Here is a 115,343-nt window from a genome sequence, read left to right on the forward strand (position 1 = left end):
AATTCAACCGGAATAAATCGCGGTAAACAATTTCGCGTTGGGGTTCGTAACGTAGCGATTGGGCCAGCATCGTTTTTATGAGTAACGGTGGCTCGTGGGCTTCGGCCGTTCGAGGAATTAGTCGGGTCTGGATCATGAAATGTTAAGGGTGTTTAGTAGAAAAACTATTAACTCGAAGTTAGGGTTGATGATCGGAAAGAAAAAGTGCTGAAATAAAAAAGCCCGGCTTCAGTTGAACTGAAGCCGGGCGGCAAACTATGGATTTACTACGTTACAACAGTAAACCCGCCAATGTTGCCGACATATAACTTGCCAAGGTACCGCAGATGAGTGCTTTGAAGCCTAATCGGGCTAAATCACTCCGTCGATTGGGAGCTAGTTCACCAATACCGCCAACCTGAATGGCAATCGAACTAAAATTAGCAAATCCGCAGAGTGCAAAACTGACAATAGCAATGGTTTTTGGCTCAAGGGTTTGTTTCACTTTTACCAGATCGAGATAAGCAACGAACTCGTTCACCACCATTTTAGTACCCATCAGAGAACCAGCTTCCTGAATGTCCTTACCGGGAACTCCCATTGCCCACGCAAAAATGGAGAAGACTTTACCAAGTAGGAAGTTCATGCTTAGGTAATCAATTCCGATTAAGTAGAAACCAATCCGGAATAAAATACTATCAAGCAGGGCGATCAGTGCAATAAAGCCGATCAGCATAGCTACTACGTTAAGTCCCACTTTCAAACCCTCGCTGGCACCTGCGGCAATGGCATCGAGCAGATTCGCATGTGTTTTTTTGATCTCTACTTTTATAATGCCTTGGGTTTCAGAAGTCTCTGTTTCGGGCATCACTATTTTACTGATAACCAAAGCCCCCGGAGCAGCCATGATGCTGGCAGCCAGTAAATAAGGAGCTGGAACACCCAGAGAAATATAAACTGCCAAAACACCACCGGCAATACAGGCAAACGAACCGGTCATACTAGCCAACAATTCGGAATTAGTCATGCCGTTCAGATAAGGCTTGATCATGATTTGGGCTTCGACCTGACCAACAAACGTACTAGCTACGTTCGACAGCGCTTCGGCACCACTAACTCCCATGAGCCACTTCATTGCACGGGCCATAACCGCCACAATGCGCTGCATGATACCCAAATGGTAAAAAATATTGACTAGAACTGCTACGAAAATGATCGTTGGAACTACCTTGAAAAAGAAGATAAAATCATTGCCGGGGCCAAAGGCTTTAACCAGAACATCTGTTCTGACCAGAGATGAAAAGACGAATTCGGCACCCGTATTGGCTTTTTGAAGAAGACGGTCAACGTAGTGGCCCAACCCCTGAAAAAGTTGTTGACCAACGTCGGTTTTTAAAACAAATACCGCTAACCCAAATTGAAGAGATAATCCGACTCCAACGGTACGGTAATTAATTGCTTTTCGATTATTTGAAAGGGCATAGGCAATCCCCAGAATTAAAACAATGCCTGTCAGACCTGTAAAGCGTTCCATTCAGTAAAGCTACGTGACAATTTGATAGGCTAAGATACAAAAAGCGGCTAGAATAAATGCGAACAGGACGATCTGACAAACAATATTCGCCAAATCGTCCTGTCTATGTAAGGTAGTACTACGTTAATAAGCTTGCTACGTCTAATGTAAAACCGGGTAGTAGATTTTCGCCGGTCAAAATTCCTAGACCACTACGTTCTTCAACGGCTTGATCTGCACGATATATGTAGGTTCGCTGATTGTCTAAATCGATTAACCAGGCCAGCCGACAACCGTTTACCATCCAGTCATCCATTTTCTCGAAGCAGTCTTTCAAGCGATCCGATTTCGAACGCAGTTCCAGTACAAAATCTGGACACAGATGCAAAATCTTACGACGCTCTTCGGATGTAAGGGCATCCCAACGGCTTTGTGAGATTGCAGCGACATCGGGCGACATAATCGACGTATCGGGAAGCCGAAACGCCGTTGACGAATCGAAAAACTTCCCGTATTTGGCTTGTCGGTTCCAGATGCCAAATGTAACGCTAAGCTCGAAATTGTAATTTCCTGTTTCTCCGCCGGTGTTTGCCATAAAAACGATATCGCCATTCTTCCGGCGCTCGAATTTCAAGTCCGGGTTGTCCTGGCAAAAACGAATAAACTCATCGTCGTTCATTCGTAAATCTTTTGGCAAATGTACTCGTATTGACTCCATATTTGTATTAACTAAGAAATCAAATATAGAAAAATATTTACTAAATGTCAGCTATGGCCCGTTCAGCTCCTTCCTGATACTCTTCTTCAATCTTGGCAACTTCAGCCGGTTTGATTTCGGAATCGAATAAACGTACTGCCATCGCTTCTTTCTCGGTTACCTCGAAAAATTCCTTATGCATATTAAACGGTTTATCTCCGTCTGCAACTTCACATTTTTTGAAGTTACCGTCTTCCTCTAACTCATACGCATTGACGTTGTCGCGGAGATTATAGCTTAGAATCAGCATAGCCAATTGCTTCACGCGGGTGTCGGCGAAATAAAACAATGATTCAATACGTCGGTCGAAACTACGTACCATTACGTCGGCACTGCCGCCATATACTTTTGGATCGCCGTTGTTATGGAAATAATAAATGCGGGTATGCTCCAGAAAATCGCCGACAACAGACCGTACTGTTATGTTTTCACTTAAACCGGTACGGTGAGGACGTAAACAGCAAATGCTACGTACAATTAATCGAACCGGGACACCAGCCTGAGAAGCTTTGTATAATTCGTCAATTATCTGTCGGTCTTCCAGTGAGTTAACCTTAAAGCAGATTCCGCTTGGCATACCTCGCTGTGCATTGTCTGCTTCACAACGTATCAAACGGAGAAGCTGATCGCGCATGTCGCGAGGGGCGGTAATTAAGTACTGATATTCGTTCGGTACGGAATGACCGGTAATTACGTTGAAGAACTCCGAAATGTCGTGTGTATATGTTTCATTGGTAGTTAACAGGCCAACATCGGTATACAGTTTCGACGTATCTTCATTATAATTTCCGGTAGCCATGTGCGCATAACGTACCACGCGATTGCCTTCTGATCGGACAACCAGTAATAGTTTGGTATGTGTTTTATATCGGCTGATACCGTAGATGACAAAGCACCCTGCTTTCTGGAGCCGCTGGGCTTCCCGGATGTTGTTTTCTTCATCGAACCGGGCTTTTACTTCAAACAAAACCGATACGTGTTTACCATTCTCGGCTGCTTTTAACAGAGCTTCGGTGATACGTGACCGCTTTGCCAGTCGATAAAGGGTAATCTTGATAGCTAATACGTTCGGGTCTTCGGCCGCTTGTTCAAGCAATTGAAGCACCGGTTCGAAGTTATTATATGGGTGATGGAGCAATAAATCGCGCTGTTTTATCAGCTCGAAAATGTCATCGTTTTTATCTCTGCCCAATCCCAGCGGTGGCACTGGCGCGTGGGGGAGAGGCATATCATCTTTGAATTCGGGATTTCCGATAATTTGCCAGAATGCCGAAAAATCGAGTAATGTTTGCGATTCGAAAATGTTTAGCTCATCGATCTCCCACCGTTTTTTTAACAGATTGATCATCCAGGGAGAGGGCTCGTCTGTATTTTCTTCAGTTTCAATTTCCAGCCGTGTTACTCGTCCAAGGCGTCTATTTTTGATTTTCTGACGTACTTCATCAATAAAATCTACTTCATCATCTTCGTCCTCGTCGAGGGTAAAATCGCCGTTACGTGTGATACGGAATAAACTGACCGCCGTAATGCTGATATTCCGGTATAGTTTTTTGATATTATGCCGAATAATTTCTTCTATCGGCACAAAAACGACAAGATTATCGCGTTCGAAGGGTACGAATCGAGGAAGGTTAGCCGGAATCTGAACAAACGAAAGACGCTGTCTATCTTCTTCATCTTCCAGACGTGAACCGGGTGTAGGGGCAACTTCCGGATTTTGGGTGACTACGCCGAAAATAAGCACCTTAGCCAGCAATACCGGAAAGGTGTGCGTATAGTCATACACCATTGGCGTCAGCGTAGGATAGATTGTGCGATCAAAGTAGTTGTTCGCTTCAACCTGCTCTTCTTTGGCTAACTCGTCATAGCCAACAAGTTGGAGGCCGTTCTCTTCAAATAGAGGAAGTAACTGATCTAGAAAAACAGCCTGCTGATCTTGTGAAAATTGATGTGCTGCCGTGAAGAGCGCTTTCCGAAACGGTACTTCGCGTAAGCCTGAATAGTCGACACGCTGTTTGTGGTAATCCAGATAATTATAAAGACTACCCACCCGAATCATAAAGAACTCATCGAGGTTAGATGCCGAAATTGCCAGAAACTTTAGCCGTTCCATGAGCGTCCGGCTCGTGCTACGTGTCTGATCGAGTACGCGCTCGTTGAATTTTAACCAGCTTAAATCACGACTCAGATAATCACTCTGATCTATAACACTGCTAACTTTTTCACTGACTTTTGCCATTTTTTCAATTACCGGATTAGGAGAACTCGACCGGCTGGATGTGAACCGGGAAACGAATTTGCTGAGTAATGCGCGGTTAGGTTTAAAGGAATAACGCATATTCAATTCAAAACTTTGAAATAAAACAAAAAAGCGGGCTATTCGGCCCGCTCTATGTTATCATTCAGTTAAACATCCACTCGGGCGTATTTGGCGTTTCGTTCAATGAAGTCGCGTCGGGGGGCAACTTCATCTCCCATTAGCGTCGAGAAAACGTGATCGGCGTCGGCAGCAGATTCTACCGTTACTACCTTCAGACTACGTGTGTCTGGGTTCATGGTTGTGCTCCAAAGCTGTTCGGCGTTCATTTCGCCTAGTCCTTTGTAGCGTTGCACTCCTACGTTTTCTTCTTTTCCGCTACCGGCCAGCTCTTTTACCGCAGCTTCACGCTGCCCTTCTGTCCAGCAGTAGCGCTCTTCTTTTCCTTTTTTTACCAGATAAAGCGGAGGCTGAGCAATGTATATATAGCCATTGTCGATCAGCGCTTTCATGTTCCGGTAAAACAATGTTAAGATCAATGTTCTGATGTGGCTTCCATCGACGTCGGCATCGGTCATGATAATGATTTTGTGATACCGGAGTTTCTCCAGATTCATGACTGTTTCATCATCTTTCTTCTCAAGCCGGATGCCCAGGGCCGTCCATATATTTTTAATCTCTTCGTTTTCGTAGATTTTGTGCTCCATGGCCTTCTCTACGTTCAGGATTTTACCACGTAGTGGTAAAATGGCCTGATACGCCCGGTTACGACCTTGTTTGGCGGTACCACCAGCCGAGTCTCCCTCAACGAGATAAAGCTCACATTTTTCTGGATCAGTGTCTGAGCAGTCGGCCAGTTTGCCGGGTAAGCCCATGCCGCCCATAAAATCCTTCCGCTCCGTCATAATACGTTTGTAGGCCAGATCAGCAGCGATACGTGCCTGAGCAGATACCAGTACTTTCTTGACAATACCGGCGGCAGTTTTAGGATTTTCTTCCAGCCAGGTTTCGAGCAGATCGGCCATTGCCTGACTTACTGCACTTACCACCTCCTGATTTCCTAATTTCGTCTTGGTCTGCCCCTCAAACTGAGGTTCCTGAACTTTTACCGAGATAACGGCTGTCAGACCTTTCCGGAAATCTTCGCCACTAAACGTCACTTTACCCGCATTCTTGGGTAATACACCGGGGTTTTTATCTGCGTAGTTTTTGAGTACGCGCGTCAACGCCGAACGGAAACCCTGTACGTGCGTGCCGCCTTCGTGCGTATTGATGTTGTTCACATACGACAATACGTTCTCACCAGCCTCATAGTTATAAACCAGCGCTACCTGCACGGGCGTTGAGCCTTTGTCGCTTTCCATATAGACGGGTTTCATACCGTCTAAGGCAGGCCGGGTTTCGTCCAGAAACTGGACAAACTCAATCAAACCACCTTCCGAAAAGAATTCTTCCTGATTAACAGGCATGTTATTCTCATCCATTTCGCGAAGGTCAGTCAGGAAAATGCGGATGCCTTTGTTCAGATACGCTAGTTCACGCAGACGACCGGCAATGGTTTCATAGCGATAAATGGTTTCTGTGAAGATACTACCATCGGGTTTGAAATGAACCGTAGTGCCTGTATCAGCAGCATCGCCAATAACGCGAACATCGTACTGAGGTATGCCAATTTTATATTCCTGTTCAAAAACTTTGCCTTCCCGGTGAACTTCTACACGCAAATCGGTAGAGAGCGCATTCACGCAGGAAACACCAACGCCGTGCAGACCACCCGATACTTTATACGTGTCTTTATCGAATTTACCACCTGCGTGCAAAATCGTCAGTGCGATTTCGAGTGCAGATTTACCCATTTTGGTATTGATACCCGTCGGAATTCCGCGTCCGTTATCTTTTACGGTGATGGAATTATCTGGATTTATGGTAACACTGATACGGTCACAATAACCCGCCAGCGCTTCGTCAATCGAGTTGTCAACGACCTCCCAAATCAAATGGTGTAACCCCCGAATGCCGACATCGCCGATATACATGGCTGGGCGTTTACGAACGGCCTCCAGACCCTCCAGAACAGTGATGTTATCAGCCCCGTAGGTACCGTTTGACTTTGTTTCAGCAGGAGCGTCTTCTTCTATCAATTCGTTGGTCATGTCAGAATGAAAAATATCAGAAAATTTGTTGTTCAGGGTTCACGTATTATCCTCTACACAACGTGTTTTATAGATTGTAAAAATACAAAAAAACTCGATCTTTTCCTATCGTTTTTTGGTAAGATTGCCTTAATATACCGTTTTTTTTTGAATACTCAGTTGGTCTTATATAGGTGAGCTTCTAAACGGCTTATAGGGCGTTTGTAGCAATTTTATGACGATTTTGCAACGTAACCTAACTCAATGGGGAAAGCCATTCTTAGGGATTTTTTAGCAAAAGGGTTTCTCAAAAAAGTATTATTAGTGAGGAGAAAAAACAAACGCCGAATGCTGAGCAATCGGCGTAAGAGAAAATACCATAAAATCAACAATCCGAATAGGGTTTTTATGGTAGGGTATTACAATAATCGGTCTAATCTTCGGGGTAGGGAATATAAATAAAACCAGCAAAATCCCCTTGAACAACAAACAGACAGCAATACTCATCTGGTGCTTTATAATTTTCTTTCCACAGGTCGATGGACTCCTGACCAATCAGACCGCGCTGGATAAATTCATCCAGAAAAGAAGCCTTGTAATTCCACCTATTCTCAAGCTCACCAGCACCAATAAGTAACTGCCCGACAGGTACGTCCTGCTGAGAGGATACAAAAACTGGATTTTCCGAAAAACCACGTTTCCGGATCTGGTACGATGCCTCTTTTAATTGCTCTGCCACTTTTATGAAGTCGGAAGAAACAGCACCCATGAGTTTCTTATTAACATCATAGGAGTTGGCATCGTCAAGTATCGTATTTTCGTTGCTGTGATTAATCATTTTTTTAGGAGTGAGGAGTAAGTATTGAGTAGTGAGAATAGCTGACGCATCAACATTCTCACTACTCAATACTCGCTCCTGATACTAAAGTTAAAATCTTGCTGCCAGCAGAAGGTCTAAATCCTTGAACCGCATATTGAATTTCCGGGCAATGTACGCATTCGTCAAGGTGCCCTTATGCGTATAAACACCTTTCATAAACCAACGGTTCGCATACATCATCTGCTCAATACCGCCGTTAGTGCCAGTTGAGAGTAGAAAAGGTAAAAATATGTTACTCAGGGCCATACTAGCTGTATAAGCTACACGAGCAGCAATGTTTGGTACGCAATAGTGAATAACACCCAGATGTTTGTAGGTGGGCTCTTTGTGCGTGGTCATTCGGGAGCTTTCGAAATTGCCGCCCTGATCAATCGATACGTCGATAATAACCGAACCCGGCTTCATCCGCCCAACCATCTCTTCAGTTACGACTATCGGGCTTAAACCATCTTCGGCACGCATCGCACCGATAACCAGATCGGCCCGCTGAATCGCTTCTCCTAACGTATCAGAGTCAATGATCGATGTGTAAATGTGCTGCCCAACCGCATATTTAAGTCGCTGAAGTTTATAAAGGTGTTTGTCGAAAACCTTTACGTCGGCTCCCATTCCAAGAGCTGTTCGAATGGCATATTCAGTAACGGTTCCGGCCCCTAGCATCACAACTTTCGTTGGCGGAACTCCAGTTATACCTCCCAGAATAATGCCCCGACCATTATCTGCATTGCTTAAATGCTCACCAGCAATCAGCATCACCGTGCTACCGGCAATTTCGCTCATGGAACGAATAACTGGCAAGCCACCACTCTGATCCTCAATGTATTCGTAGCCAAAAGAGGTGAGTTGCTTATTATTGAGTTTCTCAAAATAATCGCGGTCATGAGCGGGTAAGTTCACGGCTGAGATAATGGTGCTACCCGACTGAACGTACTTAAATTCTGCTTCGACCAGTGGCTCGACTTTCAGAATTAAATTGGCCGCCTGATAAACTTCTTTAGGCGAATGGGCAATCTGGGCTCCGGCTTCGCTATATTCATTATCGGTGAATTTTGCTTTTTCGCCAGCACCCTGCTCCACAATTACGTTATGGCCATTACGTACCAGAATCGATACCGCTTCTGGTGTAAGTGCAATTCGGTTTTCCTGAAGCGATACTTCTTTCGGTAAACCAATCAACAAACTATGCTGGTTGGTTTTAACAGCCAGTGGGGCTTCTTTCGGATATAACGCCGTTTGTTTGGCTAACTCCTCAAATCCAGTCACTTCTAAAAAGTTTACGGTTCATAATCGATTGATCATGAACAGAATACCAAAACTATGCAACCATTTCAGTATCAATCTGTCGGCCCCCATCTGGAGCTTCCGAAAGCGAGATCTGATAATATGTAGTAGGCCAGATCGATTGAATTCGTGCTGGCCATTCAACAAAACAAAAATCGCCTGAATCGAAATATTCTTCGATACCTATATCCATTGCTTCCGCTTCGTTACGTAGTCGATAACAATCGAAGTGAAATACCGATTTCCCCTCGTGGGTGGTGTATTCGTTTACAATCGAAAAGGTTGGGCTTTGAACAATACTCACAACACCTAATACACGACATAATGCCTTTATCAATGTTGTTTTTCCGGTACCCATTTCGCCTTCAAACAACCAGACTGGCTGACTACGGCCTTCGGCCAACAACTGGCGGGCAGCAGTAGGAAGTTCGTCGGGATGTTCAATACGTAGTGTCATTCGAATGTAACGTAACGGCGCGCAAAGATACGCATTTTTATACCGTACAACTTCGACCTGTCAGACCATATAATCGCTTATTGACTACATGCTACGTTCATTCAGGATTCCAATCCCCCAAATCACCAACGTTAGTATTCTATTAACAAATGATTTTGCATGAAAAATGTCTGTTACCTTCTGATAAACAGCGTAGTAGATGATTGGTAGCCATCTATAAAAAATGAGCAGTCGGCATCTAGGCCAACTGCTCATTTTTATCATTTAGGCTTAGTATCCCGGATTCTGCTTCAACGTTGCTTGCCCGTTTACTTTACTATTCAGAATTTCCTGTAACGGAATTGGGTAATATTCGTGCTTACCTTTCACGAACGTAGCACCTTTAAAATACGTCCGCATGTTGGATTCTTTCTGCATGTACGCGTTCAGCGTTTCAGCGGCAATGCCCCAGCGAACTAAGTCGAAGAATCGGTGACCCTCCATACCAAATTCTAGGCGGTGCTCAAACTGTACTGCTTTACGAGCCACTGCTTTGTCGGACCATGCCTGCGTGTACTGACCCACTGCGTAGTTAGCGGCAGACGTACCGTTGTCCATTTTTACAAAGCCATCGGTGTTTGCGGCACGTTTCCGGATCAGATTGACGTATTCACGCGCTTTTTCTACAGAGCCAACTTCAATTTCAATTTCTGCCAGCCACAGATATACATGCGCTAAGCGCAGAATTCGGTAGTTGTTGGCATTGAGTCGGTTGTTACTTGCAAACGTGTTCGTTCCTACGTCGGTCCGATAAAATAAGTGCTTTTTCGGCTCATAAGGACCGCCATTGCCTTGATCACGAACCCAGGCTTTACCGGGCATGAGTCCCCAGTCGAGATAAGGAATACCACGACGACCTACAGTCCAGTCCAGACGAGGGTCTAACCGGCCAGCAAAAGGTGTAAATGGTTGTGTCGATTCAAGTCCCTGATCGTTTGAAACATCCGTATTATTGAACGTATCGAGCAGGGGCAAACCATTTGCGTCGGTCTGGAAGGCGTTCACGAGGTTCTGCGAAGGCTGGAAGAAACCGCAGCAAGTTGTTGGACCACCGTAAGGATAGTTCAAAACGGCACCGTTGTTTCCATTTTCGCCCGTACCATCGTTTACCGAAAACTGAATTTCAAAAATCGATTCAGCATTGTTGTTGGTAGTGGTTTTATAGTTATCGTGGTACCTATCCATCAATTTGTACTGATTACTGGCCACAATTGCTTCTAAGAGCGGCTTTGCCTCAGCCCATTTTTTCTGGAAAATATAAGCCTTGGCCAGCATACCGGCAGCCGCCCATTTGGTAGGCCGACCTACCTGCGATTGTTTTGCTGGCAGGTTATCGTAAGCAAATTTGAAGTCAGCTTCAATATTTGGCCAGATATCCTTGTCGTTAGGCACTTTTGTGCTGTTCAGATCGGTCGGGTTATACGTTTTTTCATCGATGTAAGGCACCATATTGAACACTTTCTTGGCCTCAAAATGATAGTGACCACGCAGGAACCGAACCTGTGCCCGAATCTGAAGCTTATCAGCATCGGTCATGTCGGTAACCTTCTCAAGCGTCTGTAATACGTCGTTCGAGCGGGCAACTCCATCGTAAGCAACCCGCCATTTCCCCCGGAAATAACCGTTATCTGGCTGAATACTCTTGAATTCGATATACGAAATATCAGGTTGGTCACCCGCTGTTGAGCCTTTGTAGGCATCGTCAGCACCTACGGCACCGAATACCCAGTTATCGGCCGCCGAGTGATACGACGTACCACCCGAACCCCAGCCATCGAGGAGCGAATAAGCGCCGATAAGGAGGTAGTTTACGCCTGTTGCATTATTGAAACTCTGAGGACCGAGCACAGCTTTAGGCTGTACGTCGAGGAAAGAATCTTTGCAGGCTGTTAATGAACCAATGGTCAGGAAAGCAGCCCATATTATACTTTTTTTCATGATGTCTTTTGCAAATTTTGGTTCATTAGAATGCCAGATTCAAGCCAACAAGCATCGTTTTCGACACTGGATAAGCACCTTCATCAACGCCAATGTGACGGTCGTTACCCGTACCGCCTGAATCACGCAGGTTGATTTCAGGATCTAGACCGCTGTAATTAGTAACCGTAAACAGGTTTTGTCCCTGAATGTAAATCATGGCATTGCTCAGTCCCAATTTGCCCATCAGCGTACGTGGCAGATTGTACGAAAGCTGGATGTTTTTCATCCGCAGGTACGAACCGGGTTCCAGATAATACGTCGATGGGTTTGAGCTGATGTTATCGTTCGAGCGGAGTTGTGGCAGTTTAGCATCTGTTTTGCCCGGACGCCATGAATCTTCCCACATCCGTTTACTACGTATGCCGCCAAAAGTTTGAAAGTCAGTCCAGTAACGGTTGTAGTTGAAGATTTCGTTACCATATACACCCTGACCAAATATGGTGAGGTTAAAGTTCTTATAGCCCAGATTCAGGTTCAGGCCATAAGCCATTTTTGGATGAGGGTTGCCAATAACCTGTCGGTCGCTGGCGTTGATGATGCCATCACCATTCAGATCGCGGAAACGGAATTGCCCGGCTTTATTGTTCAGGCCACCACCGAATTGAACGGCGGCTTTAGATGCTTCTTCGTCCGTCTGGAAAATACCGTCGATGACGTAACCAAAGAACGACGAAATTGGATAATCCTGCTGGGTTACGGTCATAGCCGGAATCCGGGGTGTAAAGCCAAAATACTGCGTAGATGGATTACCATCGGTTTTCGTTACCAGATTTCGGTAGGTCGAAATGTTGGCGCCAATGCTGTAGGTGAAGTCACCATTCATCAGCTTGCCGCTGTGGTTCAGCCCTAATTCAAATCCTCTGTTGCGGAACGAAGCAATGTTCTGGAATGGGTTCGTAGCTTGCCCCTGAGTAAACTGTACTTCAACCGGGAACAGCGCATCCGACGTAACACGGTTGAACCAGTCGAACGTAACGTCCAGCTTCCCTTTGAAGAGCGAAGCATCTACCCCAAAGTCAACCGACGTAGTGGTTTCCCATTTCGCATTTGGGTTGCCAAATTGTTGAAGCTCATAGCCTTGCAGTGACGATGTGCGTGATCCGTTCAGGTCGTAGAAAGCCGTTGTAGGTGCAGTTCCGTAAATAAGGAACGGGTTGTAGTTACCAATTTCCTGGTTACCCGTTTGACCGTAAGCCGCACGGATTTTCAAATCGTTGATCCACGTAACAGGCTTCAGGAAATTTTCCTGCGATACCCGCCAACCGGCCGATACTGCCGGAAAATAAGCAACCCGATTGGCAGCAGCAAAACGCGAAGAACGGTCACGACGGATTGTTCCATCGAGTAGGTATTTGTCGAAGAACGAGAAGCTGGCTTTCGCGAATTCAGACGCTAATTTCCAGTCAGAGCCACCGCCCGTATTGGTTTGCGTTCCAGCGTTACCGGCATCGAGATAGCGATTATATAGATCGTCGTTGGCAAAACGGGAACGGTCGGCGCGGAAGAACTCGAAATTGTTTTTGATCGATTCGGTTCCAAGTAATATGTTATACCGGATCGATGAGCCAATTTCAGCATTATATGTCAACGTATTATACCAGGTCCAGGTATAGCCAATCTCGTTACGTGTAAACATAGAGTTGGCCGTAGCGGCTTCTGACGATTCAATATCACGTGGCGTATAGGCCCGGATATTATACGTATTGTAGTCGATACCAAAGCTGGTTTTAGCTGTCAGGTTTTTCAGAATGTCTACTTCAGCGTAGGCATTACCAAAGAAACGTAGCTCTTTACCGACGTTGTCTTTGTTCCGATAAAGCAGCGCGACCGGGTTACGGGCATTGTCGAGGTCACCACCTTTTGTACCAGCGAAATTCCCTGCTACGTCGTAAACCGGAATGATTGGCTGAATCCGATACGCCATCGAAATGGCGTTACTTTCGTTGTTATTGGCTGTAGCACTTTGAGTTGAGTTAGAACCACCAACGCGCTCGCCGTAAGCAAACTGAATATTTTCGCCGACCCGAATCCGTTTCGTTACGTTAAACTCAGTGTTTGCCCGGATCGAATAACGCTTATACCACGTATATTTCAGAATACCTTCCTGATCGAAATAGTTGGCCGACATTGCGTAACGACCACCTTCGTTACCGCCCGTAACGCCAATCTGGTGATTCTGAATTGGTGCATCGGAGAAAATCTCGTTGAACCAGTTGGTGCCTTCTTTGTTAGCTTTGGTGATTAACCATTTCGATGTTCTAAAGGCAGAATTGTCAACATCTGTAGTGTAGTTGACAAAATTTCCGTTAGCATCTTTAGCCAGCCGAGGGTCACCTTCCGAAGCACCATCCGGAAAAATATAATCCGGGATAACGGGCGATGCGCCATTGCCGAACTGGGCGTGTTTAGGATTGCCATTAACCAGATTACCAGCGTTACGACGAGATTCCCAAATCAAGCTGGCAAAGTCCTGTGTGTTAACAAGTTCAGGAAATTTCCCCGGCCGTGCAACGCCGTAATAGGCATCATAGGTGAATTTTGGCTTACCCGCTTTCCCTTTTTTAGTTGTAATAATAACAACGCCGTTACCCGCGCGGGAACCATAGATCGAAGCTGCCGAAGCATCCTTTAATACCTGTAGACTTTCGATGTCGTTCGGGTTAAGGGTGTTCAGGTTGCCTTTTGTCGGTACGCCGTCGATAACGTAAAGAGGAGAGTTGTCGTTGATAGTACCGAAACCACGAATACGTACCATAACGCCACCACCCGGCGAGTTATCGTTACCAACGGTTACCCCAGCTACGCGCCCCTGTAAAGCCTGTGCTACGTTGGTAGACGGAACTTTGAGAGCCTCCTTCATGTCCACCGTTGCCACTGCGCCAGTGATATCACGTTTGGCTTGTGCGCCATAACCTGTTACAATAACCTCATTCAGGGTTTTAATGTCAGCAGCCAGCGTAATGTCGATGGTAGTGCGGTTGCCAATTGTAATTTCCTGTGCTACAAAGCCGATGGCCGATACGGTGAGGGTATTACGTCCCGATGGAACGTTTAGCGAAAACTGACCATTGGCGTCAGTAACCATACCCACCTGCGTGCCCGTTATCACTACGTTTGCGCCGGGAAGTGGGTTGTTGTCGGTTCCGTCCGTAACACGGCCGGAGATTTTGCGATCCTGGGCAAAAGCCCCTACGCACATCAGCCAACATACAATTAGTAGCATAGATGTGCGGTACGCTTGTCGTAAAGCGTTGATTACCATAGGAAATAATTAGAATAGGTGAAAAATAGAACAGAAAAACTGCACTAAATACATAAGTATTATTCCTCAAAGGCGATCATCGTAAAATTCTAATCAATCTTCTAATAATTTTAAATATGACGTAATGCGCATAAAAAAATCCCACTTCCTGAGAAGTGGGATTTAAGTAGAAATTGTTGAGAAATTGATAGCTACGTGTCTACGTTAACTGCAATTCGTCAATCACTTTTTGAACTTTTTCTTTGAGTTTGGCATACGTATCGTCGAAAGCTTCCTTGCTCTCAAGTGGCTCACGAACGCTTACATAAAATTTAATTTTTGGCTCAGTGCCTGATGGCCGTGCCGATACTTTGGTGCCATCTTCGGTAAAGAACTGTAATACGTTCGATGATTCGATTCCCATTTTACCCGCTTCAATGGCTGACGTAGTACCTGAACTTGCGTCCAGACGAGTCAATGCTTTGTAATCGTCGATACGTACTACCGGCGAACCTGCGATTGATTTAGGCGGATTGGCACGGAAATCTGCCATCATCTGCTGAATTTCTTCGGCCCCTGACTTCCCTTTTTTGGTAAGCGATACCAGCGATTCATAATAGAAGCCATTTTCCTGATACATCGCCATCAGCATATCGAACAGGCTCAGTCCCTGATCTTTGGCATAGGCAGTCAGTTCGGCGATGATAGCGCAGGAAGCAATGGCATCTTTATCACGTACAAAATCACCGATCAGGTAACCGTAGCTTTCTTCGCCACCGCCGATGAATTTCTCTTTGCCTTCCAGCTCGCGGATAACTTCGGCAATGTATTTAAACCCGGTTAGCGTATTGTAGCACGTAACACCGTAGTTTTTACACATCTGATCGATCAGATCGGTTGTAACGATGGTTTTCGCTACAAACTCTTTACCCGTCAGTTTGCCTGCTTTTTTCCAGGCGTTGAGCAGGTAATAAATAATCAGACTGGCCATCTGATTGCCGTTCAGCAACTCAAATTCGCCATGATGATTGCGAGCTCCAGCGCCTACGCGGTCGGCGTCGGGGTCGGTTGCCATCACGAGGTCGGCATCCAGCGAATTGGCCAGATCCAGCGCGAGCTGCATAGCGGCACGTTCTTCGGGGTTTGGCGATTTTACGGTCGGGAAATTACCATCGGGTGTAGCTTGTTGCTCAACAATATGTACGTTATTGAAGCCCAGTGCATCGAGCACTCGTGGCACCAACGTAATGCCTGTTCCGTGGATTGGCGTATATACAATATTCAGGTTTGCCTGCCGCTTGATTACATCGGGATTAACCGCATTCGACTTGAGACGCTCTACGTAAGGCGCATCGATTTCTTCGTCGATAAGGTGGATTTTTTCGGGAACGCCGTCAAACTTAACGGCATCGATAGAGGTAATTTTGCTAACCTCGCCGATAATTGCTTTATCGTGTGGAGAAACCACCTGTCCACCATCATTCCAGTATACTTTATAGCCGTTATACTCCGGTGGATTGTGTGACGCCGTGACAACAATACCGCTCTGGCAACCCAACTGGCGAATAGCAAACGAAAGCTCTGGTGTTGGCCGGAGGCTGCTGAACAAATATACTTTGATACCATTTGCCGAAAAGATATCGGCTGCCAGACGAGCAAATTCTGGACTCATTCGGCGGCTGTCGTGAGCAATTGCCACGCTGACATCCTGACCCGGAAAGGCTGCATTGATATAGTTCGAAAGGCCCTGTGTAGCAGCTCCAACTGTGTAACGGTTCATCCGATTTGAACCAACGCCTAGAACCCCACGGAGACCGCCTGTACCAAATTCAAGATCACGATAAAATGAATCAGTTAGTTCGGTTACGTTGCCAGAATCGATGAGGTGCTGGATAGATTCTTTTGTAGCAGCGTCGTAATTGCCACTAAGCCATTTGTCTACACGTTCCTGGGTAGACGCATCAAGGGCTGTTGCCATATCAATTGTAAGAATTAATAGTCAAAAATTATCCGCCAAAATTACAATTACCTGTTAGCCCACCAAATCTCTACAATAGATTCGTGACGGATTTTAAGAAAATGTATGAAAGGCACTACTATCTGGGTAAACATGGATTCAGAATTCATGTTTATAGATGGGCTAAAAATAACAAAAGCGTAGTACCTGTTTCGGTCATACGCTTTTGTTTACAGAAAATTGATGTACGCTTGCCGTAAGAACGTAGTATAACAGTAACCTTAACGTAGCTTCATGCTACGTAGTCGTAAACTATTACTCACTACCGAGACCGAACTCAAGGCCATGGCTGCTCCTGCCAGCATCGGATTGAGCAAAAAGCCAAACGCCGGATAGAGCACACCCGCAGCTATCGGTATACCAATCAGGTTATAAATAAATGCCCAGAACAGATTCTGCCGAATAACTCGGACAGTCTGCTTTGATAATTGTAGGGCTTTCGGTACGCTGGTCAAATCAGACGTTATGAGCGTCATACGTGCTACGTCCATGGCAATGTCGGAACCGTGACCCATGGCAATACTTACGTTGGCCTGCGCCAGCGCTTGTGAGTCGTTGATACCATCGCCAACCATTGCTACTACGTTGCCAGAATCCTGAAGCTGTTTGACAAAATTGGCTTTATCGGCAGGCATCACTTCCGCCTGATAGTGTTTTAGCCCTACTACGTTCGCTATAGCATTGGCGGTCTGATGATTATCGCCAGTTAGCATATACGTTTCAATACCAAGCTGTTGAAGCGTTTTAATGGCGTGTTTCGAGGACGGTTTAACCGGATCGGCAATTGCAATAATGGCAAGCAGTTGAGGTTGCCCTGTTGAACCGTTAGAGTCGAAAGGACGCCGGGCAAAAAAGACAACCGTTTTAGCCTGATTTTGTAAATCAGTTGCTTGTTGAGACAGACTCTCTGCAACCGGAATCAATACGCTATTAAGTAAGTTTCGGTTGCCAACAACGTATTGATTGTGCTGATAATTGGCCGTAACACCTTGTCCTGTCAGACTTTCAAAACGTTCGAGCGTTACGTGTTTTTCTGATTTCAGGTACGTAGCAACCGCATTGGCCAGCGGATGCTCTGACTGGGTTTCGAGTGAGTAGAGAATTGATTGCAGAAGCGGTTTTTCATCACCCGAAATTGTCCAGATCATGTCTGTTACAACGGGTTTCCCCTCGGTAATTGTGCCTGTTTTGTCGAGTACAATGGCGTTGACCCGATAGCTAATTTCCAGACTTTCAGCGTCTTTAATCAGAATATTATTTTCGGCACCTTTGCCTACCCCGACCATAATCGCTGTTGGTGTGGCTAATCCTAATGCACATGGACAGGCAATCACCAACACCGTAACCGATGTAAGCAGAGCGGTAGTAAGCGGATCAGTGTCAGCAGACAGGTAAGAACCAAAGAAAAACCAGACTACAAACGTGAGCACAGCGATGACCAGTACTACAGGAACAAAAATACCCGCAATCTTATCGACGATACGTTGTACAGGCGCTTTGCTACCCTGCGCTTCCTGAACCATACGAATAATCTGAGCGAGCATCGTATCGGCACCAACTTTTTCGGCCCGAAACCGGAAGCTTCCTTTCTGATTAATGGTACCGGCAAACACACGCGCTCCTGCCTGTTTTTCAATGGGTAATGCTTCGCCACTAATCATACTCTCGTCAATATACGATTGCCCGGATTCTACTAAGCCATCCACCGGGATTTTGTCGCCGGGACGTACCAATAACAGATTCCCGACTTGCACCGACGTAACAGGAACCTCCCGTTCTATACCATTTTCGACTAGCCAGACTGTTTTGGGTTGCAGTCCCATTAGTTTTTTTATGGCTGACGTAGTGTTTGATTTTGCGCGCTCCTCGAGCAACTTACCTAGTAATATAAAGGCAACAACAACCGAAGCCGCTTCGAAGTAGACGTGCGGATGCAAGCCTCGCTGATGCCAGAATTCGGGATAGAACGTATTAAATGTGCTAAACGCAAAAGCAATGCCGGTGCTGAGCGCCACCAGCGTATCCATATTAGCTTTGCCGTGGCGAGCCTGACGCCATGCATTCACAAAAAAGGATTGCCCAAGCCAAAACACTACCGGAGCCGATAACACCATCATAATCCAGTTCGCGTAAGGCATATCCATAAAGAACATGCCAATTACAACAACAGGTATCGACAAGGCGATTGCCCAAATGGTACGTTGGTGTATATCGTGAGCCCGTTGCTGCTGCGCTTCCTCCTGAATCGCCTGTGGATCGTCGGTATCAATAACCAGATCATAACCAATCGAACGAATCACATTTTGTAACTCGACCGGCGTTACGTTGCCTTGATCGAACTGAACCCACGCACTCTGATTAGCATAGTTGACCCCGGCATCAATAACTCCCGGTGTATTTTTTAACATCGACTCTACACTGACGGCGCATGCGGCACAGCTCATTTCGAGCACCGGATAAGTTTGGCGTACAGTCGATGATGTGCTATTCTGCCCGCCTTTATTATGACGTTCTGTTACGGGCGTATTCATTATGCTGGCGAATTTATTAGCTCAGCTTTGTAGCCAGCTTTTTCAACAGCCTGCCGAACAACGGTATCGTTGTCAGCTTCAACGGTCAGCACTTTATTTGGATTATGGGTGTCTACTTGCCAATGGCCTTCTCCAACGGCATCGTTCAGGAAAGGAGTAACGGTGGCAATGCAGCCTCCACATTTGATATTGGTTTTAAAAGCAATTGTTTTCATGAGTTGTATTATAAATTGGCCGACTATTTGCTACACGTTCGTATAACGTAGTGTGTCTACCTGAATAACAAAATTTACATATACAAAGGTCTCTTACCGAGAGCTAATACATTTATATAATTTTCTGTCGATCGTATATAATTGTACAATATGGGCAAGGCCAGACGTTATTGTTGTTGTTATATATTAAAAAACAGGCGGTACTATCGCAAAAAATAAAAAACAATAAGTTTATGTATGTTTATTTTTTGTTATATTTAACCTTCAGAAACACTCTAAAAGGGCAGATTTCACCTTCGATACTGTAATTTGCTACGTTTAATAATATTAGTAAAAAATTGTCGTTTTCTTGAAAAGATATTACAAACTTTGTGCTATCTTTTTGGTAAGGAAAAAAGTTTTGAGTTGATATATAAAGAAATTGCGTAGTTTCGCGCAAACAATCCTTTACAAAAGGGAAGGTTGAACATCAAGATACAGCGGCCGCCCGGTCGTTGGTCTTGAAATGGTGTGGATAGAAGCGGAAAGCCGCCCCGATTTTCGGAGCGGCTTTTTTGTTGGCTATCAATTAGTTAGATTCGAGATCGAAAAGCTTGGCTTAACTAGGGTATAGCTAGTATAGTAGAGTTCGGTCCAGCGTTCGCGAATCTATTTATAGAGCAACTACGTAAATACGTTTGTTGCTTTTGAGTATACTAATTCTCAATATTTCGTATTTTGTATGTAATTTAATCGATAATTAATTCACTTTGGGAAACTAGCCGGAATTGATTATCCTATAGAAACAGGCTATCAGATGTTAGTAAAAATGGAAATAAGTTAACTGTCTAGGAGATGCGTCTTGTCTACTACTAGTACCTTGGCAGTAGGCGGATGAATAAACTATGAATGACGCCTGATTTTGTTGATGTTTGGGATTAAAAAATAGGTTTAACACCCTTTTAATACTGTTTTCAATTTCTTTTAATACGCTTGCCTGAGATTGTCGACGCGAACAGATGTATACGCTATTGCCGGAAGCTTACTTAACGATGACTGGCAGTATAACTAATTTTCTATTCTTCCGTTCTTTTAGACAAGCGACTTATGTATTCTGTTGATATGAAGATTCTGGTAGTTGAAGACGAACCCAAACTGGCATCATTTGTCAGGAAAGGTCTGGAGGAGCAATCCTGTGAAGTAGACGTTGCTTTCGATGGTCAGGTTGGGCGAACAATGGCCTTAAATAATCCGTATGACGTGATTATTATGGATATTAACCTACCTAAACTTAATGGATTCGATGTAGTTCAGTCGATCCGTCAGCAAAAAAATAGTACACCTGTACTGATGCTAACGGCAATGGGGTCGGTAGATGACAAACTCACTGGCTTTGAAGCAGGTGCCGATGATTATCTGGTAAAACCATTCGAATTTCGGGAACTGATGGCTCGGCTGCGGGCACTGACCAAGCGTAGTAGTGATGCCGGTATGCAAGCCAACATCCTGAAAGTGGCTGATCTGGAATTAGATCTGAACGAAAAGGTTGCACGTCGGTCAAATAAACGTATTGATTTGACAGCCAAGGAGTTTGGTTTGCTCGAATACCTTATGCGAAACCGGGGGCGTGTTGTCTCGCGGGTAGATATTGCCGAAAAAGTTTGGGATATTCACTTCGATACGGGTACCAACGTAATCGATGTCTACGTAAATTTCCTACGCAAGAAGATTGATAAAGATTTTCCAACTAAACTCATTCATACAGTTATTGGAATGGGGTATATGTTGAAAGAAGAGTAGCGAACAGTTTTTAGTTGTCGGTCGATAGGCAAATACTACTAAAGCTAGGTTACTACTAACTATCGACCGACAATTAATGATTAGTTACTACGTATGAATATCCGCACTCGCCTGACGCTCCTGTTTATGCTGCTGGTGGCGTCTATTTTGTTGCTTTTTACCATCTCGGTTTATTACCTCTACAATCAATTCCGGCAGCAGGAATTTCAGCAACGCCTTGAAGAAAAGGCCTTTACGATGGTTCGGCTTCGCGAAGATGTGGGCGAAGTACCGCAAGCCGATTTACCCGCTATTGTGAACGAGCAGGTAACAATCTACAACTCAAAAGGTGTAATTATATTCAATCAGGGAGAGGAGAACCCCCGCTTTTTGGCTTCCACCGATTTTTTGAAAAAAGCTGCACTTGGTCAGACCCAGTATATACAACGGGATAGTATTGAAGCCGTTGGTGTTCAGCATATTAATCAACACGGTGAGCCATTACTTATTGTAGCATCGGGTAGCGATCGGTATGGATTCAGTAAGCTGGAACGGTTGCGCGAAATCCTGTTTTTTGGCTGGGTGCTTAGTTTAGGAATCGTTGGTATTGCCGGATATTTGTTTGCAACTGATGCGTTACGTCCTGTTTCAGAGCTGATTGCGCAGGTTAATTCGATTTCCGCAACCAATATACACGAGCGTGTGTATGTTGGTCGGCAGCGCGACGAACTGGCCGATATGGCTCGTACATTTAACGACCTGCTGTCGCGTTTGGAAGAAGCGTTTATTCTACAAAAAAGCTTTGTCTCACATGCATCGCATGAGTTGCGTACACCTCTGACTGTAATGATGGGGCACATTGAAGTAACCCGTTTGCAGTCTCGCTCTAAAGAAGAATATGAAACAACGCTGGATGGATTGCTCGATGAGGTAAAAAGTATGATCAGGCTTGTTAATGGCCTTCTTGAACTGGCTCGGGCCAGTGCCGACACTGCAACCAATAACTATAAACCGGTACGTATCGATGAATTATTATGGCAGGCGCAGAGTCTTATTCTAAACAAAAATCCTGATTATCAAATCAGTATCGACTTTGAAAATCTGCCCGATCAGGAAGAGGAGTTAGTAATTAATGGCGAAGGATCGTTGTTGCAGACTGCCTTCCAGAATCTGATGGAAAATGGCTGTAAATATTCGCCTGAAAAGCGTTTGTTAGTTGGTATTTCGTTTGAGCGCGGACAGATACAACTCACTTTCAGCGATCACGGATATGGTATTTCAAAAAGTGATTTGGGGCATATATTCGAGCCATTTTACCGCTCCGAAACAACAATGACTATCGAAGGACATGGTATTGGACTGGCACTTACTAAACGTATCATTGAGTTGCACCGAGGGCAAATTAAAGTCGACTCAGTAGTAGGGCAGGGTACTACGTTTCGAATCACCCTGCCCATCCCATACCGCTCTTCTTCGAATACTGATGAAACACCGTTGGCAGAGGATACGACAAAAAATGCTGTTCAACTGCCTAAGTGAGCCAACCGGATAAAGCTTTTATTCGCTGCGCATTGCCTTGAAGGTGTTCATCAATCCGTTTGTCGAACTGTCGTGGGTGCTAACAGTTGCATCATCCTGTAATTCAGGTAGAATACGGTTAGCCAGTTGTTTGCCAAGTTCAACACCCCACTGGTCGAAGCTGAAAATATCCCAGATAACGCCTTGGGTAAATATTTTGTGTTCGTAAAGCGCAATCAGGCTACCAAGTGTACGAGGTGTCAGCTTTTTAAATAAAATAGAATTGGTTGGTCGATTGCCCGAAAAAGCCTTGAACGGAGCCAGTGCTTTGATTTCATCTTCGCTCTTGCCTGCCTTCCGTAATTCGCTGGCCGCTTCTTCTTCCGTTTTGCCGTTCATCAATGCTTCGGTTTGAGCGAAGAAGTTAGCCATCAGAATTTTGTGATGTTCACCGATGGGTCGCTGGCTGATTGCTGGTGCCAGAAAATCGCAGGGAATCAGCTTTGTGCCCTGGTGAATCAACTGATAAAAAGCGTGTTGACCGTTAGTGCCCGGCTCTCCCCAGATAATTGGCCCGGTCTGGTAATCGATTGGATTGCCGTCGCGGTCTACCGATTTACCATTACTTTCCATATCGCCCTGCTGAAAATAAGCCGCAAAACGGTGCATATACTGGTCGTAGGGCAGAATCGCTTCGGTTTGAGCACCAAAGAAATTATTGTACCAAATACCAACCAGTGCCAGAATAACTGGTAAATTCTGGTCGAGCGTAGCACTCTGAAAATGTTGATCCATAGCATGAGCACCGTCGAGCAATTCCTCGAACGTATCGAAACCAACGTAGAGCGCAATCGAAAGCCCAATGGCCGACCAGAGTGAATACCGGCCGCCAACCCAATCCCAGAAACCAAACATATTGGCCGGGTCAATTCCGAATTTCTCTACGTCTTTCTGATTGGTCGATAGAGCCGCAAAATGTTTGGCAATGGCAGCTTCATCTTTAGCTGCATCCAGAAACCATTGTCGTGCCGTTTGGGCATTAGTCATGGTTTCCTGTGTGGTAAATGTTTTAGACGCAATCAGGAAGAGCGTTGTTTCGGGATCGACCGTTTGCAGGGTTTCATAGATATGTACACCATCGACGTTCGATACAAAATGAACACGCAATTTCTTGTCGTCACCATACGGTTTGAGCGCTTCGGTGACCATGACCGGGCCCAGATCAGAACCGCCGATACCAATGTTCACTACGTCGGTAATGGCTTTGCCAGTATACCCTTTCCACTCGCCCGACCGAATCTGTTCAGTAAACGATTTCATGTGTGCCAGTACGTCATTCACGTCCGGCATTACGTCTTTTCCATCGACCAGAATTGGCGTATTCGACCGATTTCGTAGTGCTACGTGCAAAACGGCCCGATCTTCTGTCTGGTTAATTTTATCGCCCGAAAACATTTTGCCGATAGCACTTTTCAGTTCGGCCTGATCGGCAAGCTCAATGAGCAGACGTAGTGTTTCGGCGTTAATGCGGTTTTTAGAGAAATCGAGCAGAATATCCTCAAACTGACGAGAGAACGTAGTGAAACGTTCGGGGTCTTCGGCGAACAAATCGCGCAGATGACGTTCTTTCAAACTAGCGTAGTGAGCCTGTAGCTGCGAATAAGCTGGTAACGTAGTAAAGCGATGATTGGCAAGCATGATTGGGTGCTGGTTTGCAGTTTAAAGTTTTCAGGGAGTGATCCGGCTGCAATTTTTCGGCCGTGCGAGGGGACAGAAAAATAGAGTCTGGGCAATCGCTGTAAACTGAAACGAAGTTGTCGGCGCGAATATCGGGAATCCCGGCAATCTTTTTTCCTCTATTTTTACGCTTCTTTCCCATTTGGGAAACCTGCTTACGACTATCAATACGCGCGTTAATGAATCAAAAACTTTTTTATTCGCTGGTTCTGATTGGATTAGGTACGTTGTTTTTTCTTCCGTTTCTGGGCAGCGTTCGCCTATTCGACTGGGACGAAATCAACTTTGCCGAGTGTGCCCGCGAAATGATTGTGCTGGGCGATTACCTGCACGTTCACATTGATTTTAAGCCATTTCACGAGAAACCGCCTTTATTTTTCTGGTTTCAGGCAATCGCTATGCAGCTTTTTGGGGTCAATGAATTTGCTGCCCGATTCCCCAACGCCGTTTGCGGTATCATTACGTTGGTATACGTTTACCATCTTGGCTACAAACTGCATGGGCATCGGTTCGGCCTGTTATGGGCGTTGGCCTATCTGGGTTCAATCACCCCACATCTTTACGCGCGTTCCGGCATTATTGACCCATTTTTTAATCTATTTATTTTCGTCGGATTAGTTAACCTGATTCTTGCCTCCTGGAAGCGCGAACGGCTTGGAGGAGCTATGACCGTTCCTAAAAGCGAGTGGCACTACATCGTGCTGGCCGGGTTAATGATTGGTTTTGCTGTTCTGACAAAGGGGCCTGTTGCTTATCTTATAGTTTGTCTGGTGCTGTTTGTTTACTGGCTGCTCAATCGGTTTCGCTGGTTCATTACACCTTTGCAATTTCTGGGTTTTACGGCGATGGCATCAGCAGGTTCGTTGTTGTGGTATGGTGTCGATGTATACCTGCACGGCCCTGCCTTGATGCGCGAATTTCTGGCTTATAATATTCGTTTGTTCAGCACACCCGACGCTGGACACAGCGGATTTCCGGGCTTTCACTTTATTATTCTGCTTGTAGGCTGTTTTCCGGCATCTATTTTCGCGATTCGGGCTTTCGGCTCGCTGTTTATCGAACGGAATTACCAGCGCGATTTTCGGCAGTGGATGTTTATTCTGTTCTGGGTTGTACTGATTCTATTCAGTATTGTTCAGTCGAAAATTGTCCATTATTCATCGCTTTGCTACCTCCCGCTAACTTACTTTGCAGCACTGACTTTGTTGCAGTTGGAAGAACGTAAGATTCAGTTTAACAACTGGCTATGGACTGGTTTGCTCATCATTGGCGGCATTTTCATTGTAGCAACCGTTGGTCTGCCGTTATTGGCGAAAAACCGTATGGATCTGGTCAAGTCAATTGCCGATCAGGATCCATTTACGCAGGGCAATCTGGCGGCTACTGTCAACTGGTCGGGCTGGGAAATTCTGCCTGGTATTTGGTTGCTGCTTGTGCTAATTCTGGTCTTAATCTGGTACAATAGCCATAATGTAGCACGGGCTTCGGTCATGTTATTTATAGGATCGGCGGTATTTGTTACGCTCACACTCTGGTCGTTTATCGGACGTATTGAAGGAATTGCACAGGATGCGCCCATGCGTTTTTTCGAGCAGGCAGAAGGGCAGTCCGTTTACGTAAAAACGTTTGGTTACCACAGCTACGGCCCGTTTTTCTATACGAAAAAACTGCCTGTCAAGAACCCTAAGTATTATGACACCGATTGGCTGCTACGTGGTAAAATCGATCAGGACGTATTATTTGTCCGTAAGGCTTCAGTACAACCTACGTTGCTGGATTCATTGCCCGATGTTCGGAAAACGGGTGAAGAAAATGGCTTTGTTTTCTATCGACGTAATGCTCTTAAAAAATAAGGTGATAAACGCTACGTCGGAATAGTGGTTTGGCAAACAAAAAGATAGCTGTAAAGTTGAGTGTGTAATTGGGGAACTCTGATGTATTACCCTGATTTTCACTTAAAAATAGTTCATGTCTGCCAAAACACTACCTCCACCACATTACCACCAGTTTTCTCACTCGCTGCTTGCGCTGGCCATTATAACAGCCGGTATTTATTTGGGTCAGGATATTCTGGTGCCGCTTGCCATGTCGGGGCTGATCGCGGTACTGTTGCGACCTATTGAAAACCGATTCACGCGGTGGGGGATGCACAAAGTAGTTGCCATCAGCATTGCCTTATTGATAGCGATTCTTATCGTATCGGGGGTAACTATTTTACTATCCATGCAGGTGTCGAATTTTGCAGACGATCTGCCAAAAATTCGCCAGAACCTAAACGATTCCTTTCATAAAATTCAGCGCTGGGTTCGTCAGGAATACAATGTAAGCTACCGACAGCAAAATCAATATCTACAAAAAGCGCAGGCCCAAACCCTTGATACGCTGCAAAGTTCGGATACGCTGGGCGTTATTACGGGGCCATTAGGAACGTTAACACTGGTTCCGATTTATGTCTTTCTGCTGTTGTATTATCGGACCATGCTTCTTCATTTCATCATTGTTCTATTTACCGAAAAGCATACAGAACGAGTTCGTGAAGTGCTGGGCGAAGTGAAGGCGGTTATCCAGAGTTACATGGTTGGTTTATTAATTGAAACAACGCTGGTTGCCATTCTTAATTCGGTTGGTCTGCTGGTTCTGGGGGTTCAATACGCAATTTTGCTGGGTGTTATGGCGGCCATTCTCAACCTGATTCCTTACATCGGCGGACTGGTTGCTACGTTGCTAACGGTACTTGTTACGTTCAGCAACACCCCGGAATTATCGGTCATTTTGGGAGTTGTTGGCATTTTTCTTCTGGTTCAATTTATTGATAACAACGTATTTGTACCTCTCGTTGTGGCTTCCAAGGTGCGTGTCAATGCATTGGTTTCTATTGTGGGCGTATTAATTGGTGGAGCCTTGGCGGGTGTTTCAGGTATGTTTCTTTCCATTCCTGCCATTGCCATTATGAAAGTTATCTTCGACCGTGTCGAAAGTCTTCGGGCATGGGGAATTCTTCTGGGCGATCAAACTCCGGAGGAATCTGGCGGCAACCTGTTTCAGATTTCCCGCCGAAAACAAAAGCGAAAGGAAGTTGAGGAGTAAATTATTGGATAGGTTCAGGAAAATGCCAACTTAAATTCCGTACCACTTCCCGGTTTTGACTGAACGCTAATCTGGCAGGCAATGGCGCGAGCCAGATCGCGAATCAGATGCAGGCCAAGCCCACTTTTGCCACTAATAACCGCATCATCACTATAGAGCGCGGTTAATTTGCTCTCCGAAAGGCCGGGGCCGTTATCTGTAATTGAGAGCACAGTTTGTCCATTTTCAGAATAGGCCTGCCAATGGATATGCGCATCGGGCGTTTGTTTCAGCGCATTGATGGCATTGCTGGTCAGATTCTGCATGATGGTGCGTAGATAATCTTCATCGCTGGCAACCTGTAGCTCATCGGACGTGTCGAAAGTGATACGTACATTGGGAGCGCTCGCAAAAAACCGTTGCAGGTAACCGAACAACGTAGCAATGGGAATACTCTTCTTATCGGGTTTGAACTGTTGCATCTGGCCCTTACTCCATAACAACATCGACTCCATCGTTTCGAGTAATCCCTCGGCAGCTTCGGTGATATTTTGCTCGTGGCGTGCTACCTGATCGACAGGAAGTAAATCGGGATTTTCGCGCTGGAGATGCAGAAAACTAATCAGGTTGGCAATTGGACTACGTAGGTCGTGGCTCAGAATGGCAAAGAAACGGGCCTTGACCCGATTCGCTTCATCAAGTTCCTGATTTAAATGCAGTAACGTAGTGTTGGTACGTTTGCGGGTGCGATTTTGCCAGTACAGCAGTCCCCCGATTACGGCCAACAAACCCAAGCCGACAAGCATCGCCAGTTGCTGGCGTTTCTGTGCCGCAATAGCCAGTCGACTGATTTCGAGTTGTTTATCACGTAATTCGATTTCGCGTTTGCCTTCCAATCCGGCAATCTTATTCTTAGCTTCCTGCGAATACAATGAATCCTGAACGTTTTGATAGGCCCGAAAATTCTCGTAAGCACCTTTGTAATTACCCGTCAAGGCTTGTAATTCGGCCAGATTTCCACGAAAATGAGCCTGATCACCCACCTCGCCTTTATCGGCGTTTAGCTTAATGGCTTCAGTCAAATATTGTTCCGCCAACGTCAAACGGTCAGTTCGGCTTGTAGGCTGGATGGTAGCGGTGTTTGGGCCGGGGCTACGTACCAGATCAAAATAAGCTACGCCAAGATTGGCGAGGTTAGAGACCGCATCCAGATGACGGGGATTTGTTTCATCCCATAAACGTTTGGCTTTTAGGGCGTACTCAATTTTTTTCGGATAATCCTGCTCCATGGCGATCGACAGGTTGCCGTATGTTTTAGCTAATCCCTGATTGTTAGCCACTTTTTGTTGCTCGGCCAATGCCCGAAAACCATATTGTCGCGCTTTAGGCCAGTTTTCCATCTGGCAATAAAGAGCCGCCATGCTGCTTAAGGCTCCGGCCAGTTCACGCCGTAGGTTGATGTCTGGATTACGCTTGTTTTGTCGATGTGTTAGCGCTCGCTGACCGAATACAAGTGCTTTCTCCCAATTTTTTTGAATCCGATAAATCTCCGAAATGTTATCTAAACACAGGCCAATGAGGTAATTATCGCCTATCACTTCAGCTTGTTTAAGGCCCTCGAAATAATAGCGTGTAGCGGCTGGATAATCGGAGCGAATGTTCTGTTCGGCCACGCCAAGATTATTGATTGTGCTCGCCAAATTCCACGCATCGTTCAGGCTTTTATAAATCGCAATTGCTTTTAGATAATAATGACGGCAGGAGTCGTAGTTGCCTTTATCACTGTAGGCTCGGCCAACATACATGTTGAATACGCCGATTCCCCGCTGCCATTTCATGTGGGTAGTGTGTTGCAACCCCAACCGGCTGTAATGCAGCGACTGATCAACGTTGGTAAACGACCATTCGTCGGCAATAATGCGGTATAGCCGCCCTTTCACTGTGTCGTTGACAGCTTTGGGTAGTTCTGCAACCAGCGAATCAATGAGGGCGTGCCCTTGTTTTTGGGCAAAAGAAGGGCAGGAGAGAATTAGTAAAATGATGACGAAGAGTTGTCGAGCAAACCCCACCCTAAGGGGAAGGGACTTCAAAAAGTTAGAGGTAAAGTCCCTCCCTACGGGGGAGAGATTTAGGGTGGGGTTCATTAGCAAAGAATCTGGTAAATCGTTAGTTTACTGCTAATCGTTTCATTCGATCTCATTGAGTACTGATTTGTAACTCCTTCCAACGGGTAGCGTAAACTGCTGAACTTGTACCTGTTGTGCACTAACCCGGTCAATGTAATGGCGTTGCACGGCGTAACTCCGGTGAATACGTAAAAAGGACTGGAACGGTTTGCTCTGCAACAGATTTCCAATGGATGACAGCACCGTATATTGATGCGTCGCTGTGACAATGCGGGTATAGTCTTTCAACCCTTCCAGATACACAATATCATGCAGATTCAGCTTAATTTGCTCATGGCCGTCTTTGATAAATATAGTATCGGCACCAAGACTCAAATCAAACAGTTGGGCCTTGCGGGTCAACTCAAAAAAAGACGCCACACGGCTCATGGTATGGGCAAAGCGTTCGCGACGGATCGGTTTTACCAGGTAATCGAATGCATCGACGGCAAAGCTGTCGGCGGCATAATCTGGGTAAGACGTAATGAATACACAAACCGGTAAATTCATCAGATTTGCCCGTAACGCCAATCCGCTCAGTTCGGGCATATCAATATCGAGTAGCAGTACGTCAACTGGCCGATTTATCAGAAATGGCAAGGCTTCCGTGGCTGAGCTAAACACGCCAACTATATCGAGAATCGGATACTGCCGGGCGTGAGCAAGGGCTGTTAACCGATCAATCTCGTTGTCATCAACAATAACGCAAGAATAGGTGCTGGGGGACATTTCCTTGTCGGACAGTCTGTAACCAAAGATATAGGCTTTGGGGGTACAAAACTAACCGCTCGCTCAAAGGCACCTGTTGTTAGTCGATTCAAATGGTCGTTAGTCGAGGGACAGTTGTGTGCGTGGTTAAAGGTGAGCAGTTTCGAGCCATCAACGCCAATTCGTCATGATACATGTCTCGTTTTTAGGACCGCTGCCGGTTGTGTAAGCCCATCAGGAAAACCAGTCCTCTTTTCGTTCCCATGTCGAACAAATTGGCCGTTTTTTACCACCATATCCACCCAAACGACGCTGACGTTTGCATAAACAATATAAACCAATGAGCGCAATCCGATCAATCCGATCTGTCTTGTCACCATCTGTAGCTGCATTCCTGATAATCAGCTTGCTCGCTTGTAGCAAAGGCGATAATACAACCCCTGATCCCAATCCGACGACTCCCACTAATCTGTCCAATCCAACTGACCCAACGACCGTTGGTAACGTAGCATTGGGCACTGGGCAACCGGGCGTAGTGGGTACTAATGGTATAAGTGCCTGGGATAATCTGTCGGCGACTGAGAAAGGACGTATCAAAAACTGGAATACCCTTTTTCTGCACCAGTCTGTCGGACAGGATTTGGAAGAAGGTGCCAAAGCCAACGGGATTTCGTTTGAATACTTTGGCCCGAAAGACGTGGTCGATAAAGGAGCCGAAGGAAAAGGACTTCGGGGTGGCATTTTCGTCGATGTTGGCGGTATTCCGAATGGCAATCCTTACGAGAAAATTCGGGTGTTTAAAGAAGCCGCGCTACGTAGTAAAGCCACGTTGAAAATTGCCGTGTTCAAATTCGGTTATGCCGATGTACTGGACAGTAATCGTGAACAGGTAAAGACGGCTTATAAAGCGTTTGTGGATGACCTTCGGCAACAGATTCCCGGCCTTCGGTTTGTGCACATGACACCCCCACTGGTGTATTCGACCACGGCTGAAGAAGGCAATGCGGCCAAAGCCAACGTAGGTCAGTGGATGAAAGATACGTTCAAAGCTACCGACGTAGTGTTTGATTTACAGGCTGTTGAAACCAACGAAGGAAGCTGCCAGCAAAACAACGTACCACGCATTTGCCAGGAAAACCGCGCCAGTGCTGCCGACCCATCGGAAGTAAACGGCGTGGATAGCGACGGACAGGGGCACTTGGGCAAAAAAGCCAGCCAACGTATCAGCAAAGCACTTTTGTATGCCATTTATCAGGTCGGGAAATGAGCAAAGGCGTTAAATTTCTCTTGATTCTACTGACGTTATCGGGGGTTAGCTGGGCGGTTTACGAATGCAAATACTACGTTAGCTACTATTCTGATCTGAAAGATCGCCCGTGGGCGTATAGCCAAGACGAAAATGCCAAACTACTGGTCGGTACGTGGCAGGGGGAGTTTCGTGATCCTGACAACGTAGCAAAAACCATTCGGCTCACCATTGTGGAGCCAATGACGGACGAAGAACGGTCAAAAAAAGCGGGTAAGCGAACCCGTAAACGTAGCGGTTTAGGCTCTCGAAGCGATAAAAAACACTTCGACGGTTTGGCTACGGTAACCAGCCAGCGTGGACAGGAAGATTACGAATTCGACGGCCACGTAAAAACGGAAGACGGGCATAAACTTAACGTCGTTCACTTTCAAACAAAGGATGAAACGCGGCAACTACGTAACAATTTCAAGATACTGTCAGGGCTTGAAGGTGGTACATGGCAGGACGATAATCTGACGCTGATATTCACTTTTTCGTTCATAACCAACACAGGATCAGGTTATTCGACTAGTTCTGATCCGCGTTACGATAAAAAAATTACCGTTCATTTTTCACGTGTTCAGTGATCATCCAAACCCTAGACTGATGAAAACCTTAGTTCTGATTCTCCTGTTTGTATCGACTTCGCCACTGTTGGCGCAGAACGTAGTGGGTACCTGGAAGCGTACCGCCATGATTCTGACCGAAGCAACTGGCAAAACCGAAGACTCGACCCCCGGACTCACGAAAGCCATGCCCTGCACCACCGACATTACGTATACGTTTCTGACCGATGGTACCATGAAGGTGAACGTACCAGAAAGTTGCGGAGCCATGAAACAGACCATCGAACGGATGAATAAAGCGGGCCGATGGTCAACAACGGGAAGCACACTACGTATCACCGTACCCGACAAAAGCCTACCTGATGCCGACTACAAGCTCAGCTTCAGTGGCAACACCATGAGCTGGGATTTCGACTATGCGGCTAATCCGCAAATGCCCAATCCTACGAAAGCAAATCGGCTGGTTATCAAATACGTGCGACTATAACCTACGATTTCATGAAACAACTTTCTGTACTATTCCTGCTTAGTCTGAGCATCGGGACTGGTGCGCAGGCGCAAAATCTATTTCTGAACCAGAACGGCGACGTTGGTATTGGCACAAAGACGCCATCGGCCCGATTCAACGTATCGGCTACGGATGAGAATGCGATGCGTATAGACGGCGTAAATCCATACATACTGTTTCGGAATGTTAACGAACCTGATCCTAACGGACAGATGCGCGAATATGGCTTTATCCGTACCTGGACCACCGATCCTTTCAATTCGGCAGGATATCATGGTCTTGAAATTGGTGTGCCGCCATCCGCGTCGGGGCAACCGGCTAAACATCTTTTGCTTTCGACCAGCTACATTCCCCGCATGACGATTCTAGCCAATGGAAATGTCGGAATTGGTACAACTAACCCGACCTACAAATTGGATGTGGCGGGAAATATACGAATAGCGGGGGCTAGTAATCGAATAGAGGGTTTTACGAATATCGTCGGAACGACCCTCTTTGAAGGAACCGCGTTCGATGGAATAGTTGGTATTCAGGGTAGTGCCGTTAACGCACTAGTCCATATCTCCAATACTGCTGATGAGACATCGGGAGCGGGGATCAGTGTACAAAGCAGCGATCTCTATGGAACTATCCGAGCCTTTAATTCCCGTGTGACCTCAGGTGGTTCGGCTCTATTAGCTGAGACGATGTATGGGCGTTATTCGGGGCATTTTGTGGGAGGGCGAATTCTAGTTGAAGGCGGAAGGGATGGTTCTCGCTCAGCAGGTATTGAGTTCAGAAACCTTAAAACATTTACGACGGGGTTTCCAACGACTCAGGCATACGTTGGCATGAGGGATGATAACGAACTGGGTATTTATGGATTTCCCCTCGGCGACTGGATTTTGCGAATGAATATCTATTCGGGGTCTATTTGTTCCCGGTCGGCCATCGCTCTTTGCTCCGATCAACGACTGAAACGCGATTTTGAACCGTTAACGGGCTCGTTAACTAAACTTACCAGCGTGCAGGGGCAGCATTATTTCTGGAAAGAAGTCAAAATGCCGGGTCTGCAAACGGGCTTCGTTGCACAGGAAATACAGCCGATTTTCCCTGAATTGGTTCGCACTGACGACAACGGGTTTATGAGTGTCGATTACACCGGATTTGTACCGCATCTGGTTGAGGCCGTGAAGGAATTGAAAAAAACAACCGATTCGGCTACAGAGGCTTTGAAGGCCGACAACCAGCTCTTACGAACTCAGTTGGAGCAGGTTATGAAGCGGCTGGCTGTGTTAGAATCGCAGTCGTTGGCTAGTCAGGTGGCAGCAATTGAAAAGAGATAACTAACAACGAATAGGTATGAAAACGTTTGTGTCACGTGTCATGCATGGGGCCATGCTTGGGTTGGGAACCCTATTGCTCCTTCTATTTCCACAATCGTGCAAACAGGCAGAAACTGATCCGGCTATTACGTCCGATGGACCGAAAGAAATCCGGTATCACCAGCTCATTATCGAATGTACCGAAGCTGCTACACAAAATAAAGGTGTAGCTATTCTCGACTTCCGATTTGATACGTATGCCGATGGGGGCGTGGTGGGATATGGGGCAGGAAAATACGTAGCGTTTACGAACACCAGCCTGACAACAATCGACGCGGCCATTCAAACCGCTAATACCGACATTGCCGCCAAAGCCGCCCAGGTGAAAACGTTTCCGACAATGACCGATTTTATGGTTAGTCGATTGACGAAAGTGGCGGGCTATTCGGCCACAAAAAGTTTAGGAGTCGATGCCATTTGGGGCGTTCTGGCCGGTGAAGAAACCACTCTTGCGAAGCTGCACAACACCTATAAACCGTTTGATTTTGGCAAGTTTCTAGCTGCTATCATCGCTACGCCCGCACAGGCCCAGAAGCTCCAGTCGCCGGGCTATACCGACGGACGATACCACAGTTCTTATTTCTATAGTCCTGCCCCTCAGCCCGGAGCGTTACCTGAGTACAAAATGAATCTGCCAGAAACGCTAAAGTCGCCCATGCCGTCGAACGCATCGCCCGGACAACGTAGCACGCAGGGAGAAACCGATGCTCAACGGGCCGCTCGCGAAGAAGCCGCCCGAGCCGCTGCACAAGCCGGACGTACCAACCGTGGCCCCCGTGATATTGGTGATATTTTCAGTGGTATTTACGACCGCCTGGGCGATGCTTTTAATCGGGCAACTGGCAAAGGTGGCTCGTCGGGTGATCCACATTTGCGTATGCACGATGGTGGCGGCACCTACGGCTTTCAGGCAATTGGCGAGTTTGTGGCTACTAAGGGAACAAATCTGGAAGTGCAGGCTCGGCAGGAAGACGCTTACAAAACTGGCCGGGCTGCGGTCAACACGGGCGTAGCGGCTAAACTGGGAAGCGACGAAATCTGTTTTTTGGCGAACCCGGCAGATCTTAAAGCTCCACGCCTTTTTGTCAATAAAAAAGAAACGGCTCTGTCGGCACTCGCCCAGACAACACTTAGCGGAGGTAATAAACTTCAACTAACCGGAACCGATAAGCTGGTTTTCAGTAATGCACAGAACGAAGGGGTTATTATTTACTGGAACACGCCCTATCTGGATTATTCGGTAATGCTGGGCGATGCCCGGAAAAAGCAGGTCACAGGTTTAATGGGCAATTACGATGGAACGTATGGTAATGACTTGCTTCTGAGCAACGGCACTGCCGTTGAACCTACCTTTGCTGCCATTCACAGCGTATTTGCCGATAGCTGGCGGGTTACAAATGCTACGTCGTTGTTCGTATATGAGTCGGGGAAAAATACCGACTCATATACCGACCGGAATTTCCCGAAAACGTTTCCCGTGGTCGACCCCGAAAAACTGGCTTGGGCCGAAGGTGTTTGTACGGCGGCTGGCGTAACGCGTCAGCCCGAACTGGGCCAATGTATGTTCGATGTCGGCATTACGGGCGATACACGTTTGGCGCAGTCGGCGTTGCTGAGCCAGCGTGAATTACCGGCCAGCCCCGACGTAGCAACATTCAACAATCTGAAAGTCGATCTGAAAGAAGGTCAGTCGAATGATGGGCAGACAAAGAATCTGCTGGATCTCGACAATGGTACGTTCTATTCATTTGCAAAAGGTGCATCGGTTGCTTACGACATCGACGTAGTGTTTGATTATTACTCGGGGCCGTGGTTTGCTGGGCCTAGAGCGGTCAAAAACTGTGGCGTATCGTGCGGGGCTTACACCATCTGGCCGAATATCGAACAGCAAAAATGGCCGCATTTTCAGAGCACGTTCCTGCGCTATACCAACATTCCGGCCACTCAATGGACTACATTCAACAATGCCGCTGATCTTCGCCGAGCCTGGACATTTGACGCATCGGCGGACGAAAAAACGGAACTGGTACAAACACTGGTTGATTTGAATACGTCGGCCCCGCTCACGCAGTATTTGTGGTCGTTCCGAACGCAGCAGGGCAAAAAAGGACTCATTCGCTTTACGCAGGCACAGGCTACGAAAGGAAGCGGTAACGCTACGTTCACATTCGATATTAAAATAGAACGGTGAGACTTTTAACTGTTCGCTTTGGTGAATAGCTATCTGAGACAATTTCATCGCTCACTCCCAATAGCAGATCATATCCCTCAATAACGATGAAATACTTAATTCCACACCTTGCGCTAGTTTTGATTATATGCCTATCGCTATCACAATGTAAAAAAGCCACTATCGACCCATCAGACCCAACCGATAGCACGAACGTAACAAACCCGAATGGGAATCCATCCGGTTTTGCCTGTAGCGAACCCAATCCTAATCCCCGAACGTGGTACGTATCAACAAACGGTAACGACAACAACGATGGTACGTTAGGGAAACCCATGAAAACGGTTCAGAAAGCTGTCGATTCGGCCAAACCGGGCGATGCTATCGAGCTACGGGCCGGAACGCACGAAAGCCGTGAACTCCGAATCATGACCTGCAATCTGACACTACGTTCGTATCCGGGCGAATGGGCAATTATCAAGGCCGTAACCAACAACGAAGATATAGCATCGACAATCTGGTATCGCGAACCAACTATCGTGGGCGGACTCATTGAGAATCTGGAAATTATTGGTGGTTATTACTACGGTATCAAGCTCGAAAACAACTGGGAAAACGGCGAACCTGTGCTACGTAGCGTCCGGGATATTACCATTCGAAATTGTAAAATCCACGATACAGGTCGCGACTGTATTAAAATCGTATCGGGTTGCGATAACGTTAAAATCCTTAATTGTGAGATTTACCGCTCCGGTGTTGGCCCGGCCAACGTATCGGCCAACAATGCCGAAGCAATAGACAACGTAAACGGTTCAGCAATGATAGTACGTAATTGCTACATCCACGACATTTCGACCAACGGACTGTATGCCAAAGGTGGCCCCAAAAACTGCGTTATCGAGAACAACCTGATTATGAATTGTGGGGAACTTGGCGTAGTGGCTGGATACACCAACACCGATCAGGAATGGTTCAGTAAAGACAACACCGAATACATCGAAACCTTCGACATGGTGATACGTAACAACATCATTGTTAACGCCAAATGGGGTGGAGTAGGTCTAATTGCGTCGGTTCGCCCGCAGGTGCTGAACAATACGTTTGTGAACGTTGGCAGCGATACGTATGGCGTGTTGTACATCAGCCGGGGCGAAACCTATGTAGGCGCTTCGGGTGCGCTACGTACGCCATCCAACCGCGATGCAAAAGTATTGAATAACGTTTTTGTGCAACCACAAACGGGCGATGTGCCGATGATTCGAATTCGGTATTATGAAGACGATAAGGCTGAATCGCTGGCGGGTACTAGTCAGATTGACTACAATCGGTATTATCGCCCTAATAAATCCCCTCTGTACGAAAATCGTCAGAAACGTGACCAGACGTTTGCACAGTGGAAATCAGCTACGGGTTTCGATGCACACAGTATTGAAGGCGATCCCAAATTAAGTGCGCAGCATCACTTACAGACCGGAAGCTCATGTATAAAAGCAGGCCTGCCACAGTCCAGTATCACAATTGATTACGACGGTAACCCCCGATCGGGCAACCCTGACATCGGCGCCGACGAAGCCGGTGGAGCCGCTCTAGCTGTTCCGCCATCTGCAAGCGTAATTGGAACTGGTCTTAAATAAGCGTAGTGGTCAAGTATTGTGTTTTTGTTGATAAAATTAATTTTATATTGTAAAATTAAATGAGAATCCATTTATTAATTGGCCACTCAACTTAGTATGGCTCATAGCTGATGAGTTATACTCTCCCAAATAGCTTTAGTTGCAGGTGTATGAACACCTATCTGCCTGAATACCAATATAGGCTATGACTGGACAAAAGGTTATGTAGCATTTAGTTGGTTTGGTTTTGAGTAGATAAATGATTGAATTATAATGATTTATGGCGTATCACTCTAGGGCTTCGGCCCTTTTTTTGTGCTTATCGGACTGGGGTCGTAAGAAGTCAATCATATAATATTTATAAAAAAAACAGAAAAAATTTGGAGAGAACCTATTTGTATGCCTAGAATTGCAGTGAAATAAAATTGAATTTTATAATATATAAATTAAACCCTCTTAAGCCTAATGAAACAAATTATATGCAGATGGATGAGCGTCTGTTTAACTGCTCTGATTAGCTGCTCGGTTGGGTGGGCTCAATCGGTTGTAACAGGGCAGGTGACGGGGGCTGGCGATAAAGTTTCGCTTCCTGGTACAACGGTTTCGCTGAAAGGAACAACAACCGGAACAACCACCGATGCCACCGGAAATTACCGAATCTCGATTGGCAATCAGGCAAACGCTACGTTGGTGTTTTCATCGGTTGGTTACCTGACAAAGGAGGTTTCGGTAGGAAGTCAGTCGACTATTAACGTAGAAATGACGGTCGATGATCGGCAACTGGATGAAGTAGTGGTTGTAGGATACGGCACGGTTCGGAAATCAGACTTAACAGGCTCACTTGCGCAGGTAAAAGGCAAAGAGATTGATGCCTTTCCAGCCACGAACGTATTACAGGCACTATCGGGTCGGGCACCGGGCGTACAGGTAACACAAAATACGGGTGCTCCGGGTGCTGCTATCAGTGTACGGATTCGCGGAACAAATTCGATTCAGGGAAGTAATGAGCCGCTTTACGTAGTGGATGGTTTTCCGACATCGGGGAGCAACCCAACCATTGTTAACAACTCCGATATTGAAAGTATTGAAATTCTGAAAGATGCATCGGCAACGGCCATTTACGGGTCGCGCGGAGCAAATGGTGTGGTGATTATCACGACCAAACAGGGTAAATCGGGCAAGATGACCGTCGATTACGAAGGTAGTTACAGTATTCAGTCGCTCCGTAAGAAACTCGATTTGATGAACGCCAAAGAGTACGCCATGTTCTACAACGAACAGGCTACCAATGATAAAGTAGCTCCATATTTTACACAAGATCAGATCAATAGCTTCGGCGAAGGGTACGACTGGCAGAATCTTGTGTTCCAGAAGGCACCTATGCAAACCCATAATCTGACGGTTAGTGGCGGCAACGAAAAAACGCGCTTTTCGGTAGGTGGAAGTATTTTCAAACAGGACGGTATTATCCGGGGCAGTGATTACAATCGATATTCAATTCGCGCCAATATTTCGACAGACGTTAGCAAAAAGTTCAACCTGAGCTACGGTGCTACGTTAACGAAAATTACGACAGGCCGCCAGAATTCGGGCGGTGGCAACCGGGGCGGTACGTTGATTTCGGCGGCTATTTCGGCTCCGCCAACGCTTACTCCATACAACGATAACGGATCTTATCGCGTGCTGGCAACGGCGTATCCGTTCATTTCCAACGTATTGATCAATCCGCTGAATTATCTGGAACAGTTTACGGATAACGTTGATGCAAACCGGGTACTGGCAAATGCAGCTTTGACATTCAAGCCATTCGATGGGCTATCGATCAAAATTTCGGGCGGTATCGAAAACAGCGATGACCAAACTGATACGTATACCACTACTAAATTTATCAACTCTCAGGGCAGCGCCAGCGTATCGAGTTCGCGCGGTATGAGCCTGTTGAGTGAAAACACGATTAGTTACATCAAAACCATAGGCCAGAAGCACAGCATTTCGGCGGTAGCTGGTTTTACGTATCAGGATTTCATGAACAAATCGCTGAACGCATCGGGCGTAGGTTTCCTCAGCGATATTACCGAAACCGCCAACCTAGGATCGGCGGCTATACCCGGTATTCCCGGAACGAGCTATTCGTTCAGCACATTACTGTCGTATCTGGGTCGGGTGAACTATAGCTACAATAACAAATACCTGTTTACAGCCAGCATTCGGGCCGATGGTTCATCAAAGTATAGCGAAGGCAACAAGTGGGGCTATTTCCCTTCGGGCGCGTTGGCATGGCGTGTTTCGGAAGAAGATTTCATGAAGAACGTATCGTTTATGACTGATCTGAAAGCCCGTGCAAGCTGGGGCTTAACAGGAAGTCAGGCCATTGGTGCCTACGCTACGTTGAATAACCTGTCGGCTGGAAAAACCGTGTTCGATGATGCACTTTTCAATACGTTCGCACCCGGAACACAACTGCCCGGTAACCTGAAATGGGAAACGACCGAGCAACTTGATTTTGGTATCGATGCCGGATTCCTGAACAATCGCTTCCAGTTGACACTCGATTATTACATCAAAAACACCCGCGATCTGCTTAATACGGTGCAGTTGCCAAGTGGATTCGGATTCACAAGCACGATACGTAACGTAGGAGAGATTCAGAACAAAGGGCTGGAAGTTGCGCTGACCGCTCGTGTGATCGACAAAGCGTTTAAATGGGATCTGAACGGCAATATTGCCTTCAACCGCAGCAAGGTTGTTAAACTTGAAGGAGGACAGGATATTCTGGGCGGAAGCGTGGGTGTTACGTTGATCAGCGATGCCGCCAACCTGCTACGTGAAGGTCTGCCAATGAGCGTATTCTATGGCTACGTGGAAGATGGTTATACCGATCAGGGACGAGTGAAATACAAAGATCTGAATGGCGATAACGTCATTAATCAGCAGGACAAAACCGTCATCGGTGACCCAAACCCCAAATTTATTTACGGGTTGAATTCAACCATGTCGTTCAAAGGTTTTACACTGACTGCGTTCTTTCAGGGAACACAGGGCAACAACCTCGTCAATGTCAGTTCGATCAACAATACGCTCGACTACGGTTTCGGTCTGAACATGCCACGTGAAGTTTACCTCAATCACTGGACACCAACGAATACAAACGCTAAGTATCCGGTTATTTCCCGCGCCAATAGCTACAACTACTCAAACCGATTTGTGGAAGATGGGTCGTACTTACGACTGAGAACCATCCAGTTGGCCTACGATCTGCCGTTGCAGACCCTGGGTGTAACCTGGATGCGGACGGCCCAAATCTATGCCAGCGGACAGAACCTGCTGACCTTAACGAAATACTCGTGGTGGGACCCCGAAACTAACTCACAGGGCGGAGCCAACGCTATCGGTCAGGGTATCGATCACTATAGCTATCCTACGTCGAAAGCAGTCACATTTGGTATACGGGTTGGGTTTTAATTTTGAATGATAGAATGATAGAATGTGTGAATAACTGACGCGCAAAACCATTCTATCATTCTATCATTCACTCATTCAAAATTGATCATGAAAAAGATATTATTCTTCCTCCCGTTTCTTGGCCTGCTTTCGTGTAAGGAGGTGCTGGTTGAGAAGCCCAAAGCAGTGGCTGTAGAAACGTTCTACAACACCGCCAGTGAAGTTGAAGCCGCTACTAATGCGGCCTATGCCCAGCTTCGGGCAACCAACGGAATTACGGGCCAGTTAGGCGCTCAGCTCGAAGCGTATACAGATTACAGTTATGGCCGGGGTAGCTATCAGGTACTGAGCGATTTTCAGGGCCTCAACAGCACCAATATTCCACGTACCGACGATGGCTGGCGGCTGTTCTATCTGGCGATACGTAACGCCAATCTGGTGATTCAGAACGCGCCGAAAGGCGCAAATATTAGCCAGGCCGACGTAACGAAATACGTAGCGGAGGCCAAATATGTACGGGCGTTTGCCTATTTCTGGCTCGTTCGTAACTGGGGCGGTGTGCCAATACGTACCGAAGCACAATTGAACGAACCGAACGTAAAACGGAACACCGCCGAAGAAGTTTACACGCTGATTCTGAGTGATCTGAAAGAAGCTGAAACCAACTTGCCCGATAAAGGTGCACAGGTTGGACGGGCAACGAAATGGGCGGCTAAAGCGGCTCTCGCTGAGGTTTATTTTACTAGAAATCAATATGCTGAAGCGCGTGATAAAGCCGACGAAATCATCAAATCCAATCTGTTTTCGCTGGTTCCGGTAGCGACGGCGGCTGAATTCGATACAAAGATTTTTGGGCCAACGGTTGTTACGACGCCTGAAGAAATCTGGTACCTGAAAGAAACCCGTCAGAATGATCAGGGCATGTATCTGGCAATGTTTGCGCATCATCCCGGCTCACGGTTGCACGGAGCAGGTGGTTTTTACGCGCATTACAGTGATACTGAAACCAATCCGGTTATTAAAAATTGGGATAGTGCCGACCTACGAAAAGCGGCTTTCTGGTATAGCTGGGACATTGGCTTGGGCAAAAACAGCATTCTCTGTAAGAAATTTTCGGACCCGATTGCAGCTACAGGCACCGGGGCTGGTAACGATTTTCCGGTATATCGTTACGCTGACATTTTGTTGCTTTATGCAGAGGCCGCTAGCCGGGCTGGTAATGGACCAACGCAAGCCGCAGTAGACGCTGTGAATCAGGTGCATCGTCGGGCTTATGGCAAAACGCCAACCGCTACGTCGACCGTCGATTTTAAACTGGCCGATTTCACCGCCACTACGTTCAACGATCTGGTGCTGAAAGAGCGCGGATACGAAACCCAGTACGAAGCCAAACGCTGGCTCGATCTGAAACGGCTGGGCGCCACCAGACTGAAACAAATAATCAAAGCCGCAACTGGCAAAGACGTTGCCGACAAGCATCTGTTCTGGCCCATACCGGTATCGGAGCTGAACTACAACAAGGCCATAGTGCCTACCGATCAGAATCCGGGGTATTAAAAGAATGAATAATTGATAATGAATAATGTAAAATGGTTTCTGGCTGTTTGAATTTCCTGCATTACCCATTTTACATTATTCATTATCCATTCGATTTTACATAGGTTGGTTGGTCAGGTAGCCGACCCTTGTTAGCTACCTGATTGTTTCTGATTATCAGTTGCGTAGTCGTTTGGTTTAACTCTTTTTCTAATGACTGTAAGGTTTATTTATATCGTCATCGGGCTGCTGTTGGCCTTTAATGCCAGCGGACAAGCTTTTACTCATTTTATTACAAGAGAAGGCGATAAGCTGAAGGATGGCAATAAAGTATTCCGGTTCATATCAGTAAATACGCCCAACATTACCGGGCAATACGACGGCTACAAAAACACGAATTCGGCGAGTGGCTACATCTACGACCCGATGGAGCTTTCCTATGAAATGGAAGCCTATTTTAAGGATATGGCGCAGATGGGCGTTAACACCATTCGGACCTGGGGAATCACCGTTGAAGATGGTACGGGCGAATTTGAAGCACTGGTTTCCGGCCCACGTTCGTACAATGAAACGGCATTCCGACGTATCGACAAGATGCTGGAATTGGCGAATAAGTACAAAATTCGGGTCATTCTTTGCTTGGTAAAAGAAAATAAATTCTGGGGTTCTACCGAATCGTTTAGCAAGCTCTATGGCGGTGGCGATTACTACGCTACGTCTGCCGTAAAGGACGGTTTCAAGGATTTGCTACGTGTGTTTGTGAACCGGAAGAACCAGTTTACGGGACAGCTTTACAAAAACGATAAAGCCATCATGGCGTGGGAATTCGGGAATGAAGTGCCCAACAGCAAGAGCGCCTGGATTTCGGAAATGGCCGATTATCTGAAAAGCATTGACCCGAATCATTTGCTAGCCGATCCGCGTCGGGCAAATGGTGTGCAGCAGATGAAAGACAACGTCAACGACGTAGTAACGAACAACCAAAAAATCGACATCGTAAAAACCCGCCAGTACCCCAACTACCGAAACACCGTAACCGAACTCTGGAACGAATGCAAAGGCAAACGTCCGATGATTATCGATGAGTTTCAGAAGCTGGACGGATTCAAGGACGTACTCGAACAGGTTTATAAAACGGGTACCACCGGGGCATTGCTCTGGAGTTTGATGAAACCGCAGTATAATGGCGGAATTGGTGGACACGCGCTATTTCATGCCTATTCGTGGGGTGGCAGTCGCTGGCCCGGTTTTGCTAGTGGCGACTACTTCAACGAACGGGAAAACCTGATGCTGATCCGCTCCTATGGCTATAAAATCAGAGGAGAAAAAGAACCTGCGCTGCCTGCTCCAACCGATGCGCCGTATTTGTATCCAGGTATACGTAGCGATGCGGTGGCGTTGAAATGGCGGTGCTCACCGGGGGCAAGGTACTACGTAGTAGAACGGGCCACTACGTTAAAAGGTCCCTGGCAGAATATCAGCGGTGATCTGGACATTAGTTACCACCTCTATTATTACCCCTTGTTTACTGACAACAACGTTGTTTCGGGTAAATCATACTATTACCGGATTAAAGGCAAGAATGAGTCAGGTATTACACCCGCGTCGAACGTAATAGGCCCGATAACACCTGCAACCAGCATGGCGATGGATAACTTGAAGGATTTTTCGCTGGCTCAATCGCATTCCGAAAATCTTAAAATCAGCACCGAATCATGGCCGAGACTTCGGCAAACGGAAGAAGATTTTTTTCAGGCCGAACGTGTCGCTGGAAGCGGTTCTGCTGAGTTAGTATATAGCGCCGACGCCCTGAAATGGATCGATGTTTTCGCCTTCAGCGACAAGGTAGATAGTATAGATCTGCTCTACTCCACTGATGGAACTGCCTGGAAATCATTGCCCGAAGGTGCCGTTGTGAAAAGTCATCGTAAGGCTTATCCAAGCCAGATTTCGAAGGATAAAGATAACCCCGTCGATAAATATACGTACTCCGTTCCGGCACTGCCGTATGGAACCGTTGCCGTTAAGATTGTAACCGGAAACGCACAGGCGGAGAACACGTATCCATGGATTGCACGGGTTCATATCGGCTTCAATGGCGCACTGAAAAAGACAAAATAGACTCAGTAGAGCAACCCTGAATTTTTAAACCCAATACGTCTGTCGATGGCTGACAGGCGGCTATTTTACAATGAAGCAACTTATCACGGCTACAGTACTGGCATTATCGACGCTTCAGGTGTCGGCCCAGCTTTCCGACGAGTATAAAAACCAATGGAGCGATCCGGCGGTGCAGCAACGTATCGCCGACGGTATCCGCGACAATCGGATGGGCGCTTTTACGGTTCAGTTTACCGATAAAGATGGCAATCCAATTTCTCCGGGCGAGGTTTCGCTCAGTCAGACCCGCCACGATTTTTATTTCGGTGCCAATGGCTTCATGGTCAAGGGATTTAAGAATGAGAAAGAGGATAAATTATACGAAGAGAATTTTACAAAGCTGTTCAATTTCGTAACCATTCCGTTCTACTGGCCCGAACTGGAGCCTGAGCCGGGCAAACTGCGTTTCGGGAAAGATAGCCCCTATAGCTACCGTCGTCCGGCCCCCGACGTCGTGCTGGAATTTGCCAAAAAGAACAACATCACGCCCAAAGGTCATACGCTCGTGTGGGACAATCAGCGCTGGTCAATTCCGACCTGGCTACCGAAAGACGAGAAAATTATGGAGCAGAAAATTAGCAAGCGTATTCAGGAAATCGGCGAACGCTACGGTCACGACATTCAAATCTGGGACGTAGTAAACGAAGTAACCGACCGCCACCCCGATGTCCTGATGCCCAAAGATTTCGCCTTTAAAGCGTTTAAGGAAAGCGAACGACAATTCCCGAACAGCAACGTATTTACGCTCAATTTCACCACCAACATCTGGAACCGTAGCAACAAACGCGAGTACAACGCTGATTATCTGCTCACCGAAAACTTGCTGCTACGTAACGCTAAAATCAACGCCATTGGTCTACAATTTCACAATTTCAGCGAGCCGGAATATGACCAGATTTTGAAAGGTAAGGCCATGACACCCACTACGTTGTTCAACACGCTTGACCTGTATTCCGATTTCAATCTACCAATGCATATCACCGAAATTACCGTATCCGCATTGACGGATAAAGGCCCTGAAATGCAGGCGGTAATGACGGAGAATTACTACAAACTATGGTTCAGCCATCCGAAAGTAGAAGGCATCATCTGGTGGAATCTGGTGGATGGTACAGCAGCCCCGGCACGTATCAAATCCGATGGAACGGTGGTGCCCGGCGAAGACAAATGGAAAGGTGGCTTGTTGAACCGTGATTTCTCTAAAAAGCCAGCTTTCGACGTATTGGATCGGCTGATCAACAAGGAGTGGCGCACGAACGTAACGGCATCGCCCAAAAATAACGCGGTGAGTTATAAAGGTTTCTACGGTACGTATAAAGTAGTTACGCAACGGAACGGTAAGAAATACGAGAAAGAAGTTCAGTTCCCGAAAAGCGGTGCCCGCACGCAGGTGGTGGTGCTGGATTGAAGGGGGCGGCCATAGACCACGTTTTGGGAATACAGTCGTTGAGGGTGGTAACATATTAAAAGCCATTACGTTATGCGTTACCTGAGTTTGTTTTTTCTGTTTGTTACGATGCAAAGCCTGGCCCAATCGACTCGCTACGATTCGCTTTGGAACGATTCGGCTATTGAAAACCGTATACAGCAAGGAATCGAAACCCATCGGAAGGGCGATTTTACACTGACTCTGACCGATAAGCAGGGAAAGCCGATTCAGAAAGCAACCGTCGACATTCGCCAGAATACCCATGATTTTTTGTTCGGAGCTAATATTTTTATGCTCGATGGCTATCCGAACGCTGACCTAAACCGGAAGTTTGAAAACGCGTTTACGAAGGTTTTCAATTTTGCCTCAGTCCCGTTTTATTGGAAAGATGTGGAGCCAATGCCCGGCCAGTATCGGTTTGCCGCTGATAGTCCGCCCATTTTTCGACGTCCTCCTCCCGATAAGGTTGTTGCGTTTTGCAAGCAGAATAACATTCGCATGAAAGGGCATACGCTGGTTTGGGATTCGCCAACGGCGTCGATGCCGGATTGGGCACCGAAAAATCCAGACTCACTGACGTCACTCGTTAAAAAACGAATCGAGGTAATTGGCCAACGCTATAAAGACGACGTTTTGTATTGGGACGTAGCGAATGAATCGTTTCTACGACACATGCAGGTGGCTATGCCCAACGATTACGTATTTCTGGGTTTTAAAGAAGCGGAGAAAAATTTCAATTCAACCAATCGGCTGATTTATAACGAAGTGCCGGAAACGTTTCTAATTAAAAATTTCCGGGGTGAATACAGCTATCTCTACGTATTTATCCATAACCTGCTGTTACGTGGGGCTAAAGTGAATGGCATCGGTTTGCAGTTTCATTTGTTTCCGCATCTGGTCGACCCTAAAGCGGTGTACGAAGGAACGACCAATGATTTTAGTCCTAAATCAGTGTTGAAGGTGCTTGATCAGTTGGCAATGTTCAAGATTCCACTGAATATCTCCGAAATCACATTTCCCGTATTAGCTGATTCGGAAGAAGGCCGAAAAAAACAGGCACTGGTTACCCGTAATTTCTATCGGTTGTTTTTTAGTCACCCGGCTATGGAGGCCATTACGTGGTGGAATATGCCGGACGGAAAAGCCTGGGGAAATGAAGGCAAACTCAACTCCGGGCTAATCGACGAAAAGCTGAACCCGAAACCATCCTACACGGCACTCGATGATCTGATCAATAAAGAATGGAAAACGGCATTCACTACGTCGGCCCAGGGTGGTAAACCCATTACGTTCCGAGGCTTTTATGGCAACTACGTGGCGAAAGTTACCGTCGGGAAAAAAACCATTGAAAAGACATTTACGCTGGTAAAAGGCCAGAACAATACGCTCACTATTGAACTATAGGCAAAAGCATGAAACCATACATTGGCTTTTTTCTGGCAACGCTACTTACCGTATCCATCAGTTACGGCCAAAGCCGCGATACAACCCGTCGGGCTAAAGAAGCAGTGTCGTGGTTCAAAGAAGGCGTTATTTATCAGATTTGGCTACGTTCGTTCACGAAAGAAGGTACGTTGAAAGCGGCCGAAAAACGGCTTCCGCAACTGGCTTATCTCGGTGCTACGATCATTTATTTGCCACCCATTTATCTGGCCGATACCATTAGCAGTGCCGCCTATTGGAGTCCGCGCCAGAAAGCATCGCCCGGCCACGAAGCGCGTAATCCATATAAGTCGATGGATTACAGCAAAATAGACCCGGAATATGGTACAGAAAACGATCTGAAAGCATTTGCCGAGACGGCCCATAAACTGGGATTACGGGTTATTATGGACATGGTGTACCTGCATACGGGGCCATCGAGCAACCTGACTCGCGACCCCAAAAATTACCACCGCGATGCATCTGGAAAGCCGCTTCTGAACAATTATAATTTTCTACGGCTCGATTTTTCGTACCCAAAACTGCGCGAATACCTCATCAACGACATGATACACTGGGTTAAAGACTGCAACGTCGATGGGTTTCGTTGCGACGTATCAGGCAGTATTCCGGTCGATTTTTGGGAAGATGCCCGTCAGAAACTCGAACGGATCAAACCCGACATCGGTATGCTGGGCGAGAGTAATAGCCCTGCCGAATTGGTACGTGCTTTTGATGCCTGTTATGGATTTCCGTGGCTGGAGGAGCTGAAAAACGTAGTAGTCAATGGTGGGTCGGCCAGGCAGCTTCGCGAACGCTGGAGCAAGCAAAACCGCGAATTTCCCAAAGGCGGACTGTTTATTCGCTATACTGACAATCACGATCAGAACCGTACCGATCTGGTATTCGGCGAAAAGGGAAGCCGCGCCCTGAACGTATTGAATTTTATGCTCGATGGTATTCCGTTTCTTTACAATGGGCAGGAAATTGGCGATGGTTCTCCGTTTGGCATTTTCGAACATTGGCCCATTCTGTGGGAATCGCAGGGTTTACCGCAGAAAACCGAATTACGCAACTGGTACAAAGACCTGATTACGCTTCGAAAAACTGAATCGGCTCTTCAAACAGGCGAAACCATCTGGCTCGAAACCTCAAAACCTGAATCGGTCGTCGCGTTTTTGCGGAAAACCAATACGTCCCAACTTCTTACGATTGTCAACGTATCAAATCGTCGGGAAGACGTAGTGATTCAATTGCCAGAGAAAACCAGTAGTCAATTTGGGAGCAGAATGAGAAAATTTGATGCCCGAACCAATCATAATTCTAACGTAACAACAAAACTCCCCGACGTATCGCCACTGACTGCGCAAGACGGCTCTGTTCGGATTTCGCTGGAGGGCTTCGATTACTACGTTGGTAAAAACTAAATTTTAGTAACGCATACAACCATGAAAATTATTGACATCCGTACCCGCTGCGTCGCCATTCCGCTCAATGCGCAACTGCGCCATAATACCGGTGTGCATCCGGGCTATTTCCTGCGTACCATTCTCGAAGTTATTACCGATGAAGGTATCGTTGGGCTGGGCGAAGTTGGCGGGGGAGATCAGCGCGGTGCGTTGCAGAAACTCAAACCACGTATCATCGGTGAAGATCCGTTTCATCTCGAAAAGATCAAGCTGAAAGTACTACGTAGCATTTATTACATGTCGAACGCTCGGCTGTATGCGGCCATCGAAATGGCGTGTCTCGATATTCAGGGTAAAGTTTTGAACCGCCCATTGAGTGACCTTCTGGGCGGACGTGTGCGCGACGAAGTACCATTCATCGCCTATCTGTTCTGGCGGTACGACCGTCCTAGCGGTGGCCACGATGAAACGCCTGAAGACATGGCCGACTTCTGCGTAGAGCTGCACGAAACGCTGGGTGTCAATTCGATGAAACTGAAAGCGGGGGTGAAATCGCCGAAAGAAGAAGCGCGGGTGCTGGAACTCTGCCGCGAGAAACTCGGCGATGATTTCGGCCTACGTATCGACCCGAACGGGCTTTGGTCGGTGCAGACCGCTGTGCAGATCGGGCGTCGATTGGAGGATCTGAATATTGAATATTTCGAAGATCCATCGTGGGGGCTAGAAGGCAACGCAGCCGTTCGCAAACAGATTCGTATTCCAATAGCCACCAATATGTACCCCGCCAAATTCGACGATCTGGCTCCCGCCATTCGGATGGGTTCGGTCGATATTGTGCTGACCGACATTCACTACTGGGAGGGGCCGCGCGGTGTGAAAGATCTGGCTGCGGTTTGCAATACGTTCAATCTGGGCGTGGCCATGCACTCCGGCGCTGAATTTGGCATCGAACTGGCCGCCATGATTCACACCGCGTCTACGATTCCGCAAATGAATTTCGCGGGTGATGCGCACTATCATTACCTCACCGACGACATTATCGAAGGTGGATTGATGAAGTACGAAAACGGCTGTATCAAAGTCCCAACTGGCCCCGGTTTAGGCGTATCGCTGGACGAGGATAAAATGAAGCATTACGAAAAATATTACGAAGAAAAAGGCGATTACTACGCCCGTTTCCACCAGGACCCATACCGCCCCGATTGGTATCCGACGGTGGGAGGAATGTAGTAAAAGGCACAAAACCCCACCCCAATCCCTCCCCCGCAGGAAGGGACTTTGACCTCTAACTCTGTGAAGTCCCTTCCTGCGGGGGAGGGGTTGGGGTGGGGTTTCTTTTAAATGATCAAGTATGCTGTATTCTCTGATTCGGAACGTATTGGTATTCACGCTACTCGCTCTTATAAAATGTGTAGCGCAGCCAAACGCGTTCGTTCGTGTGAGTGAAATCAACCCAAGGTATCTGGCGATTTCCGGAAAAACGTTTATTCCGGTTGGCCCCAATATCTGCTTTGCCCGGTCGATAACGGATGGAGACAGCGTACTGAATTACTACGATCATTATTTCGGTCAGCTTGCCAAAAATGGCGGCAACTTTACGCGTATCTGGTTGAGTACACCCATGCTTGAAATTGAAAAAGAGCAACCCGGTCAATTCGATAAAAACACCGAAACGCTGATTGACGGACTAGTGAAATTGGGTGAAAAATATGGGATACGTATCAAATTTTGTCTGGAACATTTTCGGAAAATCACGGGCTCGCCCGCTCCGTTTCCGTCGTCGGTGCCGTTCGATAAACCAGTGTATGCCAGTCAGATTTCCTCGATGGAGGATTTTTATCGTACCGAAACGGGCAAGCAGCTTTACCTGAATCGGGTGGCATTTTTCGCCAGAAAATACCGCGACAATCCAACTGTTTTCGGCTGGGAATTATGGAATGAGCAAAACTCGGTGAACGTTAAAGACGATGATTTACTCCTCAACTGGACAACCGAAATGCTCAGTAAGGTGAAAACGCAATTTCCGAATCAGTTTGTGATGCAGACGCTGGGCAGTTACGATTCGCCGAAGCAGCACGAATTGTACAAAACCTATTCTGCTCTACGTAGCAACGAAATCGCGCAGGCGCACCGCTACCTCGACAAAGGTGCTACGTTACCCATCTGCCAGTCACCGATGGATGCATTGGCCAGCGATGCCGTGAAAAATTTGCTGGCTTTTGCGCCCGGAAAACCGGTGTTGTTGTCGGAAGTTGGGGCCGTAGAACCTAATCATGCCGGACCGTTTAAGCTATATCCGAAAGACACGCAGGGTATTCTCCTCCACGATCTGTTGTTTACGCCCTTTTTCGCCGGAGCCGCCGGGCCGGGCCAAAGCTGGCATTGGGATTATTACATCGAAAAAAATAAGCTATGGTGGCATTTCGCTCGATTTAATGAAGCCATTAAAGGCTTCGACCCGGTGGCCGAAAACGCTGTTCCATATCAAAAAACAGAAGCAGGAAACCTGAAAGTTTACGGTTTACGCGGGAAAAAAACGACGCTGTTGTGGGTAAGAGATGGTACGTCGGACTGGAAGAGCGAACTGGAAGAAAACCGCCCGGCATCTGTTGTTTCAGGACGTAGTATTACGCCCGAACTTCCTCAACCTAAATGGCTTACTTTTTATGATCCGTGGAAAAATAAATGGGTAAAAGGCACTTCGGGAAAGTCCATAAAACTTCCTGATTTTTCCCGGTCAATTGTTATAAAACTGGACTATTGATGACACAAACATCAAAAAAAGCATTGGTGACCGGAGCATCGCAGGGAATCGGCAAAGCCATTGCCCTACGTCTGGCCGAAGCAGGTTGCGACGTAGTGGTTCATTTCCACGAAAACCGCGACGAAGCCGAAACCGTTGCCGAAACTATCCGCCAACTCGGACGTAATGCGTATGTGTTGCAAGCTGATTTGTCAGAAACCGCGCAGGCAATTCAGTTGGCGGAACAGGCGTGGGACGTAGCAAACGGTCTCGATGTATTGGTGAATAATGCGGGGGTGTCGTACAAAAAACACTTTCTGGACGTAACAGAGGCCGATTTCGACCAATTCAACAACGTCAACTTTCGCAGTACTACGTTCCTGACGCAATCCGTTGCTCGCAATATGGTGAAGCATAACGTAGCGGGTAGCATCTGGACCGTTACGTCGGTGAATGGTATCCGGCCGGGGTTGGGATTGACGCTTTATGGAGCCACCAAAGGCGCACTGGAAACCCTGATGAAAGGCGTAGCGATGGAGCTGGGGCCGCACAACATCCGGGTCAATACGCTGGCCGTTGGCGCCATCCAGACCGACATCAACCGGACAGTTTGGGAAAACCCGGCCCTGCTTCAGACCGTAAACGATGGCATCCCGGCGGGGCGTCTGGGCTTACCCGACGAAATCGCCAACGTACTGGTGGATTTAATCTTATCGGGCAGCTACATGACCGGCTCAACCATCACCATCGACGGCGGTTTGCTGCTAATGCGGGGTTACGGAAAACTGAAACCTTATGAAGGAGAAAAATGAGAATTCAGCGCATCAACGCTGTCGATAAGCGTAATACCTTCTTTACGACAAGGTTCCTGAAAATCAGAATCGTAGGAGGCTAGAAAAGAAATATTCGCATTCAGACAATGAGCCAGAATAATTGCATCGTTGGGCAACATGTTGTAAGTCGTCATCAGTCGAAGAACTTCGTCGGCGGATGGGTGGTTGTCTGTTATTTGCTCAAACAAATTGAACAGAGTCAGCGAATTGTGCTTAGTCAGTACTTCAGGAATACGCCTGGCCTCTTTCAGCGTTCGTGGAGCCTTCTGCCCATAGTGACCAAGCGCATGATAAACGTATTCCATGACAACAATACTGTTATAAACCAACCGATAACTTCGACTCAGCAGGTTTATCATCAATTCTTTTTTGTTGCCTTTCGAATATTCAATCAAAATAGAAGAATCAAGAAAAATGGTCATTCCTGCGTATACATTTCGTCCTCAAAATCAGGACCCGGTTGCCATTTGGAGTTGGCAAAAATACCCTCGTATTGCCGCAAAATCGCCAGTTTCTCCTCAACCGTAAGTTCTGGTTTTTTGGGCGTTTCTTTTTTCAGAACAATAACTTCTACTTCCTGCTCCCGATACGAAGGAGGCATGGGCAACACCAACGTATCGTCGGTGACGCGCTGTACAAACCGAAGTGCTTCCATAAGTCTAGCCTTTTAATGATGAAAAGTAACCACATTTCGCTACTCTTCCTAATAACGTTCCTGAGCGTTGTTTCGGTTTCGGCCCAAAGCAATACGTCCGCTACGTCGCCCGATAATCCGTTTGCCGATGAGAAAAATAAGTTCTGGCAACCGTACCGCATTACGCCCCGAACGGGCGCGCAACACGTATTGCTCTCGGGCGATGGCTGGGAATTGTCGCATACTGATGCGCCCATAGCTAATCCGAACGATCCCCGTGAAGATGCGTTTCAGACCAGCATTCCGAATTCCGTTCATTGGTCATATTTCAAGGCCGGGAAGTTGCCGCATCCGTATTACCACAAAAATTCCGACCAGTATAAATTCATGGACGAGAAAGCGTGGTATTACCGAAAATCATTTCCGACGCCAACCAAGGCTAAACCCGGCAGCTACGTATTTCTATGCTTCGATGGCGTCGATTATTTCTCGAAGGTGTGGCTGAACGGTACGTTGGTGGGTGTGCACGAAGGCATGTTTGGCGGCCCAACGGTTGAGGTGAGTAAGCTCCTGAAATCGTCGGGTAATAACGAATTGCTGGTTGAAGTTCGGGCCGGGAATTGGGGCAACAAAGCCACTGATTACGAGAGCTTACCACGTAACAGCAACGGCGAATACATGATTGAAAAGCGGAAAGGTTACAATCCACGCGCCAGTGGTCGGATCATCAAACCGTGGGTGATTTCGGGAAGTTCGGGTTGCGAAATGTTCTTCAGCGTGGGCATGTGGCAGGACGTTCGGCTCGAGATCGTACAACCCTACCACCTCGAACGGCCTTACCTGACCACTACGTCGATTCAGAACGGAAAAGCTACCCTTCACTTCGCGAGTGAGGTGCTGGTCGATACAAATTCGCTTGGTTATCAATTGCATCCGTGGAAAAACGCGCAGATGCACCATTACGATGGTCGCGTACCGGGCACTACGTTATCGAATACAAACCTGTCGGTGCTGGTCGAACTGGTTGATAAAGCGGGCAACGTAGCGTTTACGCGGGAAAAACCGTTCAAAGCGTTTAAAGGACGGACGTGGTTCGAGGATGAGTTGACCGTAACGAACCCAAAACTCTGGCATCCGAACGGATTGGGCGAAGCTAATCTGTACACGGTGCGCGTGGCTCTCAAAAAAGACAAACAGGTTGTCGATGAGATCAAATTTCCCTTCGGCATACGTACCATTGAGCGATTAGCTTCTGCTGGTCCACGTACCGCCGACCGTTGGGAGAATTGGCAGTTTGTGGTGAATGGCCGGAAGTTTTTTGTGAAAGGCATGAACTTCACCCCGCAGGACGTATTGCTCGAAACATCGAAAGATCGTTACCGATGGACGCTTGAAGCCGCTAAAAAAATGGGCGTTCAACTGATACGTATCTGGGGGGGGGGCCTGCTCGAATCCGAGCATTTCTACAACATCTGTAACGAGCTGGGCATCATGGTCTGGCAGGATTTCCCGATTGGCAATCAGGATACACCGCTCTATCCGCAGGACATTTGGGAGGCTCAGGTTGTACAGACTATTGTTCGGTTGCGGAATCATCCGTCGCTGGCGGTCTGGTGCGGAGGTAACGAATTCAATCCGTATTCCTACGGCAACGCGGCCACGATGGGCATTCTGGAACGCAATCTGGACATTTTCGATAAATCCCGGCTTTACGTTCGCACGACGCCCGACGATGGTAGTCTGCACACATACCCCGACATGGACCCGACATGGTACGGCGTGGGCTATAAATACGAACCATGGATTTCGGAAACGGGTATGCACTCGATGCCCGAAGCGAATTTGTTCTACGAAACTGTTGACAATAAGGAGTTTACGGGTTTAGGTAAAATGTGGGATAAAGACTTCTATCAAGGCCATAACGAGTTTATCCACCACTTTACCGAATACGGGCCGAGCCGTGTACCGCGCATGTTGAGTCGGGCGTCGCACATTACTGACATGGCCGACCCGACTATTGAAGCCGTTACGGAAGCGTCGCAGGTGGGAGCCGGGGAGTTTTATCAGGTGTTTTCCGAAAAAATGCAGGGCAATTATCCCGTTACGTCGGGGCTGATGCCGTGGGTGTTCAAACGTCACTGGCCGGTGGTTGCGATTCAGATGATGGACTGGTTTGGTAATGCCGGAGCGCCGTATTATTTCCTCAAACGTACTTACGAACCGACACACGTAGCGATTGACATTCCGCGTCTGCTCTGGAAACCGGGCGAACGTATCAAATTGCCAGTTACCGTAACGCACTCGCTAGTTCAGGGCATACCGGGCGCGAAAATTTCCGTACAGGTTCTCGATGATACGTTCAAACAACTCTGGAAACAGGAGCAGAAACTGAACGTAGCGGCTGGTACGTCGGTGAGTTCGGCTAATCTCGGCGAATATATAATTCCGGCTGATTACCGTGATCGCTACGTGCTCATCGTTGCCGAACTACACAATGCTTCCGGTAAGCTGGTATCTCGGTCATTTTATTACCCACGGAGTTTGTCGATGCTGGAGAACGGAGAGTTTTACCAGAAATACGTCAGCAATCCGATTCCGTGGCCAACGCTCGAAAAAGGACCGTTTCTGAAACCGACCGTTGCCAAAACCGCTACGTCGCTGACAGCTTCGGTCATGAGTCAGAAGCCAACGGGAACCGATCAGAGTACAGTACGGGTGAAGGTGACAAACACGGGCAAAGCGCCCGCTTTTATGGCAAAACTGGACATTACGGGCACCAAACGCGCCATTGTCGCATCCGACAATTTTACCTGGATTGCGCCCGGTGAAACGCAGGAATTTGACATGGACGTATTATGGCGTGAACCCGGAACTCGTAAAAGTGCCGTTCTGACCGTTAGTGCCTGGAATGCCGCTCCCACAACCGCTAAACTTCCGTAATCATGGTTGAATCACCGCCTTCCCTTACTAAAAAACCGACTGGCTTCCGCTGGGAGTTGCTGGCCCTGCTCTGGCTGGCGTTTTTCCTGAATCAGGCCGACCGGCAGATTTTCAGCGTCGTACTGCCACTCATACGCAAAGACCTCGGCCTGACCGATGCCGAATTGGGCCTGATTGCGTCGGCACTCGTCTGGACCTACGGGCTGCTGGTTCCCATCGCGGGCTTCATCGGTGACCGATTTTCGCGCCGGAATATTCTGGGGTTTTGCCTGTTATTCTGGTCGTGCGCTACGTTGATGACCGGTTTTTGCTCCAGCGTTGTTCAGTTCATTCTGTTACGTGGTGTGGCAACGGGTGGGGGCGAAGCGTTCTATGCTCCATCGGCGAATGCGTTGCTGGGTGAGAAATACAAAGAAAGTCGCTCGTTTGCGCTCTCGATTCACCAGACGGCGGTGTATTTCGGTATCATCCTGAGCGGCATTATTGCGGGCTATATCGGCGAGCACTACGGCTGGCAGAAAGCGTTCTATCTGTTTGGCAGTCTGGGTATTGTGCTGGCGTTCGTGTTCTTCAGCCGCATTCCGAAAGACGTAGTGAAGTCAACCGTCGAAGCGCAAACGCCCATGCTGGCCGACATTGGCCAAACGGCACGTATCGTTATCCGAAAGCCAACCGTAATCATGCTCACGCTGGGATTTGGTTGCATGGTGTTTGTTAACGTCGGTTACCTGACCTGGATGCCGTCGTTTCTGGTCGATAAGTTCAGTATGACGCTGACCGATGCCGGATTTTCGTCGCTGTTTTACCACCACCTTGGCGCATTTCTGGGCGTATTGTCGGGGGCGAAAATTGCCGATTACTATGCTAAAACCAATCCCCGAAGTCGGCTGATTGTGCAGGCAACAGGACTCTTGCTCGGCGCGCCGTTTATCTACGGCATCAGCATGAGCGAAACGCAGACACTCACCTACGTAGCACTATTTCTGTTCGGCATTTTCCGGGGCTGGTACGACTCCAACATTGTGGCCTCGCTCTACGAAGTGGTATCGCCCAAAATACGGTCATCGGCTTATGGGCTGATGCTGGCCTGCGCCTTCCTAATCGGTTCCATCGCACCCTATTTGTTGGGCGTATTAAAACCGACTTTAGGGCTAACCATTGGTTTGGCCAGTTTATCAGGCGTTTATGTGTTGGGTAGCTTGTTTCTCTGGGCAGGGGCCTTCCTCTTTTTCGACCGTGACAAAGAATCTAGTTTATGAACCGACGCCATTTTATCACCCAGTCAACCTTACTCAGCGGCCTGATGATGACCAACGTAACACACGCTTTATCCACAAAACCGGACTTGCTTTCCGTTCCAAACCTGCTGTGTCTGTGGGATTTTGCCGGAAAGCAGCCGCTACGTTCCAAAGGGAAATTTCAGTACGTATTGCAGGAACCGACCGGCCCGATTCCTGTTATGAAAGAGGGTGTTCTGTCTGCTAATTCGCTCGATATCAAGGAGCACGACTATCTGACTATTCCCCGCGCCGATTGCCCCGGCCTGAACATTCGAGGCAAAAATGCACAGGTGACCGTGCTGGCGTGGGTAAAACGACAGGTTAAAAGTCGCGACAATGCCGAGTGCGAAGCCATTGCCGGGATGTGGAACGAAACGCAGAAAAAGCGACAATACTGTCTGTTTCTGAATATTCGATTACGCGACAGCAAAAGTCAGGTTTGCGGACACATTTCGGGCGTGGGTGGCCCAACGCCCGGCGAAAAATGGTGCGTCGACGTATCGATTGGGCAAACACCGGTTCGCTACGATGAATGGACGTTTGTGGCTATGACCTACGATGGTCATCAAATCAAATCGTACCGAAACGGCCAGTTCGATGCCCGCGCCGACCGGAATCCGTATTCATACGAAGAAGGCATTTTCGACGGCGGTGAAGATGGAGCCGATTTCACCGTTGGGGCCGTTCATCGACTAGGCAATATCGGTAATGATTTCGTTGGGCAACTCGGCGGTCTGGCCGTGTTTGATCGGGCATTAACCGCAGATGAAATTGCGCAGATTCATACCAATTATCCGCTTTCTAAATCGTCGTCAGTTACTACGTTGACAACCGGACTCAGCTTTCCCGAAGGGCCAGCGTTTGCCGCCGATGGGAGTTTATGGGCGGTTGAGTTGAAAGGCGAAAGTTTGGTGCAGCTCAAAAATGGAAAACTAAAACGCTTTCCCGTTGGCGGTGGGCCGAACGGCATTGCTATCGACAAACAGGGGAAAATCTGGTTCTGCGATTCGGCGCAACGTAGCATTCGGCGCTTCGACCTTAAAACCGAAAAAACGGAAACCATTCTGGATAAAATCGACGGTGAAGCGTTCAACAAACCCAACGATTTAGCCTTCGATACGTCTGGAAATCTGCTCTTTACCTGCCCCGGCGAATCGCGTCAGGAGCCAACGGGTTACGCCGTAGTACGTATGCGTGATGGTACCGTAAAGAAATTTACAACCGAGAAATATTTCCCCAACGGATTGGCATTCAGTGCCGACGGCAAAACGCTGGTGCTGGCCGAAACTTACAAACATCGACTCTGGAAAGGCAACTGGAACGCCGAAACCGGAGAATGGACTGACGCTACGGTCTGGGCAACCGTTGAAGGTCCGAATGGACCCGGCGGACCAGATGGCATGGCGTTTGGCGAGGACGGCAACCTCTACGTAGCGGTTTATGGTACTGGCTATATCCACGTCGTATCGCCTGAAGGGAAAGTCATCAAAAAAATCAACGCAACGGGCCAGAACCCAACAAACTGCGCTTTCGACCCAACAGGAAAACTAGGGCTGGTCATTACCGAAGCCGAAAAAGGACAGTTGGTTAACGTATCGACGGCCATTAAAGGAATCACTTTATTTAATTGACTTATAAACAATCAAAACGAAATAATCATGAGTGTCGATCAGTATAAAAAAGAAGTCGGATTGATGAATCTGGAGAAGTTGATCGAAAACCGTGAAAGCGTTTCCGACGCTACGTTCCCTATCCCTGAAAAAGAACTACTTCAACGGTTTGAACAACTTTACACGGGTGCCGTCAATGATGTGATGCGCGAATTTTGCCTGCTGAATCAGGCGTTGCCCGGCCATATTTTGCCCTTGCGCGAATATCGTACCGTGGCGGGTTTTGCCTTTACGGTCAAGAGCGCACCTAACGCCATGATTCGGGGCGAAATGGAGTTTCGTACTCAAATGCTCGAAGAGATACACGAAGATGCCTTTGTGGTTTGGGATACAACCAACGATAGCAAAGCCACGCTTTGGGGGGGCGTTATGACGGCTACGGCCAAAGGTAAGAAAGTGAAAGCAGCCTGCATCGATGGCGGTATTCGCGATACGCACCAGATTCTGGAGGCTGACTTCCCGATTTTCTATAAGTACCGAATCTCAAATGGCAGTCTGGGGCGGTGTTTGATTACCCATTATCAGGTCACGATTCAGATTGGCGATGCAACCATTAAACCCGGCGACATAATTCTGGGTGATATCGATGGCGTATTGGTTGTTCCACGCGACATTGCATACGACGTATTGAAGCGCGCTGAAGAGATTATGGCGAACGAAAAACTGATTTTTGACTGGGTTCACGAAGGGCAAACCATTCAGGAAATCACCGAAAAAGGCGGGTATTTTTAACGTAGAGATATATTGCGTCTCCTGTATGGCAGCAACAAACCATCCGGCACAGGAGACGCAATGTATTGCGTTTAATATTGATCCAATAAGTAATTGATTACGTCGGTAGTTGTAACAATACCGATCAGTACGTTCTCTTCATCAACAACCGGCAGAGCGTGAAATTCTTCTTCAGCAAAAACCTTGGCAACGTCCCGAATCGTCATCGTAGCCACAATGGTTCGGGGTTTATGCGTCATCACCTGTTCAATCGTAAGCATCTCTAAAACAGCTTCATCGGCTTCATCCTGTCCTTCAAAAAGCGAGCCGAATGTCAGGCGATTAACGTCTGTTTTACTAATCATCCCCACGATCTCACCGGCATTTACAACGGGTATGTGTCTGATTTTATGATGATTAAGCAACTCAACAACCTGGTGAAGACTGTTCTTCACATTGACGGTGAAAACACTGGTGGTCATGATAGTTGAAACTGTTTCTCTGCGCTTCATAATCGATTCGTTTTGTTTGACCCAAAACTGCACTAATCTGGTTATTCTTTACCTGATCTGGCTCACGTACATTGATGCTTTTGGTCAATTAAAGTTTACTTAGCAACGTAGCATTTGTGTGTCGGGCAAGTATGCCAGTTTTTTTCGGTGCTTTTAGCCTAAATCTCTATTGCATTTCACCCTTTTCCAGACGCCCTATGCGATCAATTGCGCTATTTTTTACCGTACTTGTTATTTGCTCTGGTAGTGTTTTCCTGCATTTTCAGCCCTCTAGCACGGCCACTCTGCCCAAACCTAAACCCAGCGTTAAACTTATTCTTAAACAGGATGTGAAAGCGGGCACAATCTCCGTATTTCGGACGGGGGGCAAACAGCCGATTCTGGTGCAGAACGCCCTGCCTGATTTCCGACCTTACATCCACCCAATTTCAGCTCCCGACGGAAAAGGTATTCTGACCGAATACAGTCCCGGCCACCACAAACACCAGACAGGTTTGTACTGGGGGTTTACGCGCGTTAATGGCCGCGATTATTTTCACCATCCTGCCGATAACTACTGGCGTCGGGTATCGGCTAAAGTGGTGCAGACTTCCGGCAACGTAGTGAAATGGCAAACCGTTTATGAACTGCTCGATGAACAGGGAAACGCTACGTTGACCGAAACCCAGAACTGGGCCATGCGCGAAAAAGACGGCAAATTTCTGCTCGATCTCGAATGGAAAGGTAAGGCCAACACCGACGTAACAATTGGCAAATACGATTACGGCGGACTGTTTCTGCGGATGCCGTGGCGACAGGGAATGTCGGGCGAGGTGATCAATGCGGCCCGGCAACGTAACGAAAAAGCAGAAGGCCAGCGCGCCATGTGGGTTGATGTTGGTTTGCAAGTAGACGGACGTAGCGATCTGGCGCACGTTGCCATTTTCGATCATCCCGAAAACAAAGGCTATCCAAACTACTGGCGTGTCGACAATCAGATGGGTATCGGACCAGCGCGCGCCCGCATGGGAGACTGGAAAATCGAAAAGGGCGATACGGAAGTTATTCGTCATCAACTGGTTATCTACACGGGCGAACTTAGCGACGTAGCACTCACAAAAACCTGGGGCGAATTCAGCGGCAATACAGGGCAATACAATACCTCCATGCTGTGGGGACTAGCGCAGCAGGAAGGCCGCGATGCCAAATTTCTGACTCCGCAACAGGCCGTCGACAATATGACGGTGAAAGACGGATATCAGGCCAACGTCTGGGCATCTGAACCGATGATTACGCAGCCAATGGCTTTTTGCTGGGATGACCGAGGCCGGTTGTGGGTGGCCGAAAATCGCGATTATGAATCGCGTGGCTACGGATTCTCGAAAGCCGGAAACAGCCGAATTTTGATTCTGGAAGATACCGACAACGATGGAGTGGCCGACAAACAGAAAGTGTTTCTGGATAGCATTCCGTTTCCGGCGGCAATGGCTGTGGGTTTCGACGGGCTGTTTCTGGGCGCACCGCCCAACCTGCTTTTTGTGCCCGACCGGAATGGCGACGACGTAGCGGATGTGAATGATATTGAAGTGCGACTAACGGGCTGGGGCATCCGCGACCGGCACGAAACCCTGAACAGTTTTCACTGGGGACCCGATGGTTGGCTTTACGGGCTTCAGGGGTTTGCTACGCCCTCCAAAGTGCGCAAACCCGTCGGCAAAGGCAAACTCTACAAACACAACGACCCGTTTCCGGAAGATATTCTGCAAGGCGAAGGTGTAGATATTAACGGCGGTGTCTGGCGGTATCACCCCACAAAAGATAAGTTCGAGGTGGTAGCGCATGGGTTCAGCAATCCGTGGGGGATCGACTACAATGCTAAGGGTCAACTGGTTATGACGGCTTGCGTTATTCCGCACCTATGGCACGTTATTCCCGGCGGTATTTACCATCGACAGGGCGGGCAGCATTTCAATCCCTACGTGTACGACGACATCAAAACTATTACTGATCACAGTCACCGTTCGGCGCATGGTGGGGCGCGGGTTTACCAATCCGATGCGTTTCCGGCTTCGCAGCAGGGACGAATTTTTATGGCTAATATTCACGAACACGCCGTTTTGTCGGATATTCTGGAGCCGAAAGGATCGGGTTTTGTGGGGCATCATGGCGATGAGTTTTTGCAGGCCAACAACGCGCAATGGGTCGGTTTCAGTATGGAAATTGGTCCCGATGGTGCGCTTTACGTTCTCGACTGGCACGACGCCGACATTTGCGGAAAAGAAGTGCTGAACGGCGAAACGGGCCGGATTTTTCGCGTATCGGCTAAAAATTCACTCGCGCAAAACTGGACGGGTCGCTATTCCGACCTAAATAAAATGACCGACCAGCAACTCGTTCAACTACAAACTGTTACGAGCGATTGGCACGCCCGACGGGCACGTATCATTTTGCAAAAACGGGCCGCTCAGAAGAAACTCGACAGCCAGACCCACGTGCAACTTCGGCAATTGTTCGATACCCAAACCAACCCCGACTGGCGGCTTCGGGCGATGTGGGCGTTACACGTAACGGGTGGTTTCGACAACGCTACGTTGGTCAAATCACTGGACGATAAAGATCCGTATGTGCGGGCGTGGGCTGTTCAATTGTTGTGCGAAGATCAAGCAGTTCCGGTTAGTGCTCAGGAAAAATTTGTTCAGATGGCACGGGCCGACGTATCGCCTGTGGTACGGCTGTATCTGGCGTCGGCGTTGCAACGTATCGATGCGGAACACCGCTGGCAAATTGCCGCTGAACTGATGCAACACGGTGAAGACAAAACCGATCATAATCTGCCCAAAATGATCTGGTTTGGTTTTGAATCACTCGTTAAACAAAATCCCGCCCGCGCCCTCGAACTAGCCGAACGTAGCAACCTGCCGCAACTGACGCGCTGGATTGCTCGCCGAACCGTTGATGCAGATGCTACGTCGGCGCTCGTGACGGCCCTGGCTAGGTCGTCGAAAAATCCGGTTAGCCTGCTCGAAGGTATGCGCGATGGACTCGAAGGACGTACCGATCTGACGGTTCCCGCCAACTGGAAAACCACTTACGCCAAACTGAAAGCGAATCCTAAAACGGCCCAGCTTGTCCAGCAGGTCAACCAGCAATTTGGTGATACCGAAACGGCCCGACAGTCGCTCGCTACGGTAAAAAATGCCAAAGCACCAACCGATCAGCGATTGAAAGCACTACGTTCGGTAGCCAGCCAACAACGTTCTGAATTAGTGGACGAACTGCCTGCGTTGCTCGATGATGCGAAACTACGTACTGAAGCGATCCGGGCCGTGGCGGGTTATGATCGCGAATCGCTGGGAACATTGTTGTTAAAAAAATATCCGACCTTCAGTACGTCAGACAAATTGCAGGTCGTGCAAACCATGTCGTCGCGGCCAAAATACGGCTGGCAACTGGCGCAGGCGCTGAAAACGAATCAGATTCAAAAACGCGACGTCCCAACGTATGCGGCTCGTCAACTGCTACGTGTGGTGGGCAGCGGCTTTGTCGAAATCTGGGGCCCAATTGAACAGAACGATATCGACGAAAAAGCCTACACTCGTTATCAAAAACTCCTTACCGACCGAAATCTGGCCGAAGCCAACCCCGCCAAAGGCCGACTGGTTTTTCTGCGCACCTGCGGCCCCTGTCACAAAATGTACGGCGAAGGCGGCAACATTGGCCCTGATATTACCGGCTCGAACCGTACCAATCTCGACTATCTGCTGAGCAATATCCTGAATCCCAGTGGCGAAATTCAGGACGATTACAAAATGGTAGTGATTACAACCCGCAACGGTCGGACCTACTCGGGCAACGTAGTGTCGGAAAACGACCGGCAACTGACGTTACGTGTGGTTGGACAGGACCCGGTGGTTTTGAACAAATCCGAGATTCAGTCGCGCGAAGTAACGCCCAACTCCCTGATGCCAACCGGTCTGCTCGACGGCCTGAACGAATCTGAGATTATCGAACTGGTTGCCTTTTTACGTACTGCAAAGCCCGAAAAACAGGCAAGAAAATAACTGTCGGATTGGGTGTTGAATCGAGTGCTCCCTAAGAGCACATTTTAGGCGAACTAAAGCAGATTGACGAAAATAATTGTGCCCAATGCCATGATTCGGATCACAAAGGCAACAAGGCCACACTTTGGGAGACGTATTGATGCGCGATGAGGAAAACATCACGAACGAAAAATAGATTTTTGACTGGGTCTACGACGATCAGACCATTCAGGAAATCGCCGAAAAAGGCGGGTATTTTTGAGGCAGTTAAGTGAGTAAAATGCTAAACGTGAAGATATTACTGTAATTTCTTTATCATTCCGACGATAGGAGGAATCTCAAGCTTGAGTTACGATCAAATTGAGATTCCTCCTATCGTCGGAATGATAAAGTCAGCACTCGAAAATGTCTTTATTAAAAGTTGACACTAGTTCATAGACCAACAAATTGCAGCAGGTCGCGGTAGATGATGTTGTTTTTCCAGAACAATTGCGTGGCCATGCCGACGTGTTTTTTGCCGGACAATATGGTATACGTATGCTTTATACCAAACTGCTGTAGCTTTTTATCAAACTTCTGGCTGCTCGCAATAATGCCCGGATAGGTTTTCTCTCCTATGTAGAGTAGCATTGGGGGCGTAGTGCTATCGACATGATACAAAGCTGAAACCGTTCGCCAGACGGCCGGATCTTTCCCAAAAGGGACCAGATATTGTTCATCGCCTGAGTATTGCATTTTTGATAGATAATCGAACATATCCAGCCCCGCCGGATCATCGAGAATGGCTCCTTTTGTCGGATTTTTAGGTAATCCAAGTTTTGTAAAATAGCTTGTTTCTGTAGCCAACAAAGCTGCCAAACCACCTCCTGCCGAATGACCCATTACGAAAATACGATTGGGGTCGCCACCGTATTCTGCTACGTGTTTGGTGGCCCAGTAAACCGCCAATGCGCAGTCGTTCGCCATAGCTGGTACTTCAACAGCAGGAGCAAGCCGATAATTGATTAATACGGCTACAACGCCCTGTTTTGCCAGCCGTCTCCCAACGAAGGCATACATATTTTTGCTTCCACTATTCCAGCTCCCGCCATGAATAAATACAACCACCGGACGTAGCGACGTTGAGGCTGACGAAGGCGTGTAAATGTCGAGTTGGTGTCTTTCCGAAGATGCTCCGGACGTATCGTACGAAATATCTTTTATGCGCTTACTTCCCTGTGCAACAGCATATTCATTGACCGTGAATAGCAAAACGGTAAGTAATAGCAACGTAACGGGTAATATCCAGAGCAATCGAACAAAAAACATGATTTAGACCGCTTGATCAGAAGCCAGTTAGTGGTTGTTGGTACGTATATACAGCCAACAACAGTGTTTCGGATTTAATGCGGGTGTGAAAAGAGTTTTATCTAGCCGTTATTTCGTGAAGCTGATACGTCCGATAAGTTTTGTGCCGCTACGTGCTATAAACCAATATTGCCCCGGCCCCGGCAACGATACAGCTTCGCTAATTTGGGTAGCGTTGGCGTATTGCTTTTCGAGCAGAACCAGCCCATTGCTATCTGTTACGTGCAGATCGATATTCTGGCTGGTCGGTAATGTGATACGTACCGTTGCTGGTTGCTTATCTTCGTCGATAATCATTTCGCCGGAAAACGTTACGTCCGATTCGTCCGAGTTATCGACATCAACCGTAAATACGTCGGTCACACAGCCAAACTGGTCGGTTACAGTGTACGTAGTAGAATTGCTGGGCGCTACATTGATGGTACGACTGGTTTGATTTGTGGTCCAGCGATAGTCACCGGGCCAGGATGCGGTTAATGTTCGGGACGTAGCAGGAGCCGTAAAGAAATAATGTCGTTTTGCTACGTTCTTGAATAGCGTGAATTTATCCTTTACCGTACCGTCGGAAGCCAGCCATTGCGCATCGAGTCGGTTGTTATTTACATCAATCAGCATGGAACCGCCAACGGTATTATTCGAATAAATCATCGCCGGATGCGGGTAGCCAGCCGCCTGCCCGCCCAGTTGTCCGCCACTCCCGTTCACTACGTAAACAGTGCCCGATGTTTTATTAATGAATGGGCAGGAATTCGCCGAACCATCGTAACGGGCATTGCTGGTCGAAACAGCGTATTGATTCACGTTGAAGCTGGTTGCTGGCCCGGTATGGCCTTTCATCAAATAACTACGTTCGTAAAGATGGCTGTGACCACTTAGCACCAGATCGACGTTGTAACGTTCCAGGATTGGCGTAAGATTCTGTCGAATAAGGACTTGTTCCTGAAATGCATCCGAATCACGCGGGCCTTTGCTATAGGGCGGATGGTGGAAAAATACGATTGTCCAGGGAAGTTTATTGGCGGCCAGATCCTGTTTGAGCCATAGAGCCTGCCGCCCGGTTGTATCGTAAAGTCGGGTGCCATCCTGCCCCTGAGAATCCAGCGAAATGATATGAACGTTTGCGTAATCGAACGAATAATTCATCTTCGACCCCGACGGAATTCCGCCCGCTTCGCCCTGTTGCGGCACTGTTATGATATTGAAATAATCGATGTTGAGGTTGGTAGGCTGGTCGATGTACTCGTGGTTGCCGGGCGTTGGCCAGATCGGGAGTTGTTTGAGTTCGTTATTATATATAGTGAATACCGTTTGCTGATACTGCCAATCGAACCCCTGATCATACGCATTGTCGCCAAGCCAAAGCCAGATGTCGGCCGGACGTGTTTGAGCCGCTTGCCGATACCGTTGCAATACATCCATCTGATTGGCCGAAGCATTGCCAAAATCACCTAGCGCCCAAATACGTACCGGAACCGTGGAACCCGGTGTGGGCGACGTTTTGAAATACAAATCGTTTGACGCCAGTACGTCGCCAGCCGATGAACCAACTGCGTAGTAATAGCGGGTAGAAGGCTGGAGGCCTGTTAACGTAACGATATGTTCGGTAGTGCCTCCCGGATTGGTAATCTGTTGATTAAGCTGCCCTGGAGACGTACCAAACCGAACCCGGCTGTCAGTCGGTTGATCGGTTCGCCAGCGTATGGTAATACCTGTTGGCGTAACAGCCTGTAAATAAGGTGTACGGGTGAGTGACTGTGCCATACCAGCAAGGCAACTCATCAGGCAGCCAGAGATTAGCAGCAGATAACGTAACGATTGAGTGTGCATGGAGTTAAAAAAGAGGAGTGAAGGTACAAAGAAACGTCTGGAAGAGATTAAAATGATTTTAATCTCTTCATCGGTATTTAACAGTAGCTCACTACTTTTAACTTTTACAAATTATACAATTTATCACATGAAAATACTTTACAGTTTATTGTTCTTGTTTATTAGTATTCAATTAGTAGCTCAATCGACTAATTATGTAGCCAATGTGGCTAATTCAGTCGAACCCAGTACCGAAAATGTTCTGGTGGGTCATGATGCGGGCTACACTATTCCTGCGAGGGGCTATACGTTTTTGGGCTTTGGCAATACGTTTGTGGGAACTAGAGCTGGTTATTCTAGTACATGGGGTATTTATAACTCCTTTTTTGGAAATAAAGCAGGATATTCGAATACAACGGGCTTTTATAATATTGCTTTAGGTTACTATGCTGGTTATTCAAATACTATAGGTAATACGAATATTGCAATAGGTGTATACGCAGGTTATGCGGGGAAAACGGGTGGTCACAATGTTATGATCGGTGACTCGGCCGGTTTAAATAACCTTCAGTCGGGGAATCTATTTGTAGGTTCTAAAGCAGGGTTTGCCAACACAACAGGGTATTCTAATTCGTTCCTTGGTAATAACACGGGTTTTTCTAATACCACCGGCGCTTTTAATACCTTTTTGGGAGAAGTCGCTGGTAGAGAAAACACCACTGGAATGGCTAATACATTTCTAGGCTATCAAAGTGGCTATTCGAATACTACCGGCCAGTCTAACGTATTTATCGGCCATCAAGCAGGATATAATAACACAACTGGCATAGGAAATCTGTTTATGGGCAATCAGGCTGGTTCCAATAATAACGGTTCTTATAATCTGTTTATTGGTAATGGTTCGGGGGGAGGAAATACCATAGGAGTAGGTAATACTAGTATTGGTGATGGGGCATTTATTAACAGCACTACCGGAGGAAATAACACATCTATTGGTCGTTACGCTGGTATCAATAATACAACTGGCTCTAACAATACTTTTATCGGCGTAGCCGCTACTAATCCAGTGGGTAGTGGTACCTTAACCAATTCAACGGCTATCGGTTATAATGCCTCAGTGACGGCTTCCAATGCGATGATTCTGGGAAATACCAGTGTTAATGTGGGGATTGGAAATTCTGCGCCCGGCAACAAGCTGGAAATTACAAAAGGTAGTTCTAATCAATCAGGATTGCGTTTTACCAATCTTACCAGTGCTTCGCCAGCCACAGCGTTCAATCAATATAAGTTTCTGACTGTTGATGCCAATGGAGACGTTGTTATAGGAAGTGTAAATAGTACGGCCAGAGAAGGTGTTGCTGAATCATTTTGGCAACGTACTGGAAAGTATTTACAAAGCAGTAAAGATGACGCTGTTATAATTGGTAGCAAGGTTTCACAAACACCAACAGGTTATAAACTGTTTGTGGAAGATGGTATTCTAACAGAGAAAGTGAAGGTTGCTGTCAAAAACACCTCAGAATGGAGCGACTATGTATTTGATAATGCTTATCAACTGAAAGAACTCTCAGAAGTAGAGAAGTTTATTCAAACAAACAAACATCTGCCCGGTGTTCCGTCGGCAGGAGAGGTCGTTGAAAAAGGTATTGATGTAGCAAAGATGGATGCCAAACTTTTGGAAAAGATTGAAGAATTAACGCTGTACAGTATTCAGATTGAGAAAGAGGCTAAGGCTGAGAAACAAAAAAATCAGCAACTGCGCGCCGAAATGGACGAGTTAAAGCAACTAGTTAAACAGCTACTCGACAAGAAGTAAGACAATAAAAAAAATCCTGACTAACCATAGTCAGGATTTTTTTTATTGAAGACCTAAATATTTGTCAATCAGAGAGAAGGACGAAAATTAGTTTGTAAGCCTTAAAAGGCTTTGTAGTTTTTGACACTTTCCTGTAACGACGTAAGAACGCCGGTAAGTTGTTTGTTTAGTTCGGTATAAATCACCTGAGCATCTTTCTCGTTTTTCTGGCTGAAGGTTTCGATAGAAATTCGTTTATCCGTTCCGTTTTCTTCAAGGTCGATACGAGTGATGGTTGCGCGGTATTTTCGGTTGGCGCACTCGATGCTTAAGCTATAGTGAAATGTGTAAACACCGCCGGGCGACGTTTCGGTGCGCGGAAGACGTATCACTTGCGTCAATCGACCCGCCAGATCACCCGTTTCTTTGTCCATAATCGGGAACGTAGCGGGTGCCGACAGGTTGAACTGACCTATCCAGAGACGTGCCCGACGAAATATATCTGTTTGCGTTACACTACCACAATCTACTACGTCGATGTAAGTAACTTTCTGATTAACAACAGGAAGGATGTCGTGTAGTTTATCGTTCGATGGGTTGGGAGGAGTTTCGGCGAAAACAGAGCCTGTAAGGAAAAGGCAACCGATAGCCAGCGAAATAAGTGTTGAAGTCATGAGTTGATTTGTTGTTGTTTCCAGCGTTTGAACTGGAAAACAAAGGTATACTCATGCTGAAATCACAACCAGCCAGATCTGATACGTAGCGGTTCTGACTGAATAACTGGCAGAAAACGAGCTGTGGTTGACTACTACTTGGCCACCACACGCACTACGTAGGTTCGGATTGGCTGACCAGCTCCCGACTGATTCAGCGGTCGGGCCGAGAAAACAACGTTGGCCGTACCAGCCGTAACCCCTTTTATCTGGAAAACAGTCGGTTTAGTAGTATCGCGACGTAACGTATCGACGGGAGGAGCTAACTGCTGCCGGGATACTTCAACAACTTCCTGATTGTCGGATGCGCCAATTAATTCGCTCGAACCGTCACCACGTGCTGGTAATGAAACTTCCTTTATTTCGCCCACTTCAACCCGAAGTCGCTGCGTTGGGCCATTGGTAGGCTGGCTGCTTTGGCTACAGGATAGCAAACCGGTAAACAGGCTAACTGTCAGTACGTTGGTCAAGAACCATAATTCTCTTGTTCTGGTAGTTGAGTATGTTTTCATAGTCGATATAACTGCCTGATTATGGGCATAGTTTGAATTTTAAAGAAAGTGCCCTAATCGCAAGCCGAACCGGGCGATTAGGGCACTTTCTTTACGGAAATAAGATTTGACAGAGTACGTTTGATTAAGTCAAACAGTTTCTGACGCTACGTAGTACGTAATAATGGCTATAAATAAAGATGTAAAATACTTGTAAGGTACTGATTGTTAGTGTATTGATGTTATTTTTTGCGTGGAGGAACGGCCGCCGTCATCGTTATTTCGACACTGGCCCCCAGTACTAGTTTCGCGACACCTACGGTTGTGCGTGCTGGATAGTTACCTTCTTTGAAAAACTGCTTGTAGATGGCATTCATTTTCGGAAAATCGTCCATATTGGTCAGATACACCGTTACGCTTACTACGTTATCGAGCGATGTACCGGCATCTTTCAAAACGGCTTCAATATTCTGAATGGTTTGTGTGGTTTCGGCTTCAATGCCGCCTGCAACCAGTTTTCCTGAAGCATCGGTACCTACCTGACCCGACACAAACAGTAATCCATTGCTCACCACGCCCGGACTAAACGGGTAGGGGAGAGATGGGGCATTTCGAGGTTTAATAATCTGTTTGGTTTGGCCAAATACAAAACTGCTGGTACTGAGAAGGAAGAGAGAGAGAATAAGGTATTTCATACAGGTTGTTACTAAAAAGTGAAATAACAGGTAAATATAACTTTTGGGCTTATTTTTAGGGTATTCAACTTTAACTCTATAATTTCACCACGTTAAAAACGTAACACGATCTTACAAGCCTTATGTCAGCTTCCAAACGTGTCCTGATTGCCGAAGATAGCTCCGTTATCCAGAATCTGGCCCGCAAAATTCTTGAGTTTCAGAATTACGATATCACCGCCGTTAAAAATGGCGAACAGGTGTTGCAGATTCTGGAAAAGGAAGACTTTAGCATTCTTCTGTTAGATATCAACATGCCATTGATGGATGGTATGGAGTGTGTGCGCCGGGTTCGGGCATTACCTGATTCAACAAAAGCCAACCTTCCGATTGTCGCCATCACCGGTAACGCGAAAAACTATACCGAAGAAGAATTTAAGACGGCTGGTTTCAACGATGTTCTGGTGAAACCCCTCAACTTCGACCGGCTGGTAGAAGTAGTGAATCAGTTGACAGACTAAAATATAATGAGCGAAAGAGTGAAAGAGCGAAAGAGTGAGCCCCATAACTGGCTTATCGTTCGCTCTTTCACTCTTTCACTCTTTCGCCATTATGGTTATTACCCTGCTTGGGACAGGAACATCGTCGGGTGTTCCTTTGATTGGCTGTACGTGCGAAGTATGTCGGTCTGTCGATTTTCGGGATAAGCGACTTCGTTCATCGGTACACATTGCCGTGGATGGTCGCAGTTTCATTATCGATACTGGTCCCGATTTTCGCCAGCAGGTACTACGGCTGAATCTCCAGCAGCTCGACGCCGTCATTTTCACCCACGAACACAAAGATCATACTGCTGGTTTCGACGAAATCAGGGCTTATAATTTTAAATCGGGTAAAGACATTCCGGTTTACGCCCGCCCGTCGGTTCTGGCGCAGTTACAGCGCGAATTTGCCTACATTTTTGCCGAACACAAATATCCCGGAGTAGCTCACGTTCAACTGAATGAGGTTGAAAATAAGCCATTTGACGTCCTTGGCGTTCCTTTTATTCCGATTGATACGCTCCACCACCGACTGCCCGTTTTTGGGTACCGCGTGGGCGATTTCACGTACCTCACCGACCTTAATTTCATTTCTGACGAAGAGTTACAGAAAGTGTATGGAACGAAAGTGCTGGTGTTGGATGCCCTGCAACGTCAGCCGCACATTTCCCACTTTACGCTCGATCAGGCAGTTGCGCTCGCGCAGCGTGTCGATGCCGAACGTACCTATTTCGTTCATATCAGCCATAAACTGGGTTTACATCGGGACGTTGAGAAGGAGCTTCCGCCTAACATCAGATTGGGTTACGATGGGATGCGTATTAAACTCTAGATTACATCGAGCTGAGTAATCAACGACAAACCAATTCGTACTACGTATCGTTACGTGTTTAGAATTGCAAACACGATGGTAGTACACGTAAAGCCTTCCCGTTTATTCTCCGATGAGATGTTGACCGTTTATCGTCAGCAGGGCGACGCTCCTGCCGATGCGGTTATTACATCAATTGTTGATGCAGAAGGAGCAGCAGGATTGCCTAAACTAATGCGTTGGCTGGCCGATACCGAGAACGTATCGACCACCGATCAGTTGCCTACAGTACGGCACTTTTTCGAGCAATATTCGCAACTTCCGGACTGGGCTGATTGGACTCGCATGAAACGTAGCATGGACCTGTTTCGAAAGAACGGGCGGCAAATTGGCTTATTGCTGGGGTGTTATTCGTTGCCCTATTGCTATCTGGGTGCTCATGGAGCGCAGGTACTCTGGCTGACCGAACGTATTAAACAGGACACAACTCGGCGGTTGCAGGAAACGGGGGAATGGATATTTGCTGTTAATAATCCTAAAGAATGGACAACCGGTAAAGCCATTTCACGAACACTGAAAGTACGATTGATTCATGCAGGTGTACGTTGGTATACACTACGTTCCAGTCGCTGGAATGATACGTGGGGACATCCTGTTAATCAGGAAGATATGGCTGGCACGAATCTGGCTTTTTCTTACATTGTGTTACGCGGTTTACGCAAGCTTGACATTTCCTTGAGCCAACAGCAGGAAGAAGATTATTTGCACCACAGCAACGTAATTGGCTACCTAAATGGCGTATCAGAAGAACTTTTACCTAAAAACTTACGAGAAGCTTATCATCTTGACCGAAGCATTAGTCGACGGCAATTTGCTACGTCCGATGCAGGAATAGGCCTTACCAACGCGTTGCTCAATGCTATGGCGGCTGGCATTCCGGCGCAAGGATCGCCTACGGATAAAGGAGCTGATAAAAACCGTCGCGAATCGGTTCGGAACCTCGCGGCTGGTGAAATGCGTTTCTTTCTGGGTGATCAGTATGCAAACTGGCTGGGCATTCCGCAGGTTCCACTCGAAAAACGAGTTGTGAACATACTGAATCACTTACCTATTTTTTCAAATTCTGTTTACGCCTGATTCCTGCAAAAGGTTCGGGTATTAGTAAACATCAAACTGAACCTGTCTGCTTGACAACGTATCAATTAGAACCGATTGCTGCCCTGGCAACTGCCCCAGGAATTGGCGCCATAGCGGTAATCCGCGTTTCGGGAGAACGTAGCATCGATATAATCAATCACATTTTTTACGGCAAAAATCTGGCTGACCAAGCGTCGCATACAGCCCATTTTGGAACGATACGTAGCACTGATGGCAGTATTATCGACGAGGTGCTTATAACTGTATTCCGAGCACCCAAGTCATTCACGAAAGAAGATGTTGTCGAGATTTCCTGTCACGGTTCCGAGTTCATTATTCAGCAGATACTACGCCGTTTGATGGCTGAAGGCGTTCGGTTGGCAAGGCCGGGCGAGTTTACCCAACGGGCATTTTTGAATGGTCAGTTCGATCTGATACAGGCCGAAGCCGTGGCCGATCTGATTGCGTCGGATTCAGATGCCAGCCACCGGGCCGCACTGACGCAGCTACGTGGTGGTTTTTCGAAGCAATTAAAAGAGTTACGACAACAACTGATCGATTTTGTTGCGCTAGTTGAACTGGAACTCGATTTTGGTGAAGAAGATGTCGAGTTCGCTCACCGCGATCAACTACGTCAACTCATGCTGACGATCAGACGGGCGTTACATCCATTAATTGACTCATTTTCGACCGGTAATGCGATAAAGAACGGTGTGCCAACCGTTATTGTGGGCAAACCCAACGCGGGAAAATCAACCCTATTGAATGCTTTATTGAACGAAGAAAAAGCAATTGTGTCGGATATTCCCGGCACCACCCGCGATGTAATTGAAGACGAACTGTTCATCGATGGCATCCGTTTCCGGCTGATCGACACGGCTGGACTTCGGCAGGCAACCGATCAGATTGAAGCCATTGGTATTGAGCGAACGCAGCAAAAAATGCGAGACGCGGCTTTGGTCATTTACTTGTTTGATGGACGTAACATTACGCCCGAAGATTTCCAGTTAGCCATTAACGATATACGTTCATCGGGCAAGCCGTACAGTCTAGTGGGAAATAAGCTGGATGCCATTGATGATGCGAAAAAACAAGTGCTGGAAAACATTGCGAACGAACCAATTGTCTGGATTTCGGCTGCTCAGCAAACACATCTTGATGAGCTGAAAGCTGCCTTATCGAGCCGGGTACGATTGGATTCTGCTGTTCAGACTGGAAGTGCTGTTGTAACCAACTCCCGGCACTATGCTCACCTGACCGGAACCGATAATGCACTTGCCCGCGCGATCAATGGACTTGATTCTGGTGTAACGCCCGACTGGCTGGCGATGGACCTACGAGTTGCGCTCCAGCATTTAGGTGAATTAACGGGTGAAATAACCACTGATGATTTGCTGGATTCGATTTTTAGTAAATTCTGTATCGGAAAGTAAGACCACTAAACAAAGGTATAATATTTATTGCTAAACATTACGTAAAGCCCTGAAAATGGGCTTTTTATATATATTTACTATACATTTATTAATATATGTTACTTATTTATTGAGCGATCATTTGTACCTTTATTGTATCTCCTATGTGGGCTTCATCTCAGAAGCCCATTTTTTGGGGAGATAATGGCACATACTGACATAACAGGGCACGTTATGTCAGTATGTGACACATCATGACATATGAGTTCTAACATACGTATAACTCGCATCTGCCAACAATGCGGCAACGAATTTGAAGCCCGTAAAACAACGTCCAAAACCTGTAGTGATGCTTGTGCGAAAAAGGCATATAAAGCACGTCAACGGTCGGGAAAAATTCAGGTAAGCGACGAGCAGACTTTGCAAGTAAAAATCAGACCGATTGAGGATATAAGGGCTCAGGAATTTCTAACGATTGACGAATCGGCTAAACTGATTCGTATCAGCCGCCGTAGCCTGTATCGGCTTAACGAACGTGGGGAGATTCCTTTCGTCAAACTCAATCGGCGTACTGTCATCCGGCGTGCTGACATAGATCGGCTCTTTGACCGACCAGCCGAACTTATGGAGAAAAGTCGTCCTGTTCCAATTCTTCTCGAAGACTGCTACACTATGAGGGAAATACGGGAGAAGTACGGAATCTCAGAAAAGGCTTTATATGAGCTCATTCATCGACATGAGATTCCGAAACAGTACAGTGGTATCTATGCTTATGTGCCTAAGTCTAGTATTGATCAGTTACTCTCTACTGCCCTAATATGATTAAAGTTAAACTACGTAAAAAGCCGATTAGTAACGGACGCACCAGTTTGTTTCTGGATTACTACCCAGCGATTCCTCACCCGGATACGGGTAAACCTACCCGGCGTGAGTTTTTGGGTATGTATCTATTCAACCGACCTAAAACCCCTGCCGATAAAGAACAGAATTCTGAAGCGCTGGCTTTGGCCGAAACCATTCGAGCTAAACGACAGATTGATGTGCAGATGGGATCGTATGGTTTTCTTTCCAAGCGACAACGTAGCGCCTGTTTCGTCAAATACGTTGAGCAATTAACCGCCAAGCGGAAGGGCAGCAATGCCGATAATTGGATTAGTGCGCTGTATTATCTGAAAGACTTCACTGGCGGTACACTGCGGTTTGCGGACCTGACAGTTTATAAATGCGAATCCTTCAAAGAATTTTTGCTCACTGCGCCAAATCGGCGTAATGGAGGTGCGCTAGCAACCAATTCAGCTGTAGGGTATTTTGGGAAATTCAAAGCCGCTTTAAAACAGGCTTTTAAAGATGGACTGTTGTCGAATGATATAGGTGCAAGAGTAGATGGTATAAAACCAGACGAAACACACCGCGAATACTTGACTCTAGAGGAGTTACAGATGTTAGCGCGTACTGATTGTCCGGCCATGCCTCAACTTAAACAAGCAGGCTTGTTTTCTGCTCTGACAGGTTTACGTTATTCAGACATTGCAGCGCTCACTTGGGGACAGATTCGTCATGATCCTTCTAATGGTTATCTGATTCATTTTACTCAGAAGAAAACCAAAGGCGTTGAAGTAATGCCCATTTCGGAGCAGGCTGTCTCTATTTTAGGTGATCGCCAACAAGCCGATCTACCCATTCTGCCAAAGCTTGAATATTCGGCAACACTCAATAAAGTATTACGTCGATGGGCAACGGATGCTGGAATAATCGGTAAACATTTGTCTTTCCATTGCTTCCGGCACACCTACGCTACGCTCCAATTATCACTCGGTACAGACATTTACACCGTTTCCAAAATGCTGGGGCACCGAGAACTAAAGACGACTCAGATTTATGCTAAAATCATAGACCAATCCAAGCGGGATGCCGCAGATAAAATAAAATTACAATTTTAAAACATTTTAATGCTATGAATACCCCTAAGTTCAAGCCAAAAACAGATGTTCAGGAGTATCTAACTAATGCCTTTACATATGAGATTTATTGCGGTCTAACAAACTCTGATAAATGGAATGGTTTTATTGGTCCACTTGAGTTTTTTAACTTATTATATGAGCAATTTGGTCTGATTATGAGTAATTTGTCTAAACCATTGGATATACTGAATGGCTTAAGCAAACTACCTTTAGAGGCTAAACAATATTATTTTTTATTAGACTGCCTTCTCAAATTAATTTTTGCAGAGGCTGAGCCTACCCGAGCTCCCGAATACATTACATCTCGTTTTATACGGGATAGTTACGAACCACTTAATGAACCAGCAAAATTTTTTGTCTTCAATCGGTTCAGAGACCTCTGCTTGGATGAATTAAGTCAAAATAAAAATTCATTGTTTCTCATCTTTACACTCATTGAAAAAGAACAGTCACGTATTAAAAGTGATGCTGAGTTAGTAATACCCAAGCCATTCAAATTTTCAGAAGAAGAGGTAACAGAGGAAAATCCCGAGCTGAAACTTAATAATAGACAGGGAGCGAAAGCCAATATGATCCGTATTCTTAGCGCACTATTCGAACTTCACCTTATTGATACAGCTGATGGGTCAGAACTCACCAAGGAAAAATTTATGAGCCTCTTCGGAAACGCAATGGGTGAAGATTTTTCAGGGTATGCACAGCTCTTATCCCAGGCATTAAAATCAAGCCAAGAAACACATTTGGAAATATTTAAACTGTTAACAGAAAAAGCTACACAGCAGTGGGGTAAAATGTTGGAAAAAAATACTCAAAATAAAAAACAACAAACTGCTAATAATGAGCATGTTAAGCGATGATTCATGGATTTGTAAAATTTTTGCAATCATGACTCAATATTGAGTATAGAGCGCCAGCGGGGGTGAATTATGAGCTTTGTAACAGATTTCGAGGGCCCAGAAATCGAAGTAAAATCAAAGTTTACCCCCGCAAAATGTTTATTACCACACTTACAGGCGACCAATTAAGCCAAATGATGCAGGATGCTGTTCGACAAGGCATTGCTGATTACACAATACGCCACTCTACTACCGTCGACACTAACAAGTGGTTCTCCATTGAAGAACTAAGTGGTTATCTACCAGGTAAGCCGGCCATCACTACCTTGTACGGTAAAGTTCAAAGACGTGAGATTCCTCACAAAAAGATGGGTAAACGCCTAGTCTTTCTCAAATCAGAGATTGATCAATGGTTGAAAGTGCAGCATCGCAAAACCAAGTGCGAAATCAACCTTGCTGCGGAACAATATCTATCCTCCACCCAAAAATGTAAATAAGAGATGGAAGCGCAAACAGAAATAAACTTCCCAAATGCATCACATGAGCAATCGTATGAGCTCATGCCGAGCTTTCATGCTCCACCAACTAGCACTATTGATAATCAGATAGATGATTTGTCAGAGCTGCTTTCTACCTACTTCGAGATTAATATAGAGCCGCCTTCCACGGAAAACTCGACCGTAGAGAATACGACGACTTTGTATACAGAAGCCCCAGAAGAAACTCTGGTGAAGGCAGTGCTGGCAGAAAGTCAGATTTTCTCTTCAACCACTGTGCCTGTTGACAGTAATGTCAAAGCTCATCTCAACCAATCTGAACGAATTAGGATTTTACTGAGTCGTCTGAAAATTCTTAAAAGTACATACGGCTACAACGAACAAATCACGCAGCGCAAAGCTCCCAGAACAACAGCCAGACACATTATGTCCACATTAGAGGAGGAGTTTGAGCCGATAGATTTTAAAGAGCGTGCAGGGTTACAATCTGGAGAGAACCTCAAAAATAAGCATTACCAGATAATTGCTGTGGAGGAAATCTTAAGGCAGGCTGAACAAAACGGATGGGGTATTGGCCAGCAGAACGATTCTGCGTATATCTATGACGGGTCTCACTGGAAATTAATAAATGCTGGTGAACTGAGAGAGTTTTTAAGTAGGTTGGCACAGCGTATGGGCATTGATCAGTATGATGCTAAGCATCATCTATTCATTGACAGCCTTTATAAACAATTCATGGAGCAGTCTCGTATTCTGGTTCGTGAAAGGGAGTCAGATGTTGTTTTAATCAATCTAGCTAACGGTACGTTTGAAGTCACGCCACAAGGTCAACGATTGCGCCCTGCGGATAAAAACGATTTTCTGACGTATCAACTTCCATTCGCCTATGATCCTGACGCCCAATCTCCTCTTTTCGACGAATACCTGCGTATTGTACAACCGGACGAGGAATGCCAACGACTGCTTGCAGAATTTATAGGCTACCTGTTTGTTTCTTCAGACTGCTTAAAATTAGAGAAAGCACTCATTCTGTATGGTTCAGGAGCGAACGGAAAATCCGTATTCTTTGAGATTATCCTGGCTTTGTTAGGTACACAGAATGTCAGCAGCTTCTCACTGGCTTCCTTAACAGACGAAAAGGGGTATCATCGTGCCAAATTGCAAAATGTGCTGGTAAACTATGCCAGTGAGATTACTGAGAAGCTGGATGCAAATATGTTCAAACAGCTAGCCTCAGGTGAACCTATTGAAGCGCGTCTACCATATGGGCAACCTTTCATTCTCACCAATTATGCCAAGTTGATCTTTAATTGTAACGAGTTACCCAGGGGGGCAGAACAGACTCCAGCCTTTTTTCGCCGATTCTCGATTGTACCTTTCGACGTTACCATACCAGAATCAAGACAAGACAGGCAGTTATCTTCAAAAATTATTCAGAGAGAGCTGTCAGGTGTTTTTAACTGGGTTCTCAACGGATTAAAGCACTTACTGGAACAACGTAAACTTACTGATCCGCCAGCAGTACGAGAACAGCTTAAAGCGTATCAGTTGGAGTCGGACTCTGTTAAGTTATTTCTGGATGAATTCAGATATGTTAAATCTTCCAGTCACCACCGTTCTGTTAAGGACCTTTATAATCAGTACAGAAACTTCTGTCTGGAAGACGGGCATCGCCCAGTCAGTAGAACTACCTTCATGAAGCGACTGAGATATGATGGTTTCCATAGTGAGCGAAAGAACATAGGCTGGGTAATTTATTTGGCCGAAGAGCTCAGGAAATGATTGATTTCTGGCTGCACGTTCTGCACGATATACACTATAGCCAAGTAATTATACGTGCAATTTGTGTAGCACGTGCAGCTAGAATTATTAACACAATAAAAACAAAAGTCACTTTTAGCTCAATTTTTATACATACTTAATTTACAACATGTCAAAAACAACCCAGATTCTGAGAGTTGATCCTCAACTCAACATTAAATTTGCTGGAACAACGGTCGACACAGACGAAGTCAGATCGTGTTTCATGATCACTCCATCACGGCGTGACGAAACTAACGATGCTCAAGAATACATAAAGGAGGCTTACTGGGATGATGTCGAAAAAGCCATTTATAATCATTTTACTGGCAGTCAGGTTGAGTTGCCATTAGTGATTCTGAACTGCAGATATTATAAGTACCAAGCCATCCATCCCCCAGAATTAATAAGGGATTTTGTTTATGGGTGTCTTGAGAAAATTAGATTCACCATCCTGCAAAAAAGCTGGTACTATTTGATGGGAAATCTTCAGGAAACTCAGCAAGTACTATATCCCATTTTGGCAAAACTTGAGGAGGAAGTCAGGGACGTTTAAACTCTCTTACTCTGGATAAATTTTCTGTTCATTAAAATGCCCAGACTCTTGACAGCTGGGCATTTTAATTCAGCTTACCATACATAATGTCTTGACTAATACGCCAATAGAGGAGGCTATGACTGAGCAATCATCTTTAGACAGCTTCTTAAATTAACAAAAAAATCTTCAAATTCTCTCACTGCAGTTTCATTTTTGTCTTTGTTCAAAACTTCATTTATGCATAAGCCTTGGTTGAAAGATTTATCATAAGTGCTTCTATTAAGGAGAATATGGATGAAAACAAAGGCATCCTTAAAGCAATCCTTTTCTATTATCATTTGAGGAGCTTTTTCCTTTTGCTTGTCTGGGACCTTGTTAATTACAATACCCACCGGAATTAGCCGATTTTGCGCTCTCATAGCTTTCTGTAAGTTGGGGTAATTATCAACGAGTACCTCGATATCAAGTTTATTTGGCAATGTAGGAATCAATACTAAGTCTGCGTACTTCATACAAGTAGGAGTGCATTCATCAAAGAAACAGGGGCCGTCTATAATGATGATGTCGTATGTGTTTATAAATGTTGCCAAGGATTCATCAAGGCTACTGGGTAAAGGGTCATGAATCCAAACTACGGGTAAATCAAGTTTATCCTTTCGATTTTTACAAGGTCGATACTGCGCAGCTCGTTTGCATGCTTGATTTATATCTAAGTCAAGTATAGCTACTCGATATCCTGCCTGAGCCCACATGACGGCCAACATCCATGAGATAGTTGATCTACCGCTTCCCCCCTTCGGAGAAGTTACAAAAATGACGACACTTTGATGCACGATATTAATATGGATTGGTACAAGTGGCTACAAAAGTAATCTATTTATAGGAAATTTTAAAATGTAACATGTTGATATACAGATTGATATACAAATTGATGTATGAGGTCTGTAATTTTGTGGGAGGTCTACAGATTAGCTCTACAAATTGAGCTGATATTGGCAGAATTCATCTGTAAAAGCTATTAAAGTCTACAAATTGAGCAACTTGTTTCTTGTGCAGATCTTTAAATTGTAAGTAATCACTAAATAATAAATAGTTGCTATGTGTAAAATCATTCTGATTTAGGAATGAATAAGCATTTCTACAGAGTCAGTTTTCGTCCGCCAATTTGAGATGATCACTCAATCGTCATTTGTCTTCGATGCTTTTTATGTGCCGCTATGGGCCTGGACGAAAATACCTCAACTAACAATCTGTATACGATTCATTGGGGCAAATTAAGCAGCGACATTTCTGAGTATAATCTTTCAGGGTTCGAGCGAACATATACGTAGCTTACTTACCCATTTCTTCTGAATACTATCTCGAGATGGTTCCTAGGGCCAAGGTTGACTTTCCAATATAATCGCTATGATTTGCCACTTATCGATTAAAGAGTAGTAGTGGCTCTACCTTCGAACTACTTTCTGGCCTAACTGGTAAAAAATTATATAAAAATTTCACGGGAGGTATAATCCCTTGAATGCACACAAGTACGAACCTACCCCCTTACCCTCCCCCGGTGTCAATCAATGTTATAGCTACCCCCGGTCATCGTAGTTGACAGATTTCAGGTTAAATCTACATGCGTTAACTCCTATGAGGTTAACTCCAGACTGTGGTGTCAGCTGCTCAGTTCGCTTAACATAGTATGCACGTACGTGCTGGACTTCAACCGTTTGCGCTGGTTCAGTAGGTTATCAGAGGGATGAATCTGGGACAAAATATTTCTTCATGATGAATTCGTAACGATCTTAATTACAGAGATTTATTGTGAATCATGAAGTAGTATAAGAGCATTCTAATCACGGTCTGACTTCTAAGTTTTTCAATCCTTTCAACCATTAACAATTTACACCCTATGGACTACAATCCTGTTAAAATCGACTTATTGCCTGTACCTGTCACTCAGGCTGTATTGCCACAATCTAGCTCCAAGGCATTAATTGAAGCCAATACTATCGTCGTTACGGAGGATGAAATACGCCACCAGCATATCATTCCGGTATTCGTCAAAGACAATGAGCCGCTGATTAGTCAGAGTGATTTCGTTGATGCTACTTTGGATGTAGTCAGCGATGTATTTCGTGGGGAGCGTATTCTGATGCCCCAACTACGTGTTTCTCATGCCATAAAAGGTCGTATACCTGATGCGCGAAACAAATCAGCCCACCAGCTTCAGGATTGGGAGAAGACACTTTATTATGAGCGGCTGATTTTTGCAATAGAGATCGACTCTATTCAGGAAATAGTGGAAGGGAATACGCTGTCTCTTACCATAGGCGGAGTAAAGGCATATAATCTGGATAATCTTCACAATCGGAAGGGGGCAAACGAGCATTTTAAAGTCTTCATCGGCTTTCAGAACAAGGTATGCACGAACCTCTGCGTATGGACAGACGGCTATCATAGCGATATACTGGTAAAGAGCCTGACTCAACTGAGAATGGCTATCTACACATTACTAGAGTCCTATAATCAAAACAGCTTACTCCATCGAGTAAAAAGCCTGCCCGATTACGAGTTATCTGAGCAGCAGTTTGCTCTCCTGCTGGGGCGTTGCCGGATGTATCAGCAGGAGAGCAACGACGAACAAACAACATATTCCTCCTTTACTTTTTGGAGATACTCAGTTGGGAGCCGTTTGTAAAGACTATTATCGGGATGAAAGCTTTTGCCGGGAAGCGGATGGTAGTATCAATTTATGGCGGCTTTATAATCTGTTTACAGGCGTTAATAAGTCGAGTTACATTGATACGTTTCTGGAGCGGTCGGTCAATGCTCTGCAGTTTGTAGAACAGATACGAGCTGGACTGGATGGGCACACTACAAACTGGTATCTATATTAAAGACGAAAAAGGTAGGGGTAGCTAACTCCTGCCTTTTTCATTACCGATGGATAACCTGCAGTTTTAGAGTCTATATGAGATTATGCTCTTCTTGCTTCTTTGATAATCTGTAGTATAAAGCCGAGGAACGGGTAGTTAGAGATTCGAAAATCTTACTTTTTATCCGGTACAGGGTGGCGCTGGTAGCAGTCATAGTAGTATATTGCCAGTCTTTTGTCTAAAAAATTATCCATAGCGGAGAACGCCATGCATCAATATCATCCTTTTTTAGCATAAGCCGTAGATATACAGATGAATCAAAAACTTTCCCTGTCAAAACTCGAACAACTGCTGCTTAAAGCCTGCGATATTCTGCGGGGTAACATGGATGCGTCAGAATTTAAAGAGCATATTTTCGGCGTACTTTTTTTGAAGCGACTGAGTGATAAATTTCATGCCGACGGCTTGAGGAGGATTATAGCGCTAAAGGGCTGACCGATGACCTGATCCAGATTCAGTTAGAAACACCATCCAAATATGATTTCTACGTACCAGAACGCTCACGCTGGGAGAACATACGGCACTTGAAAAAAGATGTCGGGTCAATGCTTAACAAGGCGTTGACTGAACTTGAAGAAGTTTCACGGGGGTGCCGAAAAGCTGGCTCGGGATTGGATGCTGACCAATGGCCTGCTCGAAGCGGTGATTGGCCCGCCAGCAGGTTTGTTTTACGGAACTGGTATTCCGGCCAGTGTGCTCATCATCAACAAACAGGGAGCCGCTCAGCGTCGGCAGGTGCTGTTTATTAATGCCGACCGGGAATACAAAGAAGGTAAAAACCAGAACAAGCTGTGCCCTGAGGATATTGAGAAGATTTCGAACGTGTACTGCAATCATATCGAAGCGCCGAAGTATTCATGGCAGGTGTCGCTGAAGGAACTGGCCGACGAAGATTTTAACCACAACATCCGGCGCTACGTCGATAATGCACCCGCGCCCGAACCACAGAATGTAAAGGCACATCTCAACGGAGGCATTCCGCGTGTGGAGGTCGATACGTTAGCTCCATTTTCACTGCGTATATAGGTTGCCGTGATATGCTGTTTACGGACTACAAACGAAAAGAGTTTACGAATCATGGGTAGTTAATGGGTTTGTAAAACTTTTCTACTCAACTCTTCTATCCAAAAACTATAACTCTTTCTCGCGAATGAACTGGTCAGCCATATTATTGCTGATGTTTCTCTCTATCGTTACGCAGGCTCAATCGGTAACGTATCGCTATCCATCAAAAGCCAAACGTCCAACTCCCCGTGTCGCTTATGTTTCTGTCTGCGAAAGCCGCAGCGCCTATGCTTACCATAGCGGCATGTGCCGTGGGCTCGCCCGGTGTACACATGGTGTTAGTCAGGTATCAGTTGCTCAGGCGCGTACTAGTGGCTACGTTCCATGTAAGATTTGTTATTGATGACTTCTTTTAAAGTAAAGCAAATTGTGTCGGGAGGCCAAACAGGTATCGACCAGCTTGGTCTGGAAATTGCTCACGCACTCGGATTTAAAACAGGCGGTGTGGCTCCCAAAGTATATTTGACCGAAAATGGACCTAACAGTTCATTGCCTACTACGTATGGACTCACCGAACATGAATCTGCCAATTATCCACCACGTACCAAAAGCAACGTTCAACAATCGGACGGAACTGTTGTATTTGGCGACGTTATTGGAGGCACTACGCTAACAGTTCATGAATGCAGAAAGGCAGATAAGCCCTGCGTCATTAATCCAACAGCAGATACACTACGTGATTGGCTAATCGAACATCAAATTGAAGTGCTCAATGTAGCTGGTAGCCGAGGAAGTCGTTTAGGTTTTGAGCAACTTCATACGTACCGCCAAATCCTTTACGACGTATTAACAACGAATCAACGGTTAGCCATACTATTTAGAAAAGAACCGTTACAGTGGTGACTTCGTGGCGATCCGTATTTATGGAAAGAACTTATGCAGGTGAGTAAAACACTTTTATTCCCTGAATCGACTACTAACCTAAACGAATTGCTCGTATTGCTTATCGAAAACCTGATCGGCCAAGAACTACTACAGGGCAAAACTATCTGTGTGCCACGTTATCAGTTCGGCGGTATGAGTAGCGGGGTTGCTAGTTCCGATTTCTGGTTAGGAGAAGTTATGCCTTACTGAAGCACAGACTTATACTGTTTCGGGATGGTGAGTTATAGTCATTTTTCGTAGTTAAACCTGAGAATAACCGTAGCGTTGGTTGACCACGCCAGATAAGTGACCAATTACGGCCTTAGTCATCATCATCTTGTGGTACGGACAATCAGAGGTAAACAGGCCACTCACTAATGATCACGCCACTTATTGAACTCTAACAAATACAGATCCAGCCGGTTATTTTACAATGAAAGCAGAGCAACTTGTATCCAAATTGTCAGAAGCCGATCAGGATCGTATTATTGAAATGGCTTGGGAAGACCGAACTCCCTTTGAGGCTATTGAGGCTCAATATGACTTGTCGGAGCAAATCGTCATTGAGCTTATGCGTGCCCACTTAAAGCCGGCTTCATGGCGAAGGTGGCGCGCTCGGGTACAAGGCAGGGCAACCAAACACGCAGCTTTATCGGCAGTTGATGATCTACGCTTTAAATCAAAACAGCAACGAATAATAACCCATAACCAGCACTTAAAACGCTAAAGAATGAATACCGATGCAAGCTAGTTGCCTAACCGGATGAGTTTGTCACAAGATTTGAGCGTATCAATTGCTACAAACCATCTGACAACCCTTAACAACAAATTGACATGCCTGGTAGAGAAAAGCCCCACCTGATCGCTTTCAGATGGGGCCGGTGACTAGTCCGTATCAAGCCCTTTCGGTATCTGAAGAATAATGTTACTTCGCTCAAAATGATTTTTTGCCCGTTTGAGACTCAGTAATAATTCATCTTCCAACTTGCTCAATCCATTGTAAAGAATGTAGACGTGTCTACTTCTTCCCTTTACTTTTGTCCTGCAAGTGGCTTTAATCCTGTCTTTAGTTAACGTCTGATCGGTCGTGGCATAATACACCACATCACCCACAAACAGCTCGAACATGGAGGATAGAATACCGGGGAATTTCTACCTGATACTCTATAAATAAAACAATACAGCGCTGGGATTAATTCGACTTATGACTCAATACAAGTAATATATTGTATAGACGAATTGTATTTTATTAGGAATTGGTGCGTCGAAAAACAGCACATTTGGTTGAGTCCAGATTAATGAATGGACAGCAGATCAATCTGTAAAATAATAATCGAAAATTAACAGGAATATTCCCCTTTTCCTGTGAGCCATAAGACGGCAACCTTCGATTGAATTCGTATTACAGCATTAAGTTTTTTAATAGGTTTTTTCTAACCTGTTAATTACGCATAAGCCTTTTTTTGAACTACCTGTTTACCTTTGCTTAAGGCTCACGCCTTTTCCTCTTTTTGTCAAATTCATGAAACCGAATACCTTACGGCTCTTAGCCTATGGTCTATTGCTGTTTACGTTGATTCAATGTAAACAGACTCCTGAGCCAGTTCCAACCAATACAACCCCAACCCGCGATGACCATCTGGCGTTAGGAAATCCCGATGGTGCACGTACTAGTGAAGCCAGTCCTAATGCTTACCTGATTACCCGTGCTACGTATAGTCTTTCTTATAATCAGTCGACCGGCATTGCCAATTGGATAAGTTGGCATCTGAGTTCAGCTTGGAAAGGGTCCGCGAGCCGTTATGCTGGTAATTTTATTCCCGAAACAGTTTTGCTTTCTGGATGGTACGTAGCACGACACGCGGATTATACAAACACGGGCTTTGATAGAGGTCATCTGTGTCCGAGTGATGATCGCGACAGCACGGCAGAAGAAAACAGAACTACGTTCATTCTATCTAATATTGTTCCTCAAGCGCCTACGTTCAACCGGCAGTCGTGGCGACTGCTGGAAGAATATTGTCGAAGTCTGGTGGTTGAAGATAATGAACTCTACGTACTATCAGGTCCATCGGGTAAAGGAGGCACAGGCGACAATGGATCTGCTACGTCGCTGGCAGGTGGCAAATTAACTGTTCCGGCTGCACTTTGGAAAGTGATTGTGGTTTTGCCAGTTGGGTCGAACGACCTGAGCCGTATTACTGCGCAGACGCGGGTGATTGCGGTCTGGATGCCGAACACAAATGCATCGGGTGATGCCAAATGGAGCAACTTTCGGACAAGCATTGACGAGATAGAAGCCAAAACGGGTCTTGATCTATTGTCCAATGTGCCGTCATCTATTCAGCAGTCATTAGAAGCTGGCGTTGATAAAGTGACTGTTCAGTAAGTATACACCTTAAGAATCAGTTAAGGGATACCTACTGAGGCTGGAATTACTTGATGAATTAAATTACTCCTTAATGTCGCTCACTTAGATCCTGTTGCGCCAAAACCGGAATCAAACGCAATTACCTGACATTTTTAACAAGTGAAAGCGTTTTTGGATCAGGCTGGCCTGCAAAGAATTTAGCTAAAACAGCCTGAAAAACAGGATCGGTATTGTTCAGTAAACTAAATAGGGTCATACTATACCGCAGTTTCATATCATCCGGGCTGCCCAGTATTTGATTCGCGGATTTACCGTCAATACGTAGCAATGCCTGAGAAATTTCGATTAATCGACTACCCAAAGTCGGATGCGCTAAATAGTCATTAGCCTCCTGGATGTTAGCAATAGAATAGAATTTAGCCGTTTCACTATAGCCCAACCCTGAAATCTGAGGAAAGATGTACCACATCCAATGGCTCTGTTTGTGTCCATTTCTGATTTCAGCCAGTGCTCGTTCGTAGTCATTGACCTGAGCTTCTAAAAACCGATTTAAGTCTTTTTCTGATTTCATATTAATAGGGTTTGATATTGTAAGTGATTATCTTTTATGGCTTACTCAGCCCTTTTTCAATCTGATTTAATATAGTATTGTTTGATAATATAAATCCGTTGAAAAAGCCGTAACGTAGGATGGATGCATCGGTGTAGATAGCTCTTTATACTGACAGCGTATACTCGACTATAAGGCCTTATTCGAAAGATAAACGCTCTGTGGGGACGCAACATGAAGAATTTTACAGAACAGGACAGTAGTCGAAACCGCTAATCTTGTTTCATGCAAGGTATGAGGTTTTTTAATTCACAAATCGGATTAATTCACCCCTTTTTACAAACAGGCTGAACGTTCAGATGGATTCTACTTAATTTGATCGCCCGTTAACAGTATACCTTTATAACGTACTTACATGACTATCACTGACAATGAACGCTTGGCCGCTCAACATTTGACAAGACGTTTTTTGGAGTATAAAGATTTGTTGCCCTACGCCAACATCAATAGTACCAATGCTTATTCAGGTTGGGTAACTGATTTTCGATTGCGCGATGGAGCTGGCCAGAAAATTCATCTGGACCTGAAGGCTAATGACGACCTGTTTCTATTGTTTGTTCTGGCTGTTGTCTGGTCGAGAACAGGCCCTTGGGAAAACTCCGCCTTTTTTGTGGCTTATCTCAAGCTTCATCAAAAGCATTCATCCTTATTCTGGAAAGAGAAAACAAATAGTCATTCCGAGAAGGAATTAAGTGTTCGCTCCGCAAAGCAAATTGTTGACCTGGTTACAGGTATTGTTAACCGTAAACAAATCAGCTTCCGGACGGATATCTACGATAGTGTGCACGTATTGGCTACCAACTGGGAGCAAATACTTCAATCGCTGGAACGATCAGAAAACGAGGGCAACTTTGATCTGTTCATGACCCATATGCGAAATATAGAAGGCTTAGGGGTAGGTCGTAAAAAGATGCTGATCAAAATCCCTTTAATTCTACGGAGCTGCGTTGCCAGAATATTTACCAGAATATACTTGGAGAACATTGCTGCGTGCCGGACGCCAGAGTATATGAAGCTGCCCAAGCTCTCCAAATTAAATTACCCATCGCTACTACGTTCACAGGGCTTAAGGCAAGTTCTGCCAAGATATACAGGCTGTTTGGTGATCTTTATGATTTGCCCTTGTTTGCTCACACAGACCTTATCCAACTATCTGAGAGATAACCCTTAAAAGGTTTTTCGCTTGTGATACCAAGTCGGCTCAGATTTTATGGTATAGGTGTACTTCCATTTTAACTAATAGGGTAGGTTTTATAAATCCAGTGCTAATTGCCCACTGGGGTTTTCCTCTTTTTCCTGAAGACTCGATAGGGATACGCCCAGTAGCCGAATACCCTGTGTTGTGGGCATAACCGACTCCAGCAATTCCGTGGCAATACGTAGCAGAATATGTTTGTCATTGATCCACTGGATCAGGCTACGACTGCGGGTGATTTGTGTGAAATCGGCGTACTTCACTTTAAGCGTAACCGTTTTACCCAGCATTCCGCTTCGCTCACAGTACGTCCATACCCGATCAACCAATGGATTCAATGCAGTTAGCAAATCGGTATATTCGGTCAAATCCGTTTCAAACGTGTTTTCTGATCCAACCGACTTTCTAACCCGGTTTGGCGTTACCGGTCGCTCATCTAACGCGCGGGAGATGCCGTAGTAATGTTTGCCTACCTTCCCGAAATGACGTACCAGAAATAATTCGCTTTGATTCCGTAGATCCAGCCCTGTAAAAATGCCCAGCTCATTCATTCGCTCAGCCGTTACGCGTCCGATGCCGTGAAACTGGCCCACTTTCAGCGTTTCCACAAAAGCGAGTCCCTGATGCGGTTTGATAACAAACAGTCCGTCTGGCTTCCGGTGATCGGAGGCCAGCTTAGCCAGAAACTTGTTATACGAAACTCCTGCCGAAGCAGTCAGGCTGGTTTCAGATTTGATCTGTTCTTTAATCGTCTGAGCCAGTTGAGTAGCGGTTTGTCCATCACTTAAGCTGTCGGTTACATCCAGATAGGCTTCATCCAAAGAGAGGGGTTCAATCAGGTCAGTATGCTGGGCGAAAACAGTCCGAATCTGAGCTGATACCGCTTTGTAAACATCAAAGCGTGGTTTGACAAAGATCAGTTCAGGGCATTTGCGGATGGCCAATGAGGAGGCCATTGCCGAACGTACGCCAAATTTCCGGGCTTCGTAGCTGGCAGCCGCTACCACTCCCCGTTGCCGGGAGCCACCTACCGCCAGCGGTTTCCCCCGCAGTTCGGGATTGTCCCGCTCCTCGACCGACGCATAAAAAGCGTCCATGTCGATGTGAATGATTTTTCGGTGGCCGGTAGCGGGTTCCATGAATCTACTTGTAAAAGTATACGTAACGGATTAGCTTACCCGTAAAATATCCTTCCATTGGGTTGTGTAATAAGGTGACATGAATTGTCGTTTGTGATGCCAGGTTGGGTTAAAGCCAGCATCAGCAATACGTACCTTATCGCGTCCGTATCGATAATTTAGTTTATCGATGACTTTCGCCAGTTTTGCCGTACGACGATCAGGGCCAGTTGTAAATAAACCCTGTTGCTCAAAGTCGACAGGAACGAGATTCGATAGAATAATCCCTACTTTCTTGAACTCATAACCGAACCTGAAAATCGATTCGAGCAGGGCTTGGGCATACGTAGCGAGTTCGAACGTACTGCTGGTGGCATGCGGCAGATTCACGGTTCGACTAGTGGAATACTGTTTCGCTAACTCGCCGTTGGGTGATTTCTTAAAAGGGTTTGTGTGAATGAATACCGTTATAGTGCCGGCAGCGGAATTCTGTTTCCGTAGCTTCTCTGCCGCTCGACCAACATACGTTGTTAGAGCTTCGGTAATAATGGCCAGATCGGGAATTAGTTTGTCGAAACTGGGGGCTGTCATAATGGTTTTTTTGGGCTTGGGTTCCAGCTCCAGCAGTTTGCAGGGACGGCCCCGTAGTTCATAGGCCAGACGCAAACCGTTCACTGTTAATTTTTGTCTCAGCCAGTCGTCAAGTAGGTCGCGGTACTGAGCAGCGGTTCGAATGTCATTCCGTTTCAAAAGGGATGCGTAGCGGTCACCTATACCCCACATATCCGCTACGTCGAAATCCTGTAACACCTCATCAATCTTCGCGCGAGTATCGAGCAGAAATACGCCGTTATATTCAGATATGCGTTTTGCGTAATAATTGGCGATTTTGCACAACGTTTTCGTTGGCGCAATACCCACACTGACAGGAATACGTGTCCATTGGTCAATGCACTGGCGTATTATTCGGGCGAATTCATCTAGATTAGGATACACCGTTTCGTAGCCGTTGAGGTCAATAAATGCTTCGTCGATTGAATATACTTCTACCTCTTCTACAAACCGATTCAGGGCCGACATTATGACGTCCCCCCAGAAAAGTGTTCCAGTATAAAGTAGAGAAAATCGGGCGATTTGGATTAACTTAAATCAAACAAATCGTCATGAAGACAACGAAGTTCACCGAAGCACAAATCGTTTTTGCTCTCAAACAATCTGAGAGTGGAGTAACCGTAGCTGAAGTATGCCGCAAAATGGGCATTAGCGAGGCTACCTTTTACAATTGGAAGAAGAAGTATGGCGGATTAGGTGTTGCCGAATTGCACCGATTACGCCAGTTGGAAGAGGAAAACCGTCAGCTGAAACAGCTAGTGGCCGACCTAAGTCTGGACAAACAAATGCTTCAGGATGTGCTCAAAAAAAAGCTTTGAGGCCAGCTCAGCGAAGAAAACTGGCCTCAAGTTTAATGGAAAACTATCGCGTTTCAGCCCGTCGTGCATGCGCTGTGATTCAGTTCCGTCGATCCTCCTTGCAATTTAAGTCTCGTCGTCGAGATGACTCCGTGATCCGGAAACGAATCAAAGAAATTGCCCAGGTAAGGGTTCGGTATGGTTATCAGCGGATTTGTGTGCTGTTGCGTCGGGAAGGCTGGCGTGACAACCACAAAAGGGTGTATAGAGTGTATTGTGAAGAAGGATTGCATCTCAGAAGCAAGCGTCCCCGTCGTAATCGAGCCGCTGCCCACCGGTTAGAGCGCCCCCAACTCTCCAATGTTCATCAGTGCTGGAGCATGGATTTTGTGGCTGACCAGCTGTTTGATGGGCGAAAAATTCGGGCTTTAACTATAGTCGATAATTATAGTCGCCAATGCGTGGCCATTCATGTGGGTCAGTCGTTGAAAGGCGACGATGTAGTAGCTGTGATGAATCAACTAAAATTGGTAAATTTATCGGTACCAGGACGTATCCAGGTAGATAATGGCAGTGAGTTTATTTCGAAAGCATTGGATCTATGGGCCTATGACAATGGGGTGACTCTAGACTTTTCTCGGCCCGGTAAACCGACTGATAATCCGTTTATTGAATCATTTAATGGGAGTTTTCGGGATGAGTGTTTAAACGCTCATTGGTTCTTGTCGCTGGAAGATGCTCGTGAAAAAATCGAGGCTTGGCGTCAAGAATATAATTCCTTTCGACCGCACAGTTCGCTCGGCGGACGAACACCAGATGAGGCCGGAATGGGCATCGAAAGCAGAACAAATGAACGTCCGATCCTCAATCTTTGAGCGGCACGCTTTTCGGGAGGACCTCAGTGGACTACTGGTTAAGTTGAAAGAGATACCTTTTATGGTTAAACTGTTCAAGATAGTTGCCCAAAACGGCGACATTGACTAGGTCATTACCAATGGCTTAGACGTATCTGTAAACCTATTTGTCACTGATTTAGCCAATGACAATCGGTGGCAGATTGAGGACTTCCATCGAGGCTTTAAACAACTGACAGGTTCAGAAAAATGTCAATGCCGCAAAGCTCGCTCACAACGGAATCATTTGGCTTGTTGCTACCAAGCTTGGGTTTTCCTCAAGGTCAAAGCCGAACAGACGCATCAGACCATCTATCAACTGCGGATAGGCTATTTTCTGACTGTTTGGTCAATGAGTTGGCTAATCCAAGAATTCAGGCAATATGTCCTTGAGCGAAAGCCATAAATCAGTATAAACTCTATTGTTTCAAGTCTAGTTTGAGAGCAACCGAGAAGCCTGAGGGCAATGATTTTTGCAGAAGGTTTAAATAAAACTTATAAAGCCACTCACCTTTTCTGTTTCTGTCAGATATAGAGAAAAGGTGAGTGGCTTTTTTAGTGAAGTGCGACTATTCGTGTGTACTCTGCTAAATAAAGCATGATTAAGTTACTGGATAGCTAAAATGGTAAATGATAGCGATAGTCGGTAACATCCTTTTAATAAATAGCTTCTGTCGGTTACTAATTAATAAATATATTTCAAGTCAAATTTTCCTTATACATGAAAAGTATACTCGCTGTAGGTTTTTTGAGCAGTTTATTAGTAAGTACAGTAGTAGGACAAACTCCTAATACTCGTTATCAGACTAGCACTAGCCAACACCCAATTCAACGTCCAGCTGTATCTACAGTTTATATTTGCGGGGGCGGGGTGCTTATGCTTATCATGCTTATCAATGCCATGGTCTTAATCGATGCCGTTCAGCAATTAGCCAAGTTAATGTGAGTGCTGCCAAAAATATGGGTTATGCACCTTGTAAAATTTGTTACTAATCGAAGCTAAATTAAATACTTACAGGGATAATTACTATTTCGTACAGGAAAAGGAAATAATCTTCGCTAGACCACTTTCATGATACTATGTAACCACATATTATTATGAAAGAAATTTTATACTACCGAAAAGTAAATGAGTTTATAGAAATTGACCTATGTTGTTATTAGTATAATTACATAGACTACTAAAATTTGTAAGTTTGTAATCCTATTTGGTATTTTTTTTGCTACTAATAACGCCATATGAATAAACTTTTTATCTATTCACTGTTACTTACTTTCATTATGGCAAGCTGTAGCAAAAAAGCGGTGGTACGTTTCGATATGAAACCGCCAGAGCTTACCTCTGGTGATGCCTTGACAGAAATAATGTTAGTTAAGAAGGCTCCCCGCATTGTGCTTCGAGTGCCAAATACGAGAAAAGGTGTTACAAATACACAAGGGACAACTAGCCACCATTCCGATGTCATAAATCCTGTAATTGTTCGTCAGGTTGGTAGTGGAAAATCTTCGGCTAAAATTCAATACGTTGATTCTCAATATGATGAAACTTCCTTATACAATGCCATAGAAAAACAACTTTTTAAGGCGGGGTTCAGTGTTCGTGATAGAGGGTTATTCAATCAGGTACTTGACGCCAATCCAACAACTGCTTATTCTAATATCAGTACTTTAACCGATACTGATCTGATCTTGGAACTTGTCCGTTTAGATAACCCAATCGGTTATACTACAAATGTCTGTTACACAGAATCCGATAATCAGCAGCGGCTAATTAATGAGTATCGTGATATGCGGGGAGCATCTGTAGAGTTCAAACTCGTATACGTAAAGTCTAATGAGATTGTTGGCTCTTATAAAATTCATTATACCCCTTGTCTAGAAGGGTGTAGAGGCATTTACAAAAAATCAGGTTCGAAGGGAATTTTTGTAAGAAGTTCATGGCTCCGACTAGGCGAAAAGGCAGAACTCAAAAAACTCAGTACGAAAGCTTACCAGGCATTAGATCAGGATGAGCTTGAGGCATTTATCACAGATGCGACAAGTCAGTTAGTGAAGTCAATGCGTTAACAGTTTTACCACACACTATGAAGAAAATTCTACTACTATCCTTATTCCTATTTAGTTTAAAAGCATCCTTATACGCGCAGGATAATGGAGATGTTATTTATACTGCCAATGGAAACAGACTAGATCGGGCTCAGATAACCGATCTAACAGAAGATCGAGTCGTCTTCAAAATGAAACAAGAGAACGGGACTATTACGCGTAGTTTACTTCGGCAAAACGTTTTAGTCGCTTTTAGAACGGGAAATTTCCTCGTAATTGATAAGTTAAGTGCAGATTTAAGTCAAGCGAAGCAGCAGCTACAGACGTTTCTGACGACGGCAGCATGGCAGGGGAAGGATTATTTACTAAAGGCAGTGCCTTTTGAAATCATCCCAGCGAAAATTTCTTATGAGAGTGATGTAATTGTCAATTACATTAACAACAAGAGTCAATCTGCCTCTATCCCTAAGGGTGAGTTAATAGCTATCTTTCGTAATGATGGTGGACATAACTTTTTGAGAGTTACAAATGAAGGGAGTTCAATGTTAGGTGAAGTTGGAAAACCTATTGGGATAACACAGTCTCAAATGGTCAGTTCTGCTACTGAGACTCCAATCCCAAGTGAACCTACACCTGGGTCAGTGTCTAAAGCTCCCCCTGTCGATACGCAACCAGCTAATACACCTCAAGGTAAAAAGGTAACGCTCAGTGACGCTGATTATCAATACTATCGTAAAAAAGCATTGGAAAAGGTTGATAAATTTGCCTCTTACCTTAATGTTATTACAGATAAATCTCAATCTTCTTACGTCAGAGACCAAGCTATTAATCAAGCGGCTTCTTTATTTATGCCTGCTGCTACTATTGAAGTATCATCCACCAAAAGACCGGGTGTTCGAAAATTTCAAATCCGAACTTACCTGAACAACTTAAAGCTGCTGCCATATAGTTCTACACAAATAGAGTGGAGTGAAATACAGTACCTTAAAGAGTTGTCACAGGCTATGGATGGGAACTATTATGGTATCATTACAGCACAGCAAACATTCATTGGCCGTGGCAGAGATGCTTTTTATAGTGACGTAACTCCAAAGAACGTACGTGTCAAATTAGAGCAGTATCATCTAACAAAAGATGGTAAAGATGATGTAAAATGGAATTTGCTGCTTGGTTCTATTGGTATTTCTGCCCAGTAGAGTATGCCATGAAGAGTAATAGTTCGATTAATCTCATCAAGTAAGAAATCTGATTTCATCCTGCCTTTATACTAGAAATAGTGATCAACGATATCTGTAATAGATGATCAAAGATTGTTTGATTATAATGAGGACCTTGGCATGGCAAACTGAGAGCACCTTATAGCCGAAAGAAAGTTGAGTAATGGGTCATTTGTTTGCTTTATAATTTATTGCCTTTTAATGAGAAAAGCTTATTCGTCGATTACTGTCATTGGGTTTACGTTCTTACTGAGTGGGGCGATCGGTTGCCATCAAGAACCAGATATACCGGCCTCTATTATTCCAACAACTTGTCAGATAAATAGTATTGCAAATGTTAATGAGGCAGTACACGATACAACTTACTATAAGTATAATGCTTTTGGGTCAATAGAGGAAATTACATATCGTCAGTGGGTTTCTGGTCGTCTTGCGGTCAGTAACAGACAAACATTCTTCTATAATTCGGATCATTATCTCAATACAAGTTATGAACTATATATAACATATTCGTCATCAGGTAACTGGGTCCAACAAAATAGGACTCATACTTATACTTACCAGGAAGGGCAAGTAGATCAGGTGACTACGTCAAATGCTCAGTCAGGACAGATAATTGGTTTTAAAATATATACCTATGACCAAGGTAAAGTAAAAACCTATACGGAAACCGATGGGCAAAAATCAATAATACGGAGCTATTCGTTTGATGGATTAGGTAAGCTTTCGCAAGCTAAGGAAGCTGGTTCGGAGATTGAGCTGACTAACGGAAAAATTACGAAGAGAACATTACAAGACAGCACTATTATTGACTCTCAATTCGATAGCCGTGGGCAGTTAGTTAGCGAAATAACAGTAGCTGCGAACGGACAAACCGAACGCACGTTCACATATGACAATCGCCCTCACTGGAATAAGACTCTGTTGCTATTTCGGGGCATTCCCGTACTTGATTTAGGTGGGCATACTGATGTTCATAATATAGCAACCAGCAATTTGCGGCAAACGACAAATGGACGTACTATGCGCGATCAGTCTTTTGCTTATCAGTATCAATTTAACAAAGCCAACTACTCAACTGGGTATTCGCGAAGCGATGGTTTTCGGCAGCGAATCAATTATTCTAATTGCCTATGAACTTCACTTTTACTCTTTTCTTGTCGGCTTTTTTACTGATAGCTACATTGTCGCTTGCGCAAACAGGTGAAAGGAAAATTTATACGGCAGGAGTAACTAATGGATATACCGGGACGCTCACAAAACGTGATAGAGATGAAATAACGTTTCAGGCCAAAAACAAAATTGATAATTTTAAAAATTTACTGGATTTATTGAGTACAGCTGATATTTTGGAGTCTGAACGTAATTCAGCGATCCAAAACAGTTATTTACCAAACCAAGATCAGCTATTCTATAATGATGCAATTGTTATTGAGGATGACATTGACCCAAAGCACATTGATGCTGATCATACAGCATATATAAAAGTTGATCGGTATCTTCATGATTTAGACTTGTTTTATACCAAGTCGTCGGAATCGACTATTAAAATCTCAAAAATTATTACATCGCCAGTTCTGGAAGGGAAAGAGTATGCATATATAAAAGTCTTCTTTACCACAACATTTACAGGAAAACACAAACAATCGGATGTTGCCTATCAACCCGTACAGCGTGTAGCTGAATTACGAGCTGACAGGGTCAACAAAAAATGGCAAACGTTAATTATCCGCTTAGGTTTTTTAAGGCCAGGGGAGGGGTTGACAGAGTTGAGTCCCCCCTCAATTACGCAAAATGTTGCAGTTAATCCTCGTATAAATTCCAGCGATATTGTATTCACAACGAAAAACAATCCTACAGATACAGTAACTATCCGTTGGGATAAATATTGGCTCAATGTAATCCAATCAACAAAAAGAACTTTACCTATAGGTTTTTATCAGCGTACTTCCGAAGCTAAGCCTAATAGTGAAAAACTTAGTATCATGCTTTCTGATCAGGATCGATTACTCACCTTTCAGCAACTTGACGGAACAGCTTATACATTTCAACGAAAGCTAATAGAAGATCCTCCAAGCGGCAATTATAGACTAAAAGGCTGGCTTCAGATTATTTCCGGTACACTAATACTAGGTACTGGCTATGTAGGTTATCAATCGCTACAGAAAAAATATAATGACTACTCAGTTAGAATCAATGCATTAAATGCTGAGTACGCTGTCTGGCAAACTTTATCTCAGCAACCTAGTGGCTCAGCTTTTACTTCAATGACATTCAACAGCTATTCCCAACCAGGAATATATGCTGTTTATGGTAGTGGCCTAATTGGAAGTGGGTTGATTATCAATGGGATTAGATGTTTGATAAAGGCCGGGAAAGGATAATATAGTTACTGAGTATATATGACTAATAATACATTTAAATACTGGCTAATGAGCTTACTGGTTTTGATCAGTCTCATACATGCTAATGGTCAGGTAAGTATCACATTAACTTATGGTGATCCAGCAGCGAGCCCAGAACTAGCCTTTGATGGAAATGTTTTTCAGGCAGGCTCTGAAATTGGAGACGTATCCTTTTATGCAAAATTTGGTGGTACTGGTACACGTTATTTCGAGATTGACTCTCCCGGAGAGAATGCGACAAGAAAGGTAAATAGTGATGGATTTGTTTCCATTAGGCCTGTCACCAGTATGGTTATTGATCAATCAAAAATAAAAGCTTTTTCTGGGTCAGTTATTGGGTCGATTGCAGTTAACGTAAAGCAATTAAGTATTACTACCGTAAATACGAACGTAGCAACAGATACTGCCCCCGGATCGGAAATTACCGTATATTATCGTACAGGAGCTGGCACATTTCCGGTTGGGCTGGTTGCCCGTAAGTTCAGAGTGCAATTATTAACAGCTGATGGTACGCCAGTCACAGAATTACTAAATGCTACTGATCAATACAGCGGTCGAGAACAAGCTGGTTCCAGTGCTGGGGGGCTCAGATCGATTAAAGCGACAATACCATCTTCAGTAAATACCGGTACCTATCGGGTTCGTGTCATTACTCAAGGGCTTATTGATAACGTCTTTGGAACTTCCAGTACTACATTTACTATCAGAACTAATTCACCAACAGTTGCCACTATTGCAACGAATAATATTTCGGGCACTGTTTGCGCGGGAGCAACCGTTTCTTTCCCTTTTTCAACTTCAGGTACGTTTCCCGCTGGAAACTCATTTAAGATACAGTTGGTCAATACGGATGGGAGTGTACTATACGATTTGCCATTTACAAGTAGCACTTCGCCAATTAGATCAACATTACCTACTACACTCACAACTGGGACATACCGATTTCAGGTTGTAGCCACTGCTACGAATGTACAAAGTAATGTAAGCTCTCTGTCTGTATTTGCGCTGCCTACGATGACTATTTCTGGTAGCTCAACCATCACAGCCGGAAATACCGCCACAATTCGTTTAGACTTTACAGGTATAGCCCCCTGGTCATATTCATATACTGACAATGGAACTATCCGCTCTGGGGTTGCCTCTGGTAGTCCAACGTCAATCACACCTACTTTTACTGCTCCTACTACCTATGATAAATCATTTATAAGCTCTTTTTCTGATATTAGGTGTGGAGTAAGTTCCTTCATAGATGGAGCAGCGCAAATTACTGTAGGGCAGCTCGTACTTGCAACCGGTACTATCTCTGGAACATATTGTCCTGGCTCATCAGTCCTCGTCCCATTTACGATTAGTAGTTCGTTACCATCAAGCGTAATTTATCAGGTTGAGATTTCCAATGAGCAGGGAAGTTTTCAAAATGCACAGTCTATCGGTACTGGTACAACTAGTCCTATTCGTGTTACAATACCTACATCTTTATTGGCGGGAACTGGCTACCGGGTTAGGGTAGTCGTTCAGAAGCCGACGAACTCTAGTTTGCCTGACTATAGCAACTCAGTTAATCCAGTGGCAAGTTCACTAGCCATAAGCCGTCCTGTTAATCCGATGGTAACTGATTTATCGTATTGCGCAGGAATGAGTACTATGCCTCTAAGTGCAACTGGGATTAATCTCAAATGGTATACAACTAACACTAGTTCACAGTCCTTGGTAGGAGCGCCAACTCCTCCTAACAATCAGTCAAGTGTATATTATGTAAGTCAAACGCTTAATGGATGCGAAAGTGCCCGCCAGCCTCTTTCAATATCTATTACCCCTATTCCTTCGGCACCGATAGTAAATAATATTACAATGTGTCAAGGTGGTCAGGGTCAACTACCAACATCTATTCCCAATGCCCTTTGGTATTCTGCTGCTTCAGGTGGGATCGGGTCCTCACAGCCTCCAACGGTCAATAATCAGAGTGTGGGAGACCAGACATTTTATGTAACTCAAACAATAAATGGCTGCGAAAGCTCACGGAGTGCTGTTAGAGTGGTGGTAAACGCTCTACCATCTGCACCCACATTGCCTGCATCTATATCATTGTGTCAGAATGCTATTGCAAACTCGTTAACCGCAGTGGGATCTTCTCTTACATGGTACAGTTCGTCGGGCAAGCTATCAGGTTCACCTGTTCCTAATACATCCTTCGCAGGTACCCAGTCTTATTCGGTAAGCCAGACAGTGAATATGTGTGAGGGCCCACAGGCTGCCATTACAGTTCAAATTGTGGCTGCTCCCGCACCTCCCTTAGTAACTAATTCTCGGTATTGTGTTGGAGAAAATCCACGTTCTCTAACAGCGACAGGGGCAAATCTAAGATGGTACTCAATTGCTACAGGTGGAACTGGCTTGGCAAACCCACCAGGTTTCTTCACCGACGTGGCAACAGCATACAATTTTTACGTGTCTCAAACTGATGCTAATGGTTGTGAAAGTACCCGCCAGACTATGACTGTATTAATTATAGCTGCGCCCTCCGCACCAGCTGTCAATAGTGTTTCAATTTGCCAGGGTGGTCAAGGGCAATTTTCCAGTTCTGTGCCAAACGCTTTGTGGTACACATCGGCTACTGGTGGCACTGGGTCCACCCAGCCTCCAATTTTGAACAACCAAACCACTGGCGACCAAACGGTTTATGTAACTCAGACCGTTAATGGGTGTGAAAGTCCACGGGCTGCTGTTAAAGCAACTATCTATGCTATTCCGAATGCCCCCTCCATTCCAGCGCCAACTTATTTATGTCAGTTTAGCTCGGTTAATTCTCTGACAGCTGCTGGCGCCAACTTAACCTGGTATAATCAGGATGGTAGGTTGCAAGGCGCTCCTACACCTAATACCTTATCAGCTGGTTTGCAGTCTTATTCGATAACTCAGACCATTAATAACTGTGAAAGTCCACGTACAACAGTAAGTGTTATTGTACGCTCCGCTCCATCAATGCCTATTGCAAATTCTGTTCGTTTCTGTGTAAATGATGTCCCTCGTTCAGTGACTGCAGGTGGATCGAATTTGAAATGGTATACGGCGTCGTCAGGTGGAAATAGCTCTACTACATCCCCAGCTTTCTTTACCGAATCAGCAACAGTACTGACGTTTTACGTAACACAGACGGATAGCAGTGGCTGCGAAAGCTTAAGGCAACCTGTGTCTGTATCTGTTGTCGCACCCCCGTCAGCTCCAAGTGTAATTTCGAATCAGACTATTTGCCAATTGACTAAAGTTGGTTCATTAACAGCCTCTCCCAATACTGGATTAATTTGGCAGGGTCCAGGAATTATGGGTAGTAGTGAAACCGCTCCTGTTCCCAATACGTCACAGCCTGGTATTTTTACTTATATGGTAGCTCAAAAAGCTGGCACCTGTACAGGACCAACTGCCCAAATCAATATAACCGTTGTACCAATTCCTACGGCGCCGAAAGTTCAGACACCCATAGCTTTTTGCATTGGCACAGCTAGTACCCCGCTTTCAGCTACCGGCTCTAATTTGACTTGGTATACAAGTGCTGATCACACCAGTTCATCATTTACCCAAGTGATGCCCAATACAAGCCGAGCTAATATAACGACGTATTATGTTACGCAAAAAGATGCTAACAATTGTGAAAGCTTAAATAGCGTCGTTGAAGTTCGTGTATCACCTAAAGCTACCGCTACAATTTCTGGGGATGGAGCAATATATCCAGGCGACAGCACCGCCATCCGGGTTCGACTAAGCGGTGATGCACCTTGGGCATTTACGACAAACTGGAATGGTAAAAATGTCGTAATCAATAATGCAAAAGATTCGCTGTATGCATCATGGGTGCGGCCAATCAGTACAACGACGTATACGATAAGTAATCTCACAAGCGGCTGTGGACTAGGTGATGTGGGAATACCTTATACATTACGTGTTAATATACCTCTTAATTCCCAACCTTCTCCAGAACCGGTGTCAATTGTCGTCTATCCGAATCCTACCACTAATGAGGTGTACGTAGATTGGCGTTTTCCAATACTTCAGACGGTTACTATGCAACTCATCAATACAAAAGGTGTTATTATCAGGCAGTTAACACGGCAATCTGCTGCCACATCTCAAATTGAAATCTTTCAATTGGATGACCAGCCCGTTGGAATGTATTTTTTGAAAGTAAAAACGAAGACCGACGTAATCATAAAGCGAATTGCCAAACAATAGACTACTAAGTCATAACTATTTATGTCCACACTGTTTGAAATCCTTAGTTTATTGACTAAGAGTGTCATATTGATCGCCAGAAGCCGCTCTGCAATTATGATCACCTTGTTAATTGCACTAATTATAGCTGGTCTATCTTGGTATCTATGCAACAACTATGTAAAGCTTTGGAATCGGCGCTTTCGACTGACAACTACTCATCAAGTTCTAACGTTAATAGCTAGCGTTCTAACTTTCTTTTTTGTATTAGCTTTCAGCGGGTTAAAATATATCAAGGAAGTTGCGACGACTATAGTCAGTGTTTGGGAGAGTTATGAAATTAAAGCTGACGAGCAGTGGGGTAATGCAGCCTTCCGCGAGGCTTATTATAAAATAAAAGAACTAAAAGCCGAAAATTTCGATAACCATCCAGCTCCAGAAGAAGGAGGGCATCTTATTCCAGTGACGAAAAAAGTCTCGCAAGAGCTGGCCGCTAAATTATACGCTAGCGCTGCTTGTGCGCATTTTGATAAAGTACATCCGTTTTTGAGTAAAATTATCTGGTCAAATCCAGCAAAATCAGCAGATAATATATCAAGTGATGTAGCAAATTACTTTTCGAACAATCCCGGTAGTAATTATTCGGCTGGAAAAGCAATTGATATTGCTGCTGGTACTATAAAGACTCAACTTTCTACGCAGACTCCACGCACCGTTATCATATCGCGCATCGTATTGGTAGTCTTATATCTATTGGTAATGGCTATTCCTTTAGGAGCAATCGGATATGCTGCCTATAAAGATATACGTATTCGGAAATAGCCTGCCTGCTTAAAAACTAAAAAATTAATTACCATGGCAAATCATTTACTCATTGGATTGGGGGGTACAGGTGGCAAGGTCATTCGTGCTTTTCGTAAAACCATTTATCAAGAGTTCCGCAAGAATAGTCCTGACAAAATCCACATAGGCTATTTGTACGTCGATTCCAGTGAGGAACTGATGGGCATTGAAGACTCAACATGGAAAATTCTAGGCAAGAGCGTTCAACTCGGTGAAAATAGTAAAGTGCGCATTAAAGGGCAAGACCTTAAATCAGTTCTTGGCTCTGTAGACCAATATCCGGGTATTCAGCCGTGGATTGGTGACCGTTCTACGTGGAATGACGTCTTGGGTGGCTTAGTTGGTGATGCTGCGGGTGGGCAGAAGCGACGCTTGGGCCGTTTCCTTATGGCAACGAACATTCAAGCCGTCAACAATGCGCTACGTGCACAAGTGCGAGATCTCCAGCAGGCTTCTATGGATCAAAATATAACATTTCATATCTGTTGTGGCTTGGCCGGTGGGACTGGTAGCGGTACAGTTGTAGACATGGTTTCACAAATCAGGAAACAATATAGACCGATGGGACCAGGTCAGTATCGGATTGTGATTTATGCATTTTTACCGGATGAACAGCCTAAGCCAAACCGAGATATGACCGGATTTTATCATGCTAACGGTTATGCGGCACTGCGCGAACTTAATGCCCTAAGCATTGGGTCATTTAAGCCGATTGATTTAATGGCTGAAAACGTCATGCAGTTACAGTTAGACCTACAAGACCCATTTAATGGCTGCTATCTATTTTCGAATCAGAATGAGAATGGTTATCTGGTTGATGTCGACCAGCGATTGCCGGAGATTATTGCTGACTTTCTTTATCAGAAAATAGTTGCACTTGATACAGTACAAGTAGCAGGGCAGCAAACGCATCCTCAAGCCGAGTTTAGCCGTCAGGAGAACGCAGAGAATGGAGATAGTAGCCCGGAGCCTTCGCCAAATGATCCGAATATGATGGAGCGAAGCAAACGCTTTCTCACATTTGGTTTAAAGCGGATAGCAATTCCCGAAGAAGAAATTAGAGAATACACGACACTGACGCTGGCAAATCAGGCTACTCAGCACTTGCTGTATAACAACTGGAACGATAACACTGGCTGGGACAATAAGGCTAAGAATATCGATTTCACGTCTTATGTAGAAGACAAAGCAAATTTGGAAGCATGGTCGCTTACCAATGATCACTTGATCTACTCCAAAGGTATACTTGGAAGCGATAAAGCAAACAAAAACTGGCGTTTAATCAACGAGTACTGGCCTGTAGTGGCCGGTCCAATGATGACCACAGCTATGAATGAAGACTGGTCACAGTGGTTACGAGAGGTTGAACGATTATTCGCTGAAAAGTTCGACAATGAGTATCGTGGGGTAGGTGTCAAGAATTTTTACGCCAACAAGGAGTCGGCTAAACACGCCATTGCGACTGAAATGATTCAGTCATTGGAAAGCAGACTAATCGACTTGTGGAAAGCCGGACAGTATTCGATGTTTGATATTCGGAAAATTACCGAACAGCTTGGCGTTTGGGTACGTAACAAAGTAAGCGAAATTGAAGGTCGTATAACAAAACTTCGAGAGGAAATTCCCAAAGAAGAAGATAAGCTCAGCGATAACAATAAGCAGTATAGTAGCATTGGTATCTTATCTCGGGGAATGGGTAAGCACAAAAGTATGCTAATTGCCCATACTGAAGTTCTAGCGCAGTGGTATCGTCTACGTACAACATTGGAAGGCTGGGAATTTGCTAAATCGTTGCTTGGCAATTACGCTATTATCCTGGCAGACTTACAAAAAGACATTGCTAAAACAGTTCAGACGTTGTCGTTGTCGATTGAAAAGTTCGACACCGAGTTGAAAGAACGTTTACAGGATAATGGCCGTGATTTGAATGAGCATGTTGTTCGATTTTACGACAAAAATAAAGTTACGCAAGCACTACCGAATTTTGTCCTCAACAAGAATCTTCAGCATACTACGGCTGGTAATGTTCGTAGTAAACTCCTGGGCATTCTGGGAAGTAATCCGACATTCACCAACTTTAACAGCAAAATTACCTCAACTGTTTTTCAGGATACATTGTCCGAAACATCGGAAGAAAACGCAGCTATTTGGCATGCCAGTCTCACTCCAACCCAGCAGTTTATGGGGCAAAGCATCATTGATAAATTACAGGAAGAATACGCTGGCAACCCTAACGCGCTGACCGTTTTCATTCGAGACATCGTCAAGCAATCCGGCAGCTATCTTCGGTTTAATTCGGATGAGATCAACAAAAAAGGTGACGGTATTCCAGTGAGGCCTGATAGAGTCACTACATACACGATCATAATCCCCCATGTACCTAGCTCACAGGCTTTCGTTACGCAATTGGAAGAAGCGTTCCGTCAGAATATTTCCACGACGGGCAACGTCAGCGTTTCTATTGTTCCGCAGAACGATCCGCGTCGGCAGCACGAAATTGTACTAATGACGGTGACAAACCTATTTCCACTACGTTTCGTTGGGCAACTCAATTACCTTAAACAGGGCTACGACCGGCAGGTGGTTCATCACCCAAATGTTGCTGAGAAAGCAAAGAACCGGATGCTACTTCATCTGGAAGGCGATGGTGCGCAACATCCGGATTTGTATATAAAGACAATCACTCGCAATGAATATACTCCTTTCCTTATTATCGCTGTAGCAATGGGTCTGTTCGCAGAACTCGAAGACGAACGGGGAATAAATCAACTAGCCTTGTTACGAAAAGATAAGTATGGCCTAGATGCCGACCCCGTCTTCCTAGGTAGCGACTTGCACCATGCCCAAGAAAATATGCCAATCAAGGATTTAGCCTCCCTCAAGCAAGAGGTTGAAGCTAAATTGTCTGGCGAGTTTCTACACATAAGCAAACGGAAAGAGCTTCAAGAGCAGGTTGTTAAAGAAATTAATGCCTTTAAAATCAAAAGAGGTAATAGCATTACCGATCCTGTCTTTATTGCTTTCCGAAATGCTGGTACACAGGCGCTTGACATCATTAATTCGTAATCCCCACCAACATGAAAAATTACATTTGTCTAAATCACGGAGAATGTCATTGGGCTGACGAGAATCCTCCAAGAGAATTTACACTTGATGATGGAGACATAAACTGTCCAAACTGCAATAGCACTAATATTAAAGAGAAGCCTAAATCTCCCGGCCCACCGTGGAAAAAAATTGCAGGCGTAATCGGCGTGCTGTTGCTCATTTTAGGGATTATTTGGCTTATAAAGAAACCAGACCCAGACCCTTTAGTTCTGAATGCTGAACTAGATTGTCAAACAAGATTAATTACATTATCAACTATTGGTGGTAATGAAGATTCAATAGTTTACAGAGTTGAAGGACTAAGCCCTAATCAACGTGGTAACGAATTTATTATTCCTGATTCACGACGTAACAACAACGTGTTTTTGGCTTATGCTGTCCAAAATGGTATAGAAGTCAGCAAATCAATTACCTCTGAATGTTTAAATCCGGTACCGCTTTTATTGAAAGCCGAATTGAATTGTAGAGCTAGACTGATTACACTAACGCCTGAAGGAGGAGACAATAGCTTAATCACATACAGTGCCGAAGGACTAAATTCAGGCGCAGCGAAGAACGTATTTAGGATACCCACTAATAAACGTAACGGTACCATTTTTACTTTCCATGCCACTCAAAATGGAAAAGTAACAGAAGCACAGGTAAGAATGGATTGCCCGTCAATAAATCCACCTGTTCAATGGTCCCGTGTGGTAGGAAGTGAATTTTGTGATCCTCCGACTTGCACTTTAATTTATAGTGAGATTGATAATTTGGGCCATACTAGAGAGCAAAGAATAAATAACTACACTAAGTGCTGTCCGGCTTATAAATGAACTAAGCTGTCTAACATAAAGAATTATTTCAACGTCTGCTAGCCCTGAAATAGATTTACATTATTATTGATCCTAAAATTAACGTGAACTATGAGATTATTTAGCTGATAGACAGCATTTTAAGGGGCATATGAGCCGAAAGGGGTAGTTTTGAGGTGCAAACCAATCAAATTCTACTTCTTCTGAACTCATATGCTGACTGAAATTTACGTTGATGTCGATGACTTTTGCAAAGCCAAGATGACTCGGATCGCGAAGGCCCTCCACCATTGTGGCGCTTATAAGAAAGTCCACCCTAGCCAACTCACCCTAAGCGAGGTGATGACTATTCTGGTTTACTACCACTTGAGCCCTTACAAAAATTTTAAAGCCTACTACACCCGCCATGTCTGTCAAGACCTCAAACGAGACTTTCCTGATGTAGTGAGTTATGACCGTTTCGTGGCTCTGATTCCTCGAGCACTCATTCCCCTAATGTTGTATCTGGCTTACCGTTGCCAGCGGAGTTTGCGCACCGGAATCTACTACATTGACGCCACGCCACTGGCGGCATGTCACCCCAAACGTGCTCATCAGCATCGCACGCTGAAAGGCTTTGCCGCTTGGGGAAAGACCTCAGTAGGTTGGTTTTTTGGACTCAAAGTGCATCTGTTAATCAATCACTTAGGCCAGATTGTCCATGTTCGTATAAGTAACGGCAGTACACATGACGCGCATCCAAAGCTACTTTTTGACTTAACGAACGATGTGGCCGGTTGGGTATTTGGTGACAAAGGCTACTTACTCAATGTGGAGAAGCAGGCCTTTGTCGAGTACGAGGGTCAAGTTTTCTTTTGGGCCAAACCACGCCAAGGTATGAAAGCTCCAGAGTTGCCCTTGGCGGCCAAACGCTGGGCTAAAAAACGGAGCTTAATCGAGACCGTTATTGGTCAAACCAAGGGCGTTTGTAACCTTGAACACACTCGTCATCGGTCGGCTTGCAACGCGTTTGTGAATGTATATGCTTCGTTAGTAGCTTATTCATTTTACGAACGTACCCCTGTGGCCAACGTCGATTTGAGCGATCGCTTGCTAGTGGCTGGGGAGTCTAATTGGGTGCTAGCAGCTTAAAAATAATCTCATAGTTCACGTTAAAATTAGATTGTCAGTTTACTCCGAAATACTCAACTATGCTCACCTTGAAACACGAGCAGTAGCCCGTTGGCTACGTTCGGGTACTTTGAAGGCTGGTAACAACGGCATAGGCCGCCCTACGCCAGTGGAAGCATTCGGCGCTGAGCTACCGTATACCTTATAAAAAAGAATCTTATTTTCCATAAGGTATACGGTAGAAGCTTAACGAAAATATCCACAATGCTATTATAAGTTCAGGATTTCGTTCAACTGACTGAAGTTGAGGAATTTGCAACTGTCTGTTTTGATTGGGCTTTTGACTTAATTAAGGTAGTTTGGAAGAGACAATTTAGGTAATCGTCTCTTCCAGTTTTCATTCCTTTGTCTAATTTTATCTGACGACGTACACTCAATGTATTATTCACGTTAAGATAGTTCCTAACGAAATTTCCAGTCAAATGTAGCAGCTCCAAACCTACGCTTCTCTTAAAATCCGACCCTAAGTTTAGATCCCGAAGAAGATATTATTTTCCCATTGGTCCCGTAAATAATAGCTTTGCAATGAGAAGTACTATTAATTGGTAGAGTGACAGGATGTTCAAGCATTACCACGTTGCCCGTAGTGGGTACGACACCACAAGTCCAGATTGTTGGATCATTCCATTGCCCAGACTTGACTGTTGTAAAAAGACCTTTTATACTACTTTGAACAGTAGCAGTTGCTGTGTTACTACAACCCCATTCGCTGTTACCAATGTTAGCAGTTACTGTGTATGAACCTGGTACAGTAGCACTAATGCTAGCTCCAGTAGCTATAAAACCAGCTGGTCCTCTCCAGCCATAATAAATAACATTGTCTGGGGAGCTGGCTAACAGTCGGATTGCAGGATTGCTGCATGTAAGAGTAGAAGAAGTTGGACTAATGGCTAAATCTGGCCGAGGATATACCGTTACGTTTTGCATAACGGACTGCCCGTTTTTCGTATATGTAATTGTATGAGTACCTACTCCTGCTTCAGAAGGATAAAAATAATTGCCTGAAATACCTGGGCCACTGAATGTACCTCCAGAAGGTATACCCACAGGTATTTGAAATCCTGAGTTAATACAATTGTTTTGTAAATTTGTAATTCTCATAGTTTCACCGCTGCCAAAATAAACAGTTACCACATCTGTACTAAATAAAATCCCATCGCTTGTGATTAGCAAGAAAGAATATGTTTTCCCTCGATCAGCTTCATTAAGTGTAAAAGAGGGTGTGGCTGAAGTTGGATTGCTAAGCGTAACCCCATTAGGTGCTACCCAGTTGTAGGTTATTACATCTCCATCTGGGTCAACAGAGGCAGTACCATTTAAACGGACGGTTCCGACAGATGCAATAGTCATACTCGCCCCTGCATTTGTAACTGGTGGGCGGTTTGGCGACAGAACCGTCCAAGAAACGGATGCTGTTCCTGAATTCGTTCTTCCACTGCTGTATTTGCTAAAATTCTTAATATCGAATGTTAACTGATACGTTCCGGCTATTGAGCTTATGGTATTAATTCCTCTGATTGTATACAACGTATCATTCAATGGTTCTACACTAAGACTCGTTGATGGGATGAGAGTTCCATTTCTGCGAAGTTGAATAGCATTCAGAAGACCTGCGTCATTTAGGAGTCGGGAGGAGACGGCAAGCGAGATTGAACTTACCTGCGTCGATAAAGTTTGATTTTGGGCAAACTGCCATTGCGCAAAGAGGGGAATCTGATCTAAATAAAGCACTTTTTCAGTTGTTACTGTACTGCCATTTGCTCCAATAGCCTTCACCCTGATGCGCGTATTGCCACCCGTAGTAACTGTGACGAACGCAGTTCGATTACCCGCTACTACATTGAGTTGATCTGATAAAATAACTTCGCCACTCAAGTCAACCTGCGAAATAGTTACTTTTGAAGCATTAGCATTTAGATTATAACTGAGTGTTAGAGATTGGCCAGACGTAATGCCATCAGTAGACGAAAAGCCTAGATCAGGAATAACGCTAAGGTTCGTAATGGCAATCGAAGAAGTCCGATTGGCAGTCCAGGTAATTTGTCGTGTGCCGGTTCCGGCATTGCCGGTGCTGTCCTTCACCTCTGCTAAATTGACCGTAAACGTATAAGTCCCCTCCGGATAAGTCAATAGGCCGAAATTACCCACCATCCATGTTCTTGGGTTTGTATTCGATAGTTGTGTAAAGGAAAGAGGCAAAGTTTCGCCATTTCTAGAAAACTGAAAAGCAGCCGTATTTAAACCCACTACTCCTTCGTTGAAGGAAATATTAATAAAGGGAATGTGCTGCGTATCAAGGCCTCCTTGGGCTGATTTTTCCAGAATTAGCACCGTAGGTCCAATATTATCAACAGTAAGACTGATGGATTGAGTTTGCAGTCCCGCGATCTGATTTTCCGACTTGATGTTGGGGAGGTCAACTCGCAATTCGTATGTGCCGTTCTGGGTTAAAATAGTTTGCAGGCCAGCCAGACTAACCAGTTTGTGATCCTGGCTTACGGACTCAATCGTCAGTGAACCGGCCTGCTGAATCCCATTCTTGTAGATCGTAAAGCGGACTGGTGTGATTGTTGACACGTCGATGGGAAGATTGAAGAGCAGTTGAATGGTACTATAAGCAGAAGCTACGTGACTGGGAGGAATTCCCTGAAAAGCCTGAACAATAGGTACATTCAGAAATTGCGACCAGCTAACCTGTTTCCCCGTCGTTCCGGAAATACCATAACTGTCTTCAACATTAGCGGCCTGAGCAGTAAGGGTATAAAACCCATTGCCTATTGTGATCGCCGACAGATCAATATTAAAGGAGGCTGAATCAAGTTGCGTAATGACAACCGATGAATTGATCAGGTTCGGCCCCCCCTGTAGCGTCAGACTCAGGTCTTCATAAGTAAACGTAGCCGGGTTAATACGCTTATTGAAGTAAACCTTAAGGTTCGTTATCTGAGTAGATGCGGGCTGCGGGGGGGCTCCGGTAATACTGTCCACTTTAGGTACATTCAGATTGACGGGTTTCCACACGACCGTATACGTAGCAGGATTGGTCGAAGCAAAGCGATCCACAAGATGAAATTTGTTTTCATAGATCGGTGCCCGACTTACTGGCAACGTGACAAAGGTGAGCCAAGCATTATCCAGCGGAATAATCTGACCATCACTGCGAGTTACACTAACTAATGTATAAAGTCGGTTGCCTGGATCATTTAGTTTAATATAGTTAAAACCTGTATCGGACGGCGTTACGGTCAGCGTGGTTGTAAATACTGGCGCTGACACTGGGATATTAAAGCTCCCGCTAGCGGCTGGATTTACTTTAGCCGTTCGGTTGCCCTGCGAGAAATAGATGATGTCTGGTCGGTCAGCTACGTCAAAAATATCATTGACCAAAAAGTCGTTGATACCGTCGTCCTGATTACCGTAAAGCCGAATACTTTTAGTCAGCTCATGCAATTTGACGCCTTGTACTAAGCTGAGATTTGAATTGCCAAAACTACTGGTGTGAACGACTTTAGCTTCATAACTGACAAATTTCCCAAGCAACGAACTGGTAAAATACCATTGTCCAATCTGAGTTTTCAGTGCTGGAATCGTGCCAAAATTGATATTCGTAACTCCTAACTGCTTCGGTTGTCCCTGAAGTTTAGACCCTATTAAATTGAAATTGATCGCCAAGCCTTTTTCGTTATCGACAATTTTAGGCTGAGCAGAGGAGATCACCATATTGACTGCTGGTCCATAACCTTTATTCTCAACCATGACAGCCAGCTCGGCAGGAACCGAGGGTTCTATTTCAGGGGAGGTCAGCGCGTCGTCACCCAAAATATTCCGTTCCATGAAATAGTGCAACATGAGGTTGGGACTTGGATTGATTGTAATTGGAACAGCGACTAATGGCAACGTGATCATTGCCTTTGCATAGGGATCCCAATAGGTTACCGAGCCTCCAAACTTGTAAATCTTAGGCACTGTTGGTGCGGCTCCTAATTCAGGAATAAACAGGTATTTAACGGATCCTTTTTGTTGGCCATTAATTTCTCCTGATCCCGTAACATTAGCAAGATTCGTAAGGCTTTTAGTCTGAATTTCAAAGAGACCGTTACTGGGTGTTCCGTTTTCGTCTGTTATCTGGATGTTAACCGAGATTGTCTTCATGGCATCCGTTGGGTGACCGTTGGTTATTTCCAGTGTTCCCTCGAATGCTTCGCGTGTCATGGTCAGTTTCTGGTTAAACTGCACAGTGACGGATGCACAAACCTCATTTTTTTGACCATCGATAATTTCGAGAAGAGACTTTATCGACTCTTTGTGCATATCATCAATAGTTTGAAATCCTTTATTAACTGACTGATTATGAGATGTGATTAAAGCAATTACATAAACATCAACCTGATTCCAATTAATTATATTGGGGTATTGAGCATTAGGAGCAAAGACGTTGTTATTTTTGGCTTCTATGGAAGTGTTCCAGCGGGTAAAAAATGCTGAGAGAGCGGCTGGTTGTATATCATACCCAGCCATTGCCGCGATAATATTAGTTTGAACAGTTGAGGGGATAGGCGTTAGATCGTTTAAATATGTTTTGACTAGAGGAAATAAAACTTTCCAGCCTTCCTTATCAATCATATCTCCAAAATACTCAGACATCCAACTTCTCAATCCATTATATCCCTTCAATACAACTTGTAGATTATCGGAAATTTCCTGAAAAACTGCATTTGGTAATTCTCCAGCGCTTTTTCTTCCACCACTGCTTTCGGTACCCTTGCACTTTTCTAACTCATCTAATATGCCCTTTAAACACAGCAGTTGGCTTAGCCCAGGTACCAGTTTTGCTAGGTTATCTTTGACTTTACCTTTAATTCCATCGACTGCACATTTTGCTAATTCAGCCCCATAGTTAGGTCTGGTTCCGTCGAGTACAACACCAGCATAGCATATCAGTGGACTAACCAAGTCACCACCGGGAAGACAACCTGCTACTGCACCAGCTACACCTGCGATACATTCTACACAACTTTCCTTTTTTGGCCCAACTTCTGGAGTCGGCTCAGCCCTTCCCCCGCTTGGAACTCCACTCGATCCTGAGCAGTTAGGACATAGAATAGCTGCTCCAATCTGCCCCATGGCAACCATCCCAGCTACCCATGCGTCATAAAGCGCAGCATATTGCGCAGCGGATATTGTTCCTCCTGTAGTGCTCACCCCTCCTCCGGGTCCGCAATTCCGGCCTCCATAGTTAAATGGGAATACGACTCTATCCCATAATCCAGTTGATAAATTACATTTATATGTATAGGCCGTACCTACGTAGCCCGCACATGGAGCCTCATTTGAAAGTGCGCTTACTCTGCCACCGCCACTTCGCCTACGCATAACTACCGGAACCTGGATACTCTGCTTGGCAAAAAGGTCAGCCGGTGTATAATTTGTCACGAATTCGTATTCAGGATCTATAGTGGGTAAATCTAAGGTTACCTGCTCTGCGGTTATGAGTCCGTGGTTAGTGAGGGTGATGTAAAACGGATAGTCTTGTCCTGCCGAAAGTTGGGGCATGGTTTTTGGCATATCCATGGTCACTACCGGCGCAGGAACGTTGGTTTCAAATTTGCTTTCAAGTACAACCTCATATTGATCCTGCACTGCTGTAGGCACCACCGACCAACTGAACGTTATTGCCTGATAATTTAGAAATACAGTGGATTCAGTTGTTCGAGCCGGGTTGATTTCCAAGACATTGCTGTAGGGAAGATGCTTGTCTTTTTCTACCGTAATTCGATGTTTACCTTCAGGAACATTGGGGGCTGTGAATACACCTTCAGCATTGGTGTAACCCTCTGCATATACTGCTCCTGTAAAATAATTGGTAATCTTGACAAGTGCGTCTTTTACTTTTGGTCCTCCCTCGCCATAATAGGTGAATTGATTGGTAACCGTAATTCTCGCCGTTCCTGAAGATTCAGAAACCTTTTCGAAGGTAAAAGGAATGGTGAATGAATTACCGCTTGTCGAGTTGATTCCTATGTTACCTGTTATAGGATAATTAAATGGGACTTCGTTCAATGCAAGAAATTTCAATATGGCGGCTGTCGAGTCTCCGGGAGCTAAAGAAGATAAAGTTTTAGCTGTAATACTACTGAGCCAATTTACCTTTGGGAGGCTAATGTTTATGGGACCAGTTGATCCCTTGCCCTTATTAATCAGTTTGATTTCGATCTGACGCTCACCTGAGCTTTGGGAGACACTGGCCCGAATAGCTGGCATATTAG

85 protein-coding genes and 2 pseudogenes (2 of these 87 cut by a window edge) are annotated in these 115,343 nt (G+C 45.5%); 58 read left to right on the forward strand and 29 right to left on the reverse strand.

Annotated features, from left to right (window positions below; translation table 11 throughout):
• The 13 genes from ACYVD4_RS11485 to ACYVD4_RS11545 all read right to left on the reverse strand — a co-directional run.
• Window positions 1-136, reverse strand: partial view of a fatty acid--CoA ligase gene (locus tag ACYVD4_RS11485; RefSeq protein WP_460945609.1) — the start only. It extends 1,556 nt beyond the left edge of the window; the window shows 136 of its 1,692 coding nt (coding positions 1-136); its start codon is at window positions 134-136; the stop codon falls past the left edge of the window.
• A 135-nt stretch (window positions 137-271) separates the two neighbouring features.
• Window positions 272-1,513, reverse strand: a complete 1,242-nt coding sequence (locus tag ACYVD4_RS11490; RefSeq protein ID WP_460945611.1) for a NupC/NupG family nucleoside CNT transporter — start codon at window positions 1,511-1,513, stop codon at window positions 272-274.
• 118 nt (window positions 1,514-1,631) lie between these two features.
• Entirely contained in the window at window positions 1,632-2,210 is a 579-nt protein-coding gene (locus ACYVD4_RS11495) for a Uma2 family endonuclease (RefSeq protein WP_460945613.1), read from the reverse strand.
• A gap of 40 nt (window positions 2,211-2,250) precedes the next feature.
• Window positions 2,251-4,587: a polyphosphate kinase 1 gene (gene ppk1 / locus ACYVD4_RS11500; protein WP_460945615.1), complete on the reverse strand. Its 2,337-nt coding sequence runs from the start codon at window positions 4,585-4,587 to the stop codon at window positions 2,251-2,253.
• Between the two features lie 68 nt (window positions 4,588-4,655).
• On the reverse strand, window positions 4,656-6,659 hold the full coding sequence (gene gyrB, locus ACYVD4_RS11505) for a DNA topoisomerase (ATP-hydrolyzing) subunit B (protein WP_460945617.1): 2,004 nt from the start codon (window positions 6,657-6,659) through the stop codon (window positions 4,656-4,658).
• Between the two features lie 412 nt (window positions 6,660-7,071).
• On the reverse strand, window positions 7,072-7,476 hold the full coding sequence (locus tag ACYVD4_RS11510; protein WP_460945619.1) for a hypothetical protein: 405 nt from the start codon (window positions 7,474-7,476) through the stop codon (window positions 7,072-7,074).
• 90 nt (window positions 7,477-7,566) lie between these two features.
• Window positions 7,567-8,781, reverse strand: a complete 1,215-nt coding sequence (locus ACYVD4_RS11515; RefSeq protein ID WP_460945621.1) for an alanine dehydrogenase — start codon at window positions 8,779-8,781, stop codon at window positions 7,567-7,569.
• Window positions 8,782-8,833: 52 nt separating this feature from the next.
• Window positions 8,834-9,256 (reverse strand): tRNA (adenosine(37)-N6)-threonylcarbamoyltransferase complex ATPase subunit type 1 TsaE, encoded by a 423-nt coding sequence (gene tsaE / locus ACYVD4_RS11520; protein ID WP_460945623.1) that lies wholly within the window; start codon window positions 9,254-9,256, stop codon window positions 8,834-8,836.
• A gap of 270 nt (window positions 9,257-9,526) precedes the next feature.
• Window positions 9,527-11,233 carry a RagB/SusD family nutrient uptake outer membrane protein gene (locus tag ACYVD4_RS11525; protein WP_460945625.1) on the reverse strand — a complete coding sequence of 569 codons (1,707 nt, stop codon included), beginning with the start codon at window positions 11,231-11,233 and terminating at the stop codon, window positions 9,527-9,529.
• 25 nt (window positions 11,234-11,258) lie between these two features.
• Window positions 11,259-14,498 (reverse strand): SusC/RagA family TonB-linked outer membrane protein, encoded by a 3,240-nt coding sequence (locus ACYVD4_RS11530; protein ID WP_460945627.1) that lies wholly within the window; start codon window positions 14,496-14,498, stop codon window positions 11,259-11,261.
• A gap of 238 nt (window positions 14,499-14,736) precedes the next feature.
• Window positions 14,737-16,494 (reverse strand): phospho-sugar mutase, encoded by a 1,758-nt coding sequence (locus tag ACYVD4_RS11535; RefSeq protein WP_460945629.1) that lies wholly within the window; start codon window positions 16,492-16,494, stop codon window positions 14,737-14,739.
• Between the two features lie 260 nt (window positions 16,495-16,754).
• Window positions 16,755-19,064 carry a heavy metal translocating P-type ATPase gene (locus ACYVD4_RS11540; RefSeq protein WP_460945631.1) on the reverse strand — a complete coding sequence of 770 codons (2,310 nt, stop codon included), beginning with the start codon at window positions 19,062-19,064 and terminating at the stop codon, window positions 16,755-16,757.
• A complete protein-coding gene (locus ACYVD4_RS11545) occupies window positions 19,064-19,279 on the reverse strand; it encodes a heavy-metal-associated domain-containing protein (RefSeq protein WP_460945633.1) in 216 nt (71 codons plus the stop codon). The genes ACYVD4_RS11540 and ACYVD4_RS11545 overlap by 1 nt, the downstream gene beginning before the upstream one ends.
• A 1,101-nt stretch (window positions 19,280-20,380) precedes the next feature.
• On the opposite strand from ACYVD4_RS11545, the gene ACYVD4_RS11550 reads away from it, so the two are divergent.
• Together ACYVD4_RS11550 and ACYVD4_RS11555 are read left to right on the forward strand one after the other, a co-directional pair.
• Window positions 20,381-21,058 (forward strand): response regulator, encoded by a 678-nt coding sequence (locus tag ACYVD4_RS11550; protein WP_460946215.1) that lies wholly within the window; start codon window positions 20,381-20,383, stop codon window positions 21,056-21,058.
• A 93-nt stretch (window positions 21,059-21,151) separates the two neighbouring features.
• On the forward strand, window positions 21,152-22,576 hold the full coding sequence (locus ACYVD4_RS11555; protein ID WP_460945635.1) for a sensor histidine kinase: 1,425 nt from the start codon (window positions 21,152-21,154) through the stop codon (window positions 22,574-22,576).
• Between the two features lie 18 nt (window positions 22,577-22,594).
• On the opposite strand, the gene pgi is transcribed toward ACYVD4_RS11555, so the two are convergent.
• Entirely contained in the window at window positions 22,595-24,253 is a 1,659-nt protein-coding gene (gene pgi / locus ACYVD4_RS11560) for a glucose-6-phosphate isomerase (RefSeq protein WP_460945638.1), read from the reverse strand.
• 218 nt (window positions 24,254-24,471) lie between these two features.
• On the opposite strand from pgi, the gene ACYVD4_RS11565 reads away from it, so the two are divergent.
• The gene (locus ACYVD4_RS11565) at window positions 24,472-26,145 is read left to right on the forward strand and encodes an ArnT family glycosyltransferase (RefSeq protein WP_460945640.1); all 1,674 of its coding nucleotides are present in this window, start codon (window positions 24,472-24,474) and stop codon (window positions 26,143-26,145) included.
• Between the two features lie 115 nt (window positions 26,146-26,260).
• Complete coding sequence (locus ACYVD4_RS11570) at window positions 26,261-27,379, forward strand: AI-2E family transporter (RefSeq protein ID WP_460945642.1); 1,119 nt, start codon at window positions 26,261-26,263, stop codon at window positions 27,377-27,379.
• Window positions 27,380-27,393: 14 nt separating this feature from the next.
• On the opposite strand, the gene ACYVD4_RS11575 is transcribed toward ACYVD4_RS11570, so the two are convergent.
• Window positions 27,394-29,448 carry an ATP-binding protein gene (locus tag ACYVD4_RS11575; RefSeq protein ID WP_460945644.1) on the reverse strand — a complete coding sequence of 685 codons (2,055 nt, stop codon included), beginning with the start codon at window positions 29,446-29,448 and terminating at the stop codon, window positions 27,394-27,396.
• A 96-nt stretch (window positions 29,449-29,544) separates the two neighbouring features.
• Window positions 29,545-30,252, reverse strand: coding sequence for a LytR/AlgR family response regulator transcription factor (locus ACYVD4_RS11580; RefSeq protein ID WP_460945646.1), 708 nt, complete (start codon window positions 30,250-30,252; stop codon window positions 29,545-29,547).
• A gap of 319 nt (window positions 30,253-30,571) precedes the next feature.
• Here ACYVD4_RS11580 and ACYVD4_RS11585 point away from each other — a divergent pair, with 319 nt between their 5' ends.
• The 15 genes from ACYVD4_RS11585 to ACYVD4_RS11655 all read left to right on the forward strand — a co-directional run bounded on the left by ACYVD4_RS11585 (window position 30,572) and on the right by ACYVD4_RS11655 (window position 52,692).
• On the forward strand, window positions 30,572-31,498 hold the full coding sequence (locus tag ACYVD4_RS11585; RefSeq protein WP_460945648.1) for an SGNH/GDSL hydrolase family protein: 927 nt from the start codon (window positions 30,572-30,574) through the stop codon (window positions 31,496-31,498).
• Window positions 31,495-32,106 carry a hypothetical protein gene (locus ACYVD4_RS11590; protein ID WP_460945650.1) on the forward strand — a complete coding sequence of 204 codons (612 nt, stop codon included), beginning with the start codon at window positions 31,495-31,497 and terminating at the stop codon, window positions 32,104-32,106. The genes ACYVD4_RS11585 and ACYVD4_RS11590 overlap by 4 nt, the downstream gene beginning before the upstream one ends.
• Window positions 32,107-32,125: 19 nt before the next feature.
• Window positions 32,126-32,572: a lipocalin-like domain-containing protein gene (locus tag ACYVD4_RS11595; protein WP_460945652.1), complete on the forward strand. Its 447-nt coding sequence runs from the start codon at window positions 32,126-32,128 to the stop codon at window positions 32,570-32,572.
• Between the two features lie 11 nt (window positions 32,573-32,583).
• The gene (locus ACYVD4_RS11600; RefSeq protein ID WP_460945654.1) at window positions 32,584-33,918 is read left to right on the forward strand and encodes a tail fiber domain-containing protein; all 1,335 of its coding nucleotides are present in this window, start codon (window positions 32,584-32,586) and stop codon (window positions 33,916-33,918) included.
• Between the two features lie 16 nt (window positions 33,919-33,934).
• Window positions 33,935-36,148, forward strand: a complete 2,214-nt coding sequence (locus ACYVD4_RS11605; RefSeq protein WP_460945656.1) for a VWD domain-containing protein — start codon at window positions 33,935-33,937, stop codon at window positions 36,146-36,148.
• Between the two features lie 86 nt (window positions 36,149-36,234).
• Window positions 36,235-37,761 carry a right-handed parallel beta-helix repeat-containing protein gene (locus tag ACYVD4_RS11610; protein ID WP_460945658.1) on the forward strand — a complete coding sequence of 509 codons (1,527 nt, stop codon included), beginning with the start codon at window positions 36,235-36,237 and terminating at the stop codon, window positions 37,759-37,761.
• Window positions 37,762-38,205: 444 nt separating this feature from the next.
• Entirely contained in the window at window positions 38,206-41,202 is a 2,997-nt protein-coding gene (locus ACYVD4_RS11615) for a SusC/RagA family TonB-linked outer membrane protein (RefSeq protein WP_460945660.1), read from the forward strand.
• An 87-nt stretch (window positions 41,203-41,289) separates the two neighbouring features.
• Window positions 41,290-42,738 carry a RagB/SusD family nutrient uptake outer membrane protein gene (locus tag ACYVD4_RS11620; RefSeq protein WP_460945662.1) on the forward strand — a complete coding sequence of 483 codons (1,449 nt, stop codon included), beginning with the start codon at window positions 41,290-41,292 and terminating at the stop codon, window positions 42,736-42,738.
• Between the two features lie 192 nt (window positions 42,739-42,930).
• Window positions 42,931-44,838, forward strand: coding sequence for a glycoside hydrolase 5 family protein (locus ACYVD4_RS11625; RefSeq protein WP_460945664.1), 1,908 nt, complete (start codon window positions 42,931-42,933; stop codon window positions 44,836-44,838).
• Between the two features lie 70 nt (window positions 44,839-44,908).
• On the forward strand, window positions 44,909-46,285 hold the full coding sequence (locus ACYVD4_RS11630) for an endo-1,4-beta-xylanase (RefSeq protein ID WP_460945666.1): 1,377 nt from the start codon (window positions 44,909-44,911) through the stop codon (window positions 46,283-46,285).
• A gap of 72 nt (window positions 46,286-46,357) precedes the next feature.
• On the forward strand, window positions 46,358-47,710 hold the full coding sequence (locus ACYVD4_RS11635) for an endo-1,4-beta-xylanase (protein WP_460945668.1): 1,353 nt from the start codon (window positions 46,358-46,360) through the stop codon (window positions 47,708-47,710).
• An 8-nt stretch (window positions 47,711-47,718) separates the two neighbouring features.
• Entirely contained in the window at window positions 47,719-49,155 is a 1,437-nt protein-coding gene (locus ACYVD4_RS11640; protein WP_460945670.1) for an alpha-amylase family glycosyl hydrolase, read from the forward strand.
• A gap of 21 nt (window positions 49,156-49,176) precedes the next feature.
• Window positions 49,177-50,367 (forward strand): enolase C-terminal domain-like protein, encoded by a 1,191-nt coding sequence (locus ACYVD4_RS11645; RefSeq protein ID WP_460945672.1) that lies wholly within the window; start codon window positions 49,177-49,179, stop codon window positions 50,365-50,367.
• 121 nt (window positions 50,368-50,488) lie between these two features.
• Complete coding sequence (locus tag ACYVD4_RS11650) at window positions 50,489-51,901, forward strand: glycoside hydrolase 5 family protein (RefSeq protein ID WP_460945674.1); 1,413 nt, start codon at window positions 50,489-50,491, stop codon at window positions 51,899-51,901.
• The gene (locus ACYVD4_RS11655) at window positions 51,901-52,692 is read left to right on the forward strand and encodes an SDR family NAD(P)-dependent oxidoreductase (protein ID WP_460945676.1); all 792 of its coding nucleotides are present in this window, start codon (window positions 51,901-51,903) and stop codon (window positions 52,690-52,692) included. The genes ACYVD4_RS11650 and ACYVD4_RS11655 overlap by 1 nt, the downstream gene beginning before the upstream one ends.
• Here ACYVD4_RS11655 and ACYVD4_RS11660 read toward each other — a convergent pair.
• Both ACYVD4_RS11660 and ACYVD4_RS11665 read right to left on the reverse strand, forming a co-directional pair.
• Window positions 52,674-53,135: a type II toxin-antitoxin system VapC family toxin gene (locus ACYVD4_RS11660; protein ID WP_460945678.1), complete on the reverse strand. Its 462-nt coding sequence runs from the start codon at window positions 53,133-53,135 to the stop codon at window positions 52,674-52,676. The genes ACYVD4_RS11655 and ACYVD4_RS11660 overlap by 19 nt on opposite strands.
• Entirely contained in the window at window positions 53,132-53,368 is a 237-nt protein-coding gene (locus ACYVD4_RS11665; protein WP_460945680.1) for a hypothetical protein, read from the reverse strand. The genes ACYVD4_RS11660 and ACYVD4_RS11665 overlap by 4 nt, the downstream gene beginning before the upstream one ends.
• A 15-nt stretch (window positions 53,369-53,383) precedes the next feature.
• Between ACYVD4_RS11665 and ACYVD4_RS11670 the strand changes: the two genes are divergently transcribed.
• The 4 genes from ACYVD4_RS11670 to ACYVD4_RS11685 are packed head-to-tail and all read left to right on the forward strand — an operon-like array spanning window position 53,384 to window position 59,969.
• The gene (locus ACYVD4_RS11670) at window positions 53,384-56,287 is read left to right on the forward strand and encodes a glycoside hydrolase family 2 protein (RefSeq protein WP_460945682.1); all 2,904 of its coding nucleotides are present in this window, start codon (window positions 53,384-53,386) and stop codon (window positions 56,285-56,287) included.
• Window positions 56,288-56,289: 2 nt separating this feature from the next.
• A complete protein-coding gene (locus tag ACYVD4_RS11675) occupies window positions 56,290-57,546 on the forward strand; it encodes a spinster family MFS transporter (RefSeq protein WP_460945684.1) in 1,257 nt (418 codons plus the stop codon).
• Window positions 57,543-59,198 carry an SMP-30/gluconolactonase/LRE family protein gene (locus ACYVD4_RS11680; protein WP_460945686.1) on the forward strand — a complete coding sequence of 552 codons (1,656 nt, stop codon included), beginning with the start codon at window positions 57,543-57,545 and terminating at the stop codon, window positions 59,196-59,198. The genes ACYVD4_RS11675 and ACYVD4_RS11680 overlap by 4 nt, the downstream gene beginning before the upstream one ends.
• A 27-nt stretch (window positions 59,199-59,225) precedes the next feature.
• Window positions 59,226-59,969 (forward strand): RraA family protein, encoded by a 744-nt coding sequence (locus tag ACYVD4_RS11685; protein WP_460945688.1) that lies wholly within the window; start codon window positions 59,226-59,228, stop codon window positions 59,967-59,969.
• A gap of 71 nt (window positions 59,970-60,040) precedes the next feature.
• Here ACYVD4_RS11685 and ACYVD4_RS11690 read toward each other — a convergent pair whose 3' ends face one another.
• Window positions 60,041-60,460, reverse strand: a complete 420-nt coding sequence (locus tag ACYVD4_RS11690) for a CBS domain-containing protein (protein WP_460945690.1) — start codon at window positions 60,458-60,460, stop codon at window positions 60,041-60,043.
• Window positions 60,461-60,657: 197 nt separating this feature from the next.
• On the opposite strand from ACYVD4_RS11690, the gene ACYVD4_RS11695 reads away from it, so the two are divergent.
• A complete protein-coding gene (locus tag ACYVD4_RS11695; protein WP_460945692.1) occupies window positions 60,658-64,500 on the forward strand; it encodes a PVC-type heme-binding CxxCH protein in 3,843 nt (1,280 codons plus the stop codon).
• A gap of 411 nt (window positions 64,501-64,911) precedes the next feature.
• Here ACYVD4_RS11695 and ACYVD4_RS11700 read toward each other — a convergent pair whose 3' ends face one another.
• Together ACYVD4_RS11700 and ACYVD4_RS11705 are read right to left on the reverse strand one after the other, a co-directional pair.
• Window positions 64,912-65,787, reverse strand: coding sequence for an alpha/beta hydrolase (locus tag ACYVD4_RS11700; protein ID WP_460945694.1), 876 nt, complete (start codon window positions 65,785-65,787; stop codon window positions 64,912-64,914).
• A gap of 108 nt (window positions 65,788-65,895) precedes the next feature.
• Entirely contained in the window at window positions 65,896-67,653 is a 1,758-nt protein-coding gene (locus ACYVD4_RS11705; RefSeq protein ID WP_460945696.1) for a purple acid phosphatase family protein, read from the reverse strand.
• On the opposite strand from ACYVD4_RS11705, the gene ACYVD4_RS11710 reads away from it, so the two are divergent.
• On the forward strand, window positions 67,652-69,448 hold the full coding sequence (locus ACYVD4_RS11710) for a TMF family protein (protein WP_460945698.1): 1,797 nt from the start codon (window positions 67,652-67,654) through the stop codon (window positions 69,446-69,448). The two genes, ACYVD4_RS11705 and ACYVD4_RS11710, sit on opposite strands and share 2 nt — an antisense overlap.
• A 101-nt stretch (window positions 69,449-69,549) precedes the next feature.
• Here the strand turns inward: ACYVD4_RS11710 and ACYVD4_RS11715 are convergent, their stop codons facing one another.
• The 3 genes from ACYVD4_RS11715 to ACYVD4_RS11725 all read right to left on the reverse strand — a co-directional run bounded on the left by ACYVD4_RS11715 (window position 69,550) and on the right by ACYVD4_RS11725 (window position 71,326).
• On the reverse strand, window positions 69,550-70,101 hold the full coding sequence (locus ACYVD4_RS11715; RefSeq protein WP_460945700.1) for a DUF4468 domain-containing protein: 552 nt from the start codon (window positions 70,099-70,101) through the stop codon (window positions 69,550-69,552).
• 134 nt (window positions 70,102-70,235) lie between these two features.
• Complete coding sequence (locus ACYVD4_RS11720; protein WP_460945702.1) at window positions 70,236-70,652, reverse strand: hypothetical protein; 417 nt, start codon at window positions 70,650-70,652, stop codon at window positions 70,236-70,238.
• A gap of 221 nt (window positions 70,653-70,873) precedes the next feature.
• Window positions 70,874-71,326 carry a RidA family protein gene (locus ACYVD4_RS11725; RefSeq protein ID WP_460945704.1) on the reverse strand — a complete coding sequence of 151 codons (453 nt, stop codon included), beginning with the start codon at window positions 71,324-71,326 and terminating at the stop codon, window positions 70,874-70,876.
• A 122-nt stretch (window positions 71,327-71,448) separates the two neighbouring features.
• Here ACYVD4_RS11725 and ACYVD4_RS11730 point away from each other — a divergent pair, with 122 nt between their 5' ends.
• From ACYVD4_RS11730 to ACYVD4_RS11775, 10 genes are all read left to right on the forward strand, one after another.
• Entirely contained in the window at window positions 71,449-71,826 is a 378-nt protein-coding gene (locus ACYVD4_RS11730; protein ID WP_460945706.1) for a response regulator, read from the forward strand.
• A 91-nt stretch (window positions 71,827-71,917) separates the two neighbouring features.
• The gene (locus tag ACYVD4_RS11735) at window positions 71,918-72,679 is read left to right on the forward strand and encodes an MBL fold metallo-hydrolase (RefSeq protein ID WP_460946217.1); all 762 of its coding nucleotides are present in this window, start codon (window positions 71,918-71,920) and stop codon (window positions 72,677-72,679) included.
• Between the two features lie 75 nt (window positions 72,680-72,754).
• On the forward strand, window positions 72,755-73,795 hold the full coding sequence (locus ACYVD4_RS11740) for an oxygenase MpaB family protein (RefSeq protein ID WP_460945707.1): 1,041 nt from the start codon (window positions 72,755-72,757) through the stop codon (window positions 73,793-73,795).
• Window positions 73,796-73,845: 50 nt separating this feature from the next.
• Window positions 73,846-75,228, forward strand: coding sequence for a tRNA uridine-5-carboxymethylaminomethyl(34) synthesis GTPase MnmE (mnmE, locus tag ACYVD4_RS11745; RefSeq protein WP_460945709.1), 1,383 nt, complete (start codon window positions 73,846-73,848; stop codon window positions 75,226-75,228).
• 240 nt (window positions 75,229-75,468) lie between these two features.
• Window positions 75,469-76,029: a helix-turn-helix domain-containing protein gene (locus tag ACYVD4_RS11750; protein WP_460945711.1), complete on the forward strand. Its 561-nt coding sequence runs from the start codon at window positions 75,469-75,471 to the stop codon at window positions 76,027-76,029.
• The gene (locus tag ACYVD4_RS11755; RefSeq protein WP_460945713.1) at window positions 76,026-77,147 is read left to right on the forward strand and encodes a tyrosine-type recombinase/integrase; all 1,122 of its coding nucleotides are present in this window, start codon (window positions 76,026-76,028) and stop codon (window positions 77,145-77,147) included. The genes ACYVD4_RS11750 and ACYVD4_RS11755 overlap by 4 nt, the downstream gene beginning before the upstream one ends.
• A 14-nt stretch (window positions 77,148-77,161) precedes the next feature.
• On the forward strand, window positions 77,162-78,025 hold the full coding sequence (locus ACYVD4_RS11760; protein ID WP_460945715.1) for a hypothetical protein: 864 nt from the start codon (window positions 77,162-77,164) through the stop codon (window positions 78,023-78,025).
• Window positions 78,026-78,159: 134 nt separating this feature from the next.
• Complete coding sequence (locus ACYVD4_RS11765; protein ID WP_460945717.1) at window positions 78,160-78,501, forward strand: helix-turn-helix domain-containing protein; 342 nt, start codon at window positions 78,160-78,162, stop codon at window positions 78,499-78,501.
• Window positions 78,502-78,504: 3 nt separating this feature from the next.
• Window positions 78,505-80,283 (forward strand): DNA primase family protein, encoded by a 1,779-nt coding sequence (locus ACYVD4_RS11770; RefSeq protein ID WP_460945719.1) that lies wholly within the window; start codon window positions 78,505-78,507, stop codon window positions 80,281-80,283.
• Between the two features lie 148 nt (window positions 80,284-80,431).
• Window positions 80,432-80,857, forward strand: a complete 426-nt coding sequence (locus ACYVD4_RS11775) for a hypothetical protein (protein ID WP_460945721.1) — start codon at window positions 80,432-80,434, stop codon at window positions 80,855-80,857.
• A 116-nt stretch (window positions 80,858-80,973) separates the two neighbouring features.
• Here the strand turns inward: ACYVD4_RS11775 and ACYVD4_RS11780 are convergent, their stop codons facing one another.
• Window positions 80,974-81,672: a nucleotide-binding protein gene (locus ACYVD4_RS11780; protein WP_460945723.1), complete on the reverse strand. Its 699-nt coding sequence runs from the start codon at window positions 81,670-81,672 to the stop codon at window positions 80,974-80,976.
• 1,064 nt (window positions 81,673-82,736) lie between these two features.
• Between ACYVD4_RS11780 and ACYVD4_RS11785 the strand changes: the two genes are divergently transcribed.
• From ACYVD4_RS11785 to ACYVD4_RS11830, 10 genes and pseudogenes are all read left to right on the forward strand, one after another.
• Complete coding sequence (locus tag ACYVD4_RS11785) at window positions 82,737-83,525, forward strand: DUF3871 family protein (RefSeq protein WP_460945725.1); 789 nt, start codon at window positions 82,737-82,739, stop codon at window positions 83,523-83,525.
• On the forward strand, window positions 83,509-83,724 hold the full coding sequence (locus ACYVD4_RS11790) for a DUF3871 family protein (protein ID WP_460945727.1): 216 nt from the start codon (window positions 83,509-83,511) through the stop codon (window positions 83,722-83,724). The genes ACYVD4_RS11785 and ACYVD4_RS11790 overlap by 17 nt, the downstream gene beginning before the upstream one ends.
• A gap of 291 nt (window positions 83,725-84,015) precedes the next feature.
• Entirely contained in the window at window positions 84,016-84,198 is a 183-nt protein-coding gene (locus ACYVD4_RS11795; RefSeq protein WP_460945729.1) for a type I restriction-modification system subunit M N-terminal domain-containing protein, read from the forward strand.
• Between the two features lie 17 nt (window positions 84,199-84,215).
• Window positions 84,216-84,287 (forward strand): annotated as a pseudogene (locus ACYVD4_RS11800) (hypothetical protein); the annotation flags it as partial.
• Between the two features lie 46 nt (window positions 84,288-84,333).
• Window positions 84,334-84,789, forward strand: a complete 456-nt coding sequence (locus tag ACYVD4_RS11805) for an N-6 DNA methylase (protein WP_460945731.1) — start codon at window positions 84,334-84,336, stop codon at window positions 84,787-84,789.
• A 124-nt stretch (window positions 84,790-84,913) separates the two neighbouring features.
• Complete coding sequence (locus ACYVD4_RS11810; protein WP_460945733.1) at window positions 84,914-85,171, forward strand: hypothetical protein; 258 nt, start codon at window positions 84,914-84,916, stop codon at window positions 85,169-85,171.
• Window positions 85,171-85,671 carry a YpsA SLOG family protein gene (locus tag ACYVD4_RS11815; protein ID WP_460945735.1) on the forward strand — a complete coding sequence of 167 codons (501 nt, stop codon included), beginning with the start codon at window positions 85,171-85,173 and terminating at the stop codon, window positions 85,669-85,671. The genes ACYVD4_RS11810 and ACYVD4_RS11815 overlap by 1 nt, the downstream gene beginning before the upstream one ends.
• Window positions 85,672-85,710: 39 nt before the next feature.
• Window positions 85,711-85,902, forward strand: coding sequence for a hypothetical protein (locus tag ACYVD4_RS11820; protein WP_460945737.1), 192 nt, complete (start codon window positions 85,711-85,713; stop codon window positions 85,900-85,902).
• Window positions 85,903-86,125: 223 nt separating this feature from the next.
• Entirely contained in the window at window positions 86,126-86,419 is a 294-nt protein-coding gene (locus tag ACYVD4_RS11825) for a TIGR03643 family protein (protein WP_460945739.1), read from the forward strand.
• Window positions 86,420-87,214: 795 nt separating this feature from the next.
• The gene (locus tag ACYVD4_RS11830) at window positions 87,215-88,081 is read left to right on the forward strand and encodes a DNA/RNA non-specific endonuclease (RefSeq protein ID WP_460945741.1); all 867 of its coding nucleotides are present in this window, start codon (window positions 87,215-87,217) and stop codon (window positions 88,079-88,081) included.
• A gap of 121 nt (window positions 88,082-88,202) precedes the next feature.
• Here the strand turns inward: ACYVD4_RS11830 and ACYVD4_RS11835 are convergent, their stop codons facing one another.
• Window positions 88,203-88,634 (reverse strand): DUF1810 domain-containing protein, encoded by a 432-nt coding sequence (locus ACYVD4_RS11835; protein ID WP_460945744.1) that lies wholly within the window; start codon window positions 88,632-88,634, stop codon window positions 88,203-88,205.
• Window positions 88,635-89,028: 394 nt separating this feature from the next.
• On the opposite strand from ACYVD4_RS11835, the gene ACYVD4_RS11840 reads away from it, so the two are divergent.
• A complete protein-coding gene (locus tag ACYVD4_RS11840; RefSeq protein WP_460945746.1) occupies window positions 89,029-89,844 on the forward strand; it encodes a hypothetical protein in 816 nt (271 codons plus the stop codon).
• An 80-nt stretch (window positions 89,845-89,924) separates the two neighbouring features.
• Here ACYVD4_RS11840 and dinB read toward each other — a convergent pair whose 3' ends face one another.
• On the reverse strand, window positions 89,925-91,007 hold the full coding sequence (gene dinB / locus ACYVD4_RS11845) for a DNA polymerase IV (protein ID WP_460945748.1): 1,083 nt from the start codon (window positions 91,005-91,007) through the stop codon (window positions 89,925-89,927).
• Between the two features lie 30 nt (window positions 91,008-91,037).
• The gene (locus ACYVD4_RS11850) at window positions 91,038-92,066 is read right to left on the reverse strand and encodes a DinB/UmuC family translesion DNA polymerase (RefSeq protein ID WP_460945750.1); all 1,029 of its coding nucleotides are present in this window, start codon (window positions 92,064-92,066) and stop codon (window positions 91,038-91,040) included.
• 83 nt (window positions 92,067-92,149) lie between these two features.
• On the opposite strand from ACYVD4_RS11850, the gene ACYVD4_RS11855 reads away from it, so the two are divergent.
• The 12 genes and pseudogenes from ACYVD4_RS11855 (at window position 92,150) to ACYVD4_RS11910 (ending at window position 109,038) form a co-directional block, all read left to right on the forward strand.
• A protein-coding gene (locus tag ACYVD4_RS11855; RefSeq protein WP_460945752.1) for an IS3 family transposase occupies window positions 92,150-93,270 on the forward strand; the annotation gives its coding sequence in 2 pieces (ribosomal slippage) (window positions 92,150-92,411 and window positions 92,411-93,270; 1,122 coding nt in all).
• Between the two features lie 25 nt (window positions 93,271-93,295).
• Window positions 93,296-93,681, forward strand: a pseudogene (locus tag ACYVD4_RS11860) (IS701 family transposase); the annotation flags it as partial.
• A 328-nt stretch (window positions 93,682-94,009) separates the two neighbouring features.
• Window positions 94,010-94,234 carry a hypothetical protein gene (locus ACYVD4_RS11865; protein ID WP_460945754.1) on the forward strand — a complete coding sequence of 75 codons (225 nt, stop codon included), beginning with the start codon at window positions 94,010-94,012 and terminating at the stop codon, window positions 94,232-94,234.
• Window positions 94,235-94,527: 293 nt separating this feature from the next.
• Window positions 94,528-95,355 (forward strand): hypothetical protein, encoded by an 828-nt coding sequence (locus ACYVD4_RS11870; protein ID WP_460945756.1) that lies wholly within the window; start codon window positions 94,528-94,530, stop codon window positions 95,353-95,355.
• Between the two features lie 17 nt (window positions 95,356-95,372).
• Window positions 95,373-96,530 carry a hypothetical protein gene (locus ACYVD4_RS11875; RefSeq protein ID WP_460945758.1) on the forward strand — a complete coding sequence of 386 codons (1,158 nt, stop codon included), beginning with the start codon at window positions 95,373-95,375 and terminating at the stop codon, window positions 96,528-96,530.
• Between the two features lie 222 nt (window positions 96,531-96,752).
• The gene (locus tag ACYVD4_RS11880) at window positions 96,753-97,688 is read left to right on the forward strand and encodes a hypothetical protein (RefSeq protein ID WP_460945760.1); all 936 of its coding nucleotides are present in this window, start codon (window positions 96,753-96,755) and stop codon (window positions 97,686-97,688) included.
• Window positions 97,685-98,935: a hypothetical protein gene (locus ACYVD4_RS11885; protein WP_460945762.1), complete on the forward strand. Its 1,251-nt coding sequence runs from the start codon at window positions 97,685-97,687 to the stop codon at window positions 98,933-98,935. The genes ACYVD4_RS11880 and ACYVD4_RS11885 overlap by 4 nt, the downstream gene beginning before the upstream one ends.
• A gap of 48 nt (window positions 98,936-98,983) precedes the next feature.
• Entirely contained in the window at window positions 98,984-103,183 is a 4,200-nt protein-coding gene (locus ACYVD4_RS11890) for an Ig-like domain-containing protein (RefSeq protein ID WP_460945764.1), read from the forward strand.
• A gap of 21 nt (window positions 103,184-103,204) precedes the next feature.
• Entirely contained in the window at window positions 103,205-103,984 is a 780-nt protein-coding gene (locus ACYVD4_RS11895; RefSeq protein ID WP_460945766.1) for a hypothetical protein, read from the forward strand.
• A 33-nt stretch (window positions 103,985-104,017) separates the two neighbouring features.
• Complete coding sequence (locus tag ACYVD4_RS11900) at window positions 104,018-107,071, forward strand: tubulin-like doman-containing protein (protein ID WP_460945768.1); 3,054 nt, start codon at window positions 104,018-104,020, stop codon at window positions 107,069-107,071.
• An 11-nt stretch (window positions 107,072-107,082) separates the two neighbouring features.
• A complete protein-coding gene (locus ACYVD4_RS11905; protein ID WP_460945770.1) occupies window positions 107,083-107,928 on the forward strand; it encodes a hypothetical protein in 846 nt (281 codons plus the stop codon).
• 192 nt (window positions 107,929-108,120) lie between these two features.
• The gene (locus ACYVD4_RS11910) at window positions 108,121-109,038 is read left to right on the forward strand and encodes an IS982 family transposase (RefSeq protein WP_460945772.1); all 918 of its coding nucleotides are present in this window, start codon (window positions 108,121-108,123) and stop codon (window positions 109,036-109,038) included.
• A gap of 489 nt (window positions 109,039-109,527) precedes the next feature.
• On the opposite strand, the gene ACYVD4_RS11915 is transcribed toward ACYVD4_RS11910, so the two are convergent.
• On the reverse strand, window positions 109,528-115,343 hold the 3' portion of the coding sequence (locus ACYVD4_RS11915) for a PKD domain-containing protein (protein ID WP_460945774.1). It continues 3,730 nt past the right edge of the window; the window shows 5,816 of its 9,546 coding nt (coding positions 3,731-9,546); its start codon lies off the right edge, out of view — the gene reads right to left on this strand; it ends in the stop codon at window positions 109,528-109,530.

Source organism: Spirosoma daeguense, assembly GCF_054776875.1.

Coding starts and splice junctions, on each gene's coding strand:
- ACYVD4_RS11600 (WP_460945654.1), top strand. CDS start 32,584: ATGAAACAACTTTCTGTACTATTCCTGCTTAGTCTGAGCATCGGGACT.
- ppk1 (WP_460945615.1), bottom strand. CDS start 4,587: ATGCGTTATTCCTTTAAACCTAACCGCGCATTACTCAGCAAATTCGTT.
- ACYVD4_RS11685 (WP_460945688.1), top strand. CDS start 59,226: ATGAGTGTCGATCAGTATAAAAAAGAAGTCGGATTGATGAATCTGGAG.
- ACYVD4_RS11870 (WP_460945756.1), top strand. CDS start 94,528: ATGAATAAACTTTTTATCTATTCACTGTTACTTACTTTCATTATGGCA.
- ACYVD4_RS11625 (WP_460945664.1), top strand. CDS start 42,931: ATGACTGTAAGGTTTATTTATATCGTCATCGGGCTGCTGTTGGCCTTT.
- ACYVD4_RS11665 (WP_460945680.1), bottom strand. CDS start 53,368: ATGGAAGCACTTCGGTTTGTACAGCGCGTCACCGACGATACGTTGGTG.
- ACYVD4_RS11550 (WP_460946215.1), top strand. CDS start 20,381: ATGAAGATTCTGGTAGTTGAAGACGAACCCAAACTGGCATCATTTGTC.
- ACYVD4_RS11880 (WP_460945760.1), top strand. CDS start 96,753: ATGAGAAAAGCTTATTCGTCGATTACTGTCATTGGGTTTACGTTCTTA.
- ACYVD4_RS11795 (WP_460945729.1), top strand. CDS start 84,016: ATGAATCAAAAACTTTCCCTGTCAAAACTCGAACAACTGCTGCTTAAA.
- ACYVD4_RS11835 (WP_460945744.1), bottom strand. CDS start 88,634: ATGAAATCAGAAAAAGACTTAAATCGGTTTTTAGAAGCTCAGGTCAAT.
- ACYVD4_RS11535 (WP_460945629.1), bottom strand. CDS start 16,494: ATGGCAACAGCCCTTGATGCGTCTACCCAGGAACGTGTAGACAAATGG.
- ACYVD4_RS11510 (WP_460945619.1), bottom strand. CDS start 7,476: ATGATTAATCACAGCAACGAAAATACGATACTTGACGATGCCAACTCC.
- ACYVD4_RS11740 (WP_460945707.1), top strand. CDS start 72,755: ATGGTAGTACACGTAAAGCCTTCCCGTTTATTCTCCGATGAGATGTTG.
- ACYVD4_RS11840 (WP_460945746.1), top strand. CDS start 89,029: ATGACTATCACTGACAATGAACGCTTGGCCGCTCAACATTTGACAAGA.
- ACYVD4_RS11545 (WP_460945633.1), bottom strand. CDS start 19,279: ATGAAAACAATTGCTTTTAAAACCAATATCAAATGTGGAGGCTGCATT.
- ACYVD4_RS11755 (WP_460945713.1), top strand. CDS start 76,026: ATGATTAAAGTTAAACTACGTAAAAAGCCGATTAGTAACGGACGCACC.
- ACYVD4_RS11630 (WP_460945666.1), top strand. CDS start 44,909: ATGAAGCAACTTATCACGGCTACAGTACTGGCATTATCGACGCTTCAG.
- ACYVD4_RS11700 (WP_460945694.1), bottom strand. CDS start 65,787: ATGTTTTTTGTTCGATTGCTCTGGATATTACCCGTTACGTTGCTATTA.
- ACYVD4_RS11585 (WP_460945648.1), top strand. CDS start 30,572: ATGAGCGCAATCCGATCAATCCGATCTGTCTTGTCACCATCTGTAGCT.
- ACYVD4_RS11725 (WP_460945704.1), bottom strand. CDS start 71,326: ATGAAATACCTTATTCTCTCTCTCTTCCTTCTCAGTACCAGCAGTTTT.
- ACYVD4_RS11675 (WP_460945684.1), top strand. CDS start 56,290: ATGGTTGAATCACCGCCTTCCCTTACTAAAAAACCGACTGGCTTCCGC.
- ACYVD4_RS11610 (WP_460945658.1), top strand. CDS start 36,235: ATGAAATACTTAATTCCACACCTTGCGCTAGTTTTGATTATATGCCTA.
- ACYVD4_RS11785 (WP_460945725.1), top strand. CDS start 82,737: ATGGACTACAATCCTGTTAAAATCGACTTATTGCCTGTACCTGTCACT.
- ACYVD4_RS11690 (WP_460945690.1), bottom strand. CDS start 60,460: ATGAAGCGCAGAGAAACAGTTTCAACTATCATGACCACCAGTGTTTTC.
- ACYVD4_RS11890 (WP_460945764.1), top strand. CDS start 98,984: ATGAGCTTACTGGTTTTGATCAGTCTCATACATGCTAATGGTCAGGTA.
- ACYVD4_RS11525 (WP_460945625.1), bottom strand. CDS start 11,233: ATGAAAAAAAGTATAATATGGGCTGCTTTCCTGACCATTGGTTCATTA.
- ACYVD4_RS11635 (WP_460945668.1), top strand. CDS start 46,358: ATGCGTTACCTGAGTTTGTTTTTTCTGTTTGTTACGATGCAAAGCCTG.
- ACYVD4_RS11495 (WP_460945613.1), bottom strand. CDS start 2,210: ATGGAGTCAATACGAGTACATTTGCCAAAAGATTTACGAATGAACGAC.
- ACYVD4_RS11825 (WP_460945739.1), top strand. CDS start 86,126: ATGAAAGCAGAGCAACTTGTATCCAAATTGTCAGAAGCCGATCAGGAT.
- ACYVD4_RS11695 (WP_460945692.1), top strand. CDS start 60,658: ATGCGATCAATTGCGCTATTTTTTACCGTACTTGTTATTTGCTCTGGT.
- ACYVD4_RS11650 (WP_460945674.1), top strand. CDS start 50,489: ATGCTGTATTCTCTGATTCGGAACGTATTGGTATTCACGCTACTCGCT.
- ACYVD4_RS11750 (WP_460945711.1), top strand. CDS start 75,469: ATGAGTTCTAACATACGTATAACTCGCATCTGCCAACAATGCGGCAAC.
- ACYVD4_RS11655 (WP_460945676.1), top strand. CDS start 51,901: ATGACACAAACATCAAAAAAAGCATTGGTGACCGGAGCATCGCAGGGA.
- ACYVD4_RS11765 (WP_460945717.1), top strand. CDS start 78,160: ATGTTTATTACCACACTTACAGGCGACCAATTAAGCCAAATGATGCAG.
- ACYVD4_RS11775 (WP_460945721.1), top strand. CDS start 80,432: ATGTCAAAAACAACCCAGATTCTGAGAGTTGATCCTCAACTCAACATT.
- ACYVD4_RS11615 (WP_460945660.1), top strand. CDS start 38,206: ATGAAACAAATTATATGCAGATGGATGAGCGTCTGTTTAACTGCTCTG.
- ACYVD4_RS11595 (WP_460945652.1), top strand. CDS start 32,126: ATGAAAACCTTAGTTCTGATTCTCCTGTTTGTATCGACTTCGCCACTG.
- ACYVD4_RS11730 (WP_460945706.1), top strand. CDS start 71,449: ATGTCAGCTTCCAAACGTGTCCTGATTGCCGAAGATAGCTCCGTTATC.
- ACYVD4_RS11720 (WP_460945702.1), bottom strand. CDS start 70,652: ATGAAAACATACTCAACTACCAGAACAAGAGAATTATGGTTCTTGACC.
- ACYVD4_RS11490 (WP_460945611.1), bottom strand. CDS start 1,513: ATGGAACGCTTTACAGGTCTGACAGGCATTGTTTTAATTCTGGGGATT.
- ACYVD4_RS11735 (WP_460946217.1), top strand. CDS start 71,918: ATGGTTATTACCCTGCTTGGGACAGGAACATCGTCGGGTGTTCCTTTG.
- ACYVD4_RS11865 (WP_460945754.1), top strand. CDS start 94,010: ATGAAAAGTATACTCGCTGTAGGTTTTTTGAGCAGTTTATTAGTAAGT.
- ACYVD4_RS11705 (WP_460945696.1), bottom strand. CDS start 67,653: ATGCACACTCAATCGTTACGTTATCTGCTGCTAATCTCTGGCTGCCTG.
- ACYVD4_RS11620 (WP_460945662.1), top strand. CDS start 41,290: ATGAAAAAGATATTATTCTTCCTCCCGTTTCTTGGCCTGCTTTCGTGT.
- ACYVD4_RS11875 (WP_460945758.1), top strand. CDS start 95,373: ATGAAGAAAATTCTACTACTATCCTTATTCCTATTTAGTTTAAAAGCA.
- ACYVD4_RS11760 (WP_460945715.1), top strand. CDS start 77,162: ATGAATACCCCTAAGTTCAAGCCAAAAACAGATGTTCAGGAGTATCTA.
- ACYVD4_RS11885 (WP_460945762.1), top strand. CDS start 97,685: ATGAACTTCACTTTTACTCTTTTCTTGTCGGCTTTTTTACTGATAGCT.
- ACYVD4_RS11580 (WP_460945646.1), bottom strand. CDS start 30,252: ATGTCCCCCAGCACCTATTCTTGCGTTATTGTTGATGACAACGAGATT.
- ACYVD4_RS11565 (WP_460945640.1), top strand. CDS start 24,472: ATGAATCAAAAACTTTTTTATTCGCTGGTTCTGATTGGATTAGGTACG.
- ACYVD4_RS11540 (WP_460945631.1), bottom strand. CDS start 19,064: ATGAATACGCCCGTAACAGAACGTCATAATAAAGGCGGGCAGAATAGC.
- ACYVD4_RS11895 (WP_460945766.1), top strand. CDS start 103,205: ATGTCCACACTGTTTGAAATCCTTAGTTTATTGACTAAGAGTGTCATA.
- ACYVD4_RS11850 (WP_460945750.1), bottom strand. CDS start 92,066: ATGTCGGCCCTGAATCGGTTTGTAGAAGAGGTAGAAGTATATTCAATC.
- ACYVD4_RS11670 (WP_460945682.1), top strand. CDS start 53,384: ATGATGAAAAGTAACCACATTTCGCTACTCTTCCTAATAACGTTCCTG.
- ACYVD4_RS11815 (WP_460945735.1), top strand. CDS start 85,171: ATGACTTCTTTTAAAGTAAAGCAAATTGTGTCGGGAGGCCAAACAGGT.
- ACYVD4_RS11900 (WP_460945768.1), top strand. CDS start 104,018: ATGGCAAATCATTTACTCATTGGATTGGGGGGTACAGGTGGCAAGGTC.
- ACYVD4_RS11590 (WP_460945650.1), top strand. CDS start 31,495: ATGAGCAAAGGCGTTAAATTTCTCTTGATTCTACTGACGTTATCGGGG.
- ACYVD4_RS11645 (WP_460945672.1), top strand. CDS start 49,177: ATGAAAATTATTGACATCCGTACCCGCTGCGTCGCCATTCCGCTCAAT.
- ACYVD4_RS11810 (WP_460945733.1), top strand. CDS start 84,914: ATGAACTGGTCAGCCATATTATTGCTGATGTTTCTCTCTATCGTTACG.
- ACYVD4_RS11605 (WP_460945656.1), top strand. CDS start 33,935: ATGAAAACGTTTGTGTCACGTGTCATGCATGGGGCCATGCTTGGGTTG.
- ACYVD4_RS11555 (WP_460945635.1), top strand. CDS start 21,152: ATGAATATCCGCACTCGCCTGACGCTCCTGTTTATGCTGCTGGTGGCG.
- ACYVD4_RS11710 (WP_460945698.1), top strand. CDS start 67,652: ATGGAGTTAAAAAAGAGGAGTGAAGGTACAAAGAAACGTCTGGAAGAG.
- ACYVD4_RS11530 (WP_460945627.1), bottom strand. CDS start 14,498: ATGCTACTAATTGTATGTTGGCTGATGTGCGTAGGGGCTTTTGCCCAG.
- ACYVD4_RS11715 (WP_460945700.1), bottom strand. CDS start 70,101: ATGACTTCAACACTTATTTCGCTGGCTATCGGTTGCCTTTTCCTTACA.
- ACYVD4_RS11770 (WP_460945719.1), top strand. CDS start 78,505: ATGGAAGCGCAAACAGAAATAAACTTCCCAAATGCATCACATGAGCAA.
- ACYVD4_RS11905 (WP_460945770.1), top strand. CDS start 107,083: ATGAAAAATTACATTTGTCTAAATCACGGAGAATGTCATTGGGCTGAC.
- pgi (WP_460945638.1), bottom strand. CDS start 24,253: ATGCTTGCCAATCATCGCTTTACTACGTTACCAGCTTATTCGCAGCTA.
- ACYVD4_RS11910 (WP_460945772.1), top strand. CDS start 108,121: ATGCTGACTGAAATTTACGTTGATGTCGATGACTTTTGCAAAGCCAAG.
- ACYVD4_RS11570 (WP_460945642.1), top strand. CDS start 26,261: ATGTCTGCCAAAACACTACCTCCACCACATTACCACCAGTTTTCTCAC.
- tsaE (WP_460945623.1), bottom strand. CDS start 9,256: ATGACACTACGTATTGAACATCCCGACGAACTTCCTACTGCTGCCCGC.
- ACYVD4_RS11640 (WP_460945670.1), top strand. CDS start 47,719: ATGAAACCATACATTGGCTTTTTTCTGGCAACGCTACTTACCGTATCC.
- gyrB (WP_460945617.1), bottom strand. CDS start 6,659: ATGACCAACGAATTGATAGAAGAAGACGCTCCTGCTGAAACAAAGTCA.
- ACYVD4_RS11680 (WP_460945686.1), top strand. CDS start 57,543: ATGAACCGACGCCATTTTATCACCCAGTCAACCTTACTCAGCGGCCTG.
- ACYVD4_RS11830 (WP_460945741.1), top strand. CDS start 87,215: ATGAAACCGAATACCTTACGGCTCTTAGCCTATGGTCTATTGCTGTTT.
- dinB (WP_460945748.1), bottom strand. CDS start 91,007: ATGGAACCCGCTACCGGCCACCGAAAAATCATTCACATCGACATGGAC.
- ACYVD4_RS11660 (WP_460945678.1), bottom strand. CDS start 53,135: ATGACCATTTTTCTTGATTCTTCTATTTTGATTGAATATTCGAAAGGC.